General features: G+C 66.2%; 97 protein-coding genes (1 of these 97 cut by a window edge). 44 read left to right on the top strand and 53 right to left on the bottom strand.

Translation table 11 applies throughout. The annotated features are described in order from the left end of the window. Positions 1-19, bottom strand: the beginning of a protein-coding gene (locus tag XcuCFBP2542_RS02840; RefSeq protein ID WP_104602112.1) for an MATE family efflux transporter. It extends 1,457 nt beyond the left edge of the window; 19 of the gene's 1,476 nt are visible here — the first part of the coding sequence; its start codon is at positions 17-19; its stop codon lies off the left edge, out of view. 359 nt (positions 20-378) lie between these two features. Here XcuCFBP2542_RS02840 and XcuCFBP2542_RS02835 point away from each other — a divergent pair, with 359 nt between their 5' ends. Next, positions 379-786 carry an RNA-binding S4 domain-containing protein gene (locus XcuCFBP2542_RS02835; protein WP_104602111.1) on the top strand — a complete coding sequence of 136 codons (408 nt, stop codon included), beginning with the start codon at positions 379-381 and terminating at the stop codon, positions 784-786. Between the two features lie 101 nt (positions 787-887). On the opposite strand, the gene katG is transcribed toward XcuCFBP2542_RS02835, so the two are convergent. Beyond that, positions 888-3,134 (bottom strand): catalase/peroxidase HPI, encoded by a 2,247-nt coding sequence (katG, locus tag XcuCFBP2542_RS02830; protein ID WP_104602110.1) that lies wholly within the window; start codon positions 3,132-3,134, stop codon positions 888-890. A gap of 522 nt (positions 3,135-3,656) precedes the next feature. Between katG and XcuCFBP2542_RS02825 the strand changes: the two genes are divergently transcribed. Next, the gene (locus XcuCFBP2542_RS02825) at positions 3,657-4,106 is read left to right on the top strand and encodes a DUF4440 domain-containing protein (RefSeq protein ID WP_104602109.1); all 450 of its coding nucleotides are present in this window, start codon (positions 3,657-3,659) and stop codon (positions 4,104-4,106) included. Here the strand turns inward: XcuCFBP2542_RS02825 and XcuCFBP2542_RS02820 are convergent. From XcuCFBP2542_RS02820 to mutS, 5 genes are all read right to left on the bottom strand, one after another. After that, positions 4,066-5,577, bottom strand: a complete 1,512-nt coding sequence (locus XcuCFBP2542_RS02820; RefSeq protein WP_249027598.1) for a cytochrome b family protein — start codon at positions 5,575-5,577, stop codon at positions 4,066-4,068. The genes XcuCFBP2542_RS02825 and XcuCFBP2542_RS02820 overlap by 41 nt on opposite strands. Next, positions 5,564-7,765, bottom strand: a complete 2,202-nt coding sequence (locus XcuCFBP2542_RS02815; protein WP_104602108.1) for a TonB-dependent receptor — start codon at positions 7,763-7,765, stop codon at positions 5,564-5,566. The genes XcuCFBP2542_RS02820 and XcuCFBP2542_RS02815 overlap by 14 nt, the downstream gene beginning before the upstream one ends. Before the next feature lie 58 nt (positions 7,766-7,823). Next, positions 7,824-8,858, bottom strand: a complete 1,035-nt coding sequence (locus tag XcuCFBP2542_RS02810; protein ID WP_104602107.1) for a WD40 repeat domain-containing protein — start codon at positions 8,856-8,858, stop codon at positions 7,824-7,826. After that, on the bottom strand, positions 8,855-9,817 hold the full coding sequence (locus XcuCFBP2542_RS02805) for a CobW family GTP-binding protein (protein ID WP_104602106.1): 963 nt from the start codon (positions 9,815-9,817) through the stop codon (positions 8,855-8,857). Before XcuCFBP2542_RS02805 ends, XcuCFBP2542_RS02810 begins: the two co-directional genes overlap by 4 nt. Positions 9,818-10,105: 288 nt before the next feature. After that, positions 10,106-12,661: a DNA mismatch repair protein MutS gene (gene mutS, locus XcuCFBP2542_RS02800; RefSeq protein WP_425477975.1), complete on the bottom strand. Its 2,556-nt coding sequence runs from the start codon at positions 12,659-12,661 to the stop codon at positions 10,106-10,108. A 971-nt stretch (positions 12,662-13,632) separates the two neighbouring features. Here mutS and XcuCFBP2542_RS02795 point away from each other — a divergent pair. After that, entirely contained in the window at positions 13,633-16,446 is a 2,814-nt protein-coding gene (locus XcuCFBP2542_RS02795; RefSeq protein ID WP_104602105.1) for an RHS repeat protein, read from the top strand. Here XcuCFBP2542_RS02795 and XcuCFBP2542_RS19525 read toward each other — a convergent pair. Then, positions 16,421-16,666 (bottom strand): hypothetical protein, encoded by a 246-nt coding sequence (locus tag XcuCFBP2542_RS19525; RefSeq protein WP_158251428.1) that lies wholly within the window; start codon positions 16,664-16,666, stop codon positions 16,421-16,423. The genes XcuCFBP2542_RS02795 and XcuCFBP2542_RS19525 overlap by 26 nt on opposite strands. Positions 16,667-16,952: 286 nt before the next feature. Between XcuCFBP2542_RS19525 and XcuCFBP2542_RS19520 the strand changes: the two genes are divergently transcribed. From XcuCFBP2542_RS19520 to XcuCFBP2542_RS02760, 5 genes are all read left to right on the top strand, one after another. Then, positions 16,953-20,018, top strand: coding sequence for an RHS repeat-associated core domain-containing protein (locus XcuCFBP2542_RS19520; RefSeq protein ID WP_338000094.1), 3,066 nt, complete (start codon positions 16,953-16,955; stop codon positions 20,016-20,018). Next, a complete protein-coding gene (locus XcuCFBP2542_RS02775; RefSeq protein ID WP_104602104.1) occupies positions 20,015-20,632 on the top strand; it encodes a hypothetical protein in 618 nt (205 codons plus the stop codon). Before XcuCFBP2542_RS19520 ends, XcuCFBP2542_RS02775 begins: the two co-directional genes overlap by 4 nt. A gap of 68 nt (positions 20,633-20,700) precedes the next feature. After that, positions 20,701-20,979, top strand: a complete 279-nt coding sequence (locus tag XcuCFBP2542_RS02770) for a hypothetical protein (RefSeq protein WP_249027596.1) — start codon at positions 20,701-20,703, stop codon at positions 20,977-20,979. A gap of 261 nt (positions 20,980-21,240) precedes the next feature. Beyond that, positions 21,241-21,534 (top strand): hypothetical protein, encoded by a 294-nt coding sequence (locus XcuCFBP2542_RS02765; RefSeq protein WP_104602214.1) that lies wholly within the window; start codon positions 21,241-21,243, stop codon positions 21,532-21,534. Between the two features lie 222 nt (positions 21,535-21,756). Continuing rightward, positions 21,757-23,685 (top strand): alpha-L-fucosidase, encoded by a 1,929-nt coding sequence (locus XcuCFBP2542_RS02760; protein WP_104602103.1) that lies wholly within the window; start codon positions 21,757-21,759, stop codon positions 23,683-23,685. Between the two features lie 144 nt (positions 23,686-23,829). Here XcuCFBP2542_RS02760 and galA read toward each other — a convergent pair whose 3' ends face one another. The 4 genes from galA to XcuCFBP2542_RS02740 form a co-directional block, all read right to left on the bottom strand. Then, entirely contained in the window at positions 23,830-26,397 is a 2,568-nt protein-coding gene (galA, locus tag XcuCFBP2542_RS02755; protein ID WP_104602102.1) for a beta-galactosidase GalA, read from the bottom strand. Beyond that, positions 26,394-27,593: a glycoside hydrolase family 53 protein gene (locus XcuCFBP2542_RS02750; protein WP_249027595.1), complete on the bottom strand. Its 1,200-nt coding sequence runs from the start codon at positions 27,591-27,593 to the stop codon at positions 26,394-26,396. Before XcuCFBP2542_RS02750 ends, galA begins: the two co-directional genes overlap by 4 nt. A gap of 156 nt (positions 27,594-27,749) precedes the next feature. Further along, positions 27,750-30,443 carry a TonB-dependent receptor gene (locus XcuCFBP2542_RS02745; RefSeq protein ID WP_104602101.1) on the bottom strand — a complete coding sequence of 898 codons (2,694 nt, stop codon included), beginning with the start codon at positions 30,441-30,443 and terminating at the stop codon, positions 27,750-27,752. A gap of 349 nt (positions 30,444-30,792) precedes the next feature. Beyond that, a complete protein-coding gene (locus XcuCFBP2542_RS02740; RefSeq protein ID WP_104602100.1) occupies positions 30,793-32,184 on the bottom strand; it encodes a helix-turn-helix domain-containing protein in 1,392 nt (463 codons plus the stop codon). A 135-nt stretch (positions 32,185-32,319) separates the two neighbouring features. Between XcuCFBP2542_RS02740 and XcuCFBP2542_RS02735 the strand changes: the two genes are divergently transcribed. From XcuCFBP2542_RS02735 to XcuCFBP2542_RS02705, 6 genes are all read left to right on the top strand, one after another. After that, a complete protein-coding gene (locus XcuCFBP2542_RS02735) occupies positions 32,320-33,825 on the top strand; it encodes a CoA-acylating methylmalonate-semialdehyde dehydrogenase (protein ID WP_104602099.1) in 1,506 nt (501 codons plus the stop codon). A 10-nt stretch (positions 33,826-33,835) separates the two neighbouring features. After that, on the top strand, positions 33,836-35,017 hold the full coding sequence (locus tag XcuCFBP2542_RS02730; protein ID WP_104602098.1) for an acyl-CoA dehydrogenase family protein: 1,182 nt from the start codon (positions 33,836-33,838) through the stop codon (positions 35,015-35,017). Beyond that, positions 35,014-35,811 carry an enoyl-CoA hydratase gene (locus XcuCFBP2542_RS02725; protein WP_104602097.1) on the top strand — a complete coding sequence of 266 codons (798 nt, stop codon included), beginning with the start codon at positions 35,014-35,016 and terminating at the stop codon, positions 35,809-35,811. Before XcuCFBP2542_RS02730 ends, XcuCFBP2542_RS02725 begins: the two co-directional genes overlap by 4 nt. Further along, on the top strand, positions 35,796-36,983 hold the full coding sequence (locus XcuCFBP2542_RS02720; RefSeq protein WP_211292970.1) for an enoyl-CoA hydratase/isomerase family protein: 1,188 nt from the start codon (positions 35,796-35,798) through the stop codon (positions 36,981-36,983). The genes XcuCFBP2542_RS02725 and XcuCFBP2542_RS02720 overlap by 16 nt, the downstream gene beginning before the upstream one ends. Positions 36,984-37,107: 124 nt before the next feature. Further along, on the top strand, positions 37,108-38,010 hold the full coding sequence (mmsB, locus tag XcuCFBP2542_RS02715; RefSeq protein WP_208800636.1) for a 3-hydroxyisobutyrate dehydrogenase: 903 nt from the start codon (positions 37,108-37,110) through the stop codon (positions 38,008-38,010). Positions 38,011-38,566: 556 nt separating this feature from the next. Further along, complete coding sequence (locus XcuCFBP2542_RS02705) at positions 38,567-39,532, top strand: cation diffusion facilitator family transporter (RefSeq protein ID WP_104602212.1); 966 nt, start codon at positions 38,567-38,569, stop codon at positions 39,530-39,532. Positions 39,533-39,713: 181 nt separating this feature from the next. Here XcuCFBP2542_RS02705 and XcuCFBP2542_RS02700 read toward each other — a convergent pair whose 3' ends face one another. Next, entirely contained in the window at positions 39,714-41,792 is a 2,079-nt protein-coding gene (locus XcuCFBP2542_RS02700) for a 3-hydroxyacyl-CoA dehydrogenase NAD-binding domain-containing protein (protein WP_104602093.1), read from the bottom strand. A gap of 236 nt (positions 41,793-42,028) precedes the next feature. On the opposite strand from XcuCFBP2542_RS02700, the gene rpoE reads away from it, so the two are divergent. From rpoE to recO, 9 genes are all read left to right on the top strand, one after another. Beyond that, entirely contained in the window at positions 42,029-42,649 is a 621-nt protein-coding gene (gene rpoE / locus XcuCFBP2542_RS02695; RefSeq protein ID WP_104602092.1) for an RNA polymerase sigma factor RpoE, read from the top strand. After that, positions 42,646-43,515 (top strand): sigma-E factor negative regulatory protein, encoded by an 870-nt coding sequence (locus XcuCFBP2542_RS02690; protein WP_104602091.1) that lies wholly within the window; start codon positions 42,646-42,648, stop codon positions 43,513-43,515. The genes rpoE and XcuCFBP2542_RS02690 overlap by 4 nt, the downstream gene beginning before the upstream one ends. A 109-nt stretch (positions 43,516-43,624) precedes the next feature. Beyond that, complete coding sequence (locus XcuCFBP2542_RS02685) at positions 43,625-45,208, top strand: DegQ family serine endoprotease (protein ID WP_104602090.1); 1,584 nt, start codon at positions 43,625-43,627, stop codon at positions 45,206-45,208. A gap of 329 nt (positions 45,209-45,537) precedes the next feature. Then, complete coding sequence (gene lepA / locus XcuCFBP2542_RS02675) at positions 45,538-47,328, top strand: translation elongation factor 4 (RefSeq protein ID WP_170066940.1); 1,791 nt, start codon at positions 45,538-45,540, stop codon at positions 47,326-47,328. Between the two features lie 103 nt (positions 47,329-47,431). After that, positions 47,432-48,232 carry a signal peptidase I gene (gene lepB / locus XcuCFBP2542_RS02670; protein ID WP_104602087.1) on the top strand — a complete coding sequence of 267 codons (801 nt, stop codon included), beginning with the start codon at positions 47,432-47,434 and terminating at the stop codon, positions 48,230-48,232. After that, positions 48,233-48,640, top strand: coding sequence for a DUF4845 domain-containing protein (locus tag XcuCFBP2542_RS02665; protein ID WP_104602086.1), 408 nt, complete (start codon positions 48,233-48,235; stop codon positions 48,638-48,640). It abuts the gene before it with no gap. Next, positions 48,630-49,310 carry a ribonuclease III gene (gene rnc / locus XcuCFBP2542_RS02660; RefSeq protein ID WP_104602085.1) on the top strand — a complete coding sequence of 227 codons (681 nt, stop codon included), beginning with the start codon at positions 48,630-48,632 and terminating at the stop codon, positions 49,308-49,310. The genes XcuCFBP2542_RS02665 and rnc overlap by 11 nt, the downstream gene beginning before the upstream one ends. Next, a complete protein-coding gene (era, locus tag XcuCFBP2542_RS02655; protein ID WP_104602084.1) occupies positions 49,307-50,203 on the top strand; it encodes a GTPase Era in 897 nt (298 codons plus the stop codon). Before rnc ends, era begins: the two co-directional genes overlap by 4 nt. A gap of 202 nt (positions 50,204-50,405) precedes the next feature. Beyond that, a complete protein-coding gene (recO, locus tag XcuCFBP2542_RS02650) occupies positions 50,406-51,128 on the top strand; it encodes a DNA repair protein RecO (protein ID WP_104602083.1) in 723 nt (240 codons plus the stop codon). An 18-nt stretch (positions 51,129-51,146) separates the two neighbouring features. Here recO and XcuCFBP2542_RS02645 read toward each other — a convergent pair whose 3' ends face one another. Then, a complete protein-coding gene (locus XcuCFBP2542_RS02645; protein ID WP_104602082.1) occupies positions 51,147-51,869 on the bottom strand; it encodes a response regulator in 723 nt (240 codons plus the stop codon). Between the two features lie 158 nt (positions 51,870-52,027). On the opposite strand from XcuCFBP2542_RS02645, the gene rlmD reads away from it, so the two are divergent. The 9 genes from rlmD to XcuCFBP2542_RS02600 all read left to right on the top strand — a co-directional run bounded on the left by rlmD (position 52,028) and on the right by XcuCFBP2542_RS02600 (position 60,373). Next, on the top strand, positions 52,028-53,362 hold the full coding sequence (gene rlmD, locus XcuCFBP2542_RS02640) for a 23S rRNA (uracil(1939)-C(5))-methyltransferase RlmD (protein WP_104602081.1): 1,335 nt from the start codon (positions 52,028-52,030) through the stop codon (positions 53,360-53,362). Between the two features lie 79 nt (positions 53,363-53,441). Beyond that, positions 53,442-53,957: a CYTH domain-containing protein gene (locus XcuCFBP2542_RS02635; protein ID WP_104602080.1), complete on the top strand. Its 516-nt coding sequence runs from the start codon at positions 53,442-53,444 to the stop codon at positions 53,955-53,957. Between the two features lie 123 nt (positions 53,958-54,080). After that, positions 54,081-54,764 carry a DsbA family oxidoreductase gene (locus XcuCFBP2542_RS02630; protein WP_104602079.1) on the top strand — a complete coding sequence of 228 codons (684 nt, stop codon included), beginning with the start codon at positions 54,081-54,083 and terminating at the stop codon, positions 54,762-54,764. 39 nt (positions 54,765-54,803) lie between these two features. Next, complete coding sequence (locus XcuCFBP2542_RS02625) at positions 54,804-55,820, top strand: NAD(P)/FAD-dependent oxidoreductase (protein ID WP_223214408.1); 1,017 nt, start codon at positions 54,804-54,806, stop codon at positions 55,818-55,820. 166 nt (positions 55,821-55,986) lie between these two features. After that, complete coding sequence (locus tag XcuCFBP2542_RS02620; RefSeq protein WP_104602210.1) at positions 55,987-57,561, top strand: cryptochrome/photolyase family protein; 1,575 nt, start codon at positions 55,987-55,989, stop codon at positions 57,559-57,561. 177 nt (positions 57,562-57,738) lie between these two features. After that, on the top strand, positions 57,739-58,740 hold the full coding sequence (nagZ, locus tag XcuCFBP2542_RS02615) for a beta-N-acetylhexosaminidase (protein WP_104602078.1): 1,002 nt from the start codon (positions 57,739-57,741) through the stop codon (positions 58,738-58,740). After that, positions 58,740-59,294: a hypoxanthine-guanine phosphoribosyltransferase gene (locus tag XcuCFBP2542_RS02610; RefSeq protein WP_104602077.1), complete on the top strand. Its 555-nt coding sequence runs from the start codon at positions 58,740-58,742 to the stop codon at positions 59,292-59,294. The genes nagZ and XcuCFBP2542_RS02610 overlap by 1 nt, the downstream gene beginning before the upstream one ends. Before the next feature lie 31 nt (positions 59,295-59,325). Beyond that, positions 59,326-60,078, top strand: a complete 753-nt coding sequence (locus tag XcuCFBP2542_RS02605; RefSeq protein ID WP_104602076.1) for an S-methyl-5'-thioinosine phosphorylase — start codon at positions 59,326-59,328, stop codon at positions 60,076-60,078. A gap of 88 nt (positions 60,079-60,166) precedes the next feature. After that, positions 60,167-60,373 carry a cold-shock protein gene (locus XcuCFBP2542_RS02600; protein WP_104602075.1) on the top strand — a complete coding sequence of 69 codons (207 nt, stop codon included), beginning with the start codon at positions 60,167-60,169 and terminating at the stop codon, positions 60,371-60,373. Between the two features lie 335 nt (positions 60,374-60,708). On the opposite strand, the gene pdeM is transcribed toward XcuCFBP2542_RS02600, so the two are convergent. From pdeM to XcuCFBP2542_RS02545, 11 genes are all read right to left on the bottom strand, one after another. Beyond that, on the bottom strand, positions 60,709-61,353 hold the full coding sequence (gene pdeM, locus XcuCFBP2542_RS02595; RefSeq protein WP_104602074.1) for a ligase-associated DNA damage response endonuclease PdeM: 645 nt from the start codon (positions 61,351-61,353) through the stop codon (positions 60,709-60,711). Then, positions 61,343-63,844: a ligase-associated DNA damage response DEXH box helicase gene (locus XcuCFBP2542_RS02590; protein WP_104602073.1), complete on the bottom strand. Its 2,502-nt coding sequence runs from the start codon at positions 63,842-63,844 to the stop codon at positions 61,343-61,345. Before XcuCFBP2542_RS02590 ends, pdeM begins: the two co-directional genes overlap by 11 nt. Continuing rightward, positions 63,841-65,445 (bottom strand): ATP-dependent DNA ligase, encoded by a 1,605-nt coding sequence (locus tag XcuCFBP2542_RS02585; RefSeq protein ID WP_104602072.1) that lies wholly within the window; start codon positions 65,443-65,445, stop codon positions 63,841-63,843. The genes XcuCFBP2542_RS02590 and XcuCFBP2542_RS02585 overlap by 4 nt, the downstream gene beginning before the upstream one ends. Further along, positions 65,442-65,675: a hypothetical protein gene (locus XcuCFBP2542_RS02580; protein WP_104602071.1), complete on the bottom strand. Its 234-nt coding sequence runs from the start codon at positions 65,673-65,675 to the stop codon at positions 65,442-65,444. Before XcuCFBP2542_RS02580 ends, XcuCFBP2542_RS02585 begins: the two co-directional genes overlap by 4 nt. After that, entirely contained in the window at positions 65,672-66,682 is a 1,011-nt protein-coding gene (locus XcuCFBP2542_RS02575; RefSeq protein ID WP_104602070.1) for a ligase-associated DNA damage response exonuclease, read from the bottom strand. Before XcuCFBP2542_RS02575 ends, XcuCFBP2542_RS02580 begins: the two co-directional genes overlap by 4 nt. Before the next feature lie 167 nt (positions 66,683-66,849). Beyond that, positions 66,850-67,215 carry a hypothetical protein gene (locus XcuCFBP2542_RS02570; protein WP_104602069.1) on the bottom strand — a complete coding sequence of 122 codons (366 nt, stop codon included), beginning with the start codon at positions 67,213-67,215 and terminating at the stop codon, positions 66,850-66,852. Beyond that, the gene (locus XcuCFBP2542_RS02565) at positions 67,212-67,805 is read right to left on the bottom strand and encodes a bactofilin family protein (protein WP_104602068.1); all 594 of its coding nucleotides are present in this window, start codon (positions 67,803-67,805) and stop codon (positions 67,212-67,214) included. Before XcuCFBP2542_RS02565 ends, XcuCFBP2542_RS02570 begins: the two co-directional genes overlap by 4 nt. Positions 67,806-67,902: 97 nt before the next feature. Next, the gene (locus tag XcuCFBP2542_RS02560) at positions 67,903-69,612 is read right to left on the bottom strand and encodes a diguanylate cyclase (protein ID WP_104602067.1); all 1,710 of its coding nucleotides are present in this window, start codon (positions 69,610-69,612) and stop codon (positions 67,903-67,905) included. A gap of 114 nt (positions 69,613-69,726) precedes the next feature. Next, positions 69,727-70,053, bottom strand: coding sequence for an XAC1346 family secretion chaperone (locus XcuCFBP2542_RS02555; protein ID WP_104602066.1), 327 nt, complete (start codon positions 70,051-70,053; stop codon positions 69,727-69,729). A gap of 226 nt (positions 70,054-70,279) precedes the next feature. Continuing rightward, on the bottom strand, positions 70,280-70,621 hold the full coding sequence (locus XcuCFBP2542_RS02550; protein ID WP_016904096.1) for a hypothetical protein: 342 nt from the start codon (positions 70,619-70,621) through the stop codon (positions 70,280-70,282). A 122-nt stretch (positions 70,622-70,743) separates the two neighbouring features. Then, on the bottom strand, positions 70,744-71,919 hold the full coding sequence (locus XcuCFBP2542_RS02545) for a thiolase family protein (protein WP_104602065.1): 1,176 nt from the start codon (positions 71,917-71,919) through the stop codon (positions 70,744-70,746). Between the two features lie 159 nt (positions 71,920-72,078). Here XcuCFBP2542_RS02545 and XcuCFBP2542_RS02540 point away from each other — a divergent pair, with 159 nt between their 5' ends. Beyond that, the gene (locus tag XcuCFBP2542_RS02540) at positions 72,079-74,949 is read left to right on the top strand and encodes an autotransporter serine protease (RefSeq protein WP_104602064.1); all 2,871 of its coding nucleotides are present in this window, start codon (positions 72,079-72,081) and stop codon (positions 74,947-74,949) included. Positions 74,950-75,047: 98 nt separating this feature from the next. On the opposite strand, the gene XcuCFBP2542_RS02535 is transcribed toward XcuCFBP2542_RS02540, so the two are convergent. Beyond that, on the bottom strand, positions 75,048-76,148 hold the full coding sequence (locus XcuCFBP2542_RS02535; protein WP_104602063.1) for a Glu/Leu/Phe/Val dehydrogenase dimerization domain-containing protein: 1,101 nt from the start codon (positions 76,146-76,148) through the stop codon (positions 75,048-75,050). Positions 76,149-76,335: 187 nt separating this feature from the next. Continuing rightward, positions 76,336-76,863, bottom strand: coding sequence for a YgjP-like metallopeptidase domain-containing protein (locus XcuCFBP2542_RS02530; RefSeq protein ID WP_104602062.1), 528 nt, complete (start codon positions 76,861-76,863; stop codon positions 76,336-76,338). 215 nt (positions 76,864-77,078) lie between these two features. On the opposite strand from XcuCFBP2542_RS02530, the gene XcuCFBP2542_RS02525 reads away from it, so the two are divergent. Continuing rightward, positions 77,079-77,252 carry a DUF1328 domain-containing protein gene (locus tag XcuCFBP2542_RS02525; RefSeq protein WP_006452844.1) on the top strand — a complete coding sequence of 58 codons (174 nt, stop codon included), beginning with the start codon at positions 77,079-77,081 and terminating at the stop codon, positions 77,250-77,252. 163 nt (positions 77,253-77,415) lie between these two features. Here XcuCFBP2542_RS02525 and XcuCFBP2542_RS02520 read toward each other — a convergent pair whose 3' ends face one another. Then, complete coding sequence (locus XcuCFBP2542_RS02520; RefSeq protein ID WP_104602061.1) at positions 77,416-77,670, bottom strand: DUF2789 domain-containing protein; 255 nt, start codon at positions 77,668-77,670, stop codon at positions 77,416-77,418. 125 nt (positions 77,671-77,795) lie between these two features. Here XcuCFBP2542_RS02520 and XcuCFBP2542_RS02515 point away from each other — a divergent pair, with 125 nt between their 5' ends. After that, positions 77,796-78,062, top strand: coding sequence for a DksA/TraR family C4-type zinc finger protein (locus XcuCFBP2542_RS02515; RefSeq protein ID WP_104602060.1), 267 nt, complete (start codon positions 77,796-77,798; stop codon positions 78,060-78,062). A gap of 72 nt (positions 78,063-78,134) precedes the next feature. On the opposite strand, the gene XcuCFBP2542_RS02510 is transcribed toward XcuCFBP2542_RS02515, so the two are convergent. From XcuCFBP2542_RS02510 to XcuCFBP2542_RS02495, 4 genes are all read right to left on the bottom strand, one after another. After that, a complete protein-coding gene (locus XcuCFBP2542_RS02510) occupies positions 78,135-78,728 on the bottom strand; it encodes a mechanosensitive ion channel domain-containing protein (protein WP_104602059.1) in 594 nt (197 codons plus the stop codon). Positions 78,729-78,968: 240 nt separating this feature from the next. Further along, the gene (locus XcuCFBP2542_RS02505; RefSeq protein ID WP_029221706.1) at positions 78,969-79,154 is read right to left on the bottom strand and encodes a hypothetical protein; all 186 of its coding nucleotides are present in this window, start codon (positions 79,152-79,154) and stop codon (positions 78,969-78,971) included. Between the two features lie 184 nt (positions 79,155-79,338). Further along, the gene (locus XcuCFBP2542_RS02500; RefSeq protein ID WP_104602058.1) at positions 79,339-80,715 is read right to left on the bottom strand and encodes an Hsp70 family protein; all 1,377 of its coding nucleotides are present in this window, start codon (positions 80,713-80,715) and stop codon (positions 79,339-79,341) included. Positions 80,716-80,812: 97 nt separating this feature from the next. Beyond that, positions 80,813-81,286 carry an FKBP-type peptidyl-prolyl cis-trans isomerase gene (locus XcuCFBP2542_RS02495; protein ID WP_104602057.1) on the bottom strand — a complete coding sequence of 158 codons (474 nt, stop codon included), beginning with the start codon at positions 81,284-81,286 and terminating at the stop codon, positions 80,813-80,815. A 279-nt stretch (positions 81,287-81,565) separates the two neighbouring features. Between XcuCFBP2542_RS02495 and XcuCFBP2542_RS02490 the strand changes: the two genes are divergently transcribed. Next, on the top strand, positions 81,566-81,901 hold the full coding sequence (locus XcuCFBP2542_RS02490; protein WP_104602056.1) for a zinc ribbon domain-containing protein YjdM: 336 nt from the start codon (positions 81,566-81,568) through the stop codon (positions 81,899-81,901). Positions 81,902-82,236: 335 nt separating this feature from the next. Here the strand turns inward: XcuCFBP2542_RS02490 and XcuCFBP2542_RS02485 are convergent, their stop codons facing one another. Further along, the gene (locus tag XcuCFBP2542_RS02485; RefSeq protein WP_104602209.1) at positions 82,237-83,355 is read right to left on the bottom strand and encodes an alkene reductase; all 1,119 of its coding nucleotides are present in this window, start codon (positions 83,353-83,355) and stop codon (positions 82,237-82,239) included. A gap of 210 nt (positions 83,356-83,565) precedes the next feature. Here XcuCFBP2542_RS02485 and XcuCFBP2542_RS02480 point away from each other — a divergent pair, with 210 nt between their 5' ends. The 6 genes from XcuCFBP2542_RS02480 to XcuCFBP2542_RS02450 all read left to right on the top strand — a co-directional run bounded on the left by XcuCFBP2542_RS02480 (position 83,566) and on the right by XcuCFBP2542_RS02450 (position 89,034). Beyond that, positions 83,566-84,774 carry an MFS transporter gene (locus XcuCFBP2542_RS02480; RefSeq protein WP_104602055.1) on the top strand — a complete coding sequence of 403 codons (1,209 nt, stop codon included), beginning with the start codon at positions 83,566-83,568 and terminating at the stop codon, positions 84,772-84,774. Positions 84,775-85,361: 587 nt separating this feature from the next. Continuing rightward, a complete protein-coding gene (locus XcuCFBP2542_RS02470) occupies positions 85,362-85,817 on the top strand; it encodes a PA2169 family four-helix-bundle protein (RefSeq protein WP_104602053.1) in 456 nt (151 codons plus the stop codon). 265 nt (positions 85,818-86,082) lie between these two features. Further along, positions 86,083-86,685 (top strand): RNA 2',3'-cyclic phosphodiesterase, encoded by a 603-nt coding sequence (gene thpR / locus XcuCFBP2542_RS02465; protein WP_104602052.1) that lies wholly within the window; start codon positions 86,083-86,085, stop codon positions 86,683-86,685. A 48-nt stretch (positions 86,686-86,733) separates the two neighbouring features. After that, a complete protein-coding gene (locus tag XcuCFBP2542_RS02460; protein ID WP_104602051.1) occupies positions 86,734-87,339 on the top strand; it encodes an HD domain-containing protein in 606 nt (201 codons plus the stop codon). A gap of 63 nt (positions 87,340-87,402) precedes the next feature. After that, positions 87,403-87,585, top strand: coding sequence for an oxidoreductase-like domain-containing protein (locus XcuCFBP2542_RS02455; protein WP_104602050.1), 183 nt, complete (start codon positions 87,403-87,405; stop codon positions 87,583-87,585). A gap of 69 nt (positions 87,586-87,654) precedes the next feature. Next, entirely contained in the window at positions 87,655-89,034 is a 1,380-nt protein-coding gene (locus XcuCFBP2542_RS02450) for a virulence factor (protein ID WP_104602049.1), read from the top strand. Between the two features lie 427 nt (positions 89,035-89,461). Here XcuCFBP2542_RS02450 and mprF read toward each other — a convergent pair whose 3' ends face one another. Further along, complete coding sequence (mprF, locus tag XcuCFBP2542_RS02440) at positions 89,462-92,026, bottom strand: bifunctional lysylphosphatidylglycerol flippase/synthetase MprF (RefSeq protein WP_104602047.1); 2,565 nt, start codon at positions 92,024-92,026, stop codon at positions 89,462-89,464. Between the two features lie 261 nt (positions 92,027-92,287). Between mprF and XcuCFBP2542_RS02435 the strand changes: the two genes are divergently transcribed. After that, the gene (locus XcuCFBP2542_RS02435; protein ID WP_104602046.1) at positions 92,288-93,007 is read left to right on the top strand and encodes a DUF998 domain-containing protein; all 720 of its coding nucleotides are present in this window, start codon (positions 92,288-92,290) and stop codon (positions 93,005-93,007) included. 1 nt (position 93,008) lies between these two features. Continuing rightward, positions 93,009-93,356 (top strand): RidA family protein, encoded by a 348-nt coding sequence (locus XcuCFBP2542_RS02430; RefSeq protein WP_104602045.1) that lies wholly within the window; start codon positions 93,009-93,011, stop codon positions 93,354-93,356. A 75-nt stretch (positions 93,357-93,431) separates the two neighbouring features. Here the strand turns inward: XcuCFBP2542_RS02430 and XcuCFBP2542_RS02425 are convergent, their stop codons facing one another. The 19 genes from XcuCFBP2542_RS02425 to XcuCFBP2542_RS02335 form a co-directional block, all read right to left on the bottom strand. Continuing rightward, entirely contained in the window at positions 93,432-94,502 is a 1,071-nt protein-coding gene (locus XcuCFBP2542_RS02425) for an SAM-dependent methyltransferase (protein WP_104602044.1), read from the bottom strand. A 17-nt stretch (positions 94,503-94,519) separates the two neighbouring features. Continuing rightward, entirely contained in the window at positions 94,520-95,302 is a 783-nt protein-coding gene (locus tag XcuCFBP2542_RS02420; protein WP_104602043.1) for a DUF1295 domain-containing protein, read from the bottom strand. Continuing rightward, positions 95,299-95,844, bottom strand: coding sequence for a DUF2878 domain-containing protein (locus XcuCFBP2542_RS02415; protein WP_104602042.1), 546 nt, complete (start codon positions 95,842-95,844; stop codon positions 95,299-95,301). Before XcuCFBP2542_RS02415 ends, XcuCFBP2542_RS02420 begins: the two co-directional genes overlap by 4 nt. Positions 95,845-95,847: 3 nt before the next feature. Further along, positions 95,848-97,134, bottom strand: a complete 1,287-nt coding sequence (locus XcuCFBP2542_RS02410) for an SAM-dependent methyltransferase (protein ID WP_104602041.1) — start codon at positions 97,132-97,134, stop codon at positions 95,848-95,850. Further along, positions 97,131-98,108, bottom strand: coding sequence for a DUF1365 domain-containing protein (locus XcuCFBP2542_RS02405; protein ID WP_104602040.1), 978 nt, complete (start codon positions 98,106-98,108; stop codon positions 97,131-97,133). Before XcuCFBP2542_RS02405 ends, XcuCFBP2542_RS02410 begins: the two co-directional genes overlap by 4 nt. Further along, positions 98,108-99,358 carry an NAD(P)/FAD-dependent oxidoreductase gene (locus XcuCFBP2542_RS02400; RefSeq protein ID WP_104602039.1) on the bottom strand — a complete coding sequence of 417 codons (1,251 nt, stop codon included), beginning with the start codon at positions 99,356-99,358 and terminating at the stop codon, positions 98,108-98,110. Before XcuCFBP2542_RS02400 ends, XcuCFBP2542_RS02405 begins: the two co-directional genes overlap by 1 nt. Beyond that, positions 99,355-100,359 (bottom strand): acyl-CoA desaturase, encoded by a 1,005-nt coding sequence (locus tag XcuCFBP2542_RS02395; protein ID WP_104602038.1) that lies wholly within the window; start codon positions 100,357-100,359, stop codon positions 99,355-99,357. Before XcuCFBP2542_RS02395 ends, XcuCFBP2542_RS02400 begins: the two co-directional genes overlap by 4 nt. Before the next feature lie 316 nt (positions 100,360-100,675). Next, positions 100,676-101,509, bottom strand: coding sequence for an anti-sigma factor (locus XcuCFBP2542_RS02390; RefSeq protein WP_167526833.1), 834 nt, complete (start codon positions 101,507-101,509; stop codon positions 100,676-100,678). Beyond that, the gene (locus tag XcuCFBP2542_RS02385; protein ID WP_104602036.1) at positions 101,506-102,069 is read right to left on the bottom strand and encodes a sigma-70 family RNA polymerase sigma factor; all 564 of its coding nucleotides are present in this window, start codon (positions 102,067-102,069) and stop codon (positions 101,506-101,508) included. The genes XcuCFBP2542_RS02390 and XcuCFBP2542_RS02385 overlap by 4 nt, the downstream gene beginning before the upstream one ends. Before the next feature lie 58 nt (positions 102,070-102,127). Then, on the bottom strand, positions 102,128-102,493 hold the full coding sequence (locus XcuCFBP2542_RS02380; protein ID WP_104602035.1) for a DUF4345 family protein: 366 nt from the start codon (positions 102,491-102,493) through the stop codon (positions 102,128-102,130). 85 nt (positions 102,494-102,578) lie between these two features. After that, on the bottom strand, positions 102,579-103,358 hold the full coding sequence (locus tag XcuCFBP2542_RS02375; protein WP_104602034.1) for a hypothetical protein: 780 nt from the start codon (positions 103,356-103,358) through the stop codon (positions 102,579-102,581). Positions 103,359-103,538: 180 nt separating this feature from the next. Beyond that, a complete protein-coding gene (gene rnfB, locus XcuCFBP2542_RS02370; protein WP_249027594.1) occupies positions 103,539-103,958 on the bottom strand; it encodes an Rnf electron transport complex subunit RnfB in 420 nt (139 codons plus the stop codon). A 7-nt stretch (positions 103,959-103,965) separates the two neighbouring features. After that, positions 103,966-104,556, bottom strand: a complete 591-nt coding sequence (locus XcuCFBP2542_RS02365; protein ID WP_104602032.1) for an HAD family hydrolase — start codon at positions 104,554-104,556, stop codon at positions 103,966-103,968. Positions 104,557-104,747: 191 nt separating this feature from the next. Next, positions 104,748-106,832 (bottom strand): methionine--tRNA ligase, encoded by a 2,085-nt coding sequence (gene metG / locus XcuCFBP2542_RS02360; protein ID WP_104602031.1) that lies wholly within the window; start codon positions 106,830-106,832, stop codon positions 104,748-104,750. Positions 106,833-107,033: 201 nt separating this feature from the next. Continuing rightward, entirely contained in the window at positions 107,034-107,483 is a 450-nt protein-coding gene (locus XcuCFBP2542_RS02355) for a DUF2147 domain-containing protein (protein WP_104602030.1), read from the bottom strand. A gap of 253 nt (positions 107,484-107,736) precedes the next feature. After that, positions 107,737-109,692, bottom strand: a complete 1,956-nt coding sequence (locus XcuCFBP2542_RS02350) for a DUF885 domain-containing protein (protein WP_104602029.1) — start codon at positions 109,690-109,692, stop codon at positions 107,737-107,739. A 199-nt stretch (positions 109,693-109,891) separates the two neighbouring features. Next, positions 109,892-110,668 (bottom strand): queuosine precursor transporter, encoded by a 777-nt coding sequence (locus XcuCFBP2542_RS02345; protein WP_104602028.1) that lies wholly within the window; start codon positions 110,666-110,668, stop codon positions 109,892-109,894. Then, complete coding sequence (locus XcuCFBP2542_RS02340; RefSeq protein ID WP_104602027.1) at positions 110,665-111,348, bottom strand: DUF502 domain-containing protein; 684 nt, start codon at positions 111,346-111,348, stop codon at positions 110,665-110,667. The genes XcuCFBP2542_RS02345 and XcuCFBP2542_RS02340 overlap by 4 nt, the downstream gene beginning before the upstream one ends. 190 nt (positions 111,349-111,538) lie before the next feature. Continuing rightward, positions 111,539-113,077 (bottom strand): alginate export family protein, encoded by a 1,539-nt coding sequence (locus XcuCFBP2542_RS02335; RefSeq protein ID WP_104602026.1) that lies wholly within the window; start codon positions 113,075-113,077, stop codon positions 111,539-111,541. Between the last annotated feature and the right edge of the window lie 201 nt (positions 113,078-113,278).

Here is a 113,278-nt window from a genome sequence, read left to right as displayed (position 1 = left end):
GGACGGCGGAAGTGGGCATCGCTGGGTATCGTCGCAGCAGGAGCTGTGCACACTAGCATCGCCGTGTGAGATCCGATGCGGTGCCATCGGCGTTGCGCTTTCGCGCTCGCATGCGCTGTAGAGCAGGGACGCGTCCCCTCATCCGGCGCTGCGCGCCACCTTCTCCCGCAGGCGGGAGAAGGGCTGGGGCTGGCGCGCTCCTGCAAGTGGACAACCACTCCCTTCCCCCGCCTGCGGGGGAAGGTGCCCGTAGGGCGGATGGGGGCGTGCAAATCATCGACCTGGCATTCAACCAGCATTGCAGCCCTGGCTGCCCAGCTTGAGTTCCCGGTGGCTGCCCAAACATCGGTTACCAGGCAGATCAAGACAGCAAGGCGCATGAATCCGGAGTTGGAACAGGGCACGACGGTCAGACTGGATGTGTGGTTGTGGGCCGCGCGCTTCTTCAAGACGCGCAGCCTGGCCAAGCATGCGGTGGACACCGGCAAGGTGGACGTGGGTGGCCAGCGGCCCAAGCCCTCGCGTGGCCTGCGCTGCGGCGAGCAGCTGCGCATCGACCGTGGCGGCGAAATCTTCCAGATCACGGTGGCGGCGCTCAGCGAGGTGCGCGGTCCGGCACCGGTGGCCCAGGCGCTGTACGTGGAGGGCGAGCCGTCGCGTGAGGCGCGCGCGCAATGGCGGCTACAGCGCGCCGCCGAGCGTACCGGTTACCGGGCACCGGAAGGCAAGCCCGACAAGCGCGCTCGCCGGTTGATCCATGCACTAGGCGATATCGACGCGCTGTAGCGGCGAGCTGGTAGGGCGAACACACGCAAACGCCCCGGTTGTCCGGGGCGTTTGTCGATGGCGTCAGCGGTTGCTCGAGTCGGATCGAACGATCCGGCGGCTTACGCCAGATCGAAACGGTCCAGCTGCATCACCTTGGTCCAGGCAGCGACGAAATCGTGCACGAACTTTTCCTGTGCATCGCTGCTGGCATAGACCTCGGCCACCGCGCGCAGGATGGAGTTGGAGCCAAACACCAGGTCCACCCGGGTGCCGGTCCAGCGCTGTTCGCCGGTGCTGCGGTCGCGGCCTTCGTACAGCTCCTTCGCCTCGGAGGTGGCCTTCCACTCGGTCCGCATGTCGAGCAGGTTGGCGAAGAAGTCGTTGCTCAACACGCCGGGGCGGCTGGTGAACACGCCATGCGTGGAGCCATCGGCGTTGGCCCCCAGCACGCGCAGGCCGCCGACCAGCACGGTCAGTTCCGGTGCGGTCAGGGTCAGCAACTGCGCCTTGTCGATCAGCAATGCTTCTGCAGGCACTGCGTAGCGGCGCTTGGCGAAGTTGCGCAAGCCATCGGCCACCGGTTCCAGCACCGCGAACGATTCGACATCGGTCTGTTCCTGCGACGCATCGGTGCGGCCGGGTGCGAACGGCACGGTCACCTGCTGGCCCGCTGCCTGTGAGGCGTGTTCCACCGCCGCGTTACCGGCCAGCACGATCAGGTCGGCCAGCGAGATCTTCTTTCCACCCGATTGCGCGGCATTGAAGTCGGCCTGGATGCGTTCCAGCGTGGCCAGCACCTTGGCCAGCTGCTCGGGCTGGTTGACCTGCCAATCCTTCTGCGGCGCCAGGCGCAGGCGTGCACCGTTGGCGCCACCGCGCTTGTCCGAGCCACGGAAGGTGGACGCCGAGGCCCAGGCGGTTGAGACCAGCTGCGCAACGGTAAGGCCCGAGGCCAGGATGGTCTGTTTCAGCGCGGCGGCATCCTGTGCATCGACCAGGGCGTGATCGACGGCCGGCACCGGGTCCTGCCACAGCAGTTCCTCGGTCGGTACCTCTGGACCCAGGTAGCGCGAACGCGGACCCATGTCGCGGTGGGTGAGCTTGAACCAGGCGCGCGCGAAGGCATCGGCAAACTGGTCCGGATGCTGATGGAAGCGGCGCGAGATGGCTTCATACGCCGGGTCGAAGCGCAGCGCCAGGTCGGTGGTCAGCATGGTGGGGCGATGCTTCTTCGCCGCGTCGTGCGCATCGGGAATGATGGCGTCGGCGTTCTTGGCCACCCATTGATGTGCGCCGGCCGGGCTCTTGCTCAGTTCCCACTCGAACGTGAACAGGTGGTCGAAGAAGTCGTTGCTCCACTGCGCGGGCGTGGTGGTCCAGGTGACTTCCAGGCCGCTGGTGATGGTGTCGGCACCCTTGCCGCTGCCGTAGCGGTTGTGCCAGCCCAGGCCCTGGCTTTCCAGCTCGCCGGCTTCGGGCTCGGCGCCGACGTTATCGGCCGGGCCAGCGCCGTGGGTCTTGCCGAAGGTGTGGCCGCCGGCGATCAGCGCCACGGTCTCTTCGTCGTTCATGGCCATGCGCGCGAACGTGTCGCGGATGTCGTGCGCGGCGGCGACCGGGTCCGGCTTGCCGTCCGGACCTTCCGGGTTGACGTAGATCAGGCCCATCTGCACGGCGGCCAGCGGGTTCTCCAGGTCGCGGGTGTGCGGCACTTCGCTGTCGTCGTCCTTGACCAGCACGCCGTGCGCTTCGTCCACGCCGGGCGAACCGCGCGCATAGCGGTCGTCGCCGCCCAGCCATTTGGTTTCCCGGCCCCAGTACAGGTCCTGGTCCGGCTCCCAGGTGTCTTCACGGCCGCCAGCGAAGCCGAAGGTCTTGAAGCCCATCGATTCGAGCGCGACGTTGCCGGTGAGAATCATCAGGTCGGACCAGGAGATCGCCTGGCCGTACTTCTGCTTGATCGGCCACAACAAGCGGCGCGCCTTGTCCAGGCTGACGTTGTCCGGCCAGCTGTTGAGCGGCGCGAAACGCTGCTGCCCACGGCCACCGCCGCCACGCCCGTCGCCGATGCGGTAGGTGCCGGCGCTATGCCAGGCCATGCGGACGAACAGCGGGCCGTAGTGGCCGAAGTCGGCTGGCCACCAGTCCTGCGAGTCGGTCATCAACGCGCGCAGTTCCTGCTTGAGCGCCTGCAGGTCGATGCGCTTGAACGCCTCGGCGTAGTTGAAGGTCTCGCCCAGCGGGTTGGACTTGTTCGAATGCTGGCTCAGCAGATCCACGCGCAGCTGGTTCGGCCACCAGTCGCGATTGGTCGTCGCGGTACCGACGACGGCGTGATTGAACGGGCACTTTGCTTCGGTTGTCATGGCATTTACCTGTGTGCGTAGGCACTTGGGGAGCAGCGTACCGAGCTCTCGGCACGTGCTGGCGGATCATTGTGGCGGGTCATGCGCAGCTCAGGGCAGGGTCATCGGCAGGGGGCGTGGCTCCCGCGTCCGCAGTGGCATCGGGCATGCCGATGCTAACGGCTGGCTGGGGTGCCCGATACACGGTGGCGAGCGGAGCACGGCGGAAACGAAGCGGCATCGAGCGGGCGCGGCAAGGAGTAGGGTTACACCATAAATAGCGCTGATCGTTTATTGAATTCGAATTATTCAAACGTATCGATAGTGTGCCGCTATGGACGGCGCGCCGATGCTGACGCCAGTTGGGCGGAATGTTCGACGCCTGCCGAACAACTTGCCACCCAGCGCGATGACAGCGCCAGGCCCGGCTGCCCGTGACAGGACGCGGCGGCGCGGCCGGCTACGTCATCTAGGCTTGATTTGTTATAAAGTAACATTTTATCTGTGGGCTGATCCGCCCCGCTTTTCCTCCAGGAGCCTGCCATGACCGCCAATGCCATCCTCGCCGACCACCGCCCCGTTCCCGCCGTGCGCACGGCCGCCTATTGCCTGGCCGCGGCAGACAAGATGCTGCTGCACTGGACCGAGACGGTCGGGCGGCGGGATATCGAGGCGGTGCTGGCGCTGTACGCGCCGGACGCCATCCTGGTGCCGACCTTGTCCGACGACATCCGTGGGCGCGATGCGGATCGCCGGGCCTACTTCGCCTCGTTTCTGGCTGCCGATGGGCTGAGCTGCGGTGTCACCGTGCAGAAGAAGCGGGTGAGCGCCAAGTTGGGCACGGTGGTGATCGGTGGTCTCTACACCTTCGTGTTCGAGCGCGACGGTGTCAGCGAACCGGTGCATGCGCGCTTTCTGTTCACCTTCGAAGAGATCGACGGCCAGTGGCTGATTACCGGCCACCATTCGTCGCGGTGCTCGGAAGGGGTCTAGCCGGGCGCGCAGGCGCGCGCTGCCCGACGCGCCTGCGCAGAAAGCGTATTCCCAGCAGCAGGCCGCTCAGGCTCAGGCACCATCCCAATCCCAACAGCGTCAGCTGGATGGCCAGATGCAGGCGCGGACGTTGCGCGGTTCCCGGCAGGCGGGTGGTGTGCACGGCGAAATACAGCCAGGCGTAGGCCTGGCGACTGCTGTCCAGCAGCAGCAGGGGTTGGCCGGAGACGGCATCGAAATACAGCTGCGCTCCGGTGGGGGCTTTCAGGGTCAGGCGCAGCGCATCGTCTGCGACGGCGTCGGCTTGCCGGTAGAGTGCGTCGGACGGCAGGGTGGTGGTGTCGGCCACGGCCCAGGCGCGCGCGGCGGCCCGGGCGATGGCCGCCGCGCGTTCGGCGCGGGTCAAGCGGTGCGGTGTGCGATCGGCGCCCTGAAGGTCGATCGTGCTGGCGGCGGCCCGGCCGTACCCGCTTGCCCACACCTGTCCGCCGACCAGCTGGAAACAGATCTCGCTGGATCCGTCCAGCCGCTGCAGCGTCGCCGGTGCGACGGCGGCCAATGCCGTCCCCAGGTCGCCTCCCGCGTAGCGCTGCAACGCCTGCGGTGAGGGCTGGCCGCGCGAGAACAGGCGGCCATGGTCCATCGACAGCCAGCCACTGAAGATCCACGCCAGGACGATCGCCGCAGCGACCAGTCCCAGGCCATGATGCCAGCGCAGCAGGTTGCGGTAGGGCGACCAGTCCGGCACCGGGCGGCGCCGTGCCTGCAGACTGCGATGGATGCCTAGGGCGGTGCCGGCCAGCGCGGCGGCCAGGGCGCTCAACGCCAGCCACCAGACGGTACGATCCCACAGCGCGAAATCGCGACGCAGCGCGCTGAAGTACAGCCAATGCGGAATGGACCCCAGCCAGTTCCAGTACCGCTCGGCGGCGCGCGTGCGTTGCATCACTTCGCCGGTGCGCGCCGAGACATACAGCGTGGTGCCATCGGCGTCGTCGAGCGCGGCGCGATAGAACGGTCGCCATGGATCCAGGCGCTGGTGCACCGTCCACTGATCGACCTGCAACGGCCCGCTCAACGTGCGCACCGGCCGCCGGCCGAAACCTTCAGCCACCGCGCGTGCCTGCGCAGGGCTGAGCAGGCCGAGCACCGCACCACTGCCGGCGTCGACGCTGGTCAGCCGTTCGCCTTGGGTGACCACATAGCGCGGCACGCCATCGACCGACAGCAGGCGCAGGGCGCTGCCACCGCCGCTACGCAGCAGCGCGGCCGCTGGCGCCACCCGGACGCCGGCCAGCGCCAGCGGTTCGCTCTGCGCGCGGCGCGCCGCATCGGTGAGGCTGGGAAACGGGACGAACAGCATCACCAGGCCGCTGCTGAACCACACCAGGAAGCACAGGCATAGCAGCGTTCCCAACCAGCGGTGCAGCGTGGCCAGTTGCGCCCACAGCCAGCGGCTAGAACGCTGCACGCAGGGTCAGCGCGTAGCTACGTGGCTGGCCCAGCAGAACCTGCCGGGGATAGGACACATCGGCCCACTGCACGTAAGCGGTGTTGAACAGGTTGTCGGCACGCACGCCCAGCGTGAGCGAGGAGTTCAGGCGATAGTTGGCATACACGCCGGTGAGCAGGTAGCGCTCCAGCTGCAAGCTGTTGGCCAGGTTGCCTGCGCGTGCGCCCACGCCATGCAGGTCCAGCCCCAGTTCCAGCGGCAGGCCGGCGATGTCGTCCAGGTGGGAGCCGAGATTGAAGACCGTGCGTGGGACGTTGGCGGGACGATTGCCCGAAACATCCAGGCCGCTGGCCGGGTCGATGAAGTCGTGATAGCGCGCGTCGGTATAGGCCAGATTGGCCTCCACGGCCCACTGCGCAGTGGGCTGCGCCGATAGCGACAGTTCGATGCCACGCGCGGTTTGCGCCCCGACATTGCTGACCATGTCCTGGCCAGTCAGGGTGAGGATGTTCTCGCGGCGGATGTCGTACAACGCCAGGGTGGCACTGGCGCGCTGGTCGCTGCGTGCGGCCTTGATGCCCGCTTCGTACTGGCGCGCGCGGCTCATGCCGAAATCCTCCGCGGCATTGACCAGCAGGATGTTCGAGCCGGGAAGGTCGCTGCCGGTGGTATAGGACACATACGGCGTCACCGACGGGCTCAGCGCATACACCAGGCCGACCCGCAGGTTGTTCGGCCGATAGCTGCGGCTGAAACTGCTGGCCGGCTGGAACTGGCCGGCGGCGTCGAAGTTGCGACGTTCCAGCTGCAGCATTTCCCAGCGCCCGCCCAGCACCAGCTTGAGCTGGGGGTCCAGGTCCAACGCGTCTTCCAGGAACACGGCGGTGTTGCTCCACTGCGTCGGGCTGCGCCGCGGTTGCAACGTGCCGAACACACCGCTCGGCCCGGGCACTGCCGGATCGACGCTGTCGCCGTCCGGGAAGCCGCGCTCGCGCACGAAGTGCAGGCGGTTGTAGTCCAGCCCGATCACCAACTGGTTGGATAGCCGCCCCAGTGGCTGGTCGAAACGCACGCTGGTTTGAGTGCCCCACAGGTGCTGCTGATGGAAGACGAAGAACCGGTCGCGGTCCAGTTGCCGGCTTGCCGGGTCGTAGGCGTAGCTTTCGGCATTGATCCAGCGCCGCGAAGCATCGAAGGCGAACCACAGGCTGCGCACGGTGATGTGCGTGCTTGGCGACCACACCAGGGTTGCCTGCGGCCAGCTGTGACGTGCGGAAATCTGCGCGTCGACGACGTTGTAGTTGGTGTTGCGCTGGGTGGCATCCACCACGCTGCCATCGGCGCTGCGCAGCACTCCGCGTAGCGGGGCGCGCGCTGCATCGGCCGGCAGCAGCGGGGTTCCGAAATAGGTACTGGGATGATCGTTGGCGTAGTCGATCGCCAGCTGCAGGCTCAGGGAGTCGCTGGGCCGCCAGAGCATCGCCGCACTGCCGTTGAACACCTGCGAGCCGGCGGCGTGCACGAAGCCGTCGGACGATAGGCGGCTGATGTCGGCGCGGTAGGCCAGAGCGTCGCCGAGCTGGCCGCCACCGCCGATGCCCAGCGCACGGCCACCGAATCGCGAGACTTCTGCCAGCAGATCGACGCTGTCAGGGCCAAAGCGTGGTTGCTTGTCGATGACATTGACCACGCCGCCGATGGCGCCTTGCCCGTACAGCACTGAAGCCGGCCCCTTGAGCACCTCCACTGCCTGCAGATTGAAGCTGTTCTGGGGACGGGCGGTCATGCTGGACGGGCCCAGGTACAGGCCGTTGTGCAGCCAGGTGATCTGGTCGCCGGTGAAGCCGCGCATCGACAGGCTGGACAGATTGCCGGGCGAGCCGCCGCTGGTGACACCCGGCAAGCGGGTGACGGCAGACTCCACGCTCTGCAGCCCGCGCGTCTGCATGGCGTGCGCATCGATGCTGTCCAGCGAGGCGGGTGTCTGCGCCGGCGACAGCGCCAGCCGGCTGGCGGTGGGCTGCACCACGTCCGTGGCGGATGCGGTGCCATGCACATCGATTTCGTCCAGGGTTTGCAGCGTGCGGCCGGTGTCCTGCGCTACTGCGCCTGGCGGCAGCGTCAGCGCTGACAACAGCGTCAGCAGGTGCCAGCGCGTGCAGGCAGCGAGGTGCGGGGTGCGGGAACGAAACGAGAAAGATGTCATGCGAACGGGTGCTTGAGGGAATGCAACGTGGCCGCTGTGGCGGCGGGGAATGACGGCGTCATGGCAGCTGCAAGGGCATCCACAGCACGTCGCCGTCGGCGTGGGCGACCAGCAGCCAGTGCGGTGCGGGCAAGACGGCAAGCAGCACGACCGGTGCACGGCCGGCAGATGGCAGGCTGTACCACCGCAGCGGGTCGCCCGGGTCGCCGAGCAGCACGCTGCCATCGTGCCTGCCGGCCAGAACGCGTGGCGGATCGGCCAACGTGCCGATGGCGGTGACCAGGGTCTGCGCGTCATCGTCGAACAGCTGCAACGCAGCGCGCTGCATGGGGCCCTCGTCAGTGTCGAATGGCCACAGGATCGCGGCGCTGGCCCCGCCGCTGACCAGCCAGGGCGCCGCTCCCACCCAGCCCCATTGCCGGATCTTGCTCGCGTAGCCACCGATATGCAGCTGCATCGGGTCGGCCACGCGCCAGCCATGCACGGCGCCTTCCTGCATGCTGCTGAGCACGAAACGACCATCCGGCGACCAGGTCACCGCCAGGTGGCTGCCGCGGCAGGCCTGCGGGCTGGCACGCCAGTGGCCATCCGCGCGGGTCCAGACGGTGACGCCGCCGTAATGCGAGGCGGCCAGCCGCCCGCCCGCCGGGTCGAAGGCGATGCCGCCGACACTGGATGGATGCTCCAGCACATGCTGGCGGCCATCGGCCTCCCACAGATGCACCTGCCGACCGACCGCGCAGGCGCGGCTGCCATCGACAGCGCCTGCCACATGCTCCACCCACCGGCCCGGAAACCGCGCCAGCACCTGGATGCAGCGTGCTTCGACCAGGGCGAACACGCCATCGTCGCCACCGCTCAACACGCCGCCGCCGGCATCGGCGGCCAGGCTCAGGATGGCGCCCGCGTGGACCTGCAGGCAGTCCGGTGTCTGCTGCCGGGCGAAATAGCGCAGGCCGCCATCGCCCCATGCCGTGACCAGCTGCGCGGCGCATGCGACCACGGCAACCGGCACCGCATCCAGATGCAGGGTGAGCCCGGAACGCGCCTTGCGCGGTTTGAACGGCAACGCTGGCAGTGGCGCTGCGTTCATGCCGCGCAGGCATGGAAGCCGTCGTGCAACTGCATGCGTTCGAGATGGCGGCCGATGAAGACCATGCGTGATACCCGCGGTTGTCCTTCCGGCCAGGCGTCCAGGAAGCTGCCATCGGTGAGCATGTGCACGCCCTGCACGACATAGCGCCGCGATTGCCCGGCCAGCTCCAGGATGCCCTTGCAGCGCAGCAGGTCGGTGCCATGCGTAGACAGCAACTGGCCGAACCAGCGCTCGAAGCGCACCGGGTCCAGCGGTGTGTGTAATTGCAACGACACCGAGCCGATGGCCTGGTCATGCGCGTGTACATGGTCTGCGTCGAGAAAGTCCGGTTCGATCTCCAGCACGCGCTCCAGGCTGAAGGCCTGCAGCCCCAGGATCGCCTGCAACGGCACATCGCCACGCGTGCTGTGATGGATGCGCGCATAGGGGTTGATGCTGCGGATGCGCGAGCGCAGGCCGTCGAGCTGCGCTGGCGGCACCAGGTCGATCTTGTTGAGCAGGACGACATCGGCAAAGGCAATCTGCTCGGCCGCCTCGTGTGCCTCGTCCAGGTGGGTCTGCAGGTGCACCGCATCGACCACGGTGACGATGGCATCCAGCCGGGTCCTGGCCGCAACGTCCGGATCGACGAAGAAGGTCTGTGCCACCGGCGCAGGATCGGCAAGGCCGGTGGTTTCGATGAGGATCGCATCGATGTCGCGGCGCTTCATCAGTCCATCGAGGATACGGATCAGATCACCACGCACGGTGCAGCAGATGCATCCGTTGTTCATCTCGAAGATTTCTTCGTCGGCGTCCACCACGAGGTCGTTGTCGATCCCGGTCTGGCCGAACTCATTGACGATGACCGCGTAGCGGTAGCCATGCGACTCGGTGAGGATGCGGTTCAACAAGGTGGTCTTGCCGGCACCGAGGAAGCCGGTCAACACAGTGACGGGGAGTTGGGCGGCAGTCATGACAGAGTCCTCGCGCCCGCAAAAGGCAGGACAGGGGATGGGGCGCAATGCGCGGCATGGCGCAACCGGTGCGGCACGCGTGCTGCGGCTTGAGCATGGGGATTAAATTGCATATGAAATGATATAACATATCTTTCGATGAGCAGCTGTCCGCTGCTTCGTCTTGCCGTGCGGATGCGAAGTTGCACCATCACCTCACCGCGTCCCTGCCGTCGGCAGGAAGACGCTTGGCACGCTCTCCGGCGCAGGCAGGAATCGCCAGGGCCGCGCGTGGTCCTGGCGGTGCGCTCAGAGCAGCGCTTTCAGCCTGTACAGCGCTTCCAGCGCCTGCTTGGGGGTGAGTTCGTCCGGGTCCAGCGCGTGTAGCGCCTCCTGGGCGGCAGAGGAGGGCGTGGTGAACAACCCGAACTGCTGCGGTGCGTCCAGCGCGGCGGGCGCCATCTGCACACTGTGACTTTCCCCGCCACGTTGCTCCAGCTCGGCCAGCCGGCGGCGCGCCTGCGTCACCGCCGCCCTCGGCAGGCCGGCCAACGCCGCCACCTGCAGGCCGAAGCTGCGATTGGCCGGGCCATCCTTCACGGCATGCATGAATACCAGGCGTTCGCCATGTTCGACGGCGTCCAGGTGCACGTTGGCGATGCCGCTACCGCCGCCGCCATGCGATTCGTCGGCCAGCGCGGTGAGTTCGAAGTAATGCGTGGCAAACAGGGTGTAGCAGCGATTGCTCTGCGCCAGATGGCGTGCCACCGCGTCGGCCAGCGCCAGGCCGTCGTAGGTGGAGGTGCCGCGGCCGATCTCGTCCATCAACACCAGCGATTGCGGCGTGGCGTGATGCAGGATGTAGCTGGTCTCGGCCATTTCCACCATGAAGGTGGATTGCCCGCGTGCCAGGTCGTCGCCGGCACCGATGCGGGTGAGGATGCGGTCGATCGGCCCGATCACCGCGCGGCTGGCCGGCACGAAGCTACCGATGTGCGCCAGCAGCACGATCAACGCGTTCTGCCGCATATAGGTCGATTTACCGCCCATGTTCGGGCCGGTGATGACCAACATGCGGCGGTCGCTGTGCAGGTCCAGGTCGTTGGGTTCGAAGGGGTGCTCGCGCACCGCCTCGACCACCGGGTGGCGGCCGCGCTCAATGCGCAGGCACGGCGCGGTGTCCAGCTCCGGATGCGACCAGTCCAGCGCCTGTGCGCGCTCGGCGAAGGCCGCCAGCACGTCCAGTTCGCTCAGTGCGCCTGCGCAGCGCTTCAAACCTTCCAGCTCGCTGCCCAGTGCATCCAGCAGACCTTCGTACAGCAGTTTTTCGCGTGACAGCGACCGCTCGCGTGCCGACAGCACCTTGTCTTCGAAACTCTTGAGTTCTTCGGTGATGTAGCGTTCGGCATTGGTCAGGGTCTGGCGGCGGCTGTAGTGCAGCGGCGCCTTGTCGGCTTGGCCCTTGCTGATCTCGATGTAGTAACCATGCACGCGGTTGTAGCCGACCTTGAGCGTGCCGATGCCGCTGGCCTCGCGCTCGCGTTGCTCCAGGTCGATCAGGAACTGGTCGGCATTGGTGGACAGGCGGCGCAGCTCGTCCAGCTCGGCGTCGTAGCCGGAAGCGATGACGCCGCCGTCGCTGAGCTTGAGCGGCGGCTGCTCGGCCACCGCGCTGACCAGCAGGTGCGCGGTGGCATCGTGTTCGCCAAGTTCGGCGAACAAGGCCTGCAGGCGCGGCGAATCCAGCGGCGCGAGGATGCTGCGCAGCGTCGGCAGCAGTGCCAGGCCATCGCGCAGGGTGGAAAAGTCGCGTGGACGGGCCGAACGCAGTGCCACGCGGGTGAGGATGCGTTCCAGATCGCCAAGCGCGCGGAAGGCTTCGCGCACCTCGGCATCGGCAGCAGAGGCGATCAGGATGGCGACGGCATGGTGCCGCTGCATCAGCACCTCGCGCAGGCGCAGCGGCCGATGCAGCCAGCGCCGCAGCAGGCGCCCGCCCATCGGGGTGACGGTGCTGTCCAGCACTCCGAGCAAGGTGTTGCGGGTGTCGCCATCTACGCGTGTGTCCAGCTCCAGATGCCGGCGCGTGGCCGCGTTCATCGCGATCGCCTCGCTGGCCACTTCCATCGCGATCGCGGTCAGATGCGGCAGGCGCTGTTTCTGGGTTTCTTCCACATAGCCGAGCAGCGCGCCGGCAGCGGCGGTGGCGCAGGGCTTGTCGTCGATGCCGAAGCCGGACAGGTCGTGCAGCTTGAAGAACGCCAACAGCTGACGCCGCCCGCTGTCGGCATCGAACAACCACGGCGGCCGCCGCCGCACGCCGATGCGCCCACGCAGGAACTCCGGCCAGTTGTCTTCGTCCGGCACCAGCAGCTCGGCCGGTTCCAGCCGCGCGATTTCCGCCTCCAGCGCATCGACGCTGTCCACTTCGTTGACCAGGAACCGGCCACCGGCCAGATCCGCCCAGGCCAGGCCGTAGCCCTGCTTGCTGCGCGCAATCGCCATCAGCAGTGTGTCGCGGCGTTCGTCCAGTAGCGCCTCGTCGGTCACCGTGCCGGGCGTGACGATGCGCACCACCTTGCGCTCGACCAGGCCCTTGGCCAGCGCGGGGTCACCGATCTGCTCGCAAATGGCCACCGACTCGCCCAAGGCCACCAACCGCGCCAGATAGCCCTCGTAGGCATGCACCGGCACGCCGGCCATCGGAATCGGTGCCCCGCCCGAGCTGCCACGCTGGGTCAGGGTGATGTCCAGCAGGCGCGCCGCCTTGCGCGCATCGTCGTAGAACAACTCGTAGAAATCGCCCATGCGGAAGAACAGCAGCAGGTCGGGGTAGTCCGACTTGGCGGCGAAGAACTGCTTCATGAGGGGGGTGTGCTCTACAGCCCCACCGGTGTTCTTGGTTTTTTCTTTTGTGTCAGTGCTTTGCAAGAAATGTTCTTCCGGGATGTGGCGGTCAATCAGGGGCGGTAACGGCAAGGGACGGTGAAGTTTGTTGCGGCGTTGTTGCGATGAAACGGACGAGCGGCTGGGATGGCACAGGATGTTGCGACCAAACGAACCACCTCAAGGCGGCACGGGTCAAGTTTAAGCGCACCTGCCAACAAATCCTTGAGCGATCGGTCGCGAGGGTGCGGGCCAAGGATTGCAGCGGGCGGTCGGCCATCGGGCCGAGGCCTTCGGACGAAGAGCGAAAGCCCTGTCGAATCCTGAATGGCAATACGGAGGCTCCTGCCTGGCTCGGCTTTTACGCAGGAAAGCCGGCCACGACCCCTGAAATGGCTGGGTGTTGCCCGCAGGGCACGCGTCGCTCCTCGCTCGGTAACGTTGCTGGCATCCGGATAGGGGTGCGGCTGCCTCACCCGCCTACGATAGCCGGGCGGGTTCAGGGTTCATAACATGCGCTAGCTGCGCAACAGGGGAAGTGGCGAGTTCTGCGTGTCGTAAGCACGTCAATAGCATTGTCGAGTGTTGTCAGATAACTACTGAAAACAGCGTCAGAATTTTCTGAATTCTTTGTAGGAAAACCGGTCTCGGCACCGTCTTTCGTGAGCTATTCCCCATAACGTCAAGCACTTGCCGTTCTGCGCCCCGGCTCCCTCATGCACTGGCAAGCGATCGTAGGCGGTTGACATCAAATTGGCGCCGCGCAACCTTAGGCGGCGTGGGGGGATTGGGGAATGACCTCGCGGTCGCGCTTCGCGCACCCTCTGGATTCTTTGGACACGAACACCGGCCGGTGGCTTGGCTGGGCATGCGTTCTCATGCCTTGGCCCTGCATGCGCGCGAGTTCGTGTAAGCGATGAGGTTTACCCGGATCTCGGGCAGTCGTTAACCTGGAAAATGCTATGGAACTGGGCACAGAGCGGCGCCAGCTGCGCGCGATTGGATTGATGCTGGCTGCGTTGGCAGGATTGTTTCCTGCAGCAGGCATTGCCGAGGATGTCTACGACGACTATGGCAAGTTGATCCAATCGGGCGCAGTGGTAAGGAGCCCCGGCGGCCAGCTGTTTGGGGAAAACATCAACCTGTACACCGGGTCGATGGAGATCGTTCAAACCGACGTGGACCTGAAGGGCAACAATGCCTTGCAGGTGCGCATTGGTCGTCGGTTTTCCGTCGGCAGTCCCACAAAGGGACACTTCAAGCTCTGGGACCTGGATATTCCTTACATGCACGGGGTTTTCGGCTTCCCTGGTGGGAACATCGCGCCGGATGGCTGGGTAGTCAACGGGACCAGGGAGACGGCTTACAACCGATGCAGTCGCTACAGCGTTCCTCCGGCGTTCGAGAACCAGGGCGGCTTTTTCGATCCTTCCGAATTCTGGCGGGGAAGCTTTCTCTACCGGCCAGGAAGCGGCGATCAAGAGCTACTGCAAGCATCGGCGCAAGCGCTCCGCCCAAGCGACGGTCGAACCTACCCCATCGTCTTAAAGGACGGCTCCGCAGTGCGTTGCCTGGCCTCGCTTGATGGAGCGAGCGAGACGAGTGCGCGCGGGGAAGGGTTTGAACTGGTCGACACACAAGGCAGCGTGTACGCGTTCAACCATATGGTGTCGCGCTCCTATCCGCCCTTGAGCAAATCGTCGCCTGCTCCGCAGGCCAATTCCGTTGGCATGGCGTCCGCTGGCGGAGTGGGCATGAGAACAGCCGGCATCGGTAACATCGTTCCAATGGTAGCCAAAAACTACATCCTGGTTCGCAAAGAGGTCTTGATCTATCCCACGCGAGTGACCGATCGCTTTGGCAACACTGTGGTCTACAACTGGAATCCCGGGGCTCCGTGGCAACTTCTAAGCATTGTCGCCAGCGATGGGCGTCGCATCGACCTATCGTATGCCGGCGGGGATGGCAGCATCATCACCTCCGTGAGCACCGGAGGTAGAACTTGGTCTTATGGCTACAGCGATACTGTGGATACAGTGACGCTGCCTGACGGCAGCGGCTGGACCTTCGATCTGGTTGCTTTGTCCCGTGCACGCGTGACCTACGGCCAGCCGCCAGGGTGCGACAACATCCGCCCGTGGTCCCGCAGCAATGTCGTAGGCAGCATCACTGCCCCTACCGGCGCTCGCAGTGACTACACCCTCAACTCCATGCTGATGGGGAGGTCGTGGGTTCCCAGGATGTGCAATATCCAGGACGCCTACTCAGAAATTCCCTATCAGTTCTATGTCATGGCTGTGACCAGCAGGCGCATCTCCGGTCCCGGCTTGCCGGCGCAGGGGCTGACTTGGTCCTACGACTACGGCAGCCCGAACAATTGCTGGAAGCCGGGCACAAATCCGAATCCAAGCGATCCATCCAAGTATGTCGAATGCAACGCGGGCTCGCCCATCACGCGAGACATCACAGTCAAAGACCCGGCGGGCCAAGCTACCCGCTATCGATTCGGCAATCGCCATTGGTCCAATGAAGGCCTGTTACTTCAGCAGGACTTTGGCTGGAACGGTTCGACGGCCAAACGCAGCAAGGTGAGTGATTACGCAGCCTTTGATGCGGCGCCTTACGCGGCGCGGACCATGTATCCGGCTGGTGACTACGGGGACAACACTGTGGCAGCGAGGCAGCGGCCCGTGCGTCAGGTCATCACGATCGATAACGGCGACCAGTTCGTTTGGCGCATCGCCGATTGCAATGGTCAGCCGTGTTTCGACGAGTTCGCAAGGCCAACCCGCGTTGAGCGATTCAGCCCTTGGCATAGCCGCACCGACGATACGACGTACTACGACGAGCGCGGTGCGTGGGTCTTGGGGCAGACCGCCATTGCTCGTAATGTCAACACAGGCATCGTCACCTCCCAAGTCGACTACGGCAGCAATGCGTTGCCCCAGACGCAACGGCGCAACGGGAAGCTGATCGCAACCTACACCTACAATCCCGATGGGACCCTGGCCCAGGTCAAGGATGGACTCGGGAATGCAACGACCCTGTCTGGCTGGAAGCGCGGCATCCCCCAGACCGTTGCAAACCCCGACGGCACAGCCAAGTCCGCCTCGGTGGACGACAACGGGTGGATTCGTCAAACCAACGACGAGAACGGATTTGCGACCACCTATGGCTACGACGCGATGGGGCGGCTAACTGGCACGAGTTACCCATCGGGTGACAGTACCGCTTGGAACTCGACGGCACAGGCGTTTGAAAGGGTAGGCGGTGACGAATATGGTATTGCTGCCGGCCATTGGCGCCAGACCGTGACCACTGGAAATGCACAGAAAATTACCTACTTTGATGCGCTTTGGCAGCCGCTACTGATTCGGGAGTACGATGCGGCAAACGTGGCGGGAACACTTCGAGTCAAACGCTTCGTTTACGACCATGAGGGAAGAGCCGTCTTTGCGTCGTACCCCAGCAATAGCGAAGCTGCGAACACTGGCGTGTGGACTGAGTTTGATGTGATGGGGAGGCCGACGGCGGTATCCCAGGATAGCGAGCAGGGGCTGCTGACGACCGTCACTCAATATCTCCCCAGTCTCCAAACCTTGGTGACGAACCCCCGTGGCGCGCAGACGAGGACCAGCTACCAAGCATTTGACCAGCCGGTCTACGACGCCCCCGTTTTTGTAGAGTTACCCGAATCTGCCCGGACGTCCATCATCCGGGATGTCTTCGGCAAGCCGATCAAGATCGAGCGAGGTGCTCGATGAGCGAGCGAAAGAAATCGACAACGATGAGCGCGCGCTCAATAGGCCCTACGCACTCCCTTCGCAGGTTGCCCGCATACTGGATAAGCGCTGCCTTGATCGTGCTCTGCATGATTGCCGTGCCCACATGGGCCGCGCGGAAATGCCCCGATGGATCGACCGCCGGTTCGGCCAATGAGTGCCCCACGCCGGTAGAGCTAAAGGAGAACGATTCCAAATACATTGGCGGCTCAGTGCCGACGACAATGGTTGTGGGCCAGACATATGCCGCAAGCATAACTTTCCAAAATACCGGATGGAAGGCATGGACGCCGCAAGAGGGCTATCGTCTCGGAAGCCAAGGGCCAACGGATAACCTGACTTGGGGAACCGGTCGTGTCGAACTGCCTACGAGCGTTGCCTATCCGTCGAGCACTACCTTTAATTTCGCTGTCCGTGCGCCTCTCACACCGGGAAACACTCTTTTTCAATGGCGAATGGTGAGGGATGGCGTTGCCTGGTTTGGTGGAGTGAGTTACCCGGTTTACATCAATCTTCTTCCGTCTGTCATCAAAGGAAGCATTGACGGTATCAGTAACACGGTGATCTCCGGCTGGGCATGCTCCACCAATCTCACTCAGTCCATTGATGTGCACATGTATCTTGGAGGCGCCGCTGGGTCAGGGAACTTTGGCGGAGCAACCAAGGCCAATCTTCCAAGCGACGGCGGGATAGCGGCTGCCTGCGGAACGTCGGCAGCAAATTACCGATTCGCGTTCCCAATCGATGAAAACTTCATCCTGCAGAACGGTGGTAAGGCAATCTTCATCCACGGATTGTCGCCTGTGGGTGCGTCGAACGATACGATCGCAGGGTCTGGAAGCCTGCGAGTTCCGGCGATTGACCGTAGCTCGGTATTTGTCAGCCAGTCCGTGCCCGCAGCGATGACCGTCGGGCAGTCCTATCCGGCAGAGGTCATGTTCCGCAACACCGGGAACGTCACTTGGCGCAGGTCCTCAAACTACCGCTTGGGGGTGGTCGACCCAGCTGATACCTGGATGTGGGGCATCGTCAGGGTTGAGTTGCCCAATGATGTTCCCCCAGGGCAGTCCGTCCGGATCGCATTCAATGCGGTGCCTCAGGTGGCCGGCTCGCTCAACTTTCAATGGAGGTTGCTGCAAGAGAGCGTGACCTGGTTCGGTGAAGCCAGTCCCAACCAGGTCATCAATGTCCAGGCGGTCAATCGTCCACCGCAGGTATCACTGACCGAGCCAGTCAATGGAAAGACACTCTATGCGCCCGGCAACGCCACCGTGCGGGCCAATGCCAGCGATCCAGAGGGCGGGCTGGCCAGTGTCTCGTTCTACGCGAATGATGCGCTCATAGGAACGGTCGCGTCCGCGCCCTATCAGGTGGCTCTCAACAACCTGGCTGCGGGCAGCTACCGCCTCAAGGCAATCGCACGCGATGTCAATGGCCTGACTGCTGATTCTGGCCAAGTTCTGCTAACGGTCAAGCCCCCCCAGGGACCTGCCTCCATCGCTCGCAGCTACGTCTATGACGCAAACCAACAGCTATGCAAGGTGATCGAGCCCGAAAACGGCTCAACAGTGATGGCCTACGATGCTGCAGGCAACCTGGCCTGGTCGGCTAGCGGGTTGGACCTTCCCAGCACCACCAGTTGCGACTTGGATGCCGCTGCTGCAAGCGGCCGGCAGGTTACTCGCGCTTACGACACCCGCAACCGTCTCAAGACGCTGCGGTTCCCTGACAAGAATGGCAACCAGGACTGGACCTACACGCCGGATGGACTGCCTTCACAAGTGACGACATGGAACGATGCTGGCAGCTCGTCCGTTGTCAATGCTTACAACTACAACAAGCGCCGGATGCTGACGTCCGAATCGTCGGGTCAAACCGGCTGGTATACCTGGTCCATTGGCTACGGCTACGATGCCAACGGAGCGCTCGCAAGCCAGGTGTATCCGACTGGGCTGTCGGTCAATTACGCACCCAATGCGTTGGGTCAACCGACCGACGTGCGCGATCACTTGGGCAACGTCTACGCATCGGGCATTGGTTATTACCCCAATGGCGCAGCGCGGCAGTTCACCTATGGCAATGGCGTCAGCCACTCGCTGCTGCTCAATGGCCGCCAGATGCCTCAGCAAGTTCGTGATGCGAGCGTTGCATCGCTTGAGTATCAATACGACGCCAATGGAAATGTCATCACGATCCTGGATCAGCAGATGGGGTCGGTTTACAACCGGCACATGGCTTACGACGGTTTGGATCGCTTGACCGACGCTGGATCATGGCGCTTCGGTGGGGATGCTTGGAACCGATACGCCTACGACGTATTGGACAACCTGCTCAGTGCACAGCTGCCGGGGGTAAGTGAGAAAAACTACTGGTATGACGCCAGAAACCGTCTGACCAATGTTCAGAACAATGCAGGCGCGACCACCGTTGGGTTGAGCTACGACCTGCAGGGCAACCTCAAGAACAAGAACGGCCAGATCTACAGCTTCGACTACGGCAACCGCCTGCGAGATGTCACGGGTAAGGAGAGCTACGTCTACGATGCGTATGGCCGCCGCACTGTGGCCGGGCAACCGACAACGCGGACTGTTCAGGTCTACACGCAGGCAGGTCAGCTGTTCTATACAGAAACGTCGAGCAAGGGCAACACCGAATACGTCTACCTCAACGGGAGCCTGCTCGCCACGCGTAACGCAGGGGCGATCAAGTTCCAGCACACCGATGCATTGGGCAGCCCGATCGCGGTGACGAATGCTGCTGGTCAAGTGATCGAGCGGACCGACTACCAGCCGTATGGCAGTCCCATCGGCAAGACGGTCGATGGCATCGGCTACACAGGTCATGCCATGGACGGGGCGACCGGGCTGACCTACATGCAGCAGCGCTACTACGACCAGGACCTGGGGCGGTTCCTGAGCGTGGATCCGGTGGCCGCAGACTCGGTGCTGGCAGCCAACTTCAATCGCTACTGGTATGCGAACAACAATCCGTATCGGTTCACTGATCCGGATGGGAGAGACAGCGTCGGCCAAATGATCGACGCCGGAGCTGACGGGTGCGGTCCGGTCTCGTGTGCTGCCTGGGCAGGCCTTAAAGCAAGTTGGACGGTATTTGGAGCCGAAAGCATTAGCCAGATGGCCGACAAGGGTTGGTCATCCTCGGGTGGTGGCACCATGGTCGGTGCCGGCTTAGAGATTGCTGCAGTCTTGCCGCCTGTTAAGATTGCTCGTGCTGGAGCGGCGATGGTGCGTATTGGACAGGCTGGAGAGAGCGCTGTGCGTGCAGCGGTCGATATTGGTCCGAAGATGGCATTTGAAGTTAGGGGAGTAACCCGAATTCCAGACGGCGTAACCGATTCTGTCATCAGCGAGGTCAAGAATGTTAAATACCAAGGCTACAGCGCTCAGATCCGTGACTACGCAGAAATTTCGAAGCAAACTGGCCGTGACTTTAATCTCTATGTGCGATCCGACACGAAGATCTCTGGTCCTTTGAAGGAGGCAGCCAAACGGGGAGATGTTAAGATCTGCGTTATTGGAGAAGTTTGCCGATGAAAGAGCAACAAACCGCAGCTGAGTTGATCGCTGAGCTAGCCGCCGACCAAGATTACTTGGCCATGCGCAAGGCGCGAGACGAGGAGATGGCCAAGCAGCGTGCTGCTTGGGCGAAAGCAGAAGAACCGCTGGTGCAGGCGTTAGAGTCTGCTGGATGCCCGGTGAAGTCTGTTTGGGATTTGGTCAATACCGCTAAGCCCTACCCGGAGGCCATTCCCGTTCTTGTTGAGCATTTACGCCCAAGTTACCCGAGCCGAATCAAGGAAGGCATCATCCGGGCGTTGGCGGTGCCTGACTCGCGTCCCTATTGGTCTGTTTTAATCGACTTGCTCAACACCGCCACAAGCTCGCCTGACAACCTCCGTTGGGCAGCCGCTTGTGCCTTGAGTGTGGCTGCTGACGACAGTGTCATTGACGATGTCATCCGCATCGCTAAGGATGACACCTTGGGGTTCGACCGTACCCCACTTTTGGCTGCTCTAGCTAGATCAAAGGACGCCAAGGCTCAGATGCTCTTGCACGAGCTTAGAGACGACCCGGTGCTTGGCAAAGAAGTCAAAAAGATGCGGAGAGTTGGACGACTAAAGACTTCAGCCGGTAAGACTAAAAAGTAAGTTTGGCTCATCGCGGATTCGTGTGGGAACCTTGGGACCATTGAATCTTGAGGCCGTCCAAGCGCCGGATGCTGACGTCCGAATCGTCGGGTCAGACCAGTTGGTATACCTGGTCCATTGGCTATGGCTACGATGCCAACGGAGCGCTCGCCAATCAGGTGTATCCGACTGGGTTGTCGGTCAATTACGCACCCAATGCGTTGGGTCAACCGACCGACGTGCGCGATCACTTGGGCAACGTCTACGCATCGGGCATTGGCTATTACCCCAATGGCGCCGCGCGCCAGTTTACCTACGGCAATAGCGTCAGCCACTCCCTGGTACTCAATGGCAGTCAGATGCCTTAACAGGTTCGTGATGCAAACTTTGCTTCGCTTGAGTATCAATACGACGCCAATGGAAATGTCAACACGATCCTGAATCGACGTCCCCCCCCCCGAATCTGAACGCGCAAGGGTAGCGGGCGGTGGGCCTTGCGGGCCGGTGCAGAGGTACGTCCGAGCGCCTGCATGCGGCAGCTGAGCTGGCGGAAGCTCGCATCAGCTCCACATCGCCGTGTCATCGACGGGTCTAGAGTGCCCAGCTACACCGGCGTACAGATACCGAACATGGATAACCGACAGCAGGAATGGATGCAGGCAGTCAGCGAGGCGCTTAGTGACCTGCTGGCTGCGCGCATCGCGCAGGCCACTGTGCTGGAGGCGATGTTGGTCTCGCATTCCGACCCTGTCGCGCTCAGAAAGGTATGGGATGAATTGTCGTCCCAGCGCATTGCCTACGCAGCGCAGAACAAGGCGACCGCACAGGTGGAACGGCCAATGGATGAATACACGCTGGCACAATTTCAGGCGTGGGAAGAGAAGTTTCGCCGCTATTTCCCGCGCGATGTGGATCTACCCTAGGCATGCGACCGCGCCTTGCGAGCGGCAGCAAGGCAGCGTGGGGCGGGGCACTCGGCCATCACGCCAGGAATGTTCGCAGGCTGCCCGTGACGTTGTTCAACGTCAGCCGTGTAGAGATCTGCCTGCGCGCGGTGCCTTGCACGCGCGCCTGTCGCTTCGGGGGGAGGGCTCTTCACCTTTGGAAACGCTAAGATCGAAGCTTGTGCAGCGTTGGAGGGGCTAATGATCGACCGTCGTACTTTTCTTGCCACGGGTGTGGCCGCCGTTGCCGCCAGCTACAGCGCATCGGCGGCTCGGATCGCGCAGGTGCCGCACGCCCGTGGACCGGCGCCGTGGGGGGCGGTGCCCAGCGCGCGACAGCTGCGGTGGCATCGGTGGGAGCAATACGCTTTCGTGCATTTTGCGATGAACACCTTCACCGACAAGGAATGGGGCTACGGCGACGAGGATCCGCGCAAATTCGATCCCAGCGATTTTTCACCCGATCAAATCGTCGCGGCTGCCAAGGCTGGCAACCTCAAAGGTCTTATCTTCACGGCCAAGCATCACGATGGGTTCTGCCTTTGGCCGACACGCTTGACCGAGCATTGCATTCGGAACTCGCCCTACAAGAACGGCAAGGGCGACATTGTCGGGGAGATGGCAGCGGCGTGCCGACGCGCTGGCCTGGCGTTCGGCATCTATCTCTCGCCGTGGGATCGCAACCATGCCGAGTATGGACGCCCCGGCTATCTTGACTATTTTCGCAAGCAGATCGTCGAGCTCTGCACCGGCTACGGCGACCTGTTCGAATTCTGGTTCGACGGCGCCAATGGCGGCGACGGCTACTACGGTGGAGCGCGCGAATCGCGCAAGATCGATGCGCCTGCGTACTACAACTGGCCACGGATGATCGCGTTGGTGCATCAGCACCAGCCGATGGCCTGCACCTTCGACCCGCTTGGTGCCGATATCCGCTGGGGCGGTAACGAGGACGGTGTCGCCGGCGATCCGAGCTGGCCGACCATGCCCAATGCCCCGTACACCCAGGAAAACGGTAATTTCGGCGTGCGCGGGGCGGCGTTGTGGTGGCCGGCCGAAACCAATACGTCGATCCGCCCGGGCTGGTTCTACCATGCCGATGAAGACAGCAAGGTGCGCAGCCCGGAGAATCTGGTGCGCTATTTCGACACGTCCGTCGCGCGCGGCACCAACATGAACCTCAATCTTCCGCCCGACCGACGCGGCCGCATTCCCGACCACGACGTGGCGGTGCTGCACAGTTTTGGCGACGCCATTCGCGCCAGCTTCGCCATCGATCTCACCAAGGGGGCCAAGGCCAGTGCCAGCGCCTCGCGCGGTGCTGGGTTCGAGCCGGCGCGCGTGTTGGACCGCCAGCCGGACAGCTACTGGTCCACGCCGGATGCGGTCACCACGCCGACGTTGACGCTGGAACTGTCGGCGGTGCACAGCTTCGACCTGGTCCGGTTGCGCGAATACCTGCCGCTGGGCGTGCGCGTCACCCGCTTCGCGGTCGAAGCCGAGACCGATGGGCAATGGCAGCGGTTGGCCGAAGCGCAGTGCATCGGTGCGCAGCGGATCCTGCGGCTGGACCGCCCGGTCGCCGCGCGTCGGGTCCGGCTGGTGGTGCTGGAGGCGCCGGTCTGCCCGGCGATCAGCGAATTCGCGCTGTTTCGTGCCGTTGCGCCAGTGCCAGTTGCGCGGCCGACGGCGAATGCGCCGGACGTGCTCTCTACTGCTGGCTGGCGCATCGTCGAGGCGAGCGCGCCCGGGGCGGACAAGCTGCTCGACGACGATGCCAGCACGGTCTGGGTCACGCCCGCGCCCACGCCGGGACATTCCGTGCAGGCAACCATCGACCTAGGTGCGCTGCGCCAGGTCGCTGGCTTCAGCCTCACGCCCTCGCGCGCAGTGATGAACGGCGCGGCGCCACCGAAGGGCTATCGCGCCGAAACCAGCGAAGATGGTCAACGCTGGCAGCCGGCCGGTGCCGGCGAACTGCCCAATATCGCCTATGCGCTCTCGACCCAGCGCCTGAATTTCCCCGAGGTCCGCCAGATCCGCTACCTGCGGTTGTCGTTCGCGGAGACGGCGGTGCCCGCCGAGCGGCTGGCGATCGCCGGTATCGGTGCGTTTTCGCGCCTGCGATGAAAGCGGACCAGCCCACGCGGCCATGCGCCGCGTGGGGGAGTGCATCGCTGGGGCGTGCCGTTCACGGGCCTGACGATGCATGAGAGGCGCTGATTGGTCCTGCGCCATGCGGTGCCTCCCGCATGGCGCAGGGCCGCCGCTTCTTTAAACCACCCAGGTACGCGCTTTCACCGCATCTGTGCGCAGGCGCAACCTGGCCGAGTTCAGTCCAGGCGCGGTCGCCTGTAGCACGATATCGCCGTTGTTGCGGGTGGTTTGCAGCAGCGCCGCACATAGCCCATTGAACGCCTTGCGCTGCGGTGCCTTGTCGTCTTCGTGGCTGGTGGGGTCGCCGTTGCCTACGCCGATCAGCTTGGCAGGGCCACGCAGCGCGAACTGCACCAGGTGGTCGGCATCGGGCACGAGGCGACCTTGGGCATCGACGATTTCCACCTTGACCACCGCTACGTCCTCGGCATCGGCGCGCAACGCATCGCGATCGCAACTCAGGCGAATAGCGGCTGCTGCGCCGGTGGTTTCGCGGCGCTCGCTCAGCACCAGCTTGCCACCGCGATAGCCGCGCGCTTCGATCGCGCCCGGAGCGTAGGCCACACGCCATTCCACATGGCCATAGGCAGGAACCTGCTGCAGTCCCTGGCTGACGCCGTTGACCAGCAGTTCCACCGCTTCCAGGTTGCTATGGCACCAGACGGCGATGTGACCATTGTCGTCCGGTTGCAGCAGGCCGTCCCAGTTCCAGTGCGGGAACAGGTGCAGCACCGGTTCGCTGGTCCACTGTGCGCGGTAGTACCAGTAGTTGTCCTTGGGGAAGCCGCAGCTGTCGAGTACGCCGAACTGCGAAGCGACGTTGGGCCAGCGGTTGTACGGGGTGGGTTCGCCGCGATAGTCGAAGCCGGTCCAGATAAAGCCGCCGGCAACATAGGGGCGTTGGGCGACATAGCTCCACCAGGCTTCGGCGGTGCTGGCCCACCAGGGGTGGTCCAGGTCGTAGGCGCGCGTATAGCCGCGGGTGTCTTCGCGGCGGTAGTTGCCGCGCACCGACACGGTGCTGCCGGTCTCGCTGCCGTAGATCGGAATGTTCGGGTAGCGCGCGTGGAAGCCATCCATCTGGCTGGTGCGGTAGTTGAAGCCGACCACGTCCACCACCTGGCCCACTCCATCGCCGAAGCCTTTGTCCATGGCGAAGGTGGTGGGGCGGGTGGGGTCGAGCTGGCGCACGCGCTGTTGCATGCGGGTGACGATGCGCGCGCCGCGTTCGGTGACCTGCTGCGGTTCTTCGTTGCCGAGCGACCACAGGATCACGCTGGGATGGTTGCGGCCGCGCCGCACCATCGTTTCCAGCTCGCCCATCGCCTCCGGGTCGGTGGACATGCGCCGGGTTTCTTCGATCACCAACATGCCGAGGCGATCGCACAGGGTCAGCAGTTCGGGCGTGGCCGGGTTGTGCGAGCTGCGGTACGCGTTGCAGCCCATCGATTTGAGCTGGCGTAGGCGCCATTCATGCAAGGCATCGGGAATGGCGGTGCCGACGCCGGCATGGTCCTGGTGATTGTTGGTGCCGTGTAGCTTGAGCGGTGCGCCGTTCAACAGGAAGCCGCGCTGCGCGTCGAAGGCGATGCTGCGCACGCCGAAGGTGGCAGTCACCGCGTCGGTCGCGCGGCCCTGGCTGTGGATGCTGGCAGTGGCGCTGTAGAGCTGTGGGGTCTCCACCGACCACAGTGCGGCCTGGCCCAGTGGCAAGTGTTGTTCGACCTGCTGCACCTGGCCGGGCGCAACGGTGACCACGGCGCTGACCGCCTGCGCGACGACGCGACCGTCGGGCGCGGTGATACGCGTTTGCACCGCGCACTGGCGCGGCACGGTGCCGTCGTTGCGCACCTCGGTGGAGACCTGCGCGGTAGCGTTGCCGGATTCGATGGTATTGCGCACGAACACGCCGTGCGGTGGCACATGTAGCGGATCGGTCTTCTGCAACCACAGGTGGCGGTAGATGCCGGCGCCTTCGTAGAACCAGCCTTCGCCCAGGGTGGCATCCACGCGTACGGCGATGACATTGGGCTTGCCGTAGTCGAGCACTTCGCTGAGGTCGACCTCAAAGCCGCAGTAACCGCTGGCATTGCGGCCGACAATGTGGCCATTGCAGAACACGATGCAATCGCGGAACACGCCGTCGAACACCAGGCAGATGCGCTTGCCCAGGTCGTCTGCGGGAATCTGCAGCATGCGCCGATACCAGCCGACGCTGTTTTCTGGAAAGCTGGTGCCCAGCGCCTTGTAGCCGTGCGAGGCGGCCGGGTCTTCCTCGGTCATGGTTGCCGAGATCGGCTCGCGCCGGAAGGGCAGGGTCACTGCCCAATCGTGCGGCAGATCCACCTGCTGCCAGGCGCTGTCGTCGAAGTCCAGCTGCGCTGCGGTGGCGGTGTCCTTGCCTGCCTTGGCGAAGCTGCGCTGGAAGGTGCCGAACTCGAAATCGCGCGCGGGGTCGCTGGCGTGGCCCAGATGGAAGCGCCAGCCGAAATCGAACAGCAGTCGGTCGCGCGGTGCCAGCGCGGCATCGCCCAGTGTTTCGGTTGCTGCGGTATTGCTCGCGCTCGCCGCTGCGGCGCCGGCAACGGCCGGTGCCAGGGCGCCGGCAGCACCCACCGGCAGGGCGGCACTGACGCTACTTGCAAGCATGCCGCGCAGGAGTGTGCGGCGATTGATGCCGGTCATGGCTGGGTCTCCTTGCGGACCGTGGCCGGCCTGTCCGCCCCCGGCGCACGCGTGCCGGGATGGTAGGAGGCCGGCGCACCGGTGTAGGGGTGGCGCATGAAGTCGATGGCAGGCAGCAGTTCGTTGCCGTGCCGGAAGTCGAAGAAACTGGCGTTCTCCCACGAGGAACCGGTGCCCCAGCGGGTCTTGCAGCTGCTGCTGGTCCAGGCCGGCTCCCAGTACACGACGCCGGCGCCACCGGTGTCGATCACCAGTTGGGTCAGGTCGATCATGTAGCGTGCCTGCCCCTGCGGGGTGGCGGGGTAGCCGGCGATCAGCGAGTCTGCGCCGAGCAGGTTGGGCGAGGTGTCGCCCGATTCCAGGGTCCATGGATACGCGGTTTCCACCACCACCACGTCGGCAGCGAAGCGCCCGCGCAGGCGCTGGATGGTCTTGCCCAACTGCGCCATCGATTGGGTGGACCACTTGCGGTAGTAGCTGATGCCGATCAAGTCGAAGTCGGTGACGCCGGCTTTGGTGGCGGCGGCGAACCACGGTTCCACGTTCTCTGGCTGGGCGATATGCAGCATCACCCGCGGCTTGATCGCAGAACGCGTACTCATGTCGCGCACGGCCTGGATGCCGGCATTGAACAGCTTGGCATTGCGTTGCCAGTCGATGGGGCGCTGCTTGTCCCAGGGCTGGCTGGCCATCAGGTCGGAATTGCTTTCGTTGCCGACCTGCACCAGTTCCGGCATCAGTCCGGCGCGATCCAGCGCACTGAGCGTGTCGTAGGTAAAGCCGTAGAGGATGCGGGCCAGCTCGTCGGTATCGGTGATGCTGGCCCAGGCCTTGGGAATCAGCTGTTTGTCGCCATCGGCCCATTCGTCGGAATAATGCAGGTCCAGCAGCACCTGCATGCCCTGCGCGCGTGCGCGGGCAATGGTCTTCTTGACGTCGGACAGGTCGCTGTACTTGGTCCAGCGGGCATCGTTCCACAGCCGCACGCGCACCAGATTGGCGCCATGCGCATGGAACAGTTCGAACGGATCGGTGACCACGCCGTTGTCGCGGTAGCGAACGCCGCATTCCTCCATCTCGTTGACGTAGGACAGGTCCGCGCCGAGATACAGCGTGGCGGGTGCGGCGGCGTGGGCGGAGACGGAGACGGCCAACGCCAGCAGCGTCGGCATCCAGAAGCGGCGTGTGGAGCGCATGCGATTCCTCAGGCAAAGCAACAATAGAGCGGCCGACAGCGTGCTGCATGCGGCCGGCGTGCCGCGCGGCGGGTGTGCGGAACTGCAACCGGGGTTGCAGTTCGCTGCCGCGCAGTGGCCGCGCCCGTTTGATGGCGCGCGCCAGGCACGGGGGGATCAGAAGCGGTAGGTCGCCTCCAGCTGATAGCGCCGGCCGAACAACTGGTAGCCGCCATCGTCCTGATTGGCCAGGCGGTTGGGGCGGTTGTCGGTGTAGGCGCGCAGCGGTTCGTTGGTGAGATTGCTCGCCTGGAAGCGGAAACCGAGCTGCTTGCTGTACTGCCAGTTCAAGCTCAGATCCACCGTGCCCTCGCTCTGCAGCCGGGCCAGGCGTGCCGCGTTCCAGCCGTACACCACGGTGTAAGGGCTGTGGTACTTGTAGCCCACGCGTGCTTCGAAGGTGCCGTTGCTGTACCACAGGTCGAAGGTGCCGGTCCTACGCGCCAGGCCGCTCAGCGGCAGCGGGTTGTCTTCCGGCGAGAATTCCTTGAGGTTGGAATCCACCAGCGAGTAGTTGGAGTACACGCCGAAGTTTTCCAGGTGCGGGATGAAGAAGAACGGCGTCTGCAAGGTGAGTTCAACACCATTGATGTGGCCGCCGCCGCCGTTGAACGGCGCGCTGACCAGGTAATCCAGCCCGTTGATGACTTCGCGGTCGGTGCGGTAGCCGATGCTTGAGTCCACTTCCTTGCGATACACCGCCAATGCCGCCAGCGCCTCCTTGTGGAAGTACCACTCGTAGGACACATCGAGCTGGGTGGCCCTGAAGGGGTCCAGCTGCGGATTGCCGCCGCTGCCGGTGAGCTGGCCGACGGTGACGTTGGGATCGTCCAGGCGGCGACCGGTGCGCAGTTCGTCCAGCGGCGGGCGGGCGATGACCTTGGCCACCGCCATGCGCAGGATGCGCTGCTCGTCGATCAGGAAGTTGAGCGTGGCGCTGGGCAGTACATCGGTGTATTGCTTGCTGGCGCTGCTGGGCTGGATGGTGCTGCCCACCGAATCGAAGCCCTGGCTATCGGTCTTGGTGTTGACCAGCCGCACGCCGATATTGCCGGTGACGTCGGTGCCGAACAGCTGCGCGCTGAAGACCGCCTTGGCAAAGGCTTCGCGCACGTCTTCCTTGACCGCCCAGTGATCGAGCATCTGTTCGCTGAGCAGGGCCCGGTCGAATCCGCCGAAGCCGATGCGGGCGATGTCGTCCAGGTTGCCGCCGGTCAGCGTGGGCACGTTCAAGCCCGGCATGGTGACCGGGTAGATCAGGCCCTGGTAGGCGGAGATCGGTTGGTCGAAGTTCGACTGGGTGCTCAGGAAGCGTCGATTCTGCTTCTCGCGTTGCGCCGCGCGTGCGCCCACTTCCAGCGTGGTGAACGGGCCTGCGTCCACTGCGCGGCTGGCGTTGAGCGCCAGCGCGGCGATCTTGTCGCGCAGTGCCTGCGGGTCGGTCTGGCCGTTGAGGCCCCACTCAGGCGCGTCCGAGCTGGTGCTGATGGTGGGCTTGACGGTGCGGCGGAAGTCGAAGGAGAGCGTGTCCGGATTGCTGCCAAAGCGCACCGCCCGCCATTCGTTGTCGCGCTTGGCCTGCGAGAACGACAGATCGCCGGCCAGCGTCCACACATCGCCGCTCCACTTGGCGTTCAGGCCGCCGGCGGCGAGCGTCTTGATCTCGTTGTAATGGCTGACCACATGGTCGACCTGCAGGTTGGAGTTGGCGAGCGTGCCGGCCACCACGTCGCCGCCGACGATGGTGTAGGACGACCCGGGCGTGGTGTAGGGATTGGCGCCGCTGGAGAAGACGCTGTAAGCCAGCCCGTTGAACCAGTTCTGCAGCTGGTCCTCTTCGATGGCGATGCGCGAATACAGGCCGTCGAGCTTCAATTCGAGGTTGCCCGAGCGCCATTGCACCGTGCCCATGGCGCCGGTGCGGGTCTGGTCGATCAGCTTGAGCTGGTCGGCCGCGCCCCACGGGGTGGGATCGGGAGTGCCATCGCCATTGATGTCGCGTGCGCTAGCGGCATCGGTATAGCCCCAGCTGCCGATCGAGGAACCGGCGTTCTTCTGTTTCTGGTAGGTGGCGCCCAAGGCAACGGCGAGATTGTCATTGAGCTTGTGCACCCAGCTGGCGCCGAAGCGGCTGCCCCACGGGGTGTAGCCGGGGACGTCCTTGGCGTGGTCGTAGAACACCGGGCCAGCGGTGCCGACGAAACCAGGGCCGGTGTAGTCCAGCGGGCTGATGGTGGAGATGTCCACGGTGGCGGCCAGGCCGCCGGCCACCAGGTCGGCCGATTGGGTCTTGTAGACCTTGACGGTGGAGACGACCTCGGTGGGAAACACTTCCCAGCGCACCGCCCGGTTGGGCTCGGAGGAGGCGATTTCGCGGCCGTTGACGGTGCCCATGGTCATGCGCGGGCCCAGGCCACGCACGGTGGCCAGGCTCTCGTTGCCGCGGTCGCGGGTGCCGTTGACGCCAGGCAGGCGCACCAGCGCCTCGGCCACGGTGACGTTGGGCATCTGGCCCATGGTGTCGGCGGAGATGACCTCCACGACGTGGTCGGACATCTGCTTGGCCTGCACCGCGCGGTTCAGGCTGGCGCGCTGGCCGATGACGGTGATGTTGTCCAGGGTGACCGGCGCCTGGCCATTGCTGGCGCCGCTGCTGGCGTCGTTGGCCGGCGGTGCCACCGGTGCAGTGTCCTGCGCCTGCGCGCTGAATGCGGCGACCAGCACAAAGGCGATGGTGGTGCACAGAACGTCGCGGACCGGCATGCGGCGCGCAGGCCGGCTGGCCGGGCGGCGGGTGTGGTGAACAGGCATCGGTGGATCCCTCCCAGGATAAAGTGACCGAATAAGATGGTTGGCGGCGGCCTGCCGGCGCCGGTGTGCGAGGCGCGAATGGGCCGGCGTGGCGTGAGGCGGTAAGGCGTGTTGCGGTGTACTTGTGTGGCGCCAAGCCGCTCGACGAGCGCGTTGGCGTCCCCCTGTCCTGCATGTGTCCGCTTCAGGGTAGAAGCGCGAGTCATTCCATTCCAATGAAGCATTTTGCGGGAGCTATCCTGGCTTGGAATGCTGCAGTGCAGCGCTAGTGTCTGTTTCGTCACACTCCGGCGTGGATGGTGCCGCAGGGGATCGAAAGTTGCCCAGGTCGCGGCCGTGTGCCCTGGCCTCATTCTCCGCGCGCACTGGCCGCAAGCCGGGGCAGGGCGGGGAACGCGCGTTGCACGCAGTCGCTGCGTTCGCAGGTCAGGCAGCCCGGGCCGATCGGCACTGCATCGTCTACCGCGTCCAGATCCCAGCCGCGTGTGTAGACCAGTTGGTCGGCATGGCGCAGGTCGCAGCCCATTGCCAGCGCGAAGGTCTTGCGCGGGCGGCCGTAGCCCGGCGGTCCGCTGCTGACCTGGCGTGCCAGCCAGAAATAGCGCCGCCCGTCGGGCATGCGCGCGATCTGGGTGAGGATGCGGTCGGGCTGGTTGAAGGCCTCGTACACGATCCACAGCGGGCAGGCACCACCGACGTGGGAAAAATGGAAGTCGGTGGCCGAGTGGCGCTTGGAGACATTGCCGGCGCGGTCCACCCGCATGAAGAAGATCGGCAGCCCGGCCGCAGCATGCCGCTGCAGCGTGCTCAAACGATGGCAGACCGCTTCGAAGCCCACCCCGAACCGGTCCGCCAGCCATTCGATGTCGTAGCGCGAGGCCTGTGCGCTGTGCAGGAAATCGCTGTAGGGCATCACCAGCGCGCCGGCGAAATAATTCGACAGCCCGATCCGCGACAGCGCGATGCGCTCGGCATCGGCGAAACCGGCATCGGCAATGCGTGCGTCCAGCAGCGCTGAGCACTCCAGCAAGGCCAGTTGCGCGGCCAATTGGAACGCCTGCTGGCCCGGGCGCAGGTGCGCAGGTAGCCACAGCACGCGCGCCTGCGCATCCACATGCCGCTTGTCGTGGTGCAGGTCTGGCGATTGCTGCACCCGCAGGCCGTGGCGGTCGGCCAGGCGCTGGCGCAGCCGCAGCGGCAGGTTGTCGGTGGTCGCACCGAGTTCGGCATGCAGTGCTTCGGCGCGCTCGTCCAGTTCGGGCAGATAGTTGTGCGCGCGGTTGAAGTAATCGCGCACCTGCTCGCCGGGCGACAGCGATGGCATCGCCGCATGCTCCACCCCGATCTGCAGCTGCAGCGCGGCATTGCGCTCCAGCAGGTGCTGATGGCTGCGGTGCAGATCCAGCACTGCCTGCGCCACCTGCGGCAGGTTGCCGGTGAGTGCGCGCAGCTCGGCCGGCGACAGCGCATGGCCCAGGCTGCGCAGGGAGTCGTCCAGTGGCTCGACCAGCGCAGCCGGGTCGTCCAGATCGTGCAGCCCGTCCAGCGCGCCCAGCACCGTCTTGAGCCGCTGCTGGATCGCCAGCGTCAGCGGCCGCTGGTTGCGCTCGATCTGGTTCAGATAGCTGGGCGACAGGCCCAGCCGGCGCGCCAGCTCGGCCTGGGTCAGGCCGTGACGCTGGCGCAGCCGCTGCAGGCGCAGGCCGAGCTGGTGACGCGACGGGGGAAGGGAATACGGCATTCGCAAAATTCGCAAGATTCTGCGGGGAGCTTAGCGTGATTAAGCAGTCGAATGCTGGGAATGCCGGTTTGTGATGCGAACAATGCGAAGCACTGGGCCAGCGTGGCCCGATGCCCCCTGTGAGCGAGCCCCGTGATGAGCCAATCCGTCCCCCGCGTGTCCTTGTTGATCGATGGTGAAATGGTGGTGTCGGCCAGCGACCAGTGGCAGGACGTGGTCAACCCGGCCGACCAGGCCGTGCTGGCGCAGGTGCCATTCGCCACCATTGCCGAAGTCGATGCCGCCGTTGCCGCTGCCAGCCGTGCCTTCGTCACTTGGCGCAAGACGCCGATCGGCACCCGTGCGCGCATCTTTCTCAAGTACCAGCAGCTGATCCGCGAACACATGCCCGAACTGGCCGCGCTGCTCAGCGCCGAGCAGGGCAAGACCCTGGCCGATGCCGAAGGCGATGTGTTCCGTGGGCTGGAAGTGGTGGAGCACGCCGCGGCCATCGGCAACCTGCAACTGGGCGAGCTGGCCAACAATGTCGCCACCGGCGTGGATACCTACAGCCTGCTGCAGCCGCTGGGCGTGTGTGCGGGCATTACCCCGTTCAATTTCCCGGCGATGATTCCGCTATGGATGTTCCCGATGGCCATTGCCACCGGCAACACCTTCGTGCTCAAGCCGTCCGAGCAGGACCCGATGGTGACCATGCGGCTGGTGGAGTTGGCCCTGGAGGCCGGCATTCCCAAGGGCGTGCTCAACGTGGTGCACGGGGGCGAAGCGGTGGTCAACGCGCTGTGCGATCACCCGGAGATCAAGGCGCTGTCGTTCGTCGGCTCCACCAAGGTGGGCACGCACGTCTATCGTCGCGCATCGCTGGCCGGCAAGCGCGTGCAATGCATGATGGGCGCCAAGAACCACGCCGTGGTGCTGCCGGATGCCAACCAGGAGCAGACGCTCAATGCGATGGTCGGTGCTGCATTCGGTGCCGCCGGGCAGCGTTGCATGGCCGCCTCCACGCTGGTGCTGGTGGGTGAGGCGCGGCAGTGGATTCCGGCGCTGGTCAGCAAGGCCAGGAGCCTGAAGCTCGGTGCCGGCAACGCCGCTGGCACCGATGTCGGTCCGCTGATTTCCTGCGCCGCGCGTACGCGCGTGGAAGCGCTGATCGCCTCGGGCGTGGAGCAGGGCGCCACGCTGGAACTGGACGGGCGTGCGCCGGCCGTGCCGGGTTTCGAGCAGGGCAACTTCGTCGGCCCGACGATCTTTTCCGGGGTCAGGCCGGGCATGCGCATCTACGACGAAGAGATCTTCGGGCCGGTGCTGGTGATCCTGGGCGCCGAGACGCTCGACGAAGCCATCGCCTTGGTCAACGCCAATCCCAACGGCAATGGCACCGCGCTGTTCACCCAGTCCGGCGCGGCGGCGCGGCGTTTCCAGGAAGACATCGACGTGGGACAGGTCGGCATCAACGTGCCGATTCCCGTGCCGGTACCGCTGTTTTCCTTCACCGGCTCGCGCGCCTCCAAGCTCGGCGACCTCGGCCCGTATGGCAAGCAGGTGGTGATGTTCTACACCCAGACCAAGACCGTGACCGCGCGCTGGTTCGACGACCAGACGCTGAGCCATGGCGTCAACACCACCATCTCCCTCAAGTGAGCCGATCGCCATGAACGCAGCCATCCAGCTCCATCCCAACACGGCCGATCTGAACGACGAGCAGCAGGCCTTCCGCGCCGCCGCACGCGACTTTGCCGACAAGGAACTGGCGCCGCACGCCGCGCGATGGGACGCGGAAGGGCACTTCCCGCGCGAGGCCATCGCCAAGGCCGCAGACCTCGGCTTCTGCGGTTTGTATACCGACGAGGGCGTGGGTGGCCTGGGCCTGCGCCGGCTGGATGCGGCCGTGGTGTTCGAGGAGCTCGCCACGGTGGATCCCTCCACCTCGGCCTTCATCAGCATCCACAACATGGCCACCTGGCTGATCGCCAGCTATGGCAGCGATGCGGTGCGCGCGCAGTGGGGCCAGGTGATGACCAGCGGCGCCAAGCTGGGCTCGTACTGCCTGACCGAACCGGGCAGTGGCTCGGACGCGGCATCGCTGAAGACCCGCGCGCAGCGCGATGGCGACAGCTACGTGCTCAACGGCAGCAAGGCCTTCATTTCCGGCGCGGGCGCTACCGATGTGCTGGTGGTGATGGCGCGCACCGGCGAAGACGGCGCGCGCGGCATCAGCGCCTTCGTGGTGCCGGCCGACGCGCCCGGCATCGGCTACGGCCGCAAGGAAGAGAAGATGGGCTGGAACAGCCAGCCCACGCGCGGGGTGACCTTCGCCGATGTGCGCATTCCGGCGGGCAACCTGCTCGGCCGGGAGGGAGAAGGCTTCAAGATCGCGATGAAGGCGCTGGATGGCGGCCGCATCAATATCGCCGCCTGTTCGCTGGGTGCCGCGCAGGGCGCGCTGGATGCCGCGCGCCGCTACATGGGCGAGCGACGCCAGTTCGGCAAGAAACTGGCCGATTTCCAGGCGCTACAGTTCAAGCTGGCCGACATGGCCACGCAACTGGTGGCCGCGCGGCAGATGGTGCATACCGCCGCACGCAAACTCGACGCCGGCAGTCGCGACGCCACGGTGTGGTGCGCGATGGCCAAGCGCTTTGCCACCGATGCCGGTTTTTCCATCTGTGACGAGGCACTGCAGATTCATGGCGGGTATGGCTATATCCGCGAATATCCAATCGAGCGATTGTTGCGCGACAGCCGCGTGCATCGCATCCTGGAAGGCACCAACGAAGTGATGCGCATGATCGTGGCGCGTCATCTGCTCAACGGCGAGGAGGAATTGCGATGAGCGAATGGGAAGGACGTGTACATACCGGCCTGCAGGTCGAACGCGATGGCCACGTGGCCATCGTCACGCTGAGCAACCCGCCGGCCAACACCTGGGCCGTGCAGAGCCTGGCCGCCTTGCGCGACCTGGTACATGCCCTGGATGCCGACCGCAGCGTCTATGCGTTGGTTATCACCGGCGAAGGCGAGAAGTTCTTCAGTGCCGGTGCCGACCTCAAGCAGTTCGCTAGTAGCGACCCGGCCGTGGCGCGCGAGGCCGCGCGTCGCTTCGGCGAAGCCTTCGAGGCATTGAGTGCGTTCCGCGGCGTGTCGATCGCCGCCATCAACGGGTATGCCATGGGTGGCGGACTGGAATGCGCGCTGGCCTGTGATCTGCGCATCGCCGAACAGCACGCGCAGCTCGCCTTGCCGGAAGCCAGCGTGGGCCTGCTGCCGTGTGCCGGTGGCACCCAGAACCTGCCGCGGCTGGTTGGCGAGGGCTGGGCCAAGCGCATGATCCTGCTCGGCGAGCGCATCGATGCCGCCACCGCGCAGCGCATCGGGCTGGTGGAAGAGGTCGTCGGCCAGGGCGAGTCACGCGCGCTGGCGATCGCCTGGGCGCAACGTGCCGGCAAGCAGAGTCCGGTCAGTGTCGCCGCTTGCAAGCGGTTGGTGCAGGCCACCCGCAACGGGACCCATGCCGCAGCCCTGGTGGCCGAGCGCGAGGCCTTTGTGGACTTGTTCGAGCAGGTCGACCAGGCCGAGGGCGTGGCGGCATTCCTGGAAAAACGCGCGCCGCGCTGGAGCGCGCGCTGATGCCGCAGGCCAGCACGCGCGAGGATGCGCCGGTGCTGTTGGAGCAGCGCGACTGCGCCGATGGGCACCGCATCGGCATTGCCACCTTGAATGCGCCAAAGACCCTCAATGGGCTGTCGCTGGAGATGACGCGGCTGCTGGATGCGCAGTTGCGGGCCTGGGCCGACGACGCGCAGATGGCCTGCGTGGTGCTGCGTGGCGCCGGCGACAAGGCCTTGTGTGCCGGTGGCGATCTGCATGGTCTCTACCAGAGCATGCGCGCGCATCGCGACGCGGTGCCCGAACCTGCGCGGCGGCGCGCCAGGCCGCAGGACAACGTGCATGCGGCCACTTTCTTCGAAGAAGAATATCGGCTGGATTACCGTATCCACACCTATCCCAAGCCGGTGCTGTGCTGGGGCCATGGCATCGTGATGGGCGGCGGCATCGGGCTGATGTCCGGCGCCAGCCATCGCGTGGTCACCGAGCGCTCGCGCCTGGCCATGCCCGAGATCAGCGTGGGCCTGTTTCCGGATGTAGGCGGCAGCTGGCTGCTGCGCCGCGTGCCGCAGGGCGCCGGCCTGTTCCTGGCATTGACCGGCGCTGTGCTCAATGCCAGCGATGCCATCCACGCCGGGCTGGCCGACGTGCAGCTGGAACATGCGCAGTACCCGGCGGTGCTCGATGCCCTGAGCGCGCATGCATGGAGCGGCGATGCGCAGGAGGATCGCACGCAACTGGCTGCGTTCCTGCAAGGCATTGCACAGCCGCTGCAACCCGGCCCGCTGCAGTTGCATGCGGAGTTGATCGCGCAGTTGGTGTCCGGCGACACGCTGGAACAGGTCGTTGCGGCCATCGATGCCCTGCAAAGCGAAGATGCCTGGTTGCAGGCCGCGCGCACCACGCTGGCCGCCGGTGCGCCCGGTTCGGTACGCCTGGCCTGGGAGCTGCAACGCCATCCCGGCACCGCCACGCTGGCCGAGACGTTTCGTACTGAATACGTGGTTGCGCTGCATGCCGCCGCGCACGGCGATTTTGCCGAAGGCATTCGCGCCCTGCTGATCGACAAGGACCGCCAGCCACAGTGGCAACCGGCGTCGCTGGCCCAGGCCGATGCGGCGTGGGCTGCGGGATTCTTCGATGCCCCCTGGCCGGCGGAGCAACATCCGCTGGCCGACCTGGGCAGGCGCTAGGCGTGGCGATGCGCGGTGGCGTGCAGGCCGGCGCGACGGCGTGACACAGCGATTCTGCATGCCTGCGGCCATGCGTTCATTGCAGGCCAGGGCATGATCCGTTTGTTTTGAAGCATGCTCCAACCTGGAGAGCCACACGATGAGCAAGATCGCCTTTATCGGCCTGGGCAACATGGGTGGCCCGATGGCCGCCAACCTGGTCAAGGCCGGGCACCAGGTGCGCGTGTTCGACCTGGTGTCCGCCGCGCTGGACGCCGCTGCGGCCGCCGGTGCGCAGGTGGCCGGCTCGGCGCACGACACCCTGGCCGAGGCCGAGATCGTCATCTCGATGTTGCCGGCCAGCCGCCATGTGGAAGGCCTGTACCTGGGCGATGGCGGCCTCCTGGCGCAGATCCCGGACGGCGCGCTGGTCATCGACTGCAGCACCATCGCACCGGTGTCCGCGCGCAAGCTGGCCGACGCCGCGCGCGCGCGCGGGTTGGCGATGCTGGACGCGCCGGTGTCCGGCGGCACCGCTGGTGCGGTGGCCGGCACGCTGACCTTCATCGTCGGTGGTGCTGCCGATGCACTGGAGCGCGCGCGCGGTGTGCTGCTGGTGATGGGTAAGAACATCTTTCACGTTGGCGACAACGGTGCCGGCCAGGTCGCCAAGCTGTGCAACAACATGGCGTTGGGCGTCATCATGGCGGCCACTGGCGAAGCGCTGGCGCTGGGCGTGGCGCAAGGCCTGGATCCAACCGTGCTGTCGCAAATGATGGCGGTCAGTACCGGCCGCAGTTGGGCCACCGAGGTCTGCAACCCCTGGCCGGGCGTGCTACCCAACGCGCCGGCTTCGCGCGGCTACAGCGGCGGCTTCGGCAATGATCTGATGCTCAAGGATCTGGGGCTGGTGGCCGAATCGGCGGTGCAGGCCGGGGTCTCGATCCCGCTGGGTGAGCTGGCGCGCAACCTGTATGCGATGAATAGTCAGGCGGGTAACGGCGCGCTGGATTTTTCCAGTGTGGTCAAGCTGGTCGCCAAGGTTTGAGAGCGGCTTATAAAACCACGACGCCCACCGCCAGGTGGGCGTCGTCGGCGTTGTCACTCGCCTCCGTCGTGCAGGTGATCGAACGGGGGGCGTAGGGGGCAGAGCGATGATCTGCGGCTTGGCTGCGAGGCCCTTGCCCGCCTACCGTCGCGGGACACGCCGCAAGTACATCCCTGTAGGCGCTTATGCGGCATCCATGCCGCATAAGGTCCCGCGACGCTAGGCGGGCAAGTACCGGTCGAGATGGTCGGTATGCATGCTTGCAAGCAGTGCATGCAGCGTTGCCGTCTGACGAAGCGCGGTCTGGTTAGTCTCGCCTCATTCGAGCACTTTCACTGCCAAGACGACATCACTCCACGCGCCCATGAAGGCAGTGGGGTCAGTACCTGTTGCCATTGCTACGGTGGTCGAGTGCCTTTGTTAGCCGCTTCAAGGTGCTACCCGGCCAGTGCAATGGCGCCGCGCTCACGTGATGTGATTTCATCACGCACAGGTGTAATAGTCTCCGCATGCCCACGCGCCTACTGTGTGTGCGCACTGCATGAGGCCGCACAGCATGGGACACGACCACAACCACGCCCCCAGCGAGATCCGCCACGAAACGCCGTTGTGGTGGGCGCTTGGTCTGACGGCTACCTTCCTGGTGGCCGAAGTCATCGGTGCCTTCGTGTCCAACAGCCTGGCCTTGCTGTCGGATGCGGCGCACATGGCCACCGACACGCTCGGCTTGATGATCGCGTTGCTCGCAGTGCGCCTGAGCCGGCGTCCAGCGGATGCGCGTCGCACCTATGGCTATGTGCGGCTGGAAGCGCTGGGTGCGCTGGCCAATGGCGCGCTGCTGTTTGGCGTGGGCGCCTACATCCTGTGGGAAGCCGCACAACGCTTTCGCGCGCCGCAGGACATTTCCTCCAACGGCATGCTGCTGATCGCCGGGTTGGGCCTGGTGATTAATCTGGTCGCGATGAAGCTGCTGCATGCCGGTAGCGGCGAAAGCCTCAACGTCAAGGGCGCCTACCTGGAAGTGTGGAGCGACATGCTGGGGTCGGTGGCGGTCATCATCGGCGCCTTGCTGATCCGCTGGACCGGCTGGCAGTGGATCGATCCGGTATTGGCCGTGCTGATCGGCCTGTGGGTGCTGCCACGCACCTGGGTGCTGCTGCGCGAAGCGATCAATGTGCTGCTGGAAGGCGTGCCCAAGGGCATCGACCTGGCCCAGGTGCGGCAGGTACTGGCCAGCCATCCGGGCGTTGAGGACGTGCACGATCTGCATGTCTGGGCACTGGCCTCCAGCACGCCCGCGCTTACCGCGCATGTGGTGGTCGGTGAACGTGCCGATCGGGACCAGTTGCGTGATGCGCTCGCCACGTTGCTGCATGTGCGTTTCGACATCGACCACGTCACCTTGCAGGTGGAGGGCGGCGATTGCGGTACGCCGCCGTGCGGCGCGCCCAGGTCTGCGCAGGCGAGCGAGGGGCACGATCATCCTCGTCACGCGCATGCCGGGCATCGCCACCCGCACTGACGTCCGGCATGTGCGTCCCTGAGCGCTGTGCCATGCAGGCCGGCGGCGGTCCAGTCGGGCCTTGCGTGCCGCGCAGGAGTGCACGGCACAGGCGACACCCGGTCGGTGCACAGCAAAAGCCGAGCCGCCTGCCGTCACTCTTGCGGCAGGCGATTTTTCGACGCGCGGACCGGGCCGGGGTTCAGGCCACCGGCGCGCGCAACAGCGGCGCGTCCCAGCCCGGGCGCGGCGCAAAACGCTCGCCGTAGCGGGCATGCAGCGCCTGCAGGCGGGCCAGCAGCGCATCGGCGCCAACGGTGCGGATGTGCTGGATCGGGCCGCCGCGGAACGGGGCGAAGCCGGTGCCGAAGATCACGCCGGCGTCGAGCAGGTCCGCATCGGCCACCACCCCGTCATGCAGGCAAGCCACCGCTTCGTTGAGCAGTGGCAGGACCAGGCGGTCTTCCAGATCGGCCGGCACTTCGTAGCCGCTGGCCACCTCTGGTTTGACTGCGCGTCCGTTCTCCCACTTGTACAACCCCTGTCCATCCTTCTTGCCGCGCTTGCCGGGGTCCACGGTCGCCAGTGCGGCTGGAATCGGCAGGTGCAGGAACGGCGCCAGCTCGGCGCCGACGCCTGCGGCCACATCCAGGCCCACGGTGTCGATCAGCTCGATCGGCCCCATCGGCATGCCGAACGTGACCGCGGTCTTGTCCAGCACCGGTCCCGGAATGCCGTCGGCATAGGCAGTGGCCGCTTCCAGCAGGTACGGAAACAGCACGCGGTTGACCAGGAAGCCGGGAGTGCCGGCCACCGGCACCGGCAACTTGTCCAGCGCCTTGCAGAACGCCGCCAGGCGCGCCACGTTGGCCGGATCCAGCCCATCGTGCTGCACGATCTCCACCAGCGGCATCATCGCCACCGGGTTGAAGTAGTGCAGGCCGGCGAACTGGGCCGGGCGCAACAGCTGGCCGCGCAACTCGGTCAGCGGGATCGACGAGGTGTTGGTGGTCAGCACCGCATCGGGCTTGAGCTGCGGTTCGATCGATTGGTAGAGCGCGCGCTTGGCCTGCGGATTCTCGATGATCGCCTCGATCACCAGGTCCGCCTGCGCCACCCCGGCACCGGCCAGATCACCCCGTAGGCGTGCAGCCACCGCCGGGCGTTTGGTCTCGTCCTTGACCCGCTTGGCGAACAGCTCGCCGCCACGGCCCAGCGCGGTGTCGATGAAGCGCTGCTCGCGATCCTGCAGGGTGACCTCGAAGCCCTTGTAGGCCGCCCATGCCGCGATATCGCCGCCCATCACCCCGGCGCCGATCACATGCACATGGCGAATCGGTGCCGCCGCGCCTTCCGCGTCCCTGCCGCCCAGCGCCTTCAGCCGCTCGGTGAGGAAGAAGATGCGGATCAGGTTGCGTGCGGCCGGGGTGCTGGCGAGCTTGACCACCGCCTTGCGTTCGGCGGCCAGGCGCGCCTGGATGCCGCCGCCACCGGCGCGTTCCCACACGTCGATCAAGGCGTATGGCGCCGGGTAATGCGCCTTGCGCGCCTTGCGCGCGACCTGCTTGCGCAGTTGCGGGGCCAGCAGCTTGCGCGCCAGCAGGATGTTGGTGGCCCAGGCGGTGGCACGTTGCTTGAGCGAACGCGTGGTGCCGGCCAGTGCCAGGGCAGCGGCCACATCGACCAGCACCGGGGGTGCGGCGACCTTGTCCACTAGACCCAGGGCACGCGCGGCCTTGGCCGACACGCTGCGGCCGGTCAGCATCAGGTCCATCGCCGCCGGTGCGCCGATCAGGCGCGGCAAGCGGGCGCTGCCGCCCCAGCCGGGGAAGATGCCGAGCTTGGTTTCCGGCAGGCCGATGCGGGTGCTGCCGTCGTCGGAGGCCACCCGGTAGCGGCAGGCCAGCGCGATCTCGGTGCCGCCGCCCATGCAGAAGCCGTGGATGGCCGCCACCGTGGGGCAGGGCAGTTCGGCCAGCTTCTGGAACACCTGCTGGCCGCGATGGATCGCGTCGTTGACCGTGCCCTTGCGGTCGAAGTCCTGGAATTCCTTGAGGTCGGCCCCGGCAATGAAGCCGTTGGCCTTGGCCGAGCGCAGCACCACGCCCTTGGGCGGGTCCAGTGCCAGCCGTTCCACCAGTGCGCCCAGCTCGAGCAGCACCTCCTGCGAAAATGCGTTGACCGCTGCGCCCTGGCGATCAAGGCTGAGCACGAGCACGCCGTCCTCGCGCAGGTCGGCCTGCCAGTGGCTGAATCGTAGCCCGTCGAAACCTGGAAGCATGCGGTTGGCCGTCCGGCGATAGTGAGGAAAGGCCGTTATCATCCAGAGGTTGTTTCCTTCACGTCAAATGCCCATACCTGTCGACAGGGGCGGCACGTGCCTCGGCGGGACGTCGCTGGCGACGCATCGGTACCACTACCCGGATGCGTGACGCGCGGACGGATCGGTATGAACTTTCCTCTTCAATCGCGGTCTCATTGCCCGACTTCGGTGGGCTGACAGGAGTGCGGCCCACCATGGCCGAAGTCGATACACCTCAGGAGCTGGACCTGGAACTGGTCCGGCGCGTGCAGCGCGGCGAGAGCGCGGCGTTCGATGGGCTGGTGCGCAAGTACCAGCACAGGATCGTCGCCTTGATCGGGCGCTACATCGCCGACTGGAGCGAATGCCAGGATGTGGCCCAGGACACGTTTGTGCGCGCGTACCGCGCGATCAACAGTTTCCGCGGCGACTCGCAGTTCTATACATGGTTGCACCGCATTGCCGTCAACACCGCCAAGAACCATCTGGTTGCGCACAACCGCCGGCCGCCCACCGACGACATCGAGATCAGCGATGCCGAGCAGTTCGATGGGGCCACCCGGTTGCGCGACACCGACACCCCGGAGCGTGAACTGATGCGACAGGAGCTGGAACAAACGGTGATGCGCGCGGTCCAAGCCCTGCCGGAAGAACTCCGGTTGGCCATCACTCTGCGCGAGGTGGAAGGCCTGAGTTACGAAGACATCGCGCGAAAGATGGATTGCCCGATCGGAACGGTGCGCTCGCGCATCTTCCGAGCGCGCGAGGCCATCGACATCGAGCTGCGGCCTCTGCTGGAGACCGAAAGCGCTACCCGTGAGCGACACCGCGTATGAGCCATCACCCCGATATGTCCACCACCGATAAGTTCGACCGCCACTACCGGCAGCAGTTGTCCGCGCTGGTGGATGGCGAGCTGAGCGCGGACGAATCGCGCTTCCTGTTGCGCCGGCTGGCCCACGACGACGAACTCGCCGGCTGCCACGAACGTTGGCAGCTGTGCGGCGATGTGTTGCGCGGCGCGGCCAGTGCGCCGGCACCGCTGGATTTCGCCGCGCGCGTGCGCAGCGCGATTGCCGATGAGCCTGCCCCTCTGCCACAGCCGGCGCCGCGCGCGGCCGCACGCTGGCGGTGGGGTGGTGGCGCGGCGATTGCCGCGTCGGTCGCGGCGATCGCCATGTTCATGGCGCGCGAGCGCTTGCCGGAACCGGCCCCGACGGTGACCGAGGTGCCGGTGTATGCCACCGCGGCGCAGCTGCCTGCCGCCGTGCAACCGCCGGTCGCGCCAAAGGCGCCGGCAACGCCCGCCCCGGCCAATCCTGGCGACGGCGGCGCGCTTGTTGCCGCCGTCCCGGCCGCTGCGCTGGCCTCCACGCGCCGCAGCGGCGCCACCCGCAACCAGCAGGTGGCGCGCGGTGTGGCCGCGCGCCAGCAGCAGGCGCCGGCGCAGAGGATGGCTGCTGCCACCCCGGCTGCGGCGAACCCGGCGTTATCGTCCAACCCGTTCACGCACCCGGATACCACCTTGCAGGCGCGTCCCTGGCCGCGCGCGGCACTGTCCGGCGCTGGCGACAGCCCGCTCAACGCCAGTTTCAGCCAGAGCCGCCAGGGCCCGGCGTTCTATCCGTTCGAACCAGCGCCGCAGGCGGTCCGGACTGCGCAACCCAGCCTGCCGCCGTCGGCGCAGGGCCTGCAGCACTGACCCGGCGGCCGATCTTCATCCATTCGGCGCCCTCCCTCCCATTATCTTGTCGGACCCGTGTCGCTGCACGGGTTCCGGTTCCTGTCGCCCTGCCATCGGAGGCAACTCGATGAATCACCGTATGCGTACCCAGATGTTTGGCCTGATCGCCATGACTTTGCCGCTGGCAGCCTGTGCCCAGCAGACGCCGCCGTCGGCACCGGCCAAGGCCAGTGCGCCGATCGCCGCCAACCGCAGCACCACCCCGGCGCCACAGTTGGTGGCGGGCTTGCCGGACTTCACCAACCTGGTCGAGCAGGTCGGCCCGGGCGTGGTCAATATCGAAACCACCATTACCCGCAAGGATGCGATGGCGCGGCAGCAGCGCAGCGGCCCGGGTGGCCGTGGCGGCGGGGCGATGCCCGACGACGAGCAGATGCCGGAATTCTTCAAGCGCTTTTTCGGCCCGGATTTCCAGATGCCGGGCGGCCCACGTCGGGGGCCGGGTGGTGGCGATGACGATGGCGGCATCGCTGGCAAGTCGATGGGATCGGGCTTCATCATTTCCGCCGACGGCTATGTGCTGACCAATCACCATGTGGTCGATGGCGCCAGCGAAGTCACCGTCAAGCTGACCGACCGTCGTGAGTTCAAGGCCAAGGTGGTGGGCAGCGACGCGCAGTACGACGTGGCGCTGCTGAAGATCGAGGCCAAGGGCCTGCCGACCGTGCGCCTGGGCGATTCCAACACGCTCAAGCCGGGCCAGTGGGTGGTGGCGATCGGCTCGCCGTTCGGCCTGGACCACTCGGTCACTGCCGGCATCGTCAGTGCCACCGGCCGCAGCAATCCGTATGCGGACCAGCGCTACGTGCCCTTCATCCAGACCGACGTGGCGATCAACCAGGGCAACTCCGGCGGCCCGCTGCTCAATACCCGCGGTGAAGTGGTCGGCATCAATTCGCAGATCTTCTCCGCCTCCGGCGGCTACATGGGGATCAGCTTCGCGATCCCGATCGACCTGGCCTTCGGCGCCGCCGAGCAGATCAAGGCGACCGGGCGCGTGAGTCGCGGCATGCTGGGGGTGCAGGTTGGCGCGATCGATGCGTTGAAGGCACAGGGCCTGGGGCTGCCGGATACGCGTGGTGCGCTGGTCAACGACATACCTGCCGGTAGCCCGGCTGCCAAGGCCGGGGTCGAGGTGGGTGATGTGATCCGTGCGGTCAATGGCAAGCCGATCGAGGCCTCCAGCGATCTGCCGCCGATGATCGGCCTGCTGGCACCAGGCACCAAGGTCGTCCTGGACGTGCTGCGCGACGGCAAGCCGCGCCAGGTCAGCGTCACCCTGGCGCCGTTGCAGGATGGCAGCGAAGACGCCGCACCGCGCACCGCCGCCGCCGATGCCACGCCGGAGGCCCCGGCCAGCGTGGCCTTGCTCGGCCTGCAGGTGGCCGACCTGACGGCCGCCGAGCGCAGCCGCCTGGGCCTTGCGGCGGGCGAGGGCGTGCGGATCGCGGCAGTCACCGGCGCCGCCGCGCGCAGCACCCAGCCGCCGCTGTCGCCGGGCCTGGTCATCGCCCGCGTCGCCCGCACCAAGGTGGGCAGCGTCGCCGACCTCAACCGCGCGCTGTCCAGCTACAAGAAGGGCGACGTGGTCATGCTGCTGGTCACCGACGGCACGGCGACCAGCTATGTGGCCCTGAAGGCCGGCGGCTAAGGGAGGGAATGGAGAATCGGGAATCGGGAATCGGGAATGGGCAAGAGCAAGAGCAAGAGCGGGTCCGCGAGGCGATGGCTCGTCTTGCTTTTCCGATTCCCCACTCCCGATTCCCAATTCCCGGCCCCAAGAGGGAATGGAGAATCGGGAATCGGGAATGGGCAAGAGCAAGAGCAAGAGCGGGTCCGCGAGGCGATGGCTCGTCTTGCTTTTCCGATTCCCCACTCCCGATTCCCGATTCCCCGGCCCCAACGGGGCTGGCCGTGCGATAATGCTGCGTTACCCTGACGACGGCTGCGCCGGCGCCCACCTCAATGTCCTCTGATTCAATGCGGAACATCCGCAATTTCTCCATCATTGCCCACGTCGACCACGGTAAATCGACCCTGGCCGACCGGATCATCCAGTTGTGTGGCGGCCTGCAGGCGCGCGAGATGGAGGCCCAGGTGCTGGACTCCAACCCGATCGAGCGCGAGCGCGGCATCACCATCAAGGCGCAGTCGGTGTCCCTGCCGTATACCGCCAAGGACGGGCAGACCTACCACCTGAACTTCATCGACACCCCCGGGCATGTGGACTTCTCCTATGAAGTCAGCCGCTCGCTGGCTGCCTGCGAAGGCGCGCTGCTGGTGGTGGATGCGGCGCAGGGCGTGGAAGCGCAGTCGGTGGCCAACTGCTACACGGCAGTGGAGCAGGGCCTGGAAGTGGTGCCGGTGCTCAACAAGATCGACCTGCACACCGCCGACGTCGACCGCGCCAAGGCCGAGATCGAAGCGGTGATCGGCATCGATGCCGAAGACGCGGTGGCGGTCAGCGCCAAGACCGGCCTGAACATCGATCTGGTGCTGGAAGCCATCGTGCAGCGCATTCCGCCGCCGACCCCGCGCGATACCGATAAATTGCAGGCGCTCATCATCGATTCCTGGTTCGACAACTACCTGGGCGTGGTCTCTCTGGTGCGCGTGATGCAGGGCCAGATCAAGCCAGGCAGCAAGATCCTGGTGATGTCCACCGGCCGCACGCATCTGGTGGACAAGGTCGGCGTGTTCACGCCCAAGCGCAAGGAGCTGGCGGCCCTGGGCGCCGGCGAAGTGGGCTGGATCAATGCCTCGATCAAGGACGTGCACGGTGCGCCGGTCGGCGACACCCTGACCCTGGCCGGCGACCCCGCCCCGCATGCCTTGCCCGGCTTCCAGGAAATGCAGCCGCGCGTGTTCGCCGGCCTGTTTCCGGTCGATGCCGAGGACTACCCGGACCTGCGCGAGGCGCTGGGCAAGCTGCGCCTGAACGATGCGGCGCTGCGCTTCGAGCCGGAAAGCTCCGAGGCGATGGGCTTCGGCTTCCGCTGCGGCTTTTTGGGCATGCTGCACATGGAGATCGTGCAGGAGCGGCTGGAGCGCGAGTACAACCTGGATCTCATCAGCACCGCGCCGACCGTGGTGTACGAAGTGCTCAAGACCGATGGCTCGGTCATCAACATGGACAACCCGGCCAAGTTGCCGCAGTTGAACCTGGTGGAGGAGATCCGCGAGCCGATCATCCGCGCCAACGTGCTGACGCCCGAAGAATACATCGGCAACATCATCAAGCTGTGCGAGGAAAAGCGCGGCACCCAGATCGGCATCAACTACCTGGGGAGCCAGGTGCAGATCAGCTACGAGCTGCCGATGGCCGAGGTGGTGCTGGATTTCTTCGACAAGCTCAAGTCGGTCAGCCGTGGCTATGCCTCGCTGGATTACCACTTCGTGCGGTTCGATGCCGGCCCGTTCGTGCGCGTGGACGTGCTGATCAACGGCGACAAGGTCGATGCGCTGTCGCTGATCGTGCACCGCAGCCACGCCGACCGGCGCGGCCGCGAGCTGTGCGAAAAGATGAAGGAGCTGATCCCGCGGCAGATGTTCGACGTGGCGATCCAGGCGGCGATCGGCTCGCAGATCATCTCGCGCTCCACGGTCAAGGCGATGCGCAAGAACGTGCTGGCCAAGTGCTATGGTGGCGACGTCTCGCGCAAGAAAAAGCTGCTGGAAAAGCAGAAGGAAGGCAAGAAGCGCATGAAGCAGGTCGGCCGCGTGGAGATTCCGCAGGAGGCCTTCCTGGCTGTCCTGCAGATGGATAAGTAGCTGGGAATGGTAAATCGGGAATCGGGAATCGCAAGAGCGCGAGCGCTCCTGCTGTTCCGATTCCCCATTCTCGATTCTCGATTCCCTTTCCGAAGGAACACCAATGAAATGGTTTGAAATCATCCTGGTTGTGCTGACCCTGGGCAGCGGCTTCATCTGGCTGCTGGACAAGCTGTTCCTGGCCAAGCGCCGGGCCGCACGGGCCGGGTTGCTGGACAGCGAGCCGGCCATCATCGACTACTCGCGCGCCTTCTTCCCGGTGCTGGCGGTGGTGTTGATCCTGCGCAGCTTCGTGGCCGAGCCGTACAAGATTCCGTCCAGCTCGATGATGCCCAACCTGCTGATCGGCGATTTCATCCTGGTCAACAAGTTCGCCTACGGCTTCCGCCTGCCGATCACCAATACCAAGTTCATCCCCATCGGCGAGCCCAAGCGCGGCGACGTGGTGGTGTTCAAGCCGCCGCATGCGCCGGACCAGAACTGGATCAAGCGCGTGGTGGGCCTGCCCGGCGACAGGATCGGTTTCCACGGCGACACGCTGTACATCAACGACAAGCCCATGCGCTACACGGTCAAGGGCGAGTACATCGGCAAGGGCAAGGGCGCCGAAATGACCGGCACCTCGCTGCTGGTGGAAGACCTGCCCGGTCGCACGCATACCGTGCTGGAGTGGGTGGGCCGCAACATGCCGGCCGGCCAGGGCGACTGGACGGTGCCGGCAGACAGCTATTTCGTGATGGGGGACAATCGCGACAATAGCGAAGACAGCCGGTTCTGGACCCAGACGCACTTCCTGCCGGAAGCCAATCTGCGCGGCAAGGCGTTCCTGATCTGGCTCAATTGCGAAGGGTGGTTCTGCAAGGGGAGTTTCGATCCATCGCGGATCGGGACCGGAATCCAGTAAATGCACGCACGGCGTGCCAGGGGAAGCACAATGAAGCGCAAGCAGAGCGGTATGACGTTGACCTCGTTCGTGGTGGTGCTGGCGGTGGTCGGGTTCGGCCTGTATATCGGGATGAAGCTGTTTCCGATGTACCAGGAGTACTACTCCGTGCGCACCGCGATGAAGGGCCTGGCCAACGAGCCGGGGAGTGCCAACATGGACCCGTCCAAGTTACAGGATCTGTTCTTTCGTCGGCTGTATATCAATTACTCGGAAAACGTCAAGAAAGAGGACGTCAAGTTCGAGCGGATCGATGGCGGCTGGCGGATGAAGGTCAACTACGAAGTGCGTCGCGAGCTGATCGGTAATCTGGATATCGTGGGTAAGTTCGACACGTCCGAGGACATGAAAGGGCGCAGTGTCGAATAGAACCTTCCAGCGCGGTGATCCGATCGGGCATGCGTTCGCCGATCCGGGTCTGCTCGCCCAGGCGCTGCGCCATCGCAGCGCCGGAACGCCGCACAACGAGCGGTTGGAGTTCCTCGGCGACGGGATCGTCAACCTGCTGATCGCCGAGGCGCTGTACCAGCGCTGGCCCAAGGCCGACGAAGGCGCACTGACCCGCGCACGCGCCGAGCTGGTACGCGAAGGTGCGCTGGCGGTGATCGGCCGCACGCTCAACCTGGGCGAACGGCTGACCCTGGGGCCGGGCGAGCTCAAATCCGGCGGCCATCGCCGCGATTCCATCCTGGCCGATGCGGTCGAGGCGATCGTCGCGGCCATCTACCTGGACTGCGGCTTCGAGCGCTGCCGGGCAGTGGTGTTGCCGTGGTTCGAGCCCTCGCTGGCGGCATTGCCGGTCGGCAAGGCGGAAAAAGATCCCAAGACCCGGCTGCAGGAATGGTTGCAGGCACGGCAGCTGCCATTGCCCACCTACGCCCTGCTCAGCGAAAGCGGCGACGAGCACGCCAAGCAGTTCCATGTGGCCTGCATCCTGGAGCAGCCCTTCTCGCGTGCCGAAGGCCAGGGCACCTCGCGCCGTCTTGCCGAACAACAGGCGGCGGCCACCGTCATCGCACAATTGGATGTCAATACGTGAGCGAAACCACTCCCCACCGTAGCGGCAGCGTTGCCGTGATCGGCCGGCCGAATGTCGGCAAATCCACCTTGACCAATGCCCTGGTGGGCGCCAAGGTCAGCATCGTCTCCAACCGGCCGCAGACCACGCGCCACCGCTTGCTGGGCATCGCCACCTTCCCGGAAGGCCAGCTGATGCTGGTCGACACGCCCGGGCTGCATCGCGAGCAGAAGCGCGCGATGAACCGGGTGATGAACCGTGCCGCGCGCGGCTCGCTCGAAGGTGTGGATGCGGCCGTGCTGGTGATCGAGGCCGGCCGCTGGGACGAAGAGGACACCCTGGCCTTCCGCGTGCTCAGCGATGCCAACGTGCCGGTCGTGCTGGTGGTCAACAAGGTGGACCGGCTCAAGGACAAGACCGCGCTGTTCCCGTTCCTGGCCCAGGTCAGCGAAGGGCGCACCTTCGCGGCGGTGCATCCGGTCTCCGCGCTCAAGCGCAAGGGGCTGGAAGCCTTGGTGAGCGATCTGCTCAAGCTGGTGCCCGAAGCCGAGGCGATGTTCGGCGAGGACGAAATCACCGACCGCAGCCAGCGTTTCCTGGCCGGCGAGCTGGTCCGCGAGCAGCTGATGCGTCAGCTCGGCGAAGAATTGCCGTATGCCACCACGGTGGAGATCGAACGGTTTGCCGAAGACGGCGCGCTGCTGCGCATTGGTGCGGTGATCTGGGTCGAGCGCGAAGGCCAGAAGGCCATCGTGATCGGCAAGGGCGGCACCCGCCTGAAGGACATCGGCGGCAAGGCGCGCCTGCAGATGGAGCGGCTGTTCGGTGCCAAGGTGTTCCTGGAAACCTGGGTGCGCGTGCGCGAAGGCTGGTCGGACGACGAGGCGGCGTTGAAGGCGTTCGGCTACGAATGAGGCCGGGACCGGGGACCCGGGACCCGGGACCCGGGAAGAGCGCTGGAGCGTTCATCCGAAGCAAGCGGAAAACGGCGCTGTGGTGCGCCTTTGGTGCTGACCGCATGGCGCTTGGATTTGGCGGCGACGGCGGCGTGCATTTTCGGCGACGTGGCGAGCAGCTGCTTGCCCTGGCTTTTCCCAAGTCCCGGCTCCTCCTCGCATGCTGATCGAACACGAGCCCGGCTTCGTATTGCATGTGCGGGCCTGGCGCGAAACCAGCTTGCTGGTGGAGGTGCTGACCGAACAGCACGGGCGGGTGGGACTGCTGGCGCGTGGTGTGCACGGGCCGCGCAAGCAGGCGTTGCGGGCGGCATTGCAGCCGTTGCAGTTGATCCAGTTCAGTGCCGTGCAACGCGGCGAGCTCGCACAGTTGCGCCAGGCCGAGGCGCTGGATACCGCGCCGCGTCTGGTCGGCGAACGCATGCTGGCCGGTTTCTATATGTGCGAACTGCTGCTGCGCCTTGCGCCACGCAATGATGCGGTGCCGGAGTTGTACGCGTGCTATGCGCAGGCGCGCGCGCATCTGGCCTCCGAACTGCCACTGGCCTGGGGGTTGCGCCGGTTCGAGCGCGACGTGCTGGAGGGGCTGGGGTTCGGCTTCGATCTGCAACACGACAGTGATGGCCAGCCGATCGACCCGGCTGCGCGGTATCGGCTCGATGCCCAGGACGGCGCCATGCGTGTGCTGAGCGAACGCCTGGCGCAGGACCGGCGCGAAACCGTTACCGGTGCGGGGTTGCTGGCCCTGGGGGAAGACCGCATGCCGGCCGCCGAGGACATGCCCGGCCTGCGGCGCAGCATGCGCCGCGTGCTGCTGCAGCATTTGAACGGGCGCGGCCTGAAATCCTGGGAAATGCTCGAGGATCTGGCGCGCCATCGCTGAGCGCCCGCGCGGCGTGGCTCAGCGCAGCAAGGCCGTCACCGCCGCGTGGAACTGGGTCTGTGCGGTGCGCGACTGCGGGTCGCCGCGCAGCAGGCGCACGGCGCCGGCCAGGCGGGCGGCGCCGACAAAGCCGCAGCTGGCCTGCAGGCGGTGCAGGTGGTCACGCAAGGCCTGCCCGTCGCTGATCTTCAGGGCCGAGTCCACCGCATCACGGGTGCCAGGTAGCTCTGCCAGGAACAACTCGCGCAAGGCATTGAGGTGGTGCTGCTGACCGTTGAGCGCACTCAGTGCGGCCGTCTCGTCCCAATCGTGGGTGGCGATATCCAGCACTCCCGCCGGTGCCACGCTGTAGCGGCCGCGCGACAGCCCGCGGCGTACGGCTTGCAACAGGCGTTCGGTGGACAGCGGCTTGACCAGCATTTCCAGGAATCCTTCCGATTGCAGGTCGCGCTGCATGTCCGCATTGCCGTCGGCGGTATGCGCCAACGCGGGCACGTCCGGATGCAGCAGGCGCAATGCGCGCAGCAGGCCACCGCCGGTGCCGTCGGGAAGGTTGACATCGATCAGCCACAGATCGTGACGGCGCTCGCGGGCGCGGTCCAGCGCCGATGCCAATGAATCGGCCCAGTCGACCAGGGCCGGCAGGCTTTCCAGCGCGGCTTGCAGGAAGCCACGGCTGATCGGGTCGTCTTCCACCAACAGCAGGCGTGGATGGGGTTCTTGACGGGTTGCAATATTCATGCTGCCTCCTTGCCAGCGATGCCGCGTCCTGACCTGCCGCGCGTTGGCGAAGTGTGCCTGTGTTTGTGGGGCGCCACAATTGCCGCGCTGCCCGGCGAGGCCGGCGTCGATCGCATCTGCGACAATACGCACCCTTTTTGCCCGCAGCCTGTCGCCACGTGGCCAGAACCCGCAATCGCCTAGACCGTACTCCTTTCCAGACCGCCATCACCGATCTCAGCCACGACGGCCGCGGAGTGGCCCGTCGCGACGGCGAGGGCGGCAAGGTGACCTTCATCAGCGGCGCCTTGCCGGGCGAACAGGTACGTGCCGAACCCACCGCGCGCAGCCGCCATTTCGACGAAGCCAAAACGATCGAAGTGCTGGAGGCCTCACCGCAGCGGGTGGCTCCGCGTTGCCCGCACTTCGGCGTCTGCGCCGGTTGCGTGCTGCAGCACCTGGAACAATCGCAGCAGATCCTCGCCAAGCAGCGCGTGCTGACCGACAACCTCGAACGGATCGGGCATGTCACCCCGCAGACCGTGTTGCCTGCCCTGGTGGGTGACAGCTGGGGCTACCGGCGCAAGGGGCGTTTCTCGGTGAGGCGGGTGGAGAAGAAGGACAAGACCCTGGTCGGCTTCCGCGAGCTGGACCCGCGTTTCGTGGCCGACCTGTCGGTGTGCTACACGGTGATTCCGCAGATCGGCGAGAAGATCCCGTTGCTGGCGGCGCTGATCGAAGGCATGGACGGCAAGCGCGACATCCCACAGATCGAATTCATCGCTGGCGACGAAGCGGTGGCGCTGACCATCCGTCACATGCAGCCGCTCAGCGAGCGCGATCAGCAGGCCTGGGTGGAATTTGCCCAGACGCACGGCTTTGCCATCTTCCTGCAGCCCGGCGGCGTGGACAGCGTGCACCCGCTGTGGCCGCGCGAGGTGCCGCTGGCATTCCGCCTGCCGCAATGGGATGTCGAGCTGGCGTTCCGGCCGCTGGACTTCATCCAGGTCAATGCCTCGCTCAACCAGAAGATGATCGCGCATGCGCTGGCGCTGCTCGATGCCAGCGCTGACGATCGTGTGCTGGATTTGTTCTGCGGCCTGGGTAACTTCACCCTGCCGCTGGCACGCACAGTGCGCGAGGTGGTAGGCGTGGAAGGCGATGCCGGGCTGGTAGCGCGCGCCAAGGAAAACGCCGAGCGCAATGGCCTGGCCAACGCGCAGTTCTACGCCGCCGACCTCACCCAGGACCAACGCAATGCGCCATGGATGAAGCAGGGCTTCGACAAGCTGCTGCTCGATCCGCCGCGTTCCGGCGCACTGGAAGTGCTGCAACAGCTGCCATTGAAGCGCTTCCAGCGCATCGTCTACGTCAGCTGCCACCCCGGTTCACTGGCGCGCGATGCCGGCTATCTGGTCAACGAACAGGGCTTCACCCTGGTGTCGGCGGGGGCGATGGACATGTTCCCGCACACCGCGCATGTGGAAAGTATTGCGGTGTTTGAGAAGCGGTGAATCGGGAATAGGGAATAGGGAATCGTAACGGCGGACGGCTTATGCTTTCCCGATTCCCGATTCCCGATTCCCGATTCCCATGCCTCTCGAAATCGAACGCAAGTTTCTCGTCACCGGCGATGGGTGGCGTGCTGCCGCGCATGCGGTGATCCCGATGGCGCAGGGCTACATCAATGACCAGGCGGCGTTGCGTAGCGTGGCGCAGAATGCGTCGGTACGGGTCCGGGTGCAGGGCGAGAGCGCGTTCTTGAATCTGAAGTCGCGCGAGGTGGGGCATACCCGGCAGGAGTTCGAGTACCCGATTCCCGTTGCCGATGCGCGCGCGCTGCTGGACCTGTGTGTCGGCGGGCTGATCGACAAGCGCCGGCATCTGGTCCAGTACCAGGGCCATATGTGGGAAGTGGACGAATTTCTCGGCGACAACGCCGGGCTGGTGGTGGCCGAGATCGAGCTCGCCAGTGCCGATGAAGCCTTTGCCAAGCCCGAGTGGATCGGCGCGGAAGTGACCGACGACACGCGTTACTACAATCTGGCGCTGGCATCGCATCCGTTCAAGCAGTGGCGGGAGTCGGGATTGGGGATTGGGGATTGGTAAAGGAGCAAGGGTGATGCGTCGGCCCTGGACGATGCGTTGCCAATCCCCAATCCCCAATCCCCAATCCGCGTGTTGGGGCTTATGCTCTGCCAATCCCCACTGCCAAATCCCCAATCCCCGCTTATGCGCATCGATATCTGGTCCGACGTGGTCTGCCCCTGGTGCTGGATCGGCAAACGCCGTTTCGAACAGGCCATTGCCGCGCTTGGCGACAAGGCGCCGGCGCTGGACATTCATTACCACGCGTTCGAGCTGGACCCGGAGGCCGGCACAGATCCGGTGCCGTTGCGCGATGCCCTGGCACGCAAGTTCGGCGGTGCCGCACGCGTAGATCAGATGCTTGCGCAGACCCAGGCCACGGCGCGCGCCGAGGGCCTGCCATTGGATTTTGGCCGCGGCCAGGTGCAGGTCAATACCCTGCGTGCGCATCGGCTGCTGTGGCTGGCCACCCACGAAGGCGATGTGGGTGCGGTGATGGAAGCCCTGTTCCATGCGCATTTCGCCGAAGGCCGCAACGTTGCGGCGACGCAGACGCTGGTGAATGCCGGTGAGGCCGGCGGTCTGGCGGCTGCGCGGGTGCAGGCAATGCTGGACTCCGACGAAGGCACGGTGGAAGTGCAGGCGCAGTTGGCACAGGCCAGCGCACTGGGCATCCGGGCAGTGCCCAGTTTCGTGATCGACGGACGCAGCCTGATCCAGGGGGCGCAGCCGCCGGAGAGTTTTGCGCAGGCGCTGTTGCAGCTGGCCGCCGAATCGGTGCCTGTCGGTGGCGCCGACGCCTGCGGGCCGGATGGCTGCGCGGTCTGACCTGCCGATGGCAGCACGTCTGTGCAAGGTGTTGATCCGATGATGTCGCCATGCCGCCCAACGCGCGTGGCGATCATTGGTGCCGGCCTGGCGGGGCTGGCCTGCGCCGATGCACTGCAGAGAGTTGGCCTTCGCGTAACGGTGTACGAAAGCGCCGACACAGTTGGCGGACGCCTGCATACCTGCACCGGACAGGGCTGGCAGTGCGACGACGGCGCGCAGTACTTCACCGCGCGCGATCCGGGTTTTGCGGCCGTGGTGGATGCATGGATCGCTGCCGGCATCGCCGCGCGCTGGCCGGCACGGGTCGCCAGTTGGGATGGCGCCACGCTGCGCCACTCGCAACGCGCATTGGCGCGGTTTGTGGGGACTCCCACGATGGACGCACCCGCACGCGCGCTGGCAGCCGGCCTGGAGGTGCGCACGCGGACGAGTGTCCATGCGATCGAGCGCAGCAGCGCGGGATGGGTGGTCAACCTCGGTGCTGCGACTGCAGCGGCAACACAGATGGTCGATGCGGTGCTGCTGGCAGTGCCGGCTCCCGATGCGGCCAGGTTGCTGGCCGAGCGCGCACCTGCGCTGTTGCGCGTTGCCCGCAGCGCGCAGATGTTGCCGGCCTGGGCCGTCGTGTTGCGGTTTGCTGCGCCCATCGATCCGGGCTACGACGCCTTGTTCGTCAACGCCGGCCCGGTGCGCTGGGTGGCGCGCGATTCCAGCAAACCCGCACGCGCCGGTGCCGAGACCTGGTTGCTGCATGCCACGGCGACGTGGAGCCAGGTGCATGGCGATGCCACGCCCGCGCAGGTGATCGCCAGCCTGTTGCCCGAACTGGCGGCGCTGGGCCTGCCGCCACCGCTGGCCTGCGACGCGTATCGCTGGGTGGCGGCCAGTACTGATCCGCCATTGCAGGCCGGCTCTGTCTGGGATGCCAGCCTCGGGCTCGGCCTGTGTGGCGACTGGCTGGCGGGTGGGAAGGTCGAAGGCGCCTGGCGCAGCGGAACTGCCCTGGCACGCGAGGTGGCCGGCGTCACGGTAACAGGCGTCAAGCCGCAGTGATGGGATGGCGTGCCGCCGCGTCGGTAGCGATGCAGCACTGCCTGCAATGCACGCGCGTGGTCGCATCGCCCGGCATGCTTTCGACAACGCTGCACACGCTGCACACGCTGCTGCGCGCTACGCAATCCGCAGTGCCCGCCACGGCTGTGCTGGGCCGACGTTGGTGATGCCGCCCGAAACCCATTCGACTGATAGCACGGCGCAAACGCCTGCCCACACCTTGCGCCTGATCCTGGGCGATCAGCTCAATCCGCAGCACAGCTGGTTCGCCACGCATGACCCTGGCGTGGTCCATGTGCTGATGGAGGTGCGCGCCGAAACCGACTACGTGCTGCACCATGCGCAGAAGATCCTGGCGATCTTCGCCGCGATGCGTGCGTTTGCCGCCGCGCTGCGACAGGCTGGCCACCGCGTGCGGTACGTGGCAATCGACGCCGCCAGCAACCGGCAGTCGATTCCGGCCAACCTTGGCGCACTGATGGCGCATTACCGCGCGCAGCAACTGGAATATCAGGCCCCGGACGAATGGCGGCTGGACGAGGCCTTGCAGCAGTGGCGTGCCACGCAGGCGTTCGTCACGCGCATGGTCGATAGCGAGCATTTTCTGACCACGCGTGACGAGGTGGCTGCGTGCTTCCGCGCGGGTAGCCAATGGCGCATGGAAGTGTTCTATCGGCAGATGCGCAGGCGCCATCGCATCCTGCTCGATGCCGCCGGGCAACCGGAAGGCGGGCGCTGGAACTTCGATCACGACAATCGCGCGCCGTGGCCAGGCGATCCGCTGGCGCCGCAAGACTGGCGCAGCGCACACGATCACAGCCAGTTATGGCGCAGCATCGAAGCGGCAGGCGTCCGCAGTTTCGGCGCACCCAGTGCCGACGCGTTGCCGTGGCCACTGGATCGCGCCGAAGCGTTGCAGCACCTGGAGGCCTTCATCGAACGCGCCTTGCCGGATTTCGGCCGCTACGAAGATGCGATGAGCACGCGTAGCCCGCGGCTGTTCCATTCGCTGCTGTCGTTCGCGCTCAACGTCAAGATGCTGCACCCGGCCGAAGTCATCGCGCGCGCGCAAGCTGCCTGGCGGCAGGGGCGGGCACCGCTGGCCTCGGTGGAAGGCTTCATCCGGCAGATCCTGGGCTGGCGCGAATACGTGCGCGGCGTGTACTGGTCACAGATGCCTGAGTACGCGCAGACCAATCACCTGGATCAGCACCTGCCGTTGCCGCACTGGTTCTGGGATGGGCAGATCGGCATGCGCTGCCTGGCCGATGCGGTGGGCAATTCGCTGGCCAACGCGCATGCGCACCACATCCAGCGGCTGATGGTGATCGGCAATTTTGCGCTGCTGGCGGGGCTGGATCCGCAGGCGCTGCATCGTTGGTACCTGGGGGTCTATATCGACGCCTTCGAGTGGGTGGAGCTGCCCAATACGGTGGGGATGAGCCAGTTCGCCGATGGCGGCCTGCTCGGCAGCAAGCCGTATATCAGCGGCGCGGCCTATATCGACCGCATGAGCGATTACTGCGGCGGCTGCCGCTACCAGCGCAAGGTGCGGGTCGGTGCACGGGCCTGCCCGTACAACGCCTTGTATTGGGATTTTCTGCAGCGGCAACGTTCGTTGCTGGGGAATAACGAACGCTTGGCGATGCCGTACCGGCAGCTCGACCGCATGGCGCCCGAGGTGCTGGAAGGCATCCAGGCCCAGGCGGCGCATTGGCGGGCACAGCTGGAAGTGCTCTGAAACCGGGGCGAGGCCGAGACCGGCGCGGCGACCCGGCGGTCAGGACGCCATGCAGCGTGGCTGCCCGCCAGCCTACCGATCCAACGCCTGCCTGAATGCGCAATCTGACGCTGCAACGCGCATCTGCGACAATGCCGCGCTGCGCCCTCGTGGCGCCTGGCCCGGGAGTCCCCCAACATGCTTTTGATCGGCGTTGCCGGTACCGAACTCAGCGCACAGGAACGCGACTGGCTGCAGCACGATGCGGTCGCCGGGGTGGTGCTGTTCAAGCGCAACTTCGCCTCGCGCGCGCAGGTGGCCGAGTTGTCCGCCTCCATCCGCGCCGCCGCGCCGCGCCCGGTGTTGATCTGCGTGGACCAGGAAGGCGGCCGTGTGCAGCGCTTTCGCGAAGGCTTCAGCGCGTTGGCGCCGTTGCAGAGCTTCGGCACCCAGTACCAGCAGGATCCGGAGGGCGCGCTTGCCGCGGCCCGCGCGCATGCACAGCTGATGGCCAGCGAAGTCCGCGCCAGCGGCGTGGACCTGAGTTTTGCACCGGTGGTGGACCTGGGCCGCGGCAATCGCGCCATCGGCGATCGCGCCTTCAGCGACGATCCGCAGGTCGTGGCCACCTTCACCCGCGCCTATGTGCAGGCCCTGCATGGCGCCGGCATGGCGGCCACGCTCAAGCATTTTCCCGGCCATGGCACGGTGCTGGAAGATACCCATGTGGATCACGCCAGCGACCCGCGTCCGCTTGAGGTGCTGCAGGCCGAAGACCTGTTGCCGTTCGTGGCGGGCATCGAGGCCGGCGCCGACGCGGTGATGATGGCGCACGTGGTCTACCCGCAGGTGGCGCCCGAACCGGCCGGCTATTCGTCGCGCTGGATCGAGCAGATCCTGCGCGGGCAACTGGGCTTTCGCGGCGTGGTGTTCTCCGACGACATCGGCATGGCCGCCTCGTTCAGCGCCGGCGGTGTGGCCGGGCGCGTGCATGCGCATCTGGATGCCGGCTGCGATGTGGTGCTGGTCTGCCATCCGGAACTGGTTCCCGAGTCGCTGCAGGCCGTGCAGGGCCGCCACCTCAATACCGCCGCGCTGATCGGCCTGATCGGGCGCGGTGCGCTCGGCTGGGACGGCTTGCTGGCCGGCACCGACGCTTCCTTCAACACTCCTTCTGCCCCTTCCGGAACACTTGCCTGATGTCCACGCTCACCATTTCCCAGGCCCTGGCCCAAGCCGACCTGCTGGTCGATCGCCCCGCCATCGACGCGGCCGTCTCCACCATCGCCGACGCCATCGCGCGCGACTATGCCGGCGAAGTGCCGGTGTACCTCACCATCATGCACGGCGCGCTGCCGTTTTCCGGCCAGCTGGCGCTGGAGCTGGGCGCGCGGGGTCAGGACCTGCAGTTCGATTACCTGCACGCCACCCGTTACCGCGGCGAAACCGTCGGCGGCGAGCTGGTGTGGAAGCACCGCCCGGCCACGGCATTGTTCGGTCGCCGGGTGATCCTGGTCGACGACATCCTCGATGAGGGCTACACGCTGCAGAGCGTGCGCCAGTGGTGCCTGGAGCAGGGCGCCACCGATGTGCGCGTGGCGGTGCTGACCGTCAAGCGTCACGACCGCTGCGTGCCTGGCGTGACCGCCGACTACGTGGGCGTGGAAGTGCCCGACCGCTACGTATTCGGCTTCGGCATGGACGTCAACGAGCAGCTGCGCGGCATCCCTGCCATCTATGCGATGAAGCAGTAACTCCACGCCCGTTTCGTAGCAGAGGTCGTCCATGTCCCCCAATTCCATTGCACTGGCCGTCATTGGCGGCACCGGTGTCTACAAGCTTGCGCAGCTCGACGACGTGCAGACGCATGAACTCGACACCCCGTACGGCGCACCGTCCGGGCCGATCCGTGTCGGCAGGTTGCTCGGCCATCGCGTGGCGTTCCTGGCCCGGCATGGCGAAGGGCATTCGCTGCCGCCGCACAAGGTCAACTACCGCGCAAACATCGCTGCATTGCAGCAAATCGGCGCCTCGCGCGTGCTGGCGCTCAATACCGTCGGCGGCATCACCGAGCAGTTCGGACCGCGCGTGCTGGCATGCCCGGACCAGCTGATCGACTACACCTCGGGCCGCATTTCCACGTTCTGTGAAGAGCCGGGGAGCGAGGTGCAGCATGTGGATTTCGGCCACCCGTATTCGCCGCTGTTCCGCAGCAAGGTAATCGCTGCCGCCAAGGTGACCGGCGTCACGCTGGTTGCCGGCGGATGCTACGGCGCAACCCAGGGGCCGCGTCTGGAAACGGTTGCAGAGGTTGCCCGCATGCGCCGCGACGGCTGCGATCTGGTTGGCATGACCGGCATGCCGGAGGCAGGGCTGGCGCGCGAAAAGGGCCTGGAATACGCGTGTCTGGCGATCGTGGCCAACTGGGCTGCCGGCTGCGGCGATGCCCAGGAGATCACCATGGCCGAGGTATTGTCCAATGTGGAAGCGGCCTCGTCGGGCATGCCGGAACTGATTGGCGAACTTGCGCGTGGGTGATTGTCATCGGGGCATAAGCTTTGCATACTCGGCGGCGTACGCACCGCCGTACATCACCCATTAATTATTGCAAAGGTCTCGCATCACCATGCCTAACGGTACCGTCAAGTGGTTCAACGACGCCAAGGGATTTGGCTTCATCTCACCGGAGGACGGCAGCGCCGATGTCTTCGCGCACTTCTCCGCGATCAACTCCAAGGGCTTCCGCAGCCTGCAGGAAGGCCAGGCCGTCAGTTATGACGTGACCCAGGGCCCCAAGGGCGCCCAGGCTTCGAACATCACGCCGGTCGAGTAACCCCACTCGATTGTGCGCTTGAAGAACCCCGCTACGGCGGGGTTTTTTTTGCACCGGCCCAAGCGCGGGCGGTGCGCGCGATATGTCCTTGGCTGCGGATCTGTTTCTTCTACGCGTACAACGTGGGCGCGCTGATGTCGGTGTGACGGCTCTGGTCAGCAACGCTCTGATTGTTGGGAACATCATCCGCCGGACGATCTGGTGTTTGAATTCGGGGCTATAGCGGGCCATCGGGGTCTCCATCTGAGGATTCAGGGGAGCGGACAACTATCGCGACATGATGCCCAGTCGGCGATTCGTCGATCGCGCAACAGCGCATTCGCCACAGCGCCGGTTCAACGCACCGGCAAGGCCACCGCATCGCCTTCCACGCAGGCAACCAGGCGCTCGCCCGGGATCAGGGTCGGCACCACGCCGGCGGTGAAATGCGAGAACGCCGGAAGGATGGTGACGTTCTCGCGCAACCAGAACGCCGGCCAGCGCCGCGACAGCCCGGGCAGTGCCGCCAGCGGATGCAGATGCCCGCACAGCACATGGCCGGTGGGGTGCGGTAGCGGATCGTGGCGCAACACGAACGGGCCGTCTTCGACCTGTTCGCCGGCTGCTTCGATATGCAGATCTGCACTTGCCAAGGCGCGATCGTGATTGCCGCGGATGGCGATCACGCGCAGGGTGCAATGCCGTTCGCGCCAGGCGCTCCAGCGTCGATGCCAGGCCGCGCGCGGTGCCGGTCCGTGCAGCAGGTCGCCAAGAATCCATAGCGCGTCCACCTCGCACTGCGCGAGCAACGCATCCAGCCGGTCCAGATCATGCGCGGTGCCGCCTGCCGGCAACCCGATGCCGGCACGCCGGAACACATCGGCCTTGCCCAGATGCAGGTCGGCAATCAGCAAGGCGCGCCGCGCTGGCCGGTACAGCGCACGTTCGCCGAGCAGTTGCACGGTTTCGCCGCCCAGCTGCAGCTGCACGCTATCGCCCATGCTTGCGCTCCAGTTGTTCGGCGGCGCGCAACACGCGCGCTTTCCAGTCTTCAGTGCTCAGCTGGCCACGCACGCGCTCGGCCCACAGCGGAAACGACAATGGGGTGAGGCTGCGTGGCGTGCGCAGGCGCAGCTCGCGCCGGGCGCAGTCCTCCAGCGCGTGCGCCAGGCGCGCCAGTTCCAGTTGGCCTTCGAAGACTTCGCGTTCGGCTTGCGCCAGCAGCAGATGGTCGGGATCGAAGCGCTGTAACACGTCGTAGAGCAATCCGCTGGACGCCTGCAACTGACGCAGGCTGCGCGGTGCGCGACCTGGCAACGAGGGCGACAACAGACCGGCCACGCGCGCGATCTCGCGGAATTGGCGGCGTGCCAGCTCGCCCAGGTTGAGGCTGTCGCGCAGATCGTCGAACAGGCCAACCGGCGACAGCAGTGCTTGCAGCAGGCCAGCGTCGATCTCGACGTCCTGCGCCGGCGAGAGCACGAAGCCGTAATCGTTGGCGGCGAAGCTGAAGGTATTGCGCTGGCGGCGGCCCCAGCGTGCGGCCAACAGCGCGGCCAACCCTTCGTTGACCTGGCGGCCGGCGAACGGGTACACGAACACATGCCGGCCATCGCGCGCCTTGATGCTTTCCACCAACAGGTGATCGGGGCCGGGGAGCGACGAGAGCGATGCCTGCAAGTGCAGCAGCGGTGCCAGCGCCTGCATCTCCGGCGCCTCGCCAGGATCGGCGAACAGCGCCTCCACTTCGCGCCCCAATGCCGACGACAGCGGCATGCGCCCGCCCATCCATTTGGGCACCACCCCGCTGCCGCCTTTTGCCACGCGCACATACGCGGTCATGTCTTCCAGGCGCACCAGCTCCAGCAGCCGGCCGGCGAACTGGAAACGGTCGCCGCAGCGCAGGCGGCCGACGAACTGTTCTTCCACCGCGCCCAGCCGGCCGCCACGCAGGAACTGCACGCGCACGCTGCCATCGCTGGTGATGGTGCCGATGGACAGCCGATGGCGCAGCGCAACGCGCCGATCGGTGACGCGGTAGATGCCGTCGTCGTCGCGCACCACCTTGTGGAAATCCGGGTAATGCGCCAACGCGCTGCCGCCTTGCACGATGAAATCGAGCACTGCAGTCCAGGTGGCCCGGTCCAGTGCGGCGAAGGCATCGGTGCCGCGTACCTGCGTGAACAAGGCATCGGCATCGAAGCCGCCGCCGAGCGCGAGGGTGACGCAGTGCTGTGCCAGCACGTCCAGCGACAACCGTGGCGGTGGCCGTGCTTCGATGTGGCCGTGGGCAATCGCACGACGCGCAGCGGCGTACTCCACCAGTTCCAGCGCATGCGAGGGCACGCACACCACGTGGCCGGATTCGCCGGGCCGGTGCCGCGCCCGGCCGGCGCGTTGCAGCAACCGCGCAATGCCCTTGGGGCTGCCGACCTGCAGCACCTGATCCACCGCCGGAAAATCCACGCCCAGATCCAGGCTGGAAGTGGCGACCACGCAGCGCAAGCTGCCATCGCGCAGCCCTTGCTCGGCAGCTGCGCGCAAGCTCGGGTCCAGCGAGCCGTGGTGCAGCGCCAGCGTGGCCGGATCGTCCGGCCACACGGCGCTCAGGGCCTGATGCAACAGCTCTGCCTGTGCGCGCGTATTGGTAAACACCAGGCTGGTGCCGTGCTGCAGGATCTTCTGCAGCACGCGCGCCAGTTGCGCCAGGCCCAGGTGGCCGGCCCACGGAAAGCGCTCGCCGCTGTCGGGCAACAGCGTCTCCAGCGTCATGGCGCGCGGCTTGACGCCGGACACCAGCGCGGCATCGGGTAGATGCGGCAGCAGTACGTCGCGTGCCTGCGCCAGATTGCCCAAGGTGGCCGACAGGCCCCAGATGCGCAGGGTCGGCGTCCAGCCGCGCAGGCGCGCCAGGCACAGCTGCAGCAGCACGCCCCGCTTGTTGCCCAGCAGCTCGTGCCACTCGTCCACGATCACGCAACGCAACGCCGACAGCTGCGGCGCGGTGTCCGGATACGACAGCAACAGGGCGAGCGATTCGGGCGTGGTGACCAGTACATCGAGCTTGCCGCTGCGCGCCAGGCGCTTGTCGCGCGCGCTGGCATCGCCGGTACGCAGGCCCACCTGCCAATCCAGCCCCAAGGCGTCCACCGGTTCGCGCAGCGCACGCGCGGTGTCGGCGGCCAGTGCGCGCAGTGGTGTGATCCAGAGCACCTGCAGCGTGCGTTGTTGCTGCCGGCGTGCGCTGGCTGGGGGCCTGGCGGAGTGTGCCGCTGGTTTGCGTCCGCGCGCGGCCAGCGCTTCCAGCAGCGGACCGCCGAAGGCCGCCAGCGTCTTGCCGCTCCCTGTGGGGGTATGCAGCAACCCGGATTCGCCGTCGAGATAGCGCTTCCACACATCGCGTTGAAATGGCAACGGCGCCCAGCCGCGCTGTGCGAACCAGACGCGCCACTGCTGCAGCGGCGTCGCGCGCAGTGGCTGCGGTGCCGTCACCGCGCCAGTGCCTGCAGGCTGCTCAGATGATCGGCTTCGGACATCGGCTTGTCCTGACGCCAACGCAGAATGCGTGGGAAGCGCACCGCGATGCCGGATTTGTGCCGGGCGCTGCGGTTCACCGCTTCAAACCCCAGCTCGAACACATGATGCGCAGTGACCGCGCGCACCGGGCCGAACCGCTCGGTGGTGTTGGCACGAATCCAGCGATCCAGCTGCAGAATTTCCTTGTCGTCCAGACCCGAATACGCCTTGGCGATCGGCACCAATTGCCCGTCATGCCACAGCCCGAAGGTGTAGTCGGTGTAGAGCGTGCTGCGCCGGCCGTGGCCGGCTTGCGCGTACAACAACACCGCATCGATGGTGAGTGGGTCGATCTTCCATTTCCACCAATCGCCGCGACGGCGACCGGCCTGATACACCGAGGTGGCGCGCTTGAGCATCAGCCCTTCCACGCCGCGTTCGCGTGCTTCCACGCGCACCTGCGCTGCGGCCTGCCAGTCGCTCGCCTGCACCAGCGGCGAGGCGACAATGCGCGGGTCGGCAAGTGTGGTCAGCACGCCTTCCAGCAATGCGCGTCGCTCCTGCAGCGGGCGCTCGCGCAGGTCCACGCCATCCAGTTCCAGCAGGTCGTAGGCGACCACGCGCGCCGGTGCGGCCGCCAGGGTCTTGGGCCCCGGCTTGAGCCGCTGGATGCGCGTTTGCAAGGCGGTGAACGCCATCGGCAACGGCTGCCCGGGTTGCCAGGCCAGCAGTTCGCCATCGATGACGGTGCCGTCGGGCAACTGCAACGCCGCCTGTTCGATCTCCGGGAAGCGGCCATCCAGGCGTTCTTCGCCGCGCGACCACAAGGCCGCTTCGCCCGCGCGCCGGATCAGCTGCAGGCGGATGCCATCCCATTTCCATTCCAGCAGCCAGTCGTCGATGGCGCCCAGCGTGTCCACCTCCGCCTCCAGCGGCGAGGCGAGAAAGAACGGATAGGGCTGCTGGCGGTCGCCGGGCAGTTCCTCGCTGGTCAACAGGTCGGCCAGGTAGGTGGGATGCGGGCGCCAGCTGCCCAGCATGCGTTGCGCGATGCGGGCGATGTCCACGCCCGACAACTCGGCCAGTGCCTGTTGCACCAGCCGCTGCGACACACCCACGCGCAGGGCGCCGGTTAGCAGTTTGTTGAACACCAGGCGCTCGTCGAAGGCCAGGCTGCGCCAGGCCTGCACGATGCACGCCTTGCGCACGTCCACCTCCTGGTTGGCGATCGGCAACAGCCGCTGTTCGATCCAGTCGGCCAGCGGCAGATCGGCCGCTTCGGTGGCCGGGTCGTCGAGCAGCAAGGCCAGCGTTTCGGCTAGGTCGCCCACGTGGTCGTAGCTGTCGGCCACCAGCCAGTCGGCGATCCCGGCGGTGTCGGTGATCCATTCGCGCAGCTCGCCGCTGCTGGCAATGCGCATGCGGCTGCTGGCGACCTTGCCGCCGGCCAGCAGGTACAGCGCCCAGGCCGCATCCAGCGGAGCGGCATCGCGAAAATAGGCGACCAGCGCGGCACGCTTGTCGAGCGTGCCGGTACTGCGGTCCAGGGTGCGGTACAGCGCAGCAAACCGCTTCACGGCACCGCCTGCGCCGTTGCATGTCGGTCGGCCGCGCGCAGCTCCAGCGCACGGCGCGTGAATGCCGCCAGCGTGCGCGGGCGGCGCTGTGGCCGGGGTGGGCCGATGACCGCGGCCGGCGCACTGCGATGCACGCGAAATGCCAGCGCATGCCGGCGGAACGCCAGTGCGCCGCTCAAACGAATGCGCGGACGTGCGCGCGTATACCGGCGTGCGGGGAGTGGGTTCATTCCTCGGCTCCAAAATCGGTGCGGAAGGCTTCGGCTGCAACACCGCGCTCGCGTAGGTGCTGTATCAGTGCATCGGTGTTGCCATGGGTGGCGATCACGCGGCGCGCGCCGGTGTCTTCGATGGTGCGCAGCAGGTCCGGCCAGTCGGCGTGGTCGGACATCACGAAGCCGCGGTCGTAATTGCGTCGCCGCCGGTTGCCGCGGATGCGCATCCAGCCCGAGGCGAATCCCTGTTGTGCATGCCGGAAACGGCGGATCCAGGTGCTGCCCGCAGCCGAAGGCGGTGCCAGCACCAGTTGTCCGGCATAGTCGGCGCCGCGCGCGTGCTCGCTGACTGGTTGGGTATCCAGCATCGGGATGCCGGCCTGGCGATACACCTCCACGCCGATGGCGACCGCGCCGTGCAGCAACGCCGGTTGGGTGTCCCAGGCACGCAGTTCGGCCAGTACGCGTTGCGCCTTGCCCAGGGCGTAGCAATACAGGATGGCGGCTTCGCCGCGTGCGGCGCATTCGTGGCGCCAAGCGACGATGTCGGCGGCAACACTCGATGTGTCCGGCCAGCGATACACCGGCAGGCCGAAGGTCGCTTCGGTGATGAAGGTGTCGCAGGGCACCACCTCGAAGGGCTTGCAGGTGGGATCGTGCTGGCGCTTGTAGTCGCCCGAGGCCACCCAGACCTCGCCATCCACTTCGATGCGCACCTGCGCCGAGCCCAGTACGTGTCCGGCCGGATGCAGCGACACGCGGGCGCGTCCCAACGGAAACGCTTCACCATCGGCATGCGTGTGATAGGCCTGTTCGCCAAGCCGCCACTGCAGGATCGGCAGGCTTTCGCGCGTGCAGTGGTACTCGCCCATGCCGCTGCGCGCGTGGTCGCCATGCCCGTGGGTAATTACCGCGCGCGGCACCGGCCGCCACGGATCGATGTGGAAGTCGCCCTGCGGGCAATACAACCCTTCGGGCCCCAGCACCACCAGATCGCCGTGTTTGTCGTTGCCGTTGCGCATGGCCCAACTCTGGCCAAGCCGGTGTGCAGATCCTGAGAATGGGAATGCATGCTGCTGGGAAGAGAACGCGCTCGCCATCCCCGTGCTGCGTGCGCGAACGCTGTATCGGCCTGCGGACGGGCGCGATCTTCTGCGCGCCCTCTCATTGCGGCCCGCAATCGTCCAGGCTAATGCCGCGTACGCCGCCCGGGCGCGCGCACGGCCTTCGCTTCCACCGCCAGGGTGAAGCCGCGTTCCTCACCGCCCAGCATGGCGCCGACATCGACCACCTGGCGGCGGATCTCCTCGCCCTTGCCATTGCGCACGATCACCACCACCGTGTACTCCCACGGATCGCCATCAGCGGGATGGCGGATGGTGCCGTCCACCTTGAGCGGCACGATCGGTGCCGGCTGCGCGTGTTGCGCAGCCGCCGAGTCGAAGCGCAGATGGTGCTTGCAGGCCGGGCAGACGCTGGCGCTTTCCAGGATCGTGGCCTTGCAGTGCGGGCAGCTGCGCGTGGCGCCGGGCGTGCCCGGGCGGGGTGCACTCATGTGGCGTCGCTGTCGCCGCCGCTGCTGCTGCCGGCAGCAGCGCTGCCATTGCCACTGCCATTGGCCTTGCCGCCACTGGCTGGCCTGGCCGCGTCCTCGCCCCAGCCGAAATCGGCCTGGCCGCGCATGCGTGCGCCCGAGGCCACGGTGAGGCTGCCGGCCTTGACGTCACCGACCAGCACGCCAGAGGTTTGCAACTCCACCTGCGCGGCCGATTCGATATTGCCTTCCAGCTCGCCGGCGATGATGACCTTGTTGGCGCGCACGCCGCCGTTGAGTTTGGCGCCGCGTTCGATGGTGAGGTCGCCCTTGACGTTGACATCGCCCTTGAAGCGCCCGGCCAGTCGCACATGCCCGGCGCCTTCGATCTTGCCTTCGATGCTGATGTCGGCGGCGATCAGCGATTCCTTGGCGCCGTCCTGCCGCGGTGAGGCGGCCGCGGTCGGCACCGCGCTGGGTGCGGTGCTGGCCGGCACCGGGGGGGCAGGGCTGGCGTCGGCGGTGAACAGCCGGCCGTCGGCAGCCGGAATCTCGGGGGCGGCGGGGGCGCCGTCTTTCTTGTTGGGACCTGGATCGCGCCACATCGACATCGGATTGCCTCGCTTCGGGGGTCGAAGCCGACTATCGCCGCGTCAATCAATATTTTTTGTGACAGTCCGCGCAATCCGGGATCGACGGCGTGCCGGCTCAGTCCCGCGGGGGTACTTCGGTGCCATGTCGCTCCACCCGGTTGCGCCCACGGTGCTTGGCCGCATACAACGCCGCGTCGGCCTTCTGGATCAGGGTGGCACCGAGTTCGCCATCGGCCGGGAAGCTGGCCACGCCGATGGAGGCGGTCACCCGCGGCAAGGTGCGCTGGCCGTCGCTGACGGCCAGCGCTGCGATATGGCCGCGGATCTGTTCGGCCAGGCGCATGGCTTCTTCGCCATCGGCCTCGGGCAGGATCACGGTGAATTCTTCGCCGCCATAGCGGCAGGCCACGTCTTCGGCGCGCAGGCGGGTCAGCAGCAGCTCGCCCACCGCAGCCAGCAGCAGGTCGCCACCGGTATGTCCCTGGCTGTCGTTGAACCGTTTGAAGTGATCGACATCGAGCATCAGCACCGATAACGGCAGGCCGCGTCGCGCGCAGCGCGCCAGCTCGTGGCTGAGCGATTCTTCCAGGTAGCGGCGGTTGTACAGGCCGGTCAGCGCATCGCGGATCGACTGCAGGCGCAGCGATTCGCGCAGGCGCAGGTTGCTCAGCGCCAACGACAGCTGCTCGGCGGCGGCTTCGGCGATTTCCAGCCGCGGCAACGGCCCGGGGCCTGCCGAGGACAGGAACAGGAAGCCGAGCTGGGTGCCTTGCGCGGACATCGGCAGGCAGGCGGTGGCAAGGACTGCATCGCCTTCGGGTATCTGCAGATGCCCGCACAGTGCATCCCGGCGCAGGTCGTCCACCGTGTGCGGCTGGCCACGACGCAGCGCCCAGCACTGCTCCGGCAGCAGGTGTGGCGCGCTCTGTACCAGCGGCTCGCCCCAGTGGCTGATTGCCTCGGCGCGGTCTTGCGAGGCGCGCAACAGGTACACGCTTCCGGCGATGCCTGGCAGCAGGCTGGCCAAGGTACGGCTGGTGACCTCCAGCGCCTCTTCGGCGCTGACGCAGCTCTGCAACAGGCCGGTGTAGCGGCTGATCAGGTTGAGATCGGCGGTGCTACGCTGCAGGGCACTCACGCTTTCGCCCAGCTCGCGGTTGGCTTGCGCGGCCAGCCGCTCGGCATGGGCCCGATGACGCAATTCGCGCACCAACAACGCATTGACCGCGCCGACGACCAGCAGCCCGAACGGAATGCCGGCCAAGGCCAGCACCAGCAGCAGGGTTGCGCTTTGCCGGCTGCTCTCGGCGCGCTGCGTCAGCAACTCCTGCTCGGCCTGCACCATCGTCAGCGCCTGTTCGCTGATGGCGGTGGTGGTGCGGAACGCACTCTGCCGGATGTTCGCGCGGGCCGGCTCCAGGCCGCTCTGCGCATAGATGTCCAGCACCTTCTGGATCTGCTGCAGCCGGGTCTGGACCAGCGTCTGCAACTGGGCCAGGCGCTGCTCCTGCGAGGGATTGTCGATAATCAGCCGGCGCAGGTTGTCGAGCAGGATCGGCAGGCGCTCGATACTGGCCTGGTAGTTCAGCAGATAGGCTTCGTTACCGGTCAGCAGGAAGCCACGCTGCGCCGATTCGGCATCCAGCAGGCGGGCCTGGATTTCATCGACCCGGCCGATCACCTCGTGCGTGTGCGAGACCAGCGCGGCATCGGCCAGCGAGCGGCGTGCGCCGATGAAGATGCCGATGCCGATGACCACGAAGATCAGCGCGGAAAACAGCAGCGCCAGCTGGTTGCGGCGGCGCGATGTAAAGAAGGTGGGCATGCGTAATGCTAGCGCGCCGACCTGGACAACACGAGAGGCAGTGCAGGGGGTAACGTGCGCGCCGGCACGGATCGGCCGGCGCGCGGATACCCAGGGGCGGCGTGCGCAGGCGCCTTAGTGCTCCGGGTGCTCGGCGTCCTGCCGCTCGGCGTTGCGTTCGGCCTTGTCGGCCATCTGGCGGGTCTTGTCGGCGGTGGCATCGGCAGCATTGGCCGTGGCGCGGCTGGCATCGGCGGCCAGCTCGCGTGCGGCCACGCGTGCATCGGCGGTGGCTTCCTTCGCCTGCACGGCGGCGCGGTCGGCGGCTTGTTCGGTGGCAGCAGCGGCGTGCTTGGCCGCAGACGCGGCGTCGCGGCGCGCCTGTTCGGCGTCGGGCCCCTGGCAAGCGGCCAGGGCGAAGGTGGCAATGGCGCTCAACGACAGCAGGTGGATCGTCTTCATGGTGGGTCCTGTTCCGGTTCCGGTGTTGGAAGCCCGAGCTTAGGCAGGCACCGATGCAATCCGCGTCAAGGCGCAGCTCGCCAGGGCTGCCCGGCACGGCGGTGGTATCAGGTGACGGATCCGGGCGCAGTGGCTGGGCGAGCCGTCTGCCCGGCGGCGCACAGGCAAAGAAAAAGCCGCCGGAAACCAGCGGCTTTTTCCGAACACGCTTGGAGCGAAGAAGTGATTACTTCTTGGCTTCTTCAGCGGTGTCCTTGGCAGCTTCGGCGGTGTTTTCAGCGGTCTTGGCAGCGTCGGCAGCCTGCTCAGCAGCAGCGTCGGTCGCGGCGCCGGAAGCGGCCTGGGCAGCGTCGGCAGCGGTGTCGGCCGAAGCAGCGGCGGTGTTGGCAGCAGCCTGAGCGGCGTCAGCCGACTGCGAGCCCGAGGCAGCAGCCTGGTCGGCAGCGGTCTGAGCGTCGGCAGCAGCTTCGTTGGCCGAAGCAGCAGCGTCCTGAGCCTGTTCCGGCTTCGAGCAAGCGGTCAGGGCCAGGCCCAGCGCCATTGCGATCAGCAGCTTGTTGATGGTCATTGTTTCAATCCTCGTCGTTAGATTAGGCAACGCGCTATTGCGCGCCCCCGACATGATGACGGCCACAAGACGGGTGTCAAGCGCACGCGCATTCAGTTTTGCAAAATCGCCGTTAAAGGCTGTTAAATCAATTCGATAGCAATGGCGGTCGCCTCGCCACCTCCGATGCAGAGCGTGGCAATCCCGCGCTTGCCGGCGCGCATGCGCAACGCGTTCACCAATGTCACCACCAGCCGTGCGCCGGACGCGCCGATCGGATGACCCAGTGCGCAGGCGCCACCATGCACGTTGACCTTGTCGTGGGCAATGCCCAGCTCCTTGATCGGTGCCATCGCCACCACCGCGAAGGCTTCGTTGATTTCGAACAGATCCACCTCGTCCAGCTGCCAGCCGATCTTGTCGACCAAGGTCTGGATCGCCGCGACCGGCGCGGTGGTGAACCACTCCGGTGCCTGCGAATGGGTGACGTGGCCAACGATGCGCGCCAACGGGGTCACGCCGCGGCGTTGCGCGTCGTCGGCACGCATCAGCACGGTGATTGCCGCGCCATCGGAAATGCTCGACGAACTGGCGGCGGTGACGGTGCCATCCTTCTTGAAGGCCGGCTTCAGGGTGGGGATCTTGGCGATGTCGGATTTGTCGGGCTGTTCGTCACGATCGATGACGACCTCGCCCTTGCGCGTGGTCACCGTGAAGGCAACGATCTCATCGTTGAAGGCACCGTCGCGTTGCGCGGCCTGCGCGCGTTCCACCGAAGCGATTGCGAACGCATCCTGGTCGGCGCGGCTGAAGCCGAATTTTTCGGCGGCGGCTTCGCCGAACACGCCCATGGCCTGGCCGTCGTACGGGTTGGTCAGGCCGTCCCAGGCCATGTGGTCGACGGCCTGGAAATTGCCGTAGCGATTGCCGGTGCGTGAATGGGGCAGCAGATGCGGTGCATTGCTCATCGATTCCATGCCGCCGGCCACCACGATACTGGCCGAACCGGCCTTGATGAGGTCATGGCCGAGCATGATCGCCTTCATGCCCGAGCCGCACACCTTGTTGATGGTGGTGGCGCCGGTGGAGGTGGGGATGCCGGCGGCGATCGCCGCCTGGCGCGCCGGCGCCTGTCCAAGATTGGCCGGCAGCACGCAGCCGACGATGACCTCGGAGACCTCTGCCGGGGCGATTCCCGATTGCGCCAGCGCGCCTTCCATGGCGGCAGCGGCGAGCATCGGTGCCGGCACACCGTTGAATTGGCCAAGGAACGAGCCGATGGCAGTACGTTTGGCAGCAACGATGACGATGTCGGACATGAGCGGATACCGTTTAAAGTGAAACGATTATCTGCTGCATGGCCGATTCGCGCCAGCGAGCCGGCGTGCCGGGACAGCCACGGGGGCGATGTCGTATAACGGCACTGTTCGGGCCCGGATCCGGGTCCGGCCATGGACTGGGTTTGGGGGAGAGCAGCGATGAACAAAGGGCATGTCGCCAGGACTGTGCTGGCTTCGGCGTTAGCCGTGGCGTTGACCGCGTGCGGCGGCGGGGGAGGTGGTGGCGGGATCCGTCCGACGCCGCCGGTCTCGCCCCCGCCGACGTCCCCTCCACCGCCGCCACCACCGACCTCGCCACCACCGCCGACCTCGCCACCACCGCCGACTTCACCGCCACCGCCGGTCACCGCACCGACGCCGGAGCCTGCCATCGATGCGCATCTGGCACTGACCAATGCACGCGCGGCGCAGGCATTGGGCTTCACCGGCGCGGGCTATCGCATCGGGGTCATCGACAGCGGCATCAACAGCAATCATCCGGCGCTGCAGGGGCGGGTGAGCGACAGCTTCATCTATGTCGATCCGCGAACCAACAACGTCGCCGTGGGCGACGTGGTCGGGCACGGTACCGTTGTCGCCGAGCTGGCGGCCGGCCGTGCCGTGGCCCAATGGCCGGGCGGTATCGCGCCCGGCGCGGGCCTGGTGTCTGCGCGCATCATCAACGACCGGGCGCCGGTGGATGACGGCAGCGGCCAAGGCAACGAGGTGGATGGCCCGCTGGGATTGGGCCCCGTGCATGCGGACCTGATCGGTGCCGGCGTGCGCATCATGAATAACTCCTGGGGCGGCCTGTACTGGAACGACGCCTCGGTCACCAACCAGATCGCGCAGGAATACCGGTCTTTTGTCATCAACAACGATGGCCTGGTGGTGTTTGCGGAGGGCAACGAATCGCGTGCGCAGCCTTCCGACACCGCAGCACTTCCCAGTCAGCCGGGCCCCAACGGCACGTTGCCGGCAGCGGACCTGGAGCGTGGCTGGCTGGTCGTCGGGGCGCTGGATACCGCCAATCCCACGCAGCTGGCGTCGTATTCCAATGCGTGTGGGGTGGCGATGCGCTACTGCCTGGTGGCGCCGGGGACGTCGATGTTCATCGACCCCGATGCCACCGCCAGCAACATCCGCTATTTCTATGGCAGCGGCACCTCGTTCGCCGCACCGCTGGTCTCCGGCGCAGCGGCGCTGGTCTGGCAGGCATTTCCGTACTTCAACAACGATCTGGTGCGCCAGACGCTGCTGGGAACGGCCACCGATCTGGGCGCAGCAGGCGTCGATCCGGTGTTCGGCTACGGCCTGCTCAATGTGGGCAAGGCGGTCCTGGGGCCGGCGCGGTTCGACTGGGGCACGGTGGATGTCAACGTGAACACCTTGCGTTCGACCTGGGCCAACGACATCAGCGGCACCGGTGGCCTGACCAAGCGCGGCGCAGGCACGCTGGTCCTGGGCAGCACCGCCAATACCTTCACCGGCGATACGCAAGTCCTTGGCGGCACCTTGCAGACCGCCAGCCTGGAGAGTGCACGGGTGGGTATCGCCAATGGGGCGAGCCTGATCGGCGCGGGCAGGATCGGCGGACGGGTGGACAACGCCGGTGCGCTCCAGGTCAACAGCGCGGTGCTCTCGGTCAACGGCAACTACACCCAGGCCAGTAACGGGCGCCTGGCGCTGAATGTCGGCGATCGCCTGGACGTGAGCGGCACCGCTACCATTGCCGGTGACCTGCAACTGCTTGGCCGGCGCAGCTACGTCGTCAACAACACGACCTATCCGGTGTTGCAGGCGGCCAACGGGCTGCAAGGCACGTTTGCCACGACCAGCAGCGGGCCGGCAGTGACCTTCCTCAACGCCACGGTGACCTATGACGCCAACACGGCGTTCGTGTCGCTGCAGCGCATGGATGTCACCGCAGTCGCCGCATCGCTCGGTGCAGTGGGGACGGCATCGATGGAGTCTGCCATTCGGGTGGAGCAGGCGTTCCAGAAGGTAGACGCGCAACAGCTGCAGGGCAATGGTGGCATCAGCGGCAGCTTCATGCGTGCCGCAGCGGCGTTGCAGCAAGCGCCCGACGCCAAGGCGGCAGCGGATTCGCTACGCAGTCTGTCCGGGCGTGCGCATGCGGCCTCGGCGGCGATGACCTTCGACACCATCGATCTGGGCCGGCGCGCGCTGGCCGCGCATTTCGACGGCCTGTCGCAGCAGCCGCGCCTGCTCGGCAACTGGCAGCGCGCGCTGGGCGGTCCGGGCGAGGGCGGGGTGACCAGCGCCGGGTTTGCCACCTCCGGATGGATGATGGGCAACGACCTGCGCCTGGTCTCTGGCGCGGTCACCGGGTTTGCGTTCGGCGAAACGCGTTCCAACAGCCTGGGCGATCTGGATGGCGCGCGCGGCCGCGATCGGCAGGTGCAGGCGCAGTTGTACTGGGGCACCACGCTGGGGGCGGCCTATACGCTGGGTCAGCTGGGTGTGGGCAATGTCAACCGGCAGATCGAACGGAACCTGCAGTTGGGCGAGGACCGCAGCAGCGCCTTCAGCGACTACAGCGGCAGTTATCTCAGCGGCAACCTGGAAGCCGGCTATCGCTGGGGCCACGCAGCCGCCTCGCTGACGCCGTACATGGGCCTGGATTATGTGCGCCTGCGCAGCGAAGGCTTCCGCGAAAGCGGCGGGGATGGTTTCGGTCTGCGTGCCGATGCAAGTACCTCATCGCGCACCCAGGCGCTGGCCGGCGTGCGGTCGGCATACCGTTGGCGTGGACTGCAACTGGGCGGCTATGCCGAATGGCAGCAGGCGTTGAGCAGCCAGGGCTTGATGCTGGATGCCAGTTTCATCGGTGTGGATGCCTGGGCTCCATTGCGCGGCATGCAGCCGGCGCGTTCGGGCGGGCTGTTCGGAATCGCCGCGTCCGCGCCACTGGGGCAGCAGAGCCAGCTGCGTTTCGGTTACGACCAGCGGGTGGGCGAACGCGGCGACGATCGCGCGCTGAGCCTGAAGTACAGCGCCGATTTCTGATCGGTGTGCATCACGTCCGGGCGCAATGCCCGGGCGTGGCGTTTGCAGCGGCGATCGCGCGCTGCCTCCGGCGTGACACCCAGGCTGTCTGCTGCCGGTTACTCGCCGCGTAATTTGTGCAGGAAGCGCGGCGCAGTGCGACCTAGCGGCAGTTTGAGTTTGCTGATCGCCTCGATGCGGGCTTCGGCAATCTGATCGGCGGCCTGTTGCGGCGGCACGTCCTGCTGTGTGGACAGGTCGAAGACCTTTTCCAGGTTGTGGTAGATGCTGCGGATCAGGCGCATGGCGCGTTCGCGGTTGTAGCCGTCGATTTCCAGCGACACATTCATCACCCCGCCGGCGTTGACCACGTAATCGGGCGCATACAGGATGCCGCGCCGGTGCAGCTCCACGCCGATGGCGGCGTTGGCGAGCTGGTTGTTGGCGGTGCCGCAGATGATGCTGGCCTTGAGCTGCGGCAGCATCTGTTCGTTGATGGCCCCTTCCAGCGCGCAGGGAGCAAACACATCGGCCGGTACCTGGTGAATCTCGTCCGGGCGCACGGCCTCGGCGCCGTATTCGGCGACCGCACGCTCCACCAGCGCCTGGTTCAGGTCGGCCACATACAGTTTTGCGCCACGTTCCTTGAGCAGCTTCACCAGCTCCATGCCGATATGGCCCAGGCCCTGGATCGCGATGCTGGCCTTGCCTACTTCCTCATGGCCGAGCTTGCGGTTGAGCGAGGCCATCAACGCCTGCAGCGCACCATAGGCAGTGAACGGCGCAGGGTCGCCGGAGCCGCGATGTACCTGGTGCACGCCGGTGACGTATTCGCTTTCCAGGTAGATCTGCTCCATGTCGTTGACGTCGGTGCCGACGTCCTCGGAGGTGATGTAGCGCCCGCCTAGGGTGTCGACGAAGCGGCCGAAGGCGCGGAACAGCGCCTCGTTCTTGTCGGTCCTGGGGTCACCGATGATGACCGCCTTGCCACCGCCGACGTTCAACCCCGCCAGCGCGTTCTTGTAGGTCATGGTGCGGCTGAGCCGCAGCGCATCGTTCAATGCGGCCTCGCTGTCGGGGTAGGGGCGCATCCGCACGCCACCCAATGCCGGTCCCAGAAGGGTGCTGTGCAAGGCGATGATGGCCTTGAGGCCGGCATCGCGGTTGTGACAGAAGATCACCTGCTCGTGGCCGGTGATATCGAGGGTGTCGAAAAGCATCGAAGGCTCCGCGGGGCTGCGTGATGTGCCTTCCCTGTCGCCGGGCCGTGACCCATGCAGCGGGAAACAAAAAACGCGACGTCTGCAGATCCGGTCCGGGCAGGTCGCGCAGCGACATTTTAAACCACCTCGGCAGGGGGTGGTGCATGAACCTGTTCACCCACCCTGGCGATGCCCTGCTTGGCGCTCAGCCGTCAGTCTGCAGCGCCAACTGGGTCAGGTACAGCCGCAAGTCGAATTCCAGCTGGTGATAGTCGGCGACGATGTGGTTGCACAACTGATAGAACGCCTTGTTGTGGTCTGCCTCCTTCAGGTGCGCCAATTCGTGCGCCACTATCATCTGCAGGAAGGCTTCAGGCGTGTCGCGGAAGACGGCGGCAATGCGGATCTCGCGGCTGGCCTTGAGGCGGCCACCATGGACGCGCGAAATGGCGGTATGCGTGCCCAGCGCGTGTTTCACCACCTGCAGGTGATTGTCGTAGATGGCCTTGTGCAGGGTGGGCGAGGAGCGCATGTAGCGCTCCTTCATCGCCTTGACGTAGTCGTACAGGTGGCGATCGGTGCGAATGGCGTGACGGTCCGGGTAGCGCCGCGCCAGCACCGTGGCGAGCTTGTCCTGCGCAATCAGTTCGCGCACCTGGTCCAGCACGGCAGGCGGGTAACCCAGGAGATAGCGCAGCGTGTCCATGGCGATCGAATCCTGAAAGAGCCGCATGATCGCCGATGCCGACGCGACCGGCTATCAGGCAGTGAAGCATCGCGCAGCGGCATGCAACGCAGACCCGCATTTCAGGCCTATGTGGCAGCGTGTGTCAGCCGCGTTCACGAATGCGGGACGCCCGGCTCGCTAGCGTGCGGCAGATGCGCTGCGATACATGTCGCAGGTATCTGATCGAGTAACGGCGCAGTGCCGAATGAGGAAGCGACAACATGATCAAATGGGCCATTATTTTCGCCATCATCGGCCTGATTGCCGGTGCGCTGGGATTCGGCGGCATGGCGGGCGCTGCGATGGGAATCGCCAAATTCCTGTTCTGGGCCGGCATCATCATCGCCATCGTGCTGTTCGTGCTGGGCGTGACGATCGCCAAGAAGGTGACCTGACCGGCGCGTTGCAGTTGGCTCGCCCGCGAGAAGCGGACGTGCCAACTGCATCACCAAACGAGCGGCCTTCGGCCGCTTTTTCATTGCATTCGCGTCGTCCGGAACAGGCCGGTTGCACAGTGGGTGGCCCCGTGCAACCGGCCATCGACCATCTTGCAGGCGATCAAGCGCCAGCGGTTTCGCCGCTGCTGTGCAGGGCGATATTGAGCTGGTCGATGGTCACGATCCAGTCGGCGTCGTCCAGGCGCTCTTCGCGCAGGAGTTGGGCCTGTGCAGGCGTCCAGAACGGTGCTTCTTCCAGGCGCATGTCGCCCGGCAACGGGGAGTTGTGTGCGATGAAGTCGCGGATGCCGGCTTCATCCGATGGCAGGCCCAACTGGGCGAACAGTTCGGAAAACGGGTGAACGGGCTGTTCCATTGCTAGAGTCCTTGGGTGGGCGGCTGAATGCTAAAGCACGCAGGTTGAGCGCACTGTGCACGCCCGCTTGGATTTGCCTGCAGCGATGACCATATTGAGGATCTGACCAACACAGGTGAGCGACCATGGCGACCGGATGGGCGGGTGATGGCGCGGTGCAGGACCAGATCGATGCCACGGTGGAGGAGGCGGTGCTGCGCGCGCGACGCCAGCTGCACCACGGGCCCAGCCTGAGCCATTGCGAGCAGTGCGATGCGCCGATTCCGGAAGGTCGGCGCATGGCGATGCCTGGCGTGCACCTGTGCGTGGGCTGCCAGCAGGCGCATGACCTGGAGCATGGCGCGCAGGGCGGCTACAACCGGCGCGGCAGCAAGGACAGCCAGTTGCGTTGAGCATGCCGCCCGTTGCCGGGCTGCGCTGCGTTCCATGCACCGCGTGGGAGCCATGCGCGCTGGCGCATGTGCCTAGCCGGCGTTGAAACCGCTGGTTTCGCGCCAGCGACGCGTGGTGCGCTGGAAGAACAGGCTGTTGGGAACCTGCAGTACGCTGCCTGCATGGTCGCCGCGTTCTTCCAGGGTGGTGTAGATCACGTTGATGTCGATCACGCGGCCCTTGAGCCCCGGCTTGTCGCCGCCCTCCAGCAGCTCGATATGGTCGTAGAGCCGGAACGGGCGCGTGGTGACGATCAGGAAGGTGCAGAAAATGTTGGACAGCACGCTCCACGCGGCGAAGAACGCCACCGCGCCGACGGCGGCAAAGCCGGTGAATGCAGTCCACAGGGTAGTGGCCGACACGCCCAACACCCGTAGCACCAACAGCAAGGCGCTGACCGAAATGACCAGGCTGCCTGCGCGACGAATGCCCATCATCATCTCGGCAGGCACGCTGTAGCGTGCACACGACCGCCGCAGCAGTTGCCGGAGCAGCAACCTGACCAGCCCCGCCAGCGCGAGGATCAGCACGATCTTGATGGTGGGCACTGCAATCGCCAGCCACTGCGCGTTCCAGTGCGGCAACAGGCTGCGGATCATGGCGGGCAAGGCGTCGGGCGCGGACATCACAGCATGCGAAAACGAGGGGGGAAATCATTGTAGCGGCCAGGCATGGTCGCCGGTGCCTGCTTGCGCTGAACATCCGGTCATAAGCTGGGAGATTCGTTCGATGATCGGCTGTCTCGACGATCACCACATGGCGCGCTGCCATGCAAGGGGCCTGATGACATGCAAGAACGCGAGTGGATCAGGCAAGGCGCCGCGCGCCCGGCGTCGGGCACGCGGCCGATACCGCTGAGCCGGACGTCAGCCGATCTTGTCGCCGTCGTTGCGCGCCGGTCCAAAGTTGGTGGTCAGCACTTCGATCCGGCCGCCGGTCTTGCGGAACGCGGCAATGTCGGCGGCAATGCGCTCGCGACTGAGCGGCTGCGACTTGCCTTCGCTGCGAGCGATGCTGGGCTGGGATTTCTGCTTGGTCGCGGGACGTGCCATGTGGCCTCCTGTAGCGGGGAAGTGCAATGACACCGCGTGCGGCAAGGGTGGCGCGCGCGTGAAGCGGTGTCGAGAGATGCGGCTGCGTTCGGTGCGCAATCGCAGGCGGCACGGCGAGCGTGCCTTGCCCACACAAGCTTGCGGGCAGCAACCATGCATTATACGAGCTGACTGGCGGCTTGTGTTAACCGTCCGATGGACGGGTGCCGCCTGCCGCGGCCCAGGCCAGGCCTTGCACGACCCCGAACGAGGGGTCGCCCTGCACCATGCGCGATTCGGGGAAAGCGGCAGCCACTGCGTCGCGCAGATAGCCGGCACGCGACATGCCCCCGGTCAGGAACAGCGTGGCCGGCGGCGCGGCCATGTCGGCGCGGACCTGCGCCAGCAGCGTTTCCAGCTCGCGCAGGTAGCTGGAAGCGGACGCAATCAGCGCGTCGGCCTGGACGTCCACCTGCAGTCCGCGTTCGATGAAATCCAGCGGCGTGTGATGCTGGCCGGCTTCGCTGAGCGCGATCTTGCAGGCTTCCACGTTGCGATACAGGCGCGCGGTATTGCCGGTGTCCTGCAGTGCCCGCAGGCGCGTATCGAACGGGGCCGGGGCGTCCTGATACTTGTGCAGGCGGAATTCGCGCTGGCGCGTCATGTCCTGCACCATCGCCGCTTCCACGTAATGGTGCGCCGGCACGCGAGTGACGCCGCGGCCGAACAGTGGCATGTAGCTGGCCAGGCTGAGCGCAAGATCGATATCGGTGCCGCCGCGCGCGATGCCCCAGGCGCGGTGCACCTGCGGGGCAGTGCTACCGCCGACGCTGGCATGCGCGATATCGGTGGTGCCGCCACCGATGTCCACCACCACGGTGTCGTGGCGGCTGTCGTGGCTGACGTGGTAGTGCATGGCCGCAGCAGCGGGTTCTTCAAGGAACTCCACGCTGTCGAAGCCGGCGGCGATGGCGGCGGTCTGCAGGATCTCCAGTGCCTGTGCGTTGCCGGCTTCGCCGATCGAACTGCGGAACTGCACCGGACGACCGAGCACGGCCTCGCGGATATTGATGTCGAACTGGCGCGAGGCGGTAAGGCGGATATGTTCCAGCACATGCGTGGCGATGCCGGTGATGGTCTGGCGTGCACGCGGGTGCAGGTTGTAGCCCAGCATCGACTTGGGGCTTTGCACCAGATTGCCTTCGCCCTCGAGAAAGTAGGCATCCAGCGCCTCGTCGCCGTAGACCGCGTTCTGCAGCAGGGCCGCCGAGCTGCGCGGCTCGCGTACCTGCTGCTCCATCCATTGGCGACGCACGATACGCAGTGCGTCGCGGCGCAGGCTGTCGGGGTTGGCGGTGCGCCCGGCGGCGGTGGCGTCGCGGCGTGCGGAATCGATCAGGCGGTCCATCTCGTATTCCAGCGCCGGTGTCAGGCTGAAATCGTCTGGGTCGCGCATGGTCTCCGGGAAATACACCGTGGTGCGGAACTGCAGGGCCTCGCCGAAGCGCACCGGCTGCACCCGGCCATTGACGATGGCCGCGGCGGCAGAGTTGCTGGTACCGAAGTCGATGCCGAGTTTCATGCGCAGCTGCCTGGGAGCGGGCCGCGCACTTTACTACGGAGGCCGCGTCCGCTGCCCGGGCTGCCGCAACGCCCGATGACGCGCGGCAGCCGCCGGATCAGGCCGCGATGTCGTCCACGTGGCCCTGATTCAATTCTTCGGTGGTGGCCTCGCGGACCTGTACCACCTCGACTGCGAAATGCAGCGTTTGTCCGGCCAGCGGATGATTGCCATCCACAGTGACTTGCGCGGGGCCGACCTCGGTCACGGTGACCAGTACCGGCCCCTGCTGGGTGCGGGCTTCGAACTGCACGCCCGGCACCACCTCGATATCGCCCGGGAAGGCCTCGCGCGGCACCTGCTGGATCAGTTGCGCGTGCCGCGGGCCGTAGCCTTGTTCCGGCGCAACGTCGGTGGTGAGGGTATCGCCAGTCTGCCTGCCGTCCAGGGCCTGTTCCAGGCCGGGCACGATGTTGCCGGCACCATGCAGATAGCTGAGCGGCGCGTCGGGCGAAGAGCGGTCCAGGACCTGGCCACTATCGTCGGACAGGGTGTAGTGAATGGTCGCAACGCGACCCTGGCTGATTTCCATTGGAAACCTCCATGACGGGTGATCGAGGGGAGTGCATCGGCGGATTCACGATGCCAAGAGGTGCTGCACGCCCACCGTAGGCAATCGGGCAGGATCATGCAACCGTGGCATGCAACGGCAGTTGGGCGAGGATCAGCTTGGCACGGCAGTGCGATGCTTGTGCCTGTCAGTGGTAAGTCGTCGTGGTGTGTGCAGCCGGCGCGTGCACTGGTGGTTGACGCAGGCGTGATCGCACGGCCGGGCGGCTACAATCCACGCCCATTTCCAAAAAGGAATCGCATGTCCAGCGTCCCCGCCTGCCCGCAATGTGGCCAGGACAACACCTATGTCGACGGCGCCTTGTCGATCTGCGCCGATTGCGGCTTCGAGTGGAGCGCCGGCGATGTCGCCGCGGATGCCACGCCGGTGCGCGACAGCAATGGCAATGTGCTGCAGGCCGGCGACACGGTGACGGTCATCAAGGATCTCAAGGTCAAGGGATCATCGATTCCGCTCAAGCAGGGCACGCTGATCCGCAATATCCGCCTGGTCGAAGACGACGCCGAGCATATCGAAGGCAACTCGGAAAAGATCAAGGGCCTGGTGCTGAAGACCTGCTTTCTGCGCAAGGCCTGACCGCTGGGTGGCGGCTGCATGGCCAGCCGCGTTGCGCATGATGACGTCGATGCTAGCGGCACGCGGCGTGCACGTCATCGGGCGACGCCAGGATGGGCGCGGCATGCGCACGCGTCGATGGCGTGTATGCAGGCACGATGCGTCATGCGTCATGCGTGGCTGCGCAACATTCCGGCCATGGGTCTGCGTCACGCGGAGGCTGGCCGGTTACCCGATCGCCGCCGCATGGCAACGACTATCGGGCGTGCTGTCAGCCGGCTTGCGGCGGCCAACCAGCCACAGCGCGCAGTCGGCGGATGGGCCTGGACGGCGCGCGGCAGGTTGGCCAGCCATTCTTACTCGGGCAGCGCTGGATAGTCGGTGTAGCCCTTGGCGCCACCACCGTACAGCGTGGCCTGGTCCACGTCGGCCAGTGGTGCGTTCTCGCGCAGGCGGCGTGGCAGGTCCGGGTTGGCAATGAAGGGGCGGCCATAGCCAATTGCATCGGCGTAGCCGCTGCGGATGGCCTGCTCGGACATGCTTCGGTCGTAACCGTTGTTGGCAATCCAGGCGCCGTCGAACTTGGCGCGCAATGCGGGGTAGTCGAAGGCGATGTTGTCGCGTGCACCGCCGGTGGCGCCTTCGATGACATGCACGAAGGCCAGGCCGCCGATCAGGTTCAGCCGCTCCACCGCGCGTTCGAACAACGGCTGCGGATCCGAATCGTGTGCGCGGTACACCGGGGTGACCGGCGACAGGCGCACGCCGGTGCGTTCGGCACCGATCTCGTCGGCGATGGCCTGGACCACTTCGGTGAGCAGACGGGTGCGGTTTTCGATAGCGCCACCGTAGGCGTCGGTACGCTTGTTGGAGCCATCGCGCAGGAATTGATCGAGCAGGTAGCCGTTGGCCGCATGCACTTCCACCCCGTCGAAACCGGCATCGAGCGCGTTGCGCGCAGCGATGCGGTAGTCCTCGATCAGCGCGGGGATTTCGTCCAGCGCCAGGGCACGCGGTTCGGAAACATCCTCGAAGCCGTTCTTGGTGTAGGTCTTGCCTTCTGCGCGAATCGCGCTGGGCGCGACCGGCACTTCGCCCGGCGGCAGCACGCTGGTGTGCGAGACGCGGCCCACATGCCAGAGCTGCAGCACGATCTTGCCGCCATGGCGATGCACTGCATCGGTCACCGCGCGCCAGCCGGCAACCTGTTGCTTGCTGTGGATGCCGGGCGTGTCCAGGTAGCCCTGGCCAAGCGGACTGATCTGCGTGCCTTCGGCAACGATCAGCCCGGCGGTGGCACGCTGGCCGTAGTAGTCGGCGGCCAATGGTGTCGGCACCTGGCCGGCGCCGGCGCGGTTACGCGTCAGCGGCGCCATGATGACGCGGTTGGCAAGGTCCAGCGCACCCAGGCGCACCGGGGAGAACAGCGGGGATTCAATGGAGTTGGACATCAGCAACCAGTCGAGTGGGATCACACGCAAGGCGCGGCGCCGCGGCAATCGCGGTGCTTCACAGCGATGGTGGCGGACCCATGCGGATTCGAGCGACGCTGGTAGGACACAGCGTCTCCTGGCGGACTGAAACGCGACAGGCAGGGCTTCAGGGCTGAACCGGCGGACCTGCTGGGCTTTCCTGAATTGCTGCGTTGCACAATAATAAGCCGCCCCGTCAATCTGGAGTCGGGCATGTCCGATATCGATCCTTGCGCGCCCCGCGTGCCCCGGCGCGACTACGTGCTGATCCTGTTGGCGCTGGCGATGGGCGGCTTTGCGATCGGCATCAGCGAATTCTCTACGATGGGCCTGATGACGCAGATCGCGCAGGGCCTGCAGATCAGCGAGCCGCAGGTGGGTCACGTCATCAGTGCCTATGCGCTCGGCGTGGTCGTGGGTGCGCCACTGCTGGCGATCCTGGGCGCGCGCTGGCTGCGGCGCACCTTGCTGCTGTTGCTGATGGTGTTCTACGCGCTGGGCAATCTGGCCAGTGCGCTGGCGCCGACTTATCACAGCATGCTGCTGTGCCGCTTCATTGCAGGCCTGCCGCATGGGGCCTACTTCGGCGTGGCCTCGCTGGTCGCAGCCTCGATCAGCCCGCCCAATCAGCGCGCCACCGCAGTGGGGCACGTGCTGCTGGGCTTGAGCGTGGCATTGCTGGTAGGCAATCCGCTGGCGACCTGGCTGGGGCAGATCGTCAGCTGGCGTTGGGCGTATGCGTCGGTATCGGCGATCGCCTTGGGCACGGTCGCGGCGGTGGCGGCCTTGCTGCCGCCCGCGCCGGACGAGCCGCGCCAGCAACCGCTGCGTGAGCTGCGTGCGTTCAACCGGCCGCAGGTGTGGCTGGCGCTGGCGATCGGTGCTGTGGGGTTTTCCGGCATGTTCTGCGTCTTCAGTTATCTGGCGCCGACATTGACGGCGGTGACCGGCGTGGATGCGGCGCGCATCCCGCTGGCCATGGCTGCCTTTGGCGTGGGCGGCGTCCTGGGCAGCATCCTGGGCGGCTGGCTGTTCGATCGCCTGCAGTTCCGCGCGGTGCCGGTGCTGCTGGGGTGGTCGATCGTGGTGATGCTGACCTTTCCGCTGGCGGCGCACTCCGGCCTGTGGGTGTTCGTCTCCATTGTCGCGGTGGGCACGATGGGCGCACTGGCGCCGGCGCTACAGACCCGCTTGATGGATGTGGCCGCCGAGGCGCAGACCTTGGCTGCAGCGTCCAACCATGCAGCGTTCAATACCGCCAACGCGTTGGGGCCATGGTTGGGTGGCCTGGCGATCACCGCAGGCTGGGGCTGGACGTCCACCGGCTACGTGGGCGCTGCCACCGCGCTGGGCGGTGTGCTCATCTATGCAGCGGCGCTCTGGCAGGAGCGCCGTCAGCGCAGCACCTTGGTGAGCGATTGAAGGGTTGAATGCAGTGCCCGTCACTGGCGGCGGGCAAAGGCATCTCTGATATCCGGATTCGGACACCAGGCATGCGCCTGAGTGCGTGCGTGTCACCGTAGCGGAGACGGCGCTGCGGCCTTGCGCGGTGATGCACTCCACGGCGATCTCACGACCAGGCATCGACACTGCCTGCCTGACCGCAAGCGGACCGAACCGCCATGACTGACTTCACTCCACCGCCGTGGAAACGCACAAGCCCCAAACGCAAGGCGTCCACGCCGTTGACGCAAGCGCAGAAGGCTGCCGCCAGACGACGTGCCGACGAGGCCGGGCGTCCATACCCGAATCTGATCGACAACATGTGGGCCAGTCGGCAACCGAAAGGTTCTTGATGCGGTATTGGCATCGATGAATCGCAATTCATCGGCCGCACGATGGCGTGAGGACGGCGCCCGCATCGCTCACATGCCGATTATGTCCGCGCCGCCAGCATGGAGCCGTACACAACGCCAAGGCAGCCCGGTCAACGCATCGACCGTGCCACTCCCCGAAAGCCGGCGCAACGCATCAACGCGCAGCGCGGCCCATGCAACCAGGAGCAACACATGAGCATCCAGAGCAAGACCGAGCACAGCCTCAACGACCTGATCGCCATTTCCCGTGACGGCAAGGATTTCTACGAGGAAGCCGCTGCCAAGGTGGGCGATGCAGAACTGGCCACGCTGTTTCGCCGCATCGCCGGCGTCAAGAGCGACATCGTGAGCAACCTGAGCAGCGTGGTGGCTTCGGTGGGCGGCACACCGGAAAAGCACGGCACCATGGTCGGTAGCATGCAGCAGTTCTACGGCAAGGTCCGCGCGACGTTGGGCGACACCAAGTATGGCTACGTTGCCGAGTTGGAGGAGTCGGAGGATCGCCTGCTGAAGGCGTTCGATGAAACCATCGCCGACCAGGAGACGCCGGCTGCCGCACGCGACGCCGCGCTGCGCCTGCTGCCGGAAGTACGCGCTTGCCACGACGTCATGCGCAACCGCAAGCACGCCATGAAGAACGCGGCGTAACGCACTTGCCCAACCGTAGTGCATTGCGGTGATGCAGCTCCGGAGTAAATCGATACGGGCGGGAAACGGGTAGCGCAAGCTGCCCGTTTCTTTTTGTGCGGTGTGCAATGTCGGCCGCGTGGCGCCCATCACTCGGTGCAGTTCCACGAGTGCGGCGCGTTCCACGGTGATGCGTGCGACTGCGGCGTATTCGGCAGGCATTGGGTCTGCTAGTATCCGCCGCCCTTCCTCAGCCAGGCCCGCGCAGGCGGACGTGGACACTCCCATGAAACAGCAGTTTCTCTATCTGTCATCGGCCGAGGCGCAGTTATCGCTGGGCTTGGGCGAAGAGAAGACCACCGAGCGGCTGTTCTTTGCGGTGATGGCAGATGCGCAGACCGCGCAACGCGCGAGCGACATCGCCAACGCGCTGCTGCAGGCAGGGCAGGTGGACGGAAAGCGGCTGGGGCGCGAGCGGCTGCATGTAACCTTGCATCACTTAGGCGATTACGCGGGCGGATTGCCGCCGTCGCTGGTCAGCCGCGCCAGCCAGGCTGCCGAGCGCATTGCGCTGCCGGCCTTCGAGGTGGAGTTCGACCGCGTTGGCACCTTCGGTGGGCGCCGCTCGCAATTGCCGTGCGTGCTGCGCGGCGAGGAGCAGGTGCGCGGGCTGTACGCGTTGCAAGGTGCGCTGGGGCGTCAGTTGGCACACGTGGGCATTGCCGGCGATACGCAGTACACGCCGCACATGACCTTGCTGTATTGCAACCAGGCCCTGCCGCAGAGACGTTGCGAAGCACTGGCCTGGACGGTGCGCGAGTTTGCGCTGGTGCGCAGTTTCCTGGGGCAGTCGCGCTACCAGATCGAAGGGCGCTGGCCGCTGCACTGAGCCACCGCGCCCATGGGCAGCGCGGTGCGTACGCGCTAGCCTGCGTGCATGGACCTCACCGCCCCGCTACCCTTGCACGCCGACCACCTGGCCGTCCTGGAACAGGCCTACGCCATTCCGCCGCGCGCCTATCATCACTTCGGCCATGTGCGTGCGCTGCTGCAGCACTATGCCGAGGTCGCTGCCGGGCCGGGCTGGCAACAGCCGGTCGAAGTCTGGCTGGCGGTGCTGTTCCACGATGCGGTGTACCAACCCGGGCGCGGCGACAACGAAGCGCAATCGGCAGCCTGGGCCCTGGACTGCATTCCGCGGTGGTGGCCACAGGCCGAGGTGGACCTTGCGCGTGTGCAAACGCTGATCCTGCTCACTGCACGCCATGGTCAGCTACAACCGACCGATGTCGACGAAGACGCCGCGCTGTTCCTGGATTGCGACATGGCGATCCTGGCGGCGCCGGCGCAGATCTTCGATGCCTATGACCGCGCAATCGCCGACGAGTACCGGGGGCATGTGCCTGTGCTGCTGTTCCGGCTGAACCGGCGCCGCTTCCTGGCCGGCCTGCTGAAGCGGCCGCGTATCTTTCTCAGTGCGTATTTCCATGCCAACGCCGATGCCGCGGCGCGCGCCAACCTGCATCGCCGGCTGGGCCATTGACCAACCTTGCGGTGTGCTGTGCCTGGCCGTGGGAGGACCGATCGCGCACGCTACAATGGCCGCATGCACGACCACGCCGTTTCCGCCACCGATCCACGCCCGCAGCCGCCGCAGGCGCCAGCCCCCAACGAGTGCTGCGAGAGTGGCTGCCCGCTGTGCGTGCACGATCTGTACGCCGAGGAGCTGGGCCGCTACCGCCAGGCCCTGGCTGCCTGGGAAACCCGTCAACAGGCGCGGGCGCGGTGAGCGAAGTACTGCGCTTCGCGGCACGCGCCGGAACGATTATCTTTGGACCACTTTCCCCGATGGTGCGACATGCGACGACTTGAACGATGGAGCGCGCTCTGCGGCGCGGCGGTGTTGACGCTGTCGGGCATGGCTGCCGCGCAGGCTCCAGATCCGGAGCCGTTAAGCCATGGGCGGTTCGAACAGGTGCCGGTGCTGATGCCCAAGGGCGAGCCCGAGCGCGTGGTGATCTGGTTGGCCGGCACCGGCAACGCCGGCAAGCGCCAGGCGCAGGCACAGGCGCTGCGCGACGATGGTGCGATGGTTGCCCTGGTGGATACCGCGCATCTGTACGCGGTGCTGCGCAAGGCGGGCGGCGCCTGCACCTTCTCGGTTGGCGACGTGGAGAACTTCTCGCGCTACCTGCAGGCCTTCCACCACATTCCCACCTACCGCCTGCCGCTGCTGGTGGGCGATGGCGAGGGCGCTGCGTTGGCCTATGCCATCGGCGCGCAGGCCAAGCCGCATGTGCTGGCTGGCGTGCTCACCGATGGCCTGTGCCCGGTGGCGGTGAACGGGCAGGCGATCTGCCAGCCCGGCGTGCGGCCGGGCAGCAACGCATTGCTGCCGGTGCCGTTACAGATCCCCTGGGTGCTGGCCGGCAGCCAGGATAAGCGCTGTCCGGCGGCAGCCGAAGCCGCCTTCCTCAAGCAGATACCGCAGGCGCGCAGCTTCAAGCGGTCCGTGCGCGGCGACATCCTGCCCGGCCTGCGGGCCGCGGCCCGCTCGCTGGGCGAACAGAAGGGCGTGGCCTTGCCGCCGCCGCCGGGCGGCCTGGCCGACCTGCCGGTGGTCGAGGCGCCGGCTGCGCCAGATGGCGACAGCGACGACGACACCTTCGTGATCTTCGTCTCCGGCGACGGCGGATGGGCCGGTCTGGATGAAGAAGTGGCCGACGCGCTGGCCGCGCAGGGTATTCCGGTGGTGGGGCTGGACTCGCTGCGTTACTTCTGGACCGAGCGGACCCCGCAGGGCTTCGCCACCGACCTGGACCGCATTGCGCGCATCTACGCGCAACGCTGGCAGCGCAAGCGCGTGGTGCTGATCGGCTTCTCGCAGGGCGCCGACGTGTTGCCGGCGGCGATCAACAAGCTGCCTGCGGCCACCCGGCAGAACATCCGCATGACCGCGCTGCTGTCGGTGGGCAAGCTGGCCGATTACGAATTCCACGTCAGCAACTGGCTGGGTTCGGACGACGAAGGCCTGCCGATCGCGCCAGAAGTGCAGCGCCTGCCGGCCGGCACCACGGTCTGCATCTACGGCCAGGACGACGACGACGCCCTGTGCCCGAGCCTGCCTGCGCAGGTCGCCAGGCGCGTCGCGCTGCCGGGCGATCACCATTTCAAGGGCGATTACGCAACTCTGGCCAAGACGATCATGGAGCAGTTGCACGCACTGTCGACGCCTTGAACGAGCGGGACAGTTTGACCATGCGTCGGCCAACTCTCGGCCGACGCGTGGTCAGCAACCCCCTCGTCGCTGTTCGTTCGGCCGTCTGATGCGACCAGTGGTGCTTGCGCGTGTCCCTCACCACCGGTACGCGCGCAAGCGCCCGCAGCACGCCCGAGCATCTGCAGGGAAACGATGGATGTCGTGCATAGCGTGATCGGTGCGCGGAGTGGGTCGATGGCGCGGCGCCGCATCCGGTGTCGGGACACGCCGTGAATCCGTCCCTGGAGGCGCGGTAGCGGCATCCATGCCGCCACACGGTCCCACCCCCGGACGCGACACCGCGCTCCCCATAGTGCTACCGCTGATCGGCGAGCACTCCGCTCAAGCACGCAGGCGCCCTCAACAGACTGACACAGTCGCGTAACGCGGCAGGTTGCGCGTCGCCTTACTCCTGCCGGCCAGGATCCACCGAGATCAGGCGGGTCACATCCAGCAGCGCCGCCGGCAGGTGCATGCCGCCGGGCGCGACCAGATAGCGCGGGCGCCAGGTCGGGGAGAACTTCGATTTGAAGCGGCGTAGCCCGCTGAAGCCGTAGAAGCGCTCGCCATGCCGTGCGACCAAGCTGGCGAAGCGGTTCCAGCGGCCGGCCAGGCGATGCTCGGCCAGCCCCGACAACGGCGCCATGCCCAGCGAGAACCGGGTGTAGCCATTAGCCTGCCCCCACAGGAACAGCTCGATGAACAGGAAGTCCATGGTGCCCTTGGGCGCCTGCGCGCTGTGCCGCATCAGGTCCACCGACAGCTCGCCGCCGGCCGGCGCGCACCACACGTTGGCAAAGGCCACGATCTGGCCTTCGGCTTCGGCCACCGCGACCGGGAAGCGGCGCAGGTAGTCGCCATCGAAGCTGCCCAGGGAGAACCCTTTCTCTTCGCCGGATTTCTCTTCCAGCCATTGCTCGGACACCTCGGCCAGGCGCGGCAGGACCGCGTCCACCTGTTCCGGCGGCAGCATGCGGAAGCTCAGGCCGCCGCGCTTGCCGCGATTCCAGGCCTGGCGCAGGTCGGCACGGTCGCGGCCTTCCAGCGTGAAGCCTTCCAGCGGCACGATCGCCTCCTCACCCAGCTTGACCAGGGTCAGGCCCATGTCCAGGTAGGTCTGCCAGTACTTCTCGCCCACCTGGTAGAACACCGGGCGCAGGCCCATGCGGTCGGCCTCTTCGCGGAACCGCCAGATCAGCGCGCACGCCACCTCCGGCGGGCCGACCGGGTCGCCCATCGAAATCAGCGAGCCGCCGTAGCGCTGCATCATCACGAAGCCGCGGCTCTGTTCGTCGAGCAGGAAGGCCTTATCGCCGGTCAACGCCAGGCAGGCCTGGGTATCGGTGCTGGTCGCAAGGACCGGTGCCAGGGTCTGCAGCACCGGCGCATCGGCAGGCGGCATCGGGCGCCGCCCGCCGCGCAGCAGGCGCGCCATGCCGAAGACGATCACGCCCACGCACAGGATCAACGCCGCGCGCAGCGCCCGTGGGGCATTGGCGGAGGTGGCGAACTCCCACCACAGGTCGTTGCTGTATTCGACATGGCTGTAGACGAAGAACAGCAGCCAGAAGGTGGCCACCAGCACCAGGCCCAGGTTGCTCAACCAGCGCCACGACCAGGCTTCGTCCAACAGCGCGCCCTGGCGGTAGAACTCGCGGCGCGCGGCCCACAACGCCACGGCCGCCAGCGCCGCCGACAGTGACACGGAGATATGGCTGCCGCGCAGCAGCGACAACGGCGGCAGCAGCACGCACACGCCTAGCGCCAGGACCCAGGCCGCATGGCTGCGCCGCTGCAAGCCCTGGCCGATCAGCAGCAGCATCATGCCGCCCAGGCTGACCAGCAGGTGCGAGGTTTCGATCAGCGGCAGCGGTGCCACCTCCTGGCGCGCGCGCGGGGTGGGCAAGGTGCCATCGATCACCAGCGCCGCACCGACCGCAAACACCGCCAGCGCCAGGATCTGCGGCAGCCACGGGCGCAACGCCCTCCACAGCGTGCGGGCGGTGCTGGCGCTGGCGCGCACCGGTGCGCCGAGCCCGGAAGCCGCAGCCATGGCCACCGAGATCAGCAGCGGCACGATGTAGTAGGTGACCCGGTAGGCCAGCGCCGCAGCCAGCACGGCGGCAGGGGTGACGTGCGGCAGCAGCTTGAGCAGGCTCCACTCGAACACGCCCAGGCCTGCCGGCACGGTGGAGATCAGGCCGGCCACCACCGCCACCAGCCAGATGCCGATGAAGCCGAAATAGCCGGCACCCGGGTCCGGCGGCAGCAGCACGTAGAACGCCGCCGCCGCCAGGCCCAGTTCCACCACGCTGAGCGCAGTGACGCCGAGCACGGTGTTGCGGTCCGGCAACCAGAAACGGTGGCTCCGGATACCGAATTCGCGGCCCTGCCTGCCCACTAGCGCCAGCATCGCCACATAGCCTGCCAGTAGCGCGATGCCGGCGATGCGGATGCCGTCGGCGGCGATCGGCAGCGCGCGTGCGGCCGCTTCCGGCTCCAGCAGCAATGCCAGCCCGAGCAGCACCCAGGCGCCGAAGACGAAGCCCAGTGTGCTCATCAGCACCACCTGGCCGATCTCGGCCAGGGTCAGCCCCACGCTGCCGTAGCCGCGCAGGCGCACCGCGCCACCGGTGAGCGCGGCAAAGCCCAGGGTCTGGCCAACCGCGTGTGCCATGAACGCAGTGATGCCCACCCGCGCCGGATGCAGCCGCTTGCCGGTGCGCTTGAGCCCCACCCAGTCGAAACCCACCAGGCAGGCGTAGCTGCTCAGCCCCAGCAGCAGGGTCAGGGCGATCTGCCCGGCACCCAGCGCGCGGAATGCCTGGCGGATCTGGCGATAGCCATGGTCGGTGAACTGCGCCGACAGCGCGTGCAGCGCCATCGCCAGGATCGCCAGGCTAATCAGCACCGGCAGGGCGCGTCGCCAGCCGCTGGAGGGCGCTTCGGAAGACATCGAGGTATCCGTCATAAGGGCAACGCGGGTTGTTGAAAGGGAAGAAGGGCCGATGCACGATACGTGCCGCGCGCACACAGGGTCAGCAGGGGACAGGCGGATGGACGGTGCATGGAGCGTGATTGCCTGGAAGCGCCGAAGTGAGGTGGACACATGCTTCGGCTGGGCCGACACCCCGTCGGCACACCATGGCCGCGCGCATCATAGGGCAAAGGCACGCACAGGTGCCGTACCGCTGGCGAAGGCGGCAATCACGGTTGGAAGGCAGACAGCTCGATGACACGCAATCTCCAACAGCCGCCGCCGGTGGTGTCCCCGGCCCCGGCCGGTGCGCCACGTTGGAGCCGGCAGGCCGGCGCGATCGCCGCTGGGGCCGGTGTGGCCTTCATCGGGCTGGTGCTGGCGCTGCAATGGTGCCGCAGCGATCTGGACTGGGTCGATGCGCAGCTGAGCGCGTATCTGCACGGCCGCTACGGCCTGTTGCTGCGGACCGCCTACTGCCTACTTGCCGCAGCCATGGCGTGGTTGGCGCTTGGCCTGTCTGCAGCGCTGGCGCCGTCTGCCCGCAGCCGGACCGTACTCGGCCTGTTCTGGAGTGCGGCGCTTGGCCTGTGCGTGGTGGCGATCGGCGACAGCTGGATGCCGGAGCTGGCGCCGAATGCCGCGGCGATGGTGCATGTGCTGGCGGCCGATGCCACGTTCCTGTGCGTTGTTGCGGCGATAGTGCTGCAGTCGTGGTACTTCCGCTCCGATCGCGCATGGCAACACCACGCCGCAGTGGCGTTCGGCCTGGGGTGGGCCGCGTTCGCCGTGTTGCTGTTCCACGTCAGCGTGCCGGCCGCACCGCCCGGCATCAGCCAGAAAACGGCCATCGTGCTGATCGTGATCTGGATGGTAGGGGCCGGGGTGCGGTTGGCGTGTGCCGCGCCCACCGAGGCTGCACGCCCGCCGCATTCGCGCCACAATGGCCCGGTCAATCAATTGGAGGACACCTGAAATGCTGCAGCGATTCGATACCGGCCCGCGCATGTCGGAAATGACCGTCCACGGCGGCGTGTGCTACCTGGCCGGGCAGATTGCCGAAGACACCCACCAGGACATCACCGGCCAGACGCGCCAGGTGCTGGGCGAGATCGACAAGTTGTTGGCGCTGGCGGCCAGCGACAAGACCAAGATCCTGCGCGCTGAAATCTATCTGGCCGACATCGCCGACTTCGACGGCATGAACGCCGCCTGGGACGAATGGGTGCCGCATGGCTTCACTCCGGCACGTGCCACCGTGGAAGCGAAGTTGGCGCGTCCGGAATGGAAGGTGGAAATCGTCATCACCGCTGCGGCGGGCTGACCGCCCCCGCAGGCCGATCGCTGGCGACGAGCAGCGATCATCTGCCCATCGCGCGCTGGCGTTGCGCCCGGACCGTCAGCGCTTGACGAAGCGGTAGTGCGCCACGCCCCATTCGCGGCCCTGGTCGTAGCCGAACAGTTCCGCGCACGCCAGCCAGAACATGCGCCAGCGCTGCCACCAGCGCTGCGCATCCTCGCCATAGGTTTGCTGCAACAACGGCATGATCTGCGCGCGGTGGCGGTCCTGGTTCTGCAGCCAGGCGTTGGCGGTTTTTTCGTAATGCTGGCCCGACAGCAGCCAACGCTGTTCGATGACCACGTCCTGCTGGAAATGCAGCAAGGTGTCCGCTGCCGGCATCAGCCCGCCGGTGAAGAAATGCCGGCCCATCCAGTTGTCTTCGCCGGCCACTTCGAAGGGATAGGCCAGGTCGCGGTGGCAGAAGATGTGCACGAACAGCTTGCCACCCGGCGCCAGCCAGCTACCCACGCGCGCGAGCAGGTCGCGGTAGTTGCGCATGTGCTCGAACATTTCCACCGAGACCACACGGTCGAAATTGCCGGGCGGCAGCGCCAGCGCGTTGACGTCGGCGGTGACGACCTGCACGTTGCCCAGCCCGCGCAGACGGCACTGCTCCAGGATATGCGCGCGCTGCGGGCGTGAGTTGGAGACCGCAGTAATGGTGGCGTTGGGGTAGCGCTCGGCCATCCACAGGGTCAGCGAGCCCCAGCCGCAGCCCAGCTCCAGGATGCGTTGACCATCGGCCAACTCGGCGCGTTGCCCGTACAGCGCCAGCATGCGTTCTTCGGCCGCGTCCAGGTCCGGAGTGCTCGCGTCCCAGTAGCAGCTGCTGTACTTCAGCCGCTTGCCCAGGCACAGGGTGAAGAACTGCGGCGGCAATTCGTAGTGCTGGCGGTTGGCCGCATCGGTTTCGATCGCGATCGCGCTGGCACGCAGGCTGTCGATGAAGGCGCGTTGGCGCTCGCCGTTGGCATCGGCGTCGTCGCCACGCTCATCGCGCAGGCGCTGCGCGCACAAACGGCGGATGCCGTAACGCAGGGCGGTATCGGGCAGTACACCGGATTCGGCCAGGCGCGTGGCGAAGGCTTCATCCGGGAGCGAGGAGGGCGGGGCGGTGACAGAGGACATGCAACTCTCCAGACAACTCAGGACGAAGGGGGAAGCGGGAAGAACGCGCTGGTGGTGCGTTGGTACTGCGCATAGTCCTCGCCACGCGAGCGCAGTGCCTGCTGCTCGGTGTAGGGAATGCCGGTGAAGCGATACAGGAACACGAACATCACCACCGGCCCGAGCGCGCACAGCGCCACCGGCCACGGCCCGGCGCCGACGGCCAGCGCCAGGTAGGCGAACCAATGCACGAACTCGAAGAAATAATTGGGATGGCGCGAATACCGCCACAGGCCCTTGCGACAGGTCTTGCCGCGATTGGCCGGATTGGCTTTGTGCAGCGACAGTTGCCGGTCGGCCAGGGCCTCGCCACCGACGGCGACCAGCCACACCACGATCGCCAGGCTGGTCCACAGGCTCCAGTCGGGGTTGGGGTTGCTGGCGGCGGCCAGGAATGGCACTGCAAACAGCACCACCACCACCGCCTGGGCCAGGAAAAAGCCGAGGAATTTGTGCTGGTCGCCGTTCCAGTGCGCGCGCAGGGCGCGATAACGACCGTCCTCGTGCGGGTCGCCGAACACGCGCACGCCCAGATGCCAGGCCAGCCGCGCGCCCCACAGACCGCCAAGTACCGCCACCAATACGCGCGGCAGCAACGCACCGTCGGACATCCAGGCGCAGTACGGCGCAGCCACCGCCAGGCAGGCGGCCCACAACACGTCCACCGGCCCGGCATTGCCGCTGCGGCGCTGCCACAGCCACCCGAGCAGCATCACCCCGCTGGCGAAGAAGGCGACATGCAGCAGCGGCCAGGCAGTCATTGCAGTTCTCCAGGATTCGGTTGTGTCAATGGTCGCTGCAGGCGCCGTGCATACAGCGACAACACGCCGCAGGCCACGCCCCAGCCGATGCCGACGGCGAGGGCCGCATGCATCAACGGCGGCAACAGTTCCACGGCGTGCCAACTGCGCTGCGCCAGCCAGTACGAAAATGGGCCGAAGATGGCCCCCAGCGACACCGCCAGCCACGGGCGTTGCATCACGCTGCGCAGCGAATGGTTGAGCGTGAGCGCAAAGCCCAGCCACAACGCCAGGATCCATGCCGGCGCCAGCACGCTACCGGGCCATGGCATGGCATAGCGCACCCAGCCGCCAGCGGCCAGCGTGGTGTCCAGCAGCAAACCCAGTGCCAATGCGGCGATCAGCAACGGCACATCCCCGGCCGCGCGTCGCGAGGGCCACAGTTGATACAGCGCAAACAGCGCCAGTACCAGCAGCGTTGGCCACACGCGCCCGTCCGCGGCGGCGGCTACCGCCACCACCCAGAGCACCTGCAAGCCGAGATAGTTGCCGAGCTGCTGCATGCCTCACGCAAGGCCGGGCACAAACTGCGGCGGACGCGCGCCGGGCTTGTTGAGCCATAGATGGACGTCGCCGATCGAGCGCTCCAGGAAGCCCGCTTCGCAATAGGCCAGGTAGAACTCCCACATGCGGATGAAGCGCTCGTCGTAGCCCAGTGCGCGCACCTGCGGCAGCTGCGCCATGAAGCGCTGCCGCCAGGCGCGCAGGGTCAATGCATAGCTGGGGCCGATGTCTTCCAGATGGAACAGGCGCAGATCGCTGGCGTGTGCCACCGCCCCGGTCATTGCCGCCACCGAGGGAATGAAGCTGCCGGGAAAGATGTGCCGCTTGATGAAGTCCACCGAGTGCAGCGCCTGCTTGTAGCGATGGTCTTCAATGGTGATGGCCTGGATCAGCGCCTCGCCATCGTCGGTGAGCAGGCTGCCGACCTTGGCGAAGTAGGTGTCCAGATACTGGTGGCCGATCGCCTCGATCATCTCGATCGACACCACGCGATCGAAGCGTCCCTGCAGGTCGCGGTAGTCGCTCAGCAGTACCGTGACCCGGTCGCTCAGGCCGGCAGCGGCGATGCGTTGCGATGCCAGCTCGAACTGCTCGCGCGAAATCGTGGTGGTGGTGACGCGGCAGCCGTGTTCGCGGGCCGCGTGCAGGGCGAAGCCGCCCCAGCCGGTGCCGATCTCCACTACGTGATGCTGCGGACCAAGACGCAACTTCTGGCAGATGCGTTCGAGCTTGCGCGTGGCTGCGCGCTCCAGTGCCGCCTCGGCCTGCGCCTCCTCGCCATCGACGAAGATCGCCGACGAATACATCAGGTTTTCGTCCAGGAACAATTTGAACAGCGGGTTGCCCAGGTCGTAGTGCGCGGCGATATTGCGCCGGCTGCCGCTGCGGGTATTACGCGCGAAGGCATGCAGGCTGCGCATGGCCCAGCCGCCCAGGCGCGCGGTGCCGGTCTCCATCGCATCCAGGCGGTCACGATTGCGCAGCAGCACGCGCATCAGCCCAACCAGATCGTCGCATTGCCATTGCCCGTCCATGTAAGACTCGCCGGCCCCCACGCTGCCGTTGAGTGCGGCCTGGCGGTAGAAGCCCGGGTCGGTCACGCGCAGCTGCACCTGCAACGCGTCCGCGCCGCTGGCAGTGCCCAGCGTGGTGATGCCGTCGGCGTCGTGCAGCTGCAGCTGCCCGTCGCGCAGCTCGCCCAGCGTGGCCAACAGGCGCTTGCGCAACAGGCGGTCCGTCCAGGAGGCCGCGCGCGGCACGGCGGAGTCGGGCAGGGACGTGGCGTTCATCGGCGATCTCGCACAGGCGGGTGGGGGTGGTCATGCACAGGGTTGCCGCGCAGCCACAGGCGCAAGGCCTGCCAGTGGATGGCGATCACGACCTGCACGGTCATCAAGGGGTAGGCGAACAAGGTGCGCGCCAGCGTACGCGCGGTCAGTGGCTGACGTTGCAGCACCAGCGTGGCATCGAAGCGGCGCGTGCCATTGTGCTCGGCATCGGCATCGGCATCGGCATCGGTATCGGTATCGGTATCGGTATCGGTATCGGTATCGGCATCGGTATCGGCATCGGTATCGGTATCGGTATCGGTATCGGTATCGGCGGCGTGCGGCGCATCCAGCACATCCATATGCACGCGCAGTTGCGCGGCCGGCACGCTGAAGCGCCAGTCGTATTGATGCTGCATGCCCATAAACGGCGAGACATGGAAGCGCTTGTCGAAGCGCCAGGCGTGCACGTCGCGGTGGCTGCGCGCCTGTGCCACCGGCAGCACGTAGGCGTGGCGTTGCTGCCATGGCGTGTTGGTGATTTCCGCCACGATCCAGCGCAGGCCGTCATGCCGGTCGAAGCAGTAGTAGAAGCTCACCGGGTTGAACACATGGCCGAAGTAGCGCAGGTGCGTCAGCAGGCGGATCGCACCATCCGGGCGCTCGCCGGTGTGCGCCTGCACGCAATCGCGCACGGCCTGATCCAGCGGAATGGCCGGATCGCCCAGGTAATCGCTGCGGCGAAACTGCGCCAGGTTGGCGCGCCCCACCGACCACAGCCAGCGGCCTGCGAACACCTGATCCAGCTCGGACAGATCCAGATACAGCAGAAACAGCCGGTAACGGAAGTCCAGCGGCTTGGGTGCGAACCGCCGGTGCCGCACCCAGCCGGTGTAAATCGCGCTGCGCAAGCCGACCGCCACGCTGCCGGCACCGCTGTCCTCACCGGAAGGCAGCGGCACGGTATCGGTACTGGCTTCGCGCAGCAGGTGCATTACCAGCTCACTCCCAGTCCATGCGCCACATCCACGCCGCTGCGCAGGCCATCTTCGTGGAAGCCGAAACCCCAGGCCGCGCCGGCAAACCAGGTGTGCTGCTTGCCCTGGATCTCGGCCTTGCGGCCCTGCGCCGCCAGCGCGGCGGCGTTCTGCACCGGGTGCCGGTAGCGCATGCGCCGCAGCACCTTGGCCGGGTCGATGTCGTGGTCGCGGTTGAGGCTGACGATGAACGGCTGCGGTGCGTCGATGCATTGCAGCGCGTTCATCCAGTAACTCACCGTGCAGGGCGCCTGCGGGTCGGCCGGGACATGCGCATTCCAGGCGGCCCAGGCGCGGCGGTCGCGCGGCAGGATGCGCGCGTCGGTATGCAGCACGGTGTCGTTGTTCTGGTAGGTGATGCCGCCCAGGATCTGCTGTTCGGCCTCGGACGCATCGCTGAGCAAGGCCAGCGCATCGTCGGCGTGGCAGGCCAGCACCACCTCGTCGAAGTGTTCCTGTCCGCGCAGCGAGCTCACCACCACGCCATCGGGCGTACGGCGGATACCATGCACTGGCGTGGACAGGCGCTCGAGTACCTGCCAGCGCCGCCGCAGCGCACGCACATAGCTATTGGAACCGCCACGCACCACCTGCCACTGCGGCCGCCCGCTGAGTTGCAGCATGTGGTGGTTGGCCATGAAGCCGATCAACTGGCCCATTGGAAATTCGAGAATGGTCTGCGATGGCGAGGACCATAGCGCCGACGCCATCGGCACCAGATGCTGGTCGCGGAACGCCGCGCCATAGCCGTGCCGCTGTAGATACGCGCCTAGCGTGCTGAAGCGCTCGTCGCTGTGCAGCACCGCCGGCGCCTGCCGATAGAAGCGGCGCAGGTCGGCCAGCATGCCCCAGAAGCGTGGGCTGAGCAGGTTGCGGCGCTGGCAGAACAGCCCGTTCAAGGTGCCGGCGTTGTACTCAAGCCCGCTGCGCGCATCGTGCACCGAAAAGCTCATCGTGGTCGGCTGCGCGGCCACGTCGAGCTCGGCGAACATGCGCGTGAGCAACGGGTAGTGCTGCGGGTTGAACACGATGAAGCCGCTGTCCACCGCGTAGCGCTGGCCGTCGAGCTGGATCTGGTGGGTGTGAGTGTGGCCGCCCAGGTAATCGGCGGCCTCGAACAAGGTGACCTCATGGCGGCGCGACAGCAGCCACGCCGCGCCCAGGCCGGCAATGCCGCTGCCGACCACGGCAATCCTGCGCTCGCTCATTGGTCCACCCGCTGGCCACGGCTGACCAACGAGGCCGGCATCGGCTTGAGATCCCAGACCAGGCCCACCCACGACATCGCGGTGAGTCCGTACCAGGTCACGTCGTACTCCCACCAGCGCAGGCCCTGGCGTGCCGAGCCAGGGAAGAAGTGGTGATTGTTGTGCCAGCCTTCGCCGAAGGTGAGCAACGCCAGCAGCCAGTTGTTGCGGCTGTCGTCGCGGGTGTCGAAGCGCCGGCTACCGAAGCGGTGCGCCAGCGAATTGATGGTGAAGGTGGCATGGAACAGCGCCACGGTGGACAGCACGAACCCCCACACCAGCAGCTGCGCGCCGGTGGTCTTCAACCCCGGCGCGGCCGCCGCCAGCCAGTCGCCGAGCAAATACAGGCCAACGGCCAGCAACACCGGCATCACGATGTCGAAGCGGTCGAGGAAGCGCAGTTCGGCAAAGCGACGCAGGTCGGGAATCACCTCCCAATCGGTGCGGAAGTTGCGCGGAGTCAGGAACCAGCCGGTATGGCTCCACCAGAAGCCGTGCTGGGCCGGCGAATGCGGGTCGCGGCCGGTATCGGTATGCCGGTGGTGGTTGCGGTGATGCGCCGCCCACCACAACGGCCCGCGCTGCACGCAGGTGGCGCCGATGGCCGCGAACACGAACTGCAGCACACGTGATGTCTTGAACGCGCGGTGGGAGAAGTAGCGATGGTAGAAGCCGGTGAGCGCGAACATGCGCAGCGCGTACAGCGCCAGCGCCGTGCCGACCGCAAACCACGATGCGCCAACCCAGAACACCGCCAGGCAGGCCAGATGCAACGCAATGAAGGGCAGGGCGCGCAGCCAGTCGATGCGGTCGGCGCGCGCCTCGTCCAGTGGACCATCGGCTTGCGAATCCACCCAACGGCGCAGGCTGCCGATCCACCGATAGGTCCAGGCACCGCGCCTCCCGGATGGGGCATGGGGCTGTGGCCTTGCAACGCGAGGGTCGAGTCCAGTACTCGGCACGCATCAATCTCCAGAGGTCGTGGTGTCGTTCTACGGAAACCGCCGGCCAATGGATGCACCAACCGGCTGGATCGTCGCATGCATGTGACGCGCCGGCTCGCACGCACGCACGACGCGCGCGCCCGCAGGTGCCAATCTGTGCGCCCAGTATCACCGGCGCACCCGAGGTCGCTTGTGAATGCACTGCGTGCGTGGAAGCCACGGGCCGTGCAGCAGGCATCGCCATCCGGCAGCAGCGTGGCCGCCTGTGCCGGCGGCCACAAGTCGCCCCTGCCGGCGCGTGCCTGCCTGGGGACGCGGCGGCGGTGCGGTTGGCTCAGGGCGCCATCGCCAGCGTACTGATACCGCCCTTTGCCACCACCGTGCCGGTCGCCACGCCACCGGGTGCACCACCTGGCGGTTCCAGCGTCACCGCCAGGATCGCCTCGTTGCCGAGCATGGGCATCAGCTGGTCGGGAATCTGGGTGCGGCGTGCCCGCTGGTCGTCGAAGGTGCCCATCGAATGCGCCTTGCCATCGGGCGTAATCAGCCACAGTTCGGGCACCTTGTCGGCAGTGGCCGTGCGGTCCAGCGGGGTGACCGTGATGGTGCGCTTGTCGGCATCCATCAGCGCCACATAGCCTGGCCGCCCGTCTGCGGTGGCCAGTGTCGAGGTCATCGCGATGCCGGTCGTCGTCGGCGTGGTCGCCGCAGGCGGGGTAGCCGGCGCCTGCACGAGGGGCGTCTCGCGCGGCGGTTGCACAGGGGCAGGCGCAGTTCGCAGATTCAACAGCGCCAGCACGCATGCCGCCGCGGTGGCCAGCCCACCGGCGCTGGCCCAGCGCCAGAAGCGCAGGTTGTTCCAGAGCGGTGCCGCCGGTGTGCCGGTGCTTGCAGGCGCTGCTGTCGGCACCGCGCGCAGCGGCGCGTCGAAGCCCAGTGTCTGGCGCACGCGTGCCCAGACCTGGTCCGGCGGCGTCACCGCGGCGATCTCTTCCAGCAGCGGAGCCAGGTGGTCCTGCCACTGCAGCACTGCCTGCGCGAACGGGGCATCGGTGGCGATGCGCTGCTCGGCCGCCAGACGTTCGTCGGCGCCGAGCAGGCCGAGCACGTACTCGCCGGCCAGCACGTCGCGCGGTGGTTCCTGGTCGATGGGAAGGGACGTACTCATCGTTCCAGGCATGCCTTGAGTTTGGCCAGGCTACGGCGGATCCAGCTCTTGACCGTGCCGATGGGGGTATCGGTGCGCGCGGCAAGCTCCTCGTAGGTGATGCCTTCGAAGAAGGCGGTGCGAATCAGTTCGCTGCGTGGCGGCTCCAGCTCGGCCAGGCAGTGGTCGATGCGGCGGCGCGTGCTGGCGCGTTCGGTGCGCTCCAGTGGTAGTGCATCGTGGTCGCGCAGCTCGCCGGCATCGTCCAGCGCCACGTTGCGGCGTTGCGGCGCATTGGCGCGCAAGTGGTCGATGGCCTTGTTGCGCGCGATCATCGCCAGCCAGGTCAGGCCGCGTGCACGGCCGGGGTCGAACTGGCCGGCCTTGTGCCAGATCAGCGTGAACACGTCCTGCAGCACTTCCTCTGCCTCGGCGCGCTGCGGGATCAAGCGCAGGCACACGCCGAACAGCTTGGGCGAGGTCTGCCGGTACAGCGCTTCGAAGGCATGCCGGTCGCCGCCCGCGGTTGCGGTCAGCAGGCGTCCGGTTTCATCGTCGTCTTGGCCAGGAATGGCACTCATGCGGTCGGGCATCGGAAGAGATGTACGCGATGCTACCGGAGTGGGCCAAGCCTGTCCTTCATTTGCGCCACCACAGCAGTGCGGCAGCGAGCAGCAACACGATTTCCACCCCCGCCAACGCCACCGTGGGCGCAGAAACCGGCCATAGTTTGGCCAGCGACGCGCTGCGGAACAGCACGATCGGTACGTAGAAAGCCAGTGCGACCACCAGCCCGGTGCGCGCTTGATCGATCCAGGCGAAATAGCCGAACAGGAACGCCATGCCCAGCTGCAGGCCGCCATAGATGACCAGGTATTCGGATTGCCCGGCCGGCGACAGCTGGGTATAGCCCACCGCGTTTGCGGTCTTGAGCGGCGAAAGCGTGCACCACACCGCCAGGGCGAGGTAGAGCACTGCGTTGATCCAGAGGTAGGCCTTTGCCATGCGGGTGCTCCTGTGCGCGGAATGGGTGCCCGGGCCGTTGTACGCAACGGCGCGTGGTCGGGCGTGAAGATGGCGCGGACCGGCGTCACGCCGTGGTGCAGCTACGGGTCAGGGCCTGCTCGCGTGCCTGGCGCAACGCCGCGTCGGTGCTTGCCCGTGGAGCGGTGTCGGGGAATACGATGCGCACGCGCGGGTAGCGCCCCTGCGCATCGCGCAGGTTGCCCACGCCGCGAAACTCCAGCAGGCGCTTGCTGGCGATGGAATAGCGCACCTCCAGCGACGGCACCACGGCGCCGTACCACGTATCCAGCGCGATGCGGAAGCGTCGCTGGCCTGCAGCATCGTCGATGCGTTCGACACGAAACGCCAACTGCCGTTGCAGGCTGGGCAGCACGAAATCCACCCGCTGCGCCGTGGTGGCCAGGGCATCCCAGTGGGCGCGCAGATAGGCGTCGAAGCCGGCATCGATGACGCGTTCGTCCTTGCCAGCCGGCAACGCGGTGCGGCGCTCGGGCTTGCCGGGCGGTTGCTGGAACATCTCGCGCACGCCCTCGCGCCGACGTACGCCTTCGCGATAGCCATCGCGTTCATCGATCAGGCTGAAATCGGGCGACGGGCCGCCCCCATCGATCTGCTTGCGCGCGAACGCCTGCCCGTTGGGGCAGCGGTACAGCACCAGCCGCCCACCGTCGTCGAGCAGCCAATGCGATTCACGGTAGCGCAAGGCGCCGCTGTCGGCGTCGTAGGCCTCGCCATCCACCTGGGTGACCGCCGCCGCGCTCAGCGGCAGGCTGCCAAGCACAAGCAGCAGCAATGGTGGAATCGGTCGGCAGCAGGCGGCAAGCGCGGCAGCAAGTGAACGCATCGGCAGGTCCTCGATGGGGATGCTTACCCATACGGGCACGGCTGCGGCATGGATGCGCCGCCAGGCGTCAGGACGTTCCCGACCGGGCGTGGGGAGAATGGGGTGATGCTGCCTGCGCCGCGACATACCTGGCCTGGCAGGCGGCGTGGCGACCGGCAACGCCTTGCGCCGGCACGGTCTTCAGCCCAGCGGATGCAGGGCGATGCAATCCACCGGGCACGCCGGCAGGCACAGCTCGCAACCGGTACACAGCGGCGCGATGACCGTATGCATGTGCTTGGCGCCGCCGACGATGGCATCCACCGGGCAGGCCTGGATGCATTTGGTACAGCCGATGCAGTCGGCCTCCACGATCCACGCCACCTGCGCCGGCTTGTGCGCCCCGCGACTGCGATCGTAGGGGCTTGCGGGCACGCCCAGCAGCTGGGCCAGCGCACGCGCGCCGGCATCGCCGCCGGGAGGGCAGTGGTCGACCCCTGCCTGGCCGTCCGCCATCGCCTGCGCGTAGGGGCGGCAGCCGTCGTAGCCGCACTGGCCGCATTGGGTTTGCGGCAACAGGCGGTCGAGCCGTTCGACCAGATCGGGCGCGGGAATGGGCATTGCGATGTCAGTGCAGCCGATGGCCGCGATACCAACGCTGTTGCGCCAGTGCCAGCATCGGCTGGTCTTCGCGGCTGTCGCCATAGGCATGCACGCAGGCGTATTGTGCCAGGTCGTAGCGCGCGCGAATCTGCCGGGCCTTGTGCGGCCCGCAATCACCCTCGGCATAGCGCCCGCTCAGTACGCCGCCGGTGTGTTCGAGCCGGTTGCAGATCAGCGACAGCCCATGCTGCGTGCACCAGGGCTGCAGGTAAAGATCCAGCGATGCGGAGACCAGCACCACCTCATGCCCTTGCGCCTGGTGCCAGTCGATGCGTTGCATCACTTCTGCACGCAGCACACCCGGCAGTGCCGTGCGCGCGTAATCGGCACCATGCGCGGCCATCTTGTCCAGCGAGCGCCCACTGAACACGATGCGCGTGACCCGCGCGCGCAGCGCGGCAGCGGACACCATGCCCAGCCGATAGCCCAGCACCCACGGGCCGACCTGCCACTTTGCCGACGCCAGCTGCGCGGGCGTGGCGACCTTGCGCAGAAAGCGCGCATAGGTGTCGCAGGTGGTGATGGTGTGGTCGAAGTCGAACAGGGCCAGGTGCATGGGGGCGGGGATTGGGGAGTCGGGAGTGGGGATTGGTTAAAAGCGCGGTGACTGATTGTTCCCTTCTCCCGCGTGCGGGAGAAGGTGCCCCGCAGGGGCGGATGAGGGCACGCGCCAAGCACTCAAGTCAGGTCTACTACAACAATCAGCTCCGGCTTCTACGAATCCCAAATCCCAACTCCCCAATCTCGTTACCTGACAGGCATGCCAGGCTGCGCGCCGCCATTGGCGTCCAGCAGCGCCAGTGCGCCGCCGTCGAAGCCAGCCGAGAGAATCATGCCTTCGCTGATGCCGAAGCGCATCTTGCGCGGGGCCAGGTTGGCGATGAATACCACGTTGCGGCCGACCAACGTTTCCGGTTCGCCGTAGCTGCCACGGATGCCCGAGAAGATCTGACGCTTGCCCAGCTCGCCGGCATCCAGTTCGAAACGCAGCAGCTTGTCCGAGCCTTCCACGAACTCGCACACCAACACCTTGCCGATGCGCAGGTCGAGCTTGGCGAAATCGTCGATGCCGATGAGGGCGGGATTGGTGGTTTGGGATTCGGGATTCGCAACGGCGGCAGGCTTTGCGTCGGCCTTGCTGGGTGCGGGCTTGGTGGTCGTAGCCGGTGCCGCAGGTGCGGCCATCGTGTCTTTGGAAGCGTCGGTCATGGCGTCGATCAGTTTGGGGTCGATACGGGTGAACAGGGCGGTGTAGGGCTGGATCGTGTGTGCGGTGAGCGGGCGCTCCACATCTTCCCAGCTGGTCATCGGCGCCGACAAAAACGCCTCGGCTTCGGCGCAGGTGCGCGGCAGGATCGGCTTGAGGCCGGCCACCAGGATGCGGAACAGGTTCAGGCCTTGCGTGCAGACCGATTGCAGCTGCGCATCGGCGCCCTCCTGCTTGGCGATCACCCACGGCTTGGTGTCGTCGATGTACTTGTTGGCCTCGTCGGCCAGCGCCATGGTCTGGCGGATCGCGCTGGCCGCATCGTTGCGTTCGTAGGCCTCGCGGATCGGCGCCAGCGCGGCGACGAAGCGGTCGTACTGCGCCGGGTCGGGCAGCGCGTCGGCCAGCTTGCCATCGAAGCGCTTGCCGATGAAGCCGGCGCAGCGGCTGGCCAGGTTGACGAACTTGCCGACCAGATCCGCATTCACCCGTGCGATGAAATCGCCCAGATTGAGGTCCAGATCGTCCACGCCGCCGGAGGATTTGGCCGCAAAGTAATAGCGCAGCGCCTCCGGCTCCAGGCCCACGTCCAGGAAGGTCCGCGCCATCACGAAGGTACCGCGCGACTTGGACATCTTGGCGCCGTCCACTGTCAGATAGCCGTTGACATGCAGGCGCGTGGGGGCGCGGTGGCCGGTGCCGTGCAGTACCGCTGGCCAGAACAGGCCGTGGAAGTTCACGATGTCCTTGCCGATGAAGTGATGCAGTTCGGTCTGGGTGCCGGCGACCAGATGCGCTTGGAAGTCTTCGCCCATCTGCGCGCACAGCGTCTTGAAGCTGCACAGGTAGCCGATCGGCGCATCCAGCCACACGTAGAAATACTTGCCCGGCTGGCCGGGAATCTGGAAACCGAAATACGGCGCATCGCGCGAGATGTCCCACGCGCGCAGGCCGCCTTCGGCATCCAGCCATTCCTTGAGCTTGGCCTTGACGCCGGGCAGCGCCACATCGCCCGCCAGCCACTCGCGCAGGAAGCCGTCGAAATGGCCCACTTCAAAGAAGAAATGCTCCGAATCGCGCAGCTCCGGCGTGGCGCCGGAGATCACCGACTTTGGCTCCTTCAACTCGGTGGGCGCATAGGTCGCACCGCACGCCTCGCAGTTGTCGCCGTACTGGTCGGCGCTGCCGCAGTTGGGGCAGATGCCCTTGATGTAGCGGTCCGGCAGGAACATGCCCTTGGCCGGGTCGTAGAACTGCGCCACCGAACGCCGGCTGATATGACCGGCCGCTTCCAGCTTGCTGTAGAAGGCCTCGGTGAGCTCGCGATTGACCGGCGAATTGGTCGAATCGTAATGATCGAAGGTCACTCCGAACGCCGCGAAATCGCGCTCATGGCTGGCCTGGATGCTGGCGATGAAGGCTTCCGGGGTCACCCCGGCCTTCTCGGCGGCCAGCATGATCGGCGTGCCGTGGGTGTCGTCGGCGCAGACGAACCAGGTCTTGTCGCCGCGCAACCGGCGCGCGCGCACCCAGATGTCGGCCTGGATATAGCCGACCAGGTGTCCCAGATGCAGCGGGCCGTTGGCATAGGGCAGGGCGGTGGTAACGAGTGCGGTGCGGGTCATGGCGGGCGTAATGCGGGGGACACCCGATTATCGCACTAGTCGGGAATGGGGAATGGGGAATCGGGAATGGGGAATCGGTGGAGCAGGTCTGCATGGTGAGAAGGCGGGCTGCGCGCTGCGGCATAAAAAAGGCGCCCCGAAGGACGCCCGCTCTTGCGATTCCCAATTCCCCATTCCCAATTCCCGATTCCCGATTCCCGATTACTCGCGCACCCAGGTCTGCGTGCGGCCGAGCGCTTCGATGCCGACATAGCCGCGCATCTGCAATTTCTTGCCGCCTTCGGTCAGGGTGATCTTGGCCTTGTAAGTCTTGCCCTTGGCCGGGTCCAGCACCGAGCCGCCGTCCCACACCGCGGTGCCGTCGGGCTTGAGGCCCCAGAGGATGGTCATGCCCTTGATCGGCTTGTTCTTGCGCTCGCCATCGCACTTGTCGCACAGCGGGTTCGGGCCCTTGGCCGACTGCAGGATGTCCACCACCTTGCCGCTGAGGGTGCCGTTGGCGGCCTGTTCGATCTGCACCACCGACTTGGGCTTGCCGGTCTCGTCGTCGATGGTCTTCCAGCGGCCTACCGGCGAATCGGAGGCCTGCGCCAGCAACGAAGCGGCCGCCAGCGGCAGGGCCACGATCAGGGTCTTGAAGGTCTTGCGCATGTGTCCCCTCCCAGGGATGACTGGGGCCGCCGTCGGCGGCCTGACCACGAATGTATACCGTGGGGTATGGTGGCGGAAAGGTGCGCTGCGGGATGCGCGCATGCGGACTCGTCGTGGTCTGGCCGCCCACGCAGCACGGCAGCGTGGTCTCGGCGGCTAGCCGGGCTTTGCCGCAGGCGCGACAGGTGGTCGCCAGATTGCCTGCCTGCACTGCCTGCTCGCTTGCGCACCCTAGGGCATGCCTGAGCTGGCTTCAGCCCTTCTGTGCGGCGATCCAGCGCTGGATCTTTTCCTGCAGGATGTCCAGCGGCACCGAGCCGTCCTTGAGCACTTCGGTATGGAAGGCGCGCACGTCGAAGCGCGGTCCCAGCTCGCGCTGGGCCTGTTCGCGCAGTTGCGCGATCTTCATCTCGCCCACCTTGTAGGCCAGCGCCTGGCCGGGAATGGCCATGTAGCGATCGACTTCGGCCTCAGCATCGGTGCGGCTCATCGCCGAGTTGTCCAGCATGTAGTCGATGGCCTGCGTGCGCGTCCAGCCCTTGCTGTGCAGGCCGGTATCGGCCACCAGGCGGATCGAGCGCCATAGCGCGTTCTGTAGGTAGCCGTAGTAGTTGTAAGGGTCCTGATACAGCCCCAGCTCGCGGCCCAGCGATTCGGCGTACAGGCCCCAGCCTTCGATATAGGCGGTCTCGCCGCCCAGGCGGCGGAACTTGGGCAGGTCGGTCAGCTGCTGCTGCAGCCCGAGCTGGTAATGGTGGCCGGGGATGGCTTCGTGCAGGTACAGGCTCTCCGCTTCCCAGGTCTTGCGCGAGGGCAGGTCGGAGGTGTTGACGTAGAAGATGCCTGGCGTGGCGCCATTGCTGCCATTGGCGCTGGGGCGCATGTACGAACCGCTGGCGGCCGATTGCGCGCGCTGCGCTTCCACTGCACGCACTTCCAGCGTCGGCATGCCCTGGGTGTTGAACAGCCGCGGCACGGCGAGTTGCACGCGACCCTGCAGGCTGCGGTAATTGCCAAGCAGTTCGGTTTCGCTGCGGAAGTTGAAGCGCTTGTCGGTCTGCATGAACTTGTAGAACTTGGGCAGGTTGCCGCGGAACTTGACCTGTTTGGTCAGCGTCTGGATCTCGCCCTGCAGGCGCGCCACTTCGTCCAGCCCGATCTGGTGGATCTGCTCCGGGCTCAGCTCCGAGGTGGTGCTCTGGCGCACGTCGTAGGCATACCACGCCGCGCCACCGGGCAGCGCCGCCAGGCCATCGGTGTCGCGGCAGGCCGGCAGATACTCGGTGGCAATGAAGCCGCGCAAGGCGCGGTAGGCCGGCATGATGCGGTATTCGATCAGCCGCTCGTATTCAGCGGTCAGGCGCTGTTTTTCCGCGTCGGGCAGGTCGGCCGGCAGGTTGCGGATCGGCCCCCAGAACAGGCTGTCTTCGGCGTTGCGCGCAATGATGGCATCCAGCTGCGGCAGCACCTTCTGCATCAGCACCTTGGGCTGCACCACGCCGGCCTGCATGCCGGCACGCATATTGGTGATGGCCTGGTCGAACAGGTCGGGGATGCCCAGCGCACGCTGCGACCAGTTGTCGTAGTCCTTGACGGTCTTGAACGGCTGCGCGCCAGTGCCCGAGCCCAGCACCACCGCGATGCTGGCGATGTTGTAGAACTGGTTGATCGGCAGCATCCAGCTGGGGAACTGCTCGGCGGCCAGCGCGCTGCGCGCATCGCGCACGAAGATCTGGTAGCTGAGCAGGTCCTGGCCGCTCAGGCCGTCCGGGCCCAGCGCTTCGGCCTTGCCCAGCCACAGCACGGTGAACTCGTGCGACTGCTGGCGGAATGCCGGCGACAGGAAGTTGGGCAACTGGTCGTTGTAGCGGCTCTCGCCCTGGAAGGTGGCCTGCAGCGGGTTGAGCTTGAGCGAGGCGTCCCAGTACTGGTCGTAGAGCAGATTGAGTTGTTGCGCCTTGGTCAGCACCACCGGCGCGGCCACCGGGCGCGGCCTGGCCTTGGCGGTCTTGCTGCTCTTGCTGCCCTGGGCGGCCTTGGTGCTCCTGGCCGGCTTGGTGGTCTTCTTGGCCTTGCTTGCCTTTGCGCGGGTTTGCGTGGTCTGTGCCTTGGTGGTCTTCTTCTTGGCCGCATCGGCGGGCGCTGCCACCGTCAGGCTCAACACGGCGGCGAGGGCCAGCGACAACAGGCGGGAAAAGCTCAGGGGCATTACCGGCTCCGGAAACAAGCGAGCGGGGAGCTTGCCCGATCCGCACCGCCACGGCCACCCATTGCAGGCAGGCCGCCCATCCGCAATTCATGCATGGCACCGTCCTGGACCCGGCTGGCCTCCGCCTGCAGGACGGCGGCAACCGGGCCAGGCCTTGCCGCGTCTGGCTCCACGCATGTCACCGGCGCGGCGGCCTGGCTCACGCAGCGGCGGCTTCCTCGCGCAGCTGTTCGGCCCGCGCGGCGCCCAGGTAGGCGCCGATGCCGCGGCGCGCCAGATACAGCAACGGGATCAAGGCCACCGCAAAGCCCATCTTGTAGACGTAGTTGAGCGTGCTCACCGCCAGGAACTGATCCATCGACCAGTGCTGGGGCCCAAGCACGAAGGCGATGTAGATCACCACGAAGCTGTCCACCAGCTGCGAGACCGCGGTGGAGCCGGTGGCGCGCAGCCACACGTGTTTTTCGCCAGTGACGCGGCGGATGCGGTGGAACACCGACACATCGATCAGCTGGCCGAGCAGGAACGCCACCAGCGAGCCGCCGATGGTCCACAGCCCCTGCCCGAACACTGCCGCAAACGCGGCCTGGTAGTCCGGCACGCCCTGGCTCTGCGCGGCGGTGACCCACCAGCCGGCCGGGGCCAGTGCAATGGCGGCAAACGCAAACACAAACCCATAGCCAATCAGCGCCACCGCCACCCACGAGATGAAACGTACCCCGCGGCTGCCGAAGAACTCGTTGATGGTGTCGGTCATGATGAACACCACCGGCCACAACAAGGTGCCGGCGGTGAAGCTGAGCGAGCCGGTCTGGCCGAACAGGTTCCAGTTCAGCGGGGCAATGCCCAGGGTGTCTTCCAGCGCGAAGATCTTGACCCCGATGAACTCGGCCAGCGCGGCGTTGACGCAGAAGAATGCTGCCAGCGCAATGAACAGGCGCACCGCACGATCGTCGAGGGTGCGCGTGGCCGTCACGGTGTCGGGCGGTCCGCGGTGCGGGTAAAGGGCACCGATGCCGGCGCCACCGCACCGCCGGAGATGATGAAGCTCATTGCCTGGTCCACGCTCCAGTCGGTGGGCGTGAGCAGTTCCACCGGTACGATTTCCAGATAGCCGGAGGTGGGGTTGGGCGTGGTGGGGACGTAGACCGCCGCCAACTCGCGGCCGGTGCCCTGTTCGGTAATCACGCGGGTGACCAGGCCGACCGATTTCATGTCGCGATGCGGGAAGTCGATCAGCACCACGCGCTGGGTGCTGCCGGGCTGGGTCTGCAGGATGTCGAGCAATTTGCGCGCGCTGTCGTAGACCACGCTGGCCAGCGGAATGCGTCGCATGACTGCCTCGAACCAGCGCAGCAGCTGCTGGCCGATCACGCGCCGGCTGAGGATGCCAACGAACAGGATCGCCGCCACGGTGGCGATCAGCGCGATGGTGTTCTGCACCCACAGGGCCTTGATCCAGCCCAGGTCATTGGGGAATGAGGCGGCGATGCGCTCGGACAACGGCGCTACCCACGGGCTGCTGATGCCCGAGAGCAGGGCGAAGACGAACTTCACCACCACCCAGGTCAGCCAGACCGGCAGCAAGGTGAGCAACCCGGTCAAAAAGACGCGTTGCAGGGAAGGGCGGGGATGCGGGATGGGGGTATCGGACATGCGGGTAGTGTAGGCATTCGGCCGCGTCCGGTGCAGTCGGCAGTGCGCAGGTGATGCATCGATTGCAGCGCAGGCGCTGGAAAGCCACCTGCCGCGTTCCGGGGCGCGGCAGGTGCGGGTGTCACTGCGCCGGTACGCGGCGGTGCAGGCAAAACGCATCGATGCGCAAGGCGCAGCGAGCACCGCGTGCCTAGAAGCGGAAGTTCAACCAGCCCATCACGAAGGTCGAATCGCCATAGCCAACCCTGGTCAGCGCAGGGCCGGCCATCAGATGTTCGGCGCGGAAGGTCACCGACCAGTTCGGGTCGATGTTCCAGGTGGCGTTGATGCGCGGCATGGTGCCGATGCGGCGTGCCCCGGAGGTCTGGGTGCGTGCGTACGCGCGCGCCTGGTTGTTGTAGATCGCATCGCTGGTGGTCTGGCGCCACAAGGTTTCCCATTCCAGATTGACGGTGATCTTGGCGGTGGGCGAGAACGTGAACGTCGGCGCGGCGGTGACCAGATTGACCGGGCCGAAGAAGGTCGCCCAGCTGAAATAGATCGTATTGCCGTACAGGAAGTTGTTGTTGCGCAGCGTACCGGTACCAGAGGTGCCGCCGCCGCCGGAGGCGATTTCGCTATGGAAGCCCAGGCGCGGCTTCCAGCCGGTTTCGCTCAACGACCAGGCGTTGGAGGTGCTGGCCATGTAGGCACGCAGATCGCGCCCGCCGAAGCTGCCGCGCTGCACGGCCACGAACGAATCGGTGCGCAGCTTGCCGATGTTGCCCCACAGGCGCAGACCGTAGTAATTGCGGTTCTCCTCGGCCGTCTGCCGGCCCCAGACCTGGTTGTCGTTGCGGAACTGGTAGAAGAACGGCTCCAGGTACAGCGGCTTGGCAGCGGGCAGGCGATAGCCACCGACCACACCGCGGAAATGCCGCGATCGATCGATGCGGTCGTCACCCAGGCCCTCGGTGCCATCCAGGTTGAAGTTGAAGTCGAACACGTCCACGCGGGTTTTTTCGCCGATCGCCCAGGCACGCACGCCGTTGAAGGTGACGAAGATGTCGGTGTTGTCGCGCAGCGCCATCAAGGTGGTGGGGCCGTCGACGAATACCTGGCGACCGACCCGCAGGCCGGTGTCGGCGCTGCCGATGTTGCCCTTCACGTCGAAGAACACCTGCTGCAGGATCGCGTTGTTTTCCTGGGTGCCGGTCTTGGCGCCTTCGTTGCGCCCATCCAGGCTGCCGTGCGCCAGTTCCGTGTACAGGCGGAAGTGCTCGCCCACGTGCAGGTCCGCACCGAAGAACGCACGCAGCAGATACTGCTGCTGCGAGTGGCTGCCGGGAATCAGCCCCGGGTTGGTGATGGTGTTGCTGCGCACGCGCAGCTCGTTGCTGAGCGAAACGTAGACATCGCCGTCTTCGCTGAGCGGGATGTACTTGAGCGGATCGAACGGACTTTTGCGCTTGGACCGATCCTTCAGGTACGACCAGTCCTCGGCCCAACGCACCTGCCACATGTTGCCACCCTGCTTGGAGCCCCAGCCCTGAGCCTCCTGCGGGTAGCCCTTGGCGGTGGCTGGCGCCGCCGTCACCGGCCGCTGCGCCGGCGCGTCCGTTGCCTGTGTGGGCTGTGCCTGGGCAAGGCCCAAGCCGGGTAGCGCCAGTCCGATGGCCAGGCACAGGAGCCGGGTAACGCCGAAGGAAGTGTCAGCCTTGGCCGGCTGTGCCGAGCGTGTCAGTTGCATCGTATCGCCCTGTCGAAAGTGAAACCCACCTGGCGAGAGGTATCGGCACAGGGGACACCGACTGTAGAGGAGCAGTGCCGCAATGGCTGTAACCCAAAGGTTTTAAGCTTACCTGATTAGCCCCATCCCTCAGCCAAGAAAGTTGCTTGCCATGCGCAAAACTCGCTCTGGGCAAGGCTTGCAGCGCATCAGCGCCGTCGC

Origin of the sequence: Xanthomonas cucurbitae (assembly GCF_002939885.1) — a bacterium.
GTDB lineage: Bacteria > Pseudomonadota > Gammaproteobacteria > Xanthomonadales > Xanthomonadaceae > Xanthomonas > Xanthomonas cucurbitae.
The sequence above is the reverse complement of the archived record's forward strand: the minus strand, read 5'-3'. Positions and strand labels throughout refer to the sequence as shown.

What these genes read in the sequence shown, in the direction of transcription:
- XcuCFBP2542_RS02355 (WP_104602030.1), bottom strand. Translation starts at nt 107,483, where the DNA reads ATGCGCAAGACCTTCAAGACCCTGATCGTGGCCCTGCCGCTGGCGGCC.
- XcuCFBP2542_RS02600 (WP_104602075.1), top strand. Translation starts at nt 60,167, where the DNA reads ATGCCTAACGGTACCGTCAAGTGGTTCAACGACGCCAAGGGATTTGGC.
- XcuCFBP2542_RS02835 (WP_104602111.1), top strand. Translation starts at nt 379, where the DNA reads ATGAATCCGGAGTTGGAACAGGGCACGACGGTCAGACTGGATGTGTGG.
- XcuCFBP2542_RS02380 (WP_104602035.1), bottom strand. Translation starts at nt 102,493, where the DNA reads ATGGCAAAGGCCTACCTCTGGATCAACGCAGTGCTCTACCTCGCCCTG.
- XcuCFBP2542_RS02770 (WP_249027596.1), top strand. Translation starts at nt 20,701, where the DNA reads ATGCTGACGTCCGAATCGTCGGGTCAGACCAGTTGGTATACCTGGTCC.
- XcuCFBP2542_RS02825 (WP_104602109.1), top strand. Translation starts at nt 3,657, where the DNA reads ATGACCGCCAATGCCATCCTCGCCGACCACCGCCCCGTTCCCGCCGTG.
- XcuCFBP2542_RS02510 (WP_104602059.1), bottom strand. Translation starts at nt 78,728, where the DNA reads ATGTCCGCGCCCGACGCCTTGCCCGCCATGATCCGCAGCCTGTTGCCG.
- XcuCFBP2542_RS02425 (WP_104602044.1), bottom strand. Translation starts at nt 94,502, where the DNA reads ATGTCCTCTGTCACCGCCCCGCCCTCCTCGCTCCCGGATGAAGCCTTC.
- recO (WP_104602083.1), top strand. Translation starts at nt 50,406, where the DNA reads ATGCTGATCGAACACGAGCCCGGCTTCGTATTGCATGTGCGGGCCTGG.
- XcuCFBP2542_RS02400 (WP_104602039.1), bottom strand. Translation starts at nt 99,358, where the DNA reads ATGAGCGAGCGCAGGATTGCCGTGGTCGGCAGCGGCATTGCCGGCCTG.
- XcuCFBP2542_RS02365 (WP_104602032.1), bottom strand. Translation starts at nt 104,556, where the DNA reads ATGCACCTGGCCCTGTTCGACTTCGACCACACCATCACCACCTGCGAC.
- XcuCFBP2542_RS02390 (WP_167526833.1), bottom strand. Translation starts at nt 101,509, where the DNA reads ATGAGTACGTCCCTTCCCATCGACCAGGAACCACCGCGCGACGTGCTG.
- XcuCFBP2542_RS02690 (WP_104602091.1), top strand. Translation starts at nt 42,646, where the DNA reads ATGAGCCATCACCCCGATATGTCCACCACCGATAAGTTCGACCGCCAC.
- XcuCFBP2542_RS02520 (WP_104602061.1), bottom strand. Translation starts at nt 77,670, where the DNA reads ATGGAACAGCCCGTTCACCCGTTTTCCGAACTGTTCGCCCAGTTGGGC.
- rpoE (WP_104602092.1), top strand. Translation starts at nt 42,029, where the DNA reads ATGGCCGAAGTCGATACACCTCAGGAGCTGGACCTGGAACTGGTCCGG.
- lepB (WP_104602087.1), top strand. Translation starts at nt 47,432, where the DNA reads ATGAAATGGTTTGAAATCATCCTGGTTGTGCTGACCCTGGGCAGCGGC.
- XcuCFBP2542_RS02635 (WP_104602080.1), top strand. Translation starts at nt 53,442, where the DNA reads ATGCCTCTCGAAATCGAACGCAAGTTTCTCGTCACCGGCGATGGGTGG.
- XcuCFBP2542_RS02750 (WP_249027595.1), bottom strand. Translation starts at nt 27,593, where the DNA reads ATGCGCTCCACACGCCGCTTCTGGATGCCGACGCTGCTGGCGTTGGCC.
- pdeM (WP_104602074.1), bottom strand. Translation starts at nt 61,353, where the DNA reads ATGGGCGATAGCGTGCAGCTGCAGCTGGGCGGCGAAACCGTGCAACTG.
- XcuCFBP2542_RS02375 (WP_104602034.1), bottom strand. Translation starts at nt 103,358, where the DNA reads ATGCGTTCACTTGCTGCCGCGCTTGCCGCCTGCTGCCGACCGATTCCA.
- XcuCFBP2542_RS02545 (WP_104602065.1), bottom strand. Translation starts at nt 71,919, where the DNA reads ATGTCCGACATCGTCATCGTTGCTGCCAAACGTACTGCCATCGGCTCG.
- XcuCFBP2542_RS02625 (WP_223214408.1), top strand. Translation starts at nt 54,804, where the DNA reads ATGATGTCGCCATGCCGCCCAACGCGCGTGGCGATCATTGGTGCCGGC.
- XcuCFBP2542_RS02705 (WP_104602212.1), top strand. Translation starts at nt 38,567, where the DNA reads ATGGGACACGACCACAACCACGCCCCCAGCGAGATCCGCCACGAAACG.
- XcuCFBP2542_RS02605 (WP_104602076.1), top strand. Translation starts at nt 59,326, where the DNA reads ATGTCCCCCAATTCCATTGCACTGGCCGTCATTGGCGGCACCGGTGTC.
- XcuCFBP2542_RS02555 (WP_104602066.1), bottom strand. Translation starts at nt 70,053, where the DNA reads ATGAAGACGATCCACCTGCTGTCGTTGAGCGCCATTGCCACCTTCGCC.
- XcuCFBP2542_RS02435 (WP_104602046.1), top strand. Translation starts at nt 92,288, where the DNA reads ATGACACGCAATCTCCAACAGCCGCCGCCGGTGGTGTCCCCGGCCCCG.
- XcuCFBP2542_RS02535 (WP_104602063.1), bottom strand. Translation starts at nt 76,148, where the DNA reads ATGCTTTTCGACACCCTCGATATCACCGGCCACGAGCAGGTGATCTTC.
- XcuCFBP2542_RS02495 (WP_104602057.1), bottom strand. Translation starts at nt 81,286, where the DNA reads ATGGAAATCAGCCAGGGTCGCGTTGCGACCATTCACTACACCCTGTCC.
- XcuCFBP2542_RS02415 (WP_104602042.1), bottom strand. Translation starts at nt 95,844, where the DNA reads ATGCAGCAGCTCGGCAACTATCTCGGCTTGCAGGTGCTCTGGGTGGTG.
- XcuCFBP2542_RS02580 (WP_104602071.1), bottom strand. Translation starts at nt 65,675, where the DNA reads ATGAACCCACTCCCCGCACGCCGGTATACGCGCGCACGTCCGCGCATT.
- XcuCFBP2542_RS02810 (WP_104602107.1), bottom strand. Translation starts at nt 8,858, where the DNA reads ATGAACGCAGCGCCACTGCCAGCGTTGCCGTTCAAACCGCGCAAGGCG.
- XcuCFBP2542_RS02610 (WP_104602077.1), top strand. Translation starts at nt 58,740, where the DNA reads ATGTCCACGCTCACCATTTCCCAGGCCCTGGCCCAAGCCGACCTGCTG.
- XcuCFBP2542_RS02805 (WP_104602106.1), bottom strand. Translation starts at nt 9,817, where the DNA reads ATGACTGCCGCCCAACTCCCCGTCACTGTGTTGACCGGCTTCCTCGGT.
- XcuCFBP2542_RS02430 (WP_104602045.1), top strand. Translation starts at nt 93,009, where the DNA reads ATGCTGCAGCGATTCGATACCGGCCCGCGCATGTCGGAAATGACCGTC.
- nagZ (WP_104602078.1), top strand. Translation starts at nt 57,739, where the DNA reads ATGCTTTTGATCGGCGTTGCCGGTACCGAACTCAGCGCACAGGAACGC.
- rnfB (WP_249027594.1), bottom strand. Translation starts at nt 103,958, where the DNA reads ATGCCCATTCCCGCGCCCGATCTGGTCGAACGGCTCGACCGCCTGTTG.
- XcuCFBP2542_RS02420 (WP_104602043.1), bottom strand. Translation starts at nt 95,302, where the DNA reads ATGACTGCCTGGCCGCTGCTGCATGTCGCCTTCTTCGCCAGCGGGGTG.
- XcuCFBP2542_RS02455 (WP_104602050.1), top strand. Translation starts at nt 87,403, where the DNA reads ATGCACGACCACGCCGTTTCCGCCACCGATCCACGCCCGCAGCCGCCG.
- XcuCFBP2542_RS02760 (WP_104602103.1), top strand. Translation starts at nt 21,757, where the DNA reads ATGATCGACCGTCGTACTTTTCTTGCCACGGGTGTGGCCGCCGTTGCC.
- thpR (WP_104602052.1), top strand. Translation starts at nt 86,083, where the DNA reads ATGAAACAGCAGTTTCTCTATCTGTCATCGGCCGAGGCGCAGTTATCG.
- XcuCFBP2542_RS02565 (WP_104602068.1), bottom strand. Translation starts at nt 67,805, where the DNA reads ATGTCGATGTGGCGCGATCCAGGTCCCAACAAGAAAGACGGCGCCCCC.
- XcuCFBP2542_RS02500 (WP_104602058.1), bottom strand. Translation starts at nt 80,715, where the DNA reads ATGAAACTCGGCATCGACTTCGGTACCAGCAACTCTGCCGCCGCGGCC.
- metG (WP_104602031.1), bottom strand. Translation starts at nt 106,832, where the DNA reads ATGACCCGCACCGCACTCGTTACCACCGCCCTGCCCTATGCCAACGGC.
- XcuCFBP2542_RS02570 (WP_104602069.1), bottom strand. Translation starts at nt 67,215, where the DNA reads ATGAGTGCACCCCGCCCGGGCACGCCCGGCGCCACGCGCAGCTGCCCG.
- XcuCFBP2542_RS02740 (WP_104602100.1), bottom strand. Translation starts at nt 32,184, where the DNA reads ATGCCGTATTCCCTTCCCCCGTCGCGTCACCAGCTCGGCCTGCGCCTG.
- XcuCFBP2542_RS02350 (WP_104602029.1), bottom strand. Translation starts at nt 109,692, where the DNA reads ATGCCCCTGAGCTTTTCCCGCCTGTTGTCGCTGGCCCTCGCCGCCGTG.
- XcuCFBP2542_RS02645 (WP_104602082.1), bottom strand. Translation starts at nt 51,869, where the DNA reads ATGAATATTGCAACCCGTCAAGAACCCCATCCACGCCTGCTGTTGGTG.
- XcuCFBP2542_RS02735 (WP_104602099.1), top strand. Translation starts at nt 32,320, where the DNA reads ATGAGCCAATCCGTCCCCCGCGTGTCCTTGTTGATCGATGGTGAAATG.
- XcuCFBP2542_RS02470 (WP_104602053.1), top strand. Translation starts at nt 85,362, where the DNA reads ATGAGCATCCAGAGCAAGACCGAGCACAGCCTCAACGACCTGATCGCC.
- XcuCFBP2542_RS02665 (WP_104602086.1), top strand. Translation starts at nt 48,233, where the DNA reads ATGCACGCACGGCGTGCCAGGGGAAGCACAATGAAGCGCAAGCAGAGC.
- XcuCFBP2542_RS02725 (WP_104602097.1), top strand. Translation starts at nt 35,014, where the DNA reads ATGAGCGAATGGGAAGGACGTGTACATACCGGCCTGCAGGTCGAACGC.
- XcuCFBP2542_RS02480 (WP_104602055.1), top strand. Translation starts at nt 83,566, where the DNA reads ATGTCCGATATCGATCCTTGCGCGCCCCGCGTGCCCCGGCGCGACTAC.
- XcuCFBP2542_RS02745 (WP_104602101.1), bottom strand. Translation starts at nt 30,443, where the DNA reads ATGCCTGTTCACCACACCCGCCGCCCGGCCAGCCGGCCTGCGCGCCGC.
- mprF (WP_104602047.1), bottom strand. Translation starts at nt 92,026, where the DNA reads ATGACGGATACCTCGATGTCTTCCGAAGCGCCCTCCAGCGGCTGGCGA.
- XcuCFBP2542_RS02530 (WP_104602062.1), bottom strand. Translation starts at nt 76,863, where the DNA reads ATGCGGCTCTTTCAGGATTCGATCGCCATGGACACGCTGCGCTATCTC.
- XcuCFBP2542_RS02815 (WP_104602108.1), bottom strand. Translation starts at nt 7,765, where the DNA reads ATGACATCTTTCTCGTTTCGTTCCCGCACCCCGCACCTCGCTGCCTGC.
- XcuCFBP2542_RS02410 (WP_104602041.1), bottom strand. Translation starts at nt 97,134, where the DNA reads ATGAACGCCACGTCCCTGCCCGACTCCGCCGTGCCGCGCGCGGCCTCC.
- lepA (WP_170066940.1), top strand. Translation starts at nt 45,538, where the DNA reads ATGCGGAACATCCGCAATTTCTCCATCATTGCCCACGTCGACCACGGT.
- XcuCFBP2542_RS02450 (WP_104602049.1), top strand. Translation starts at nt 87,655, where the DNA reads ATGCGACGACTTGAACGATGGAGCGCGCTCTGCGGCGCGGCGGTGTTG.
- katG (WP_104602110.1), bottom strand. Translation starts at nt 3,134, where the DNA reads ATGACAACCGAAGCAAAGTGCCCGTTCAATCACGCCGTCGTCGGTACC.
- XcuCFBP2542_RS02335 (WP_104602026.1), bottom strand. Translation starts at nt 113,077, where the DNA reads ATGCAACTGACACGCTCGGCACAGCCGGCCAAGGCTGACACTTCCTTC.
- galA (WP_104602102.1), bottom strand. Translation starts at nt 26,397, where the DNA reads ATGACCGGCATCAATCGCCGCACACTCCTGCGCGGCATGCTTGCAAGT.
- XcuCFBP2542_RS02620 (WP_104602210.1), top strand. Translation starts at nt 55,987, where the DNA reads ATGCCGCCCGAAACCCATTCGACTGATAGCACGGCGCAAACGCCTGCC.
- XcuCFBP2542_RS02730 (WP_104602098.1), top strand. Translation starts at nt 33,836, where the DNA reads ATGAACGCAGCCATCCAGCTCCATCCCAACACGGCCGATCTGAACGAC.
- XcuCFBP2542_RS02700 (WP_104602093.1), bottom strand. Translation starts at nt 41,792, where the DNA reads ATGCTTCCAGGTTTCGACGGGCTACGATTCAGCCACTGGCAGGCCGAC.
- mutS (WP_425477975.1), bottom strand. Translation starts at nt 12,661, where the DNA reads ATGAAGCAGTTCTTCGCCGCCAAGTCGGACTACCCCGACCTGCTGCTG.
- XcuCFBP2542_RS02775 (WP_104602104.1), top strand. Translation starts at nt 20,015, where the DNA reads ATGAAAGAGCAACAAACCGCAGCTGAGTTGATCGCTGAGCTAGCCGCC.
- XcuCFBP2542_RS02405 (WP_104602040.1), bottom strand. Translation starts at nt 98,108, where the DNA reads ATGCACCTGCTGCGCGAAGCCAGTACCGATACCGTGCCGCTGCCTTCC.
- XcuCFBP2542_RS02560 (WP_104602067.1), bottom strand. Translation starts at nt 69,612, where the DNA reads ATGCCCACCTTCTTTACATCGCGCCGCCGCAACCAGCTGGCGCTGCTG.
- XcuCFBP2542_RS02340 (WP_104602027.1), bottom strand. Translation starts at nt 111,348, where the DNA reads ATGTCCGATACCCCCATCCCGCATCCCCGCCCTTCCCTGCAACGCGTC.
- XcuCFBP2542_RS02525 (WP_006452844.1), top strand. Translation starts at nt 77,079, where the DNA reads ATGATCAAATGGGCCATTATTTTCGCCATCATCGGCCTGATTGCCGGT.
- XcuCFBP2542_RS02575 (WP_104602070.1), bottom strand. Translation starts at nt 66,682, where the DNA reads ATGCGCAACGGCAACGACAAACACGGCGATCTGGTGGTGCTGGGGCCC.
- XcuCFBP2542_RS02490 (WP_104602056.1), top strand. Translation starts at nt 81,566, where the DNA reads ATGTCCAGCGTCCCCGCCTGCCCGCAATGTGGCCAGGACAACACCTAT.
- XcuCFBP2542_RS02765 (WP_104602214.1), top strand. Translation starts at nt 21,241, where the DNA reads ATGGATAACCGACAGCAGGAATGGATGCAGGCAGTCAGCGAGGCGCTT.
- XcuCFBP2542_RS02460 (WP_104602051.1), top strand. Translation starts at nt 86,734, where the DNA reads ATGGACCTCACCGCCCCGCTACCCTTGCACGCCGACCACCTGGCCGTC.
- XcuCFBP2542_RS02550 (WP_016904096.1), bottom strand. Translation starts at nt 70,621, where the DNA reads ATGACCATCAACAAGCTGCTGATCGCAATGGCGCTGGGCCTGGCCCTG.
- XcuCFBP2542_RS19525 (WP_158251428.1), bottom strand. Translation starts at nt 16,666, where the DNA reads ATGTATTTGGAATCGTTCTCCTTTAGCTCTACCGGCGTGGGGCACTCA.
- XcuCFBP2542_RS02685 (WP_104602090.1), top strand. Translation starts at nt 43,625, where the DNA reads ATGAATCACCGTATGCGTACCCAGATGTTTGGCCTGATCGCCATGACT.
- XcuCFBP2542_RS02540 (WP_104602064.1), top strand. Translation starts at nt 72,079, where the DNA reads ATGAACAAAGGGCATGTCGCCAGGACTGTGCTGGCTTCGGCGTTAGCC.
- XcuCFBP2542_RS02515 (WP_104602060.1), top strand. Translation starts at nt 77,796, where the DNA reads ATGGCGACCGGATGGGCGGGTGATGGCGCGGTGCAGGACCAGATCGAT.
- XcuCFBP2542_RS02385 (WP_104602036.1), bottom strand. Translation starts at nt 102,069, where the DNA reads ATGAGTGCCATTCCTGGCCAAGACGACGATGAAACCGGACGCCTGCTG.
- XcuCFBP2542_RS02630 (WP_104602079.1), top strand. Translation starts at nt 54,081, where the DNA reads ATGCGCATCGATATCTGGTCCGACGTGGTCTGCCCCTGGTGCTGGATC.
- XcuCFBP2542_RS02505 (WP_029221706.1), bottom strand. Translation starts at nt 79,154, where the DNA reads ATGGCACGTCCCGCGACCAAGCAGAAATCCCAGCCCAGCATCGCTCGC.